The sequence below is a fragment of the Dyadobacter sp. 22481 genome (assembly GCF_052044875.1).
Lineage (GTDB): Bacteria > Bacteroidota > Bacteroidia > Cytophagales > Spirosomataceae > Dyadobacter > Dyadobacter endophyticus.
The window spans coordinates 2,361,811-2,477,153 of record NZ_JBQENV010000001.1; the positions used below are offsets into that span (position 1 = coordinate 2,361,811).

104 protein-coding genes (2 of these 104 only partly in view) are annotated in these 115,343 nt (G+C 49.0%); 53 read left to right on the forward strand and 51 right to left on the reverse strand.

Annotated elements, in window-relative coordinates; translation table 11 throughout:
- On the reverse strand, positions 1-922 hold the 5' portion of the coding sequence (locus ACTJJJ_RS09200) for a PAS domain S-box protein (RefSeq protein ID WP_426294007.1). 2,948 nt of this gene lie to the left of the window's left edge; the window shows 922 of its 3,870 coding nt (coding positions 1-922); it begins with the start codon at positions 920-922; its stop codon lies off the left edge, out of view.
- 216 nt (positions 923-1,138) lie between these two features.
- Positions 1,139-1,315 (reverse strand): DUF6496 domain-containing protein, encoded by a 177-nt coding sequence (locus tag ACTJJJ_RS09205; protein WP_188928351.1) that lies wholly within the window; start codon positions 1,313-1,315, stop codon positions 1,139-1,141.
- A gap of 128 nt (positions 1,316-1,443) precedes the next feature.
- Here ACTJJJ_RS09205 and ACTJJJ_RS09210 point away from each other — a divergent pair, with 128 nt between their 5' ends.
- From ACTJJJ_RS09210 to ACTJJJ_RS09255, 10 genes are all read left to right on the forward strand, one after another.
- Entirely contained in the window at positions 1,444-2,784 is a 1,341-nt protein-coding gene (locus ACTJJJ_RS09210; protein WP_426294006.1) for an amidohydrolase family protein, read from the forward strand.
- 51 nt (positions 2,785-2,835) lie between these two features.
- The gene (locus ACTJJJ_RS09215) at positions 2,836-3,204 is read left to right on the forward strand and encodes a VOC family protein (RefSeq protein ID WP_188928343.1); all 369 of its coding nucleotides are present in this window, start codon (positions 2,836-2,838) and stop codon (positions 3,202-3,204) included.
- Between the two features lie 117 nt (positions 3,205-3,321).
- Entirely contained in the window at positions 3,322-4,362 is a 1,041-nt protein-coding gene (locus ACTJJJ_RS09220) for a hypothetical protein (protein ID WP_188928341.1), read from the forward strand.
- Complete coding sequence (locus tag ACTJJJ_RS09225) at positions 4,359-5,525, forward strand: glycosyltransferase (RefSeq protein WP_229221234.1); 1,167 nt, start codon at positions 4,359-4,361, stop codon at positions 5,523-5,525. The genes ACTJJJ_RS09220 and ACTJJJ_RS09225 overlap by 4 nt, the downstream gene beginning before the upstream one ends.
- Positions 5,526-5,553: 28 nt before the next feature.
- Entirely contained in the window at positions 5,554-6,717 is a 1,164-nt protein-coding gene (locus tag ACTJJJ_RS09230; RefSeq protein WP_188928339.1) for a glycosyltransferase, read from the forward strand.
- A gap of 3 nt (positions 6,718-6,720) precedes the next feature.
- Complete coding sequence (locus tag ACTJJJ_RS09235) at positions 6,721-7,647, forward strand: glycosyltransferase family 2 protein (protein ID WP_188928337.1); 927 nt, start codon at positions 6,721-6,723, stop codon at positions 7,645-7,647.
- Positions 7,604-8,170: a putative colanic acid biosynthesis acetyltransferase gene (locus ACTJJJ_RS09240; protein ID WP_426294003.1), complete on the forward strand. Its 567-nt coding sequence runs from the start codon at positions 7,604-7,606 to the stop codon at positions 8,168-8,170. The genes ACTJJJ_RS09235 and ACTJJJ_RS09240 overlap by 44 nt, the downstream gene beginning before the upstream one ends.
- Positions 8,167-8,910 (forward strand): glycosyltransferase family 2 protein, encoded by a 744-nt coding sequence (locus ACTJJJ_RS09245; protein ID WP_426294002.1) that lies wholly within the window; start codon positions 8,167-8,169, stop codon positions 8,908-8,910. Before ACTJJJ_RS09240 ends, ACTJJJ_RS09245 begins: the two co-directional genes overlap by 4 nt.
- 149 nt (positions 8,911-9,059) lie before the next feature.
- Positions 9,060-10,250 (forward strand): MraY family glycosyltransferase, encoded by a 1,191-nt coding sequence (locus tag ACTJJJ_RS09250; protein ID WP_188928331.1) that lies wholly within the window; start codon positions 9,060-9,062, stop codon positions 10,248-10,250.
- Between the two features lie 114 nt (positions 10,251-10,364).
- Positions 10,365-12,638 (forward strand): NADP-dependent malic enzyme, encoded by a 2,274-nt coding sequence (locus ACTJJJ_RS09255; protein WP_188928329.1) that lies wholly within the window; start codon positions 10,365-10,367, stop codon positions 12,636-12,638.
- Between the two features lie 68 nt (positions 12,639-12,706).
- On the opposite strand, the gene ACTJJJ_RS09260 is transcribed toward ACTJJJ_RS09255, so the two are convergent.
- Positions 12,707-14,581: a glycoside hydrolase family 2 protein gene (locus tag ACTJJJ_RS09260; RefSeq protein WP_426294000.1), complete on the reverse strand. Its 1,875-nt coding sequence runs from the start codon at positions 14,579-14,581 to the stop codon at positions 12,707-12,709.
- A gap of 180 nt (positions 14,582-14,761) precedes the next feature.
- On the opposite strand from ACTJJJ_RS09260, the gene ACTJJJ_RS09265 reads away from it, so the two are divergent.
- Both ACTJJJ_RS09265 and ACTJJJ_RS09270 read left to right on the forward strand, forming a co-directional pair.
- Positions 14,762-15,862 (forward strand): isoaspartyl peptidase/L-asparaginase family protein, encoded by a 1,101-nt coding sequence (locus ACTJJJ_RS09265; RefSeq protein WP_426293999.1) that lies wholly within the window; start codon positions 14,762-14,764, stop codon positions 15,860-15,862.
- Between the two features lie 133 nt (positions 15,863-15,995).
- A complete protein-coding gene (locus ACTJJJ_RS09270) occupies positions 15,996-17,096 on the forward strand; it encodes a T9SS type A sorting domain-containing protein (protein WP_426293998.1) in 1,101 nt (366 codons plus the stop codon).
- Positions 17,097-17,257: 161 nt separating this feature from the next.
- Here the strand turns inward: ACTJJJ_RS09270 and ACTJJJ_RS09275 are convergent, their stop codons facing one another.
- Positions 17,258-18,166 (reverse strand): alpha/beta fold hydrolase, encoded by a 909-nt coding sequence (locus ACTJJJ_RS09275; protein ID WP_188928321.1) that lies wholly within the window; start codon positions 18,164-18,166, stop codon positions 17,258-17,260.
- Positions 18,167-18,363: 197 nt separating this feature from the next.
- Between ACTJJJ_RS09275 and epsC the strand changes: the two genes are divergently transcribed.
- Positions 18,364-19,197: a serine O-acetyltransferase EpsC gene (epsC, locus tag ACTJJJ_RS09280; protein WP_188928319.1), complete on the forward strand. Its 834-nt coding sequence runs from the start codon at positions 18,364-18,366 to the stop codon at positions 19,195-19,197.
- On the opposite strand, the gene ACTJJJ_RS09285 is transcribed toward epsC, so the two are convergent.
- The gene (locus ACTJJJ_RS09285; RefSeq protein WP_188928317.1) at positions 19,190-19,783 is read right to left on the reverse strand and encodes a TetR/AcrR family transcriptional regulator; all 594 of its coding nucleotides are present in this window, start codon (positions 19,781-19,783) and stop codon (positions 19,190-19,192) included. The genes epsC and ACTJJJ_RS09285 overlap by 8 nt on opposite strands.
- A gap of 204 nt (positions 19,784-19,987) precedes the next feature.
- Complete coding sequence (gene ppk1 / locus ACTJJJ_RS09290) at positions 19,988-22,087, reverse strand: polyphosphate kinase 1 (RefSeq protein WP_440701703.1); 2,100 nt, start codon at positions 22,085-22,087, stop codon at positions 19,988-19,990.
- A 142-nt stretch (positions 22,088-22,229) separates the two neighbouring features.
- Here ppk1 and ACTJJJ_RS09295 point away from each other — a divergent pair, with 142 nt between their 5' ends.
- On the forward strand, positions 22,230-23,252 hold the full coding sequence (locus ACTJJJ_RS09295) for an aldo/keto reductase (RefSeq protein ID WP_188928313.1): 1,023 nt from the start codon (positions 22,230-22,232) through the stop codon (positions 23,250-23,252).
- Between the two features lie 68 nt (positions 23,253-23,320).
- On the opposite strand, the gene pyrE is transcribed toward ACTJJJ_RS09295, so the two are convergent.
- Positions 23,321-23,962 (reverse strand): orotate phosphoribosyltransferase, encoded by a 642-nt coding sequence (pyrE, locus tag ACTJJJ_RS09300; RefSeq protein ID WP_426293994.1) that lies wholly within the window; start codon positions 23,960-23,962, stop codon positions 23,321-23,323.
- A gap of 2 nt (positions 23,963-23,964) precedes the next feature.
- Complete coding sequence (locus ACTJJJ_RS09305) at positions 23,965-25,269, reverse strand: hemolysin family protein (protein ID WP_188928309.1); 1,305 nt, start codon at positions 25,267-25,269, stop codon at positions 23,965-23,967.
- Positions 25,270-25,370: 101 nt separating this feature from the next.
- Between ACTJJJ_RS09305 and ACTJJJ_RS09310 the strand changes: the two genes are divergently transcribed.
- Positions 25,371-26,060, forward strand: coding sequence for an NUDIX hydrolase (locus ACTJJJ_RS09310; protein WP_188928307.1), 690 nt, complete (start codon positions 25,371-25,373; stop codon positions 26,058-26,060).
- Positions 26,061-26,082: 22 nt separating this feature from the next.
- Here ACTJJJ_RS09310 and coaD read toward each other — a convergent pair whose 3' ends face one another.
- The 4 genes from coaD to ACTJJJ_RS09330 form a co-directional block, all read right to left on the reverse strand.
- Entirely contained in the window at positions 26,083-26,565 is a 483-nt protein-coding gene (gene coaD, locus ACTJJJ_RS09315) for a pantetheine-phosphate adenylyltransferase (protein ID WP_188928306.1), read from the reverse strand.
- A 12-nt stretch (positions 26,566-26,577) separates the two neighbouring features.
- Positions 26,578-27,483, reverse strand: a complete 906-nt coding sequence (locus tag ACTJJJ_RS09320) for a DUF3822 family protein (protein ID WP_188928305.1) — start codon at positions 27,481-27,483, stop codon at positions 26,578-26,580.
- A 25-nt stretch (positions 27,484-27,508) separates the two neighbouring features.
- Complete coding sequence (locus tag ACTJJJ_RS09325) at positions 27,509-28,012, reverse strand: NUDIX domain-containing protein (protein WP_426293993.1); 504 nt, start codon at positions 28,010-28,012, stop codon at positions 27,509-27,511.
- Between the two features lie 129 nt (positions 28,013-28,141).
- The gene (locus ACTJJJ_RS09330; protein WP_426295913.1) at positions 28,142-28,564 is read right to left on the reverse strand and encodes a CBS domain-containing protein; all 423 of its coding nucleotides are present in this window, start codon (positions 28,562-28,564) and stop codon (positions 28,142-28,144) included.
- A gap of 157 nt (positions 28,565-28,721) precedes the next feature.
- On the opposite strand from ACTJJJ_RS09330, the gene ACTJJJ_RS09335 reads away from it, so the two are divergent.
- Complete coding sequence (locus ACTJJJ_RS09335) at positions 28,722-30,149, forward strand: ATP-dependent DNA helicase (RefSeq protein WP_426293992.1); 1,428 nt, start codon at positions 28,722-28,724, stop codon at positions 30,147-30,149.
- Between the two features lie 6 nt (positions 30,150-30,155).
- Here the strand turns inward: ACTJJJ_RS09335 and ACTJJJ_RS09340 are convergent, their stop codons facing one another.
- Complete coding sequence (locus ACTJJJ_RS09340; protein WP_426293991.1) at positions 30,156-31,172, reverse strand: L-threonylcarbamoyladenylate synthase; 1,017 nt, start codon at positions 31,170-31,172, stop codon at positions 30,156-30,158.
- A gap of 107 nt (positions 31,173-31,279) precedes the next feature.
- On the opposite strand from ACTJJJ_RS09340, the gene ACTJJJ_RS09345 reads away from it, so the two are divergent.
- From ACTJJJ_RS09345 to ACTJJJ_RS09355, 3 genes are all read left to right on the forward strand, one after another.
- Positions 31,280-33,019 carry a GMC oxidoreductase gene (locus tag ACTJJJ_RS09345; protein ID WP_188928300.1) on the forward strand — a complete coding sequence of 580 codons (1,740 nt, stop codon included), beginning with the start codon at positions 31,280-31,282 and terminating at the stop codon, positions 33,017-33,019.
- Positions 33,020-33,048: 29 nt separating this feature from the next.
- The gene (locus tag ACTJJJ_RS09350) at positions 33,049-33,684 is read left to right on the forward strand and encodes a gluconate 2-dehydrogenase subunit 3 family protein (RefSeq protein WP_188928298.1); all 636 of its coding nucleotides are present in this window, start codon (positions 33,049-33,051) and stop codon (positions 33,682-33,684) included.
- A gap of 94 nt (positions 33,685-33,778) precedes the next feature.
- The gene (locus ACTJJJ_RS09355) at positions 33,779-34,510 is read left to right on the forward strand and encodes a class I SAM-dependent methyltransferase (protein WP_188928296.1); all 732 of its coding nucleotides are present in this window, start codon (positions 33,779-33,781) and stop codon (positions 34,508-34,510) included.
- A gap of 93 nt (positions 34,511-34,603) precedes the next feature.
- Here the strand turns inward: ACTJJJ_RS09355 and ACTJJJ_RS09360 are convergent, their stop codons facing one another.
- The 5 genes from ACTJJJ_RS09360 to folP form a co-directional block, all read right to left on the reverse strand.
- Positions 34,604-36,217, reverse strand: a complete 1,614-nt coding sequence (locus ACTJJJ_RS09360) for an ABC-F family ATP-binding cassette domain-containing protein (protein WP_426293990.1) — start codon at positions 36,215-36,217, stop codon at positions 34,604-34,606.
- Between the two features lie 139 nt (positions 36,218-36,356).
- Positions 36,357-37,631: a beta-propeller fold lactonase family protein gene (locus tag ACTJJJ_RS09365; RefSeq protein WP_188928293.1), complete on the reverse strand. Its 1,275-nt coding sequence runs from the start codon at positions 37,629-37,631 to the stop codon at positions 36,357-36,359.
- A 168-nt stretch (positions 37,632-37,799) separates the two neighbouring features.
- Complete coding sequence (gene rpsT, locus ACTJJJ_RS09370; RefSeq protein ID WP_012779844.1) at positions 37,800-38,063, reverse strand: 30S ribosomal protein S20; 264 nt, start codon at positions 38,061-38,063, stop codon at positions 37,800-37,802.
- A 103-nt stretch (positions 38,064-38,166) separates the two neighbouring features.
- Positions 38,167-38,970, reverse strand: a complete 804-nt coding sequence (gene cdaA / locus ACTJJJ_RS09375; RefSeq protein WP_188928292.1) for a diadenylate cyclase CdaA — start codon at positions 38,968-38,970, stop codon at positions 38,167-38,169.
- A gap of 37 nt (positions 38,971-39,007) precedes the next feature.
- Positions 39,008-39,859: a dihydropteroate synthase gene (gene folP / locus ACTJJJ_RS09380; RefSeq protein ID WP_426293989.1), complete on the reverse strand. Its 852-nt coding sequence runs from the start codon at positions 39,857-39,859 to the stop codon at positions 39,008-39,010.
- Positions 39,860-39,943: 84 nt separating this feature from the next.
- On the opposite strand from folP, the gene ACTJJJ_RS09385 reads away from it, so the two are divergent.
- From ACTJJJ_RS09385 to ACTJJJ_RS09395, 3 genes are read left to right on the forward strand one after another with little or no spacing between them, the layout of a single operon-like run.
- Positions 39,944-40,489, forward strand: coding sequence for a DUF1599 domain-containing protein (locus ACTJJJ_RS09385; RefSeq protein WP_229222063.1), 546 nt, complete (start codon positions 39,944-39,946; stop codon positions 40,487-40,489).
- Between the two features lie 31 nt (positions 40,490-40,520).
- On the forward strand, positions 40,521-41,612 hold the full coding sequence (locus ACTJJJ_RS09390; protein WP_188928289.1) for a BT_3928 family protein: 1,092 nt from the start codon (positions 40,521-40,523) through the stop codon (positions 41,610-41,612).
- 18 nt (positions 41,613-41,630) lie between these two features.
- On the forward strand, positions 41,631-42,134 hold the full coding sequence (locus ACTJJJ_RS09395) for a shikimate kinase (protein WP_426293988.1): 504 nt from the start codon (positions 41,631-41,633) through the stop codon (positions 42,132-42,134).
- Between the two features lie 55 nt (positions 42,135-42,189).
- Here ACTJJJ_RS09395 and ACTJJJ_RS09400 read toward each other — a convergent pair whose 3' ends face one another.
- Together ACTJJJ_RS09400 and ACTJJJ_RS09405 are read right to left on the reverse strand one after the other, a co-directional pair.
- Positions 42,190-43,749, reverse strand: a complete 1,560-nt coding sequence (locus ACTJJJ_RS09400) for an OmpP1/FadL family transporter (protein WP_426293987.1) — start codon at positions 43,747-43,749, stop codon at positions 42,190-42,192.
- Positions 43,750-43,852: 103 nt separating this feature from the next.
- Positions 43,853-45,136 carry a hypothetical protein gene (locus ACTJJJ_RS09405; protein ID WP_426293986.1) on the reverse strand — a complete coding sequence of 428 codons (1,284 nt, stop codon included), beginning with the start codon at positions 45,134-45,136 and terminating at the stop codon, positions 43,853-43,855.
- Between the two features lie 189 nt (positions 45,137-45,325).
- Here ACTJJJ_RS09405 and proS point away from each other — a divergent pair, with 189 nt between their 5' ends.
- Entirely contained in the window at positions 45,326-46,801 is a 1,476-nt protein-coding gene (proS, locus tag ACTJJJ_RS09410; RefSeq protein WP_188928284.1) for a proline--tRNA ligase, read from the forward strand.
- Between the two features lie 93 nt (positions 46,802-46,894).
- Positions 46,895-47,323 (forward strand): FKBP-type peptidyl-prolyl cis-trans isomerase, encoded by a 429-nt coding sequence (locus ACTJJJ_RS09415; protein ID WP_188928283.1) that lies wholly within the window; start codon positions 46,895-46,897, stop codon positions 47,321-47,323.
- Between the two features lie 59 nt (positions 47,324-47,382).
- Here the strand turns inward: ACTJJJ_RS09415 and ACTJJJ_RS09420 are convergent, their stop codons facing one another.
- Both ACTJJJ_RS09420 and dprA read right to left on the reverse strand, forming a co-directional pair.
- Positions 47,383-48,012: a helix-turn-helix domain-containing protein gene (locus ACTJJJ_RS09420; protein WP_426293985.1), complete on the reverse strand. Its 630-nt coding sequence runs from the start codon at positions 48,010-48,012 to the stop codon at positions 47,383-47,385.
- Between the two features lie 4 nt (positions 48,013-48,016).
- A complete protein-coding gene (dprA, locus tag ACTJJJ_RS09425; protein ID WP_426293984.1) occupies positions 48,017-49,144 on the reverse strand; it encodes a DNA-processing protein DprA in 1,128 nt (375 codons plus the stop codon).
- 109 nt (positions 49,145-49,253) lie between these two features.
- Between dprA and ACTJJJ_RS09430 the strand changes: the two genes are divergently transcribed.
- Positions 49,254-51,077 carry an alpha-amylase family glycosyl hydrolase gene (locus tag ACTJJJ_RS09430; protein WP_426293982.1) on the forward strand — a complete coding sequence of 608 codons (1,824 nt, stop codon included), beginning with the start codon at positions 49,254-49,256 and terminating at the stop codon, positions 51,075-51,077.
- A 78-nt stretch (positions 51,078-51,155) separates the two neighbouring features.
- On the opposite strand, the gene lepB (ACTJJJ_RS09435) is transcribed toward ACTJJJ_RS09430, so the two are convergent.
- The 8 genes from lepB (ACTJJJ_RS09435) to ACTJJJ_RS09470 all read right to left on the reverse strand — a co-directional run bounded on the left by lepB (ACTJJJ_RS09435) (position 51,156) and on the right by ACTJJJ_RS09470 (position 58,550).
- Positions 51,156-52,337: a signal peptidase I gene (gene lepB, locus ACTJJJ_RS09435; protein WP_426295912.1), complete on the reverse strand. Its 1,182-nt coding sequence runs from the start codon at positions 52,335-52,337 to the stop codon at positions 51,156-51,158.
- Between the two features lie 163 nt (positions 52,338-52,500).
- Entirely contained in the window at positions 52,501-53,637 is a 1,137-nt protein-coding gene (gene lepB / locus ACTJJJ_RS09440; RefSeq protein ID WP_188928275.1) for a signal peptidase I, read from the reverse strand.
- 24 nt (positions 53,638-53,661) lie between these two features.
- Positions 53,662-54,375, reverse strand: coding sequence for a 4-hydroxy-tetrahydrodipicolinate reductase (dapB, locus tag ACTJJJ_RS09445; RefSeq protein WP_188928273.1), 714 nt, complete (start codon positions 54,373-54,375; stop codon positions 53,662-53,664).
- Between the two features lie 33 nt (positions 54,376-54,408).
- Positions 54,409-55,089 carry a DUF5683 domain-containing protein gene (locus ACTJJJ_RS09450; protein WP_440701704.1) on the reverse strand — a complete coding sequence of 227 codons (681 nt, stop codon included), beginning with the start codon at positions 55,087-55,089 and terminating at the stop codon, positions 54,409-54,411.
- Between the two features lie 18 nt (positions 55,090-55,107).
- Positions 55,108-56,025: a ParB/RepB/Spo0J family partition protein gene (locus ACTJJJ_RS09455; protein WP_188928269.1), complete on the reverse strand. Its 918-nt coding sequence runs from the start codon at positions 56,023-56,025 to the stop codon at positions 55,108-55,110.
- Between the two features lie 21 nt (positions 56,026-56,046).
- Complete coding sequence (locus ACTJJJ_RS09460; protein WP_188928266.1) at positions 56,047-56,835, reverse strand: ParA family protein; 789 nt, start codon at positions 56,833-56,835, stop codon at positions 56,047-56,049.
- A gap of 164 nt (positions 56,836-56,999) precedes the next feature.
- The gene (locus ACTJJJ_RS09465; RefSeq protein ID WP_188928264.1) at positions 57,000-58,022 is read right to left on the reverse strand and encodes an SPASM domain-containing protein; all 1,023 of its coding nucleotides are present in this window, start codon (positions 58,020-58,022) and stop codon (positions 57,000-57,002) included.
- 66 nt (positions 58,023-58,088) lie between these two features.
- The gene (locus tag ACTJJJ_RS09470) at positions 58,089-58,550 is read right to left on the reverse strand and encodes an Lrp/AsnC family transcriptional regulator (RefSeq protein ID WP_188928262.1); all 462 of its coding nucleotides are present in this window, start codon (positions 58,548-58,550) and stop codon (positions 58,089-58,091) included.
- Positions 58,551-58,724: 174 nt separating this feature from the next.
- Here ACTJJJ_RS09470 and ald point away from each other — a divergent pair, with 174 nt between their 5' ends.
- From ald to ACTJJJ_RS09485, 3 genes are all read left to right on the forward strand, one after another.
- Complete coding sequence (gene ald, locus ACTJJJ_RS09475) at positions 58,725-59,837, forward strand: alanine dehydrogenase (protein ID WP_188928260.1); 1,113 nt, start codon at positions 58,725-58,727, stop codon at positions 59,835-59,837.
- Positions 59,838-60,285: 448 nt separating this feature from the next.
- The gene (locus tag ACTJJJ_RS09480) at positions 60,286-62,061 is read left to right on the forward strand and encodes a DEAD/DEAH box helicase (RefSeq protein ID WP_188928258.1); all 1,776 of its coding nucleotides are present in this window, start codon (positions 60,286-60,288) and stop codon (positions 62,059-62,061) included.
- 65 nt (positions 62,062-62,126) lie between these two features.
- Positions 62,127-62,651 carry a DinB family protein gene (locus ACTJJJ_RS09485; RefSeq protein WP_188928256.1) on the forward strand — a complete coding sequence of 175 codons (525 nt, stop codon included), beginning with the start codon at positions 62,127-62,129 and terminating at the stop codon, positions 62,649-62,651.
- 39 nt (positions 62,652-62,690) lie between these two features.
- On the opposite strand, the gene ACTJJJ_RS09490 is transcribed toward ACTJJJ_RS09485, so the two are convergent.
- The gene (locus tag ACTJJJ_RS09490) at positions 62,691-63,629 is read right to left on the reverse strand and encodes a zinc dependent phospholipase C family protein (RefSeq protein ID WP_229221228.1); all 939 of its coding nucleotides are present in this window, start codon (positions 63,627-63,629) and stop codon (positions 62,691-62,693) included.
- Between the two features lie 441 nt (positions 63,630-64,070).
- Between ACTJJJ_RS09490 and ACTJJJ_RS09495 the strand changes: the two genes are divergently transcribed.
- Complete coding sequence (locus ACTJJJ_RS09495) at positions 64,071-64,475, forward strand: Dabb family protein (RefSeq protein WP_188928252.1); 405 nt, start codon at positions 64,071-64,073, stop codon at positions 64,473-64,475.
- Positions 64,476-64,545: 70 nt separating this feature from the next.
- Here ACTJJJ_RS09495 and ung read toward each other — a convergent pair whose 3' ends face one another.
- The gene (ung, locus tag ACTJJJ_RS09500; RefSeq protein WP_188928250.1) at positions 64,546-65,211 is read right to left on the reverse strand and encodes a uracil-DNA glycosylase; all 666 of its coding nucleotides are present in this window, start codon (positions 65,209-65,211) and stop codon (positions 64,546-64,548) included.
- Between the two features lie 150 nt (positions 65,212-65,361).
- Between ung and apaG the strand changes: the two genes are divergently transcribed.
- From apaG to ACTJJJ_RS09555, 11 genes are all read left to right on the forward strand, one after another.
- A complete protein-coding gene (gene apaG, locus ACTJJJ_RS09505) occupies positions 65,362-65,748 on the forward strand; it encodes a Co2+/Mg2+ efflux protein ApaG (protein WP_090386807.1) in 387 nt (128 codons plus the stop codon).
- A gap of 41 nt (positions 65,749-65,789) precedes the next feature.
- Positions 65,790-66,566: an O-methyltransferase gene (locus ACTJJJ_RS09510; protein WP_188928248.1), complete on the forward strand. Its 777-nt coding sequence runs from the start codon at positions 65,790-65,792 to the stop codon at positions 66,564-66,566.
- 108 nt (positions 66,567-66,674) lie between these two features.
- Complete coding sequence (locus ACTJJJ_RS09515) at positions 66,675-67,655, forward strand: DUF2157 domain-containing protein (protein WP_440701705.1); 981 nt, start codon at positions 66,675-66,677, stop codon at positions 67,653-67,655.
- Entirely contained in the window at positions 67,652-68,809 is a 1,158-nt protein-coding gene (locus ACTJJJ_RS09520) for a hypothetical protein (protein ID WP_188928244.1), read from the forward strand. The genes ACTJJJ_RS09515 and ACTJJJ_RS09520 overlap by 4 nt, the downstream gene beginning before the upstream one ends.
- A 57-nt stretch (positions 68,810-68,866) precedes the next feature.
- Entirely contained in the window at positions 68,867-69,853 is a 987-nt protein-coding gene (locus tag ACTJJJ_RS09525; protein ID WP_426293979.1) for a glycoside hydrolase family 43 protein, read from the forward strand.
- A 13-nt stretch (positions 69,854-69,866) separates the two neighbouring features.
- Positions 69,867-71,903, forward strand: coding sequence for a sialate O-acetylesterase (locus ACTJJJ_RS09530; RefSeq protein ID WP_188928240.1), 2,037 nt, complete (start codon positions 69,867-69,869; stop codon positions 71,901-71,903).
- Between the two features lie 191 nt (positions 71,904-72,094).
- The gene (locus ACTJJJ_RS09535) at positions 72,095-72,862 is read left to right on the forward strand and encodes an EcsC family protein (protein ID WP_426293978.1); all 768 of its coding nucleotides are present in this window, start codon (positions 72,095-72,097) and stop codon (positions 72,860-72,862) included.
- A gap of 31 nt (positions 72,863-72,893) precedes the next feature.
- Positions 72,894-73,682: an MlaE family ABC transporter permease gene (locus tag ACTJJJ_RS09540; protein WP_188928238.1), complete on the forward strand. Its 789-nt coding sequence runs from the start codon at positions 72,894-72,896 to the stop codon at positions 73,680-73,682.
- Between the two features lies 1 nt (position 73,683).
- Complete coding sequence (locus ACTJJJ_RS09545) at positions 73,684-74,448, forward strand: ABC transporter ATP-binding protein (protein ID WP_188928237.1); 765 nt, start codon at positions 73,684-73,686, stop codon at positions 74,446-74,448.
- A gap of 2 nt (positions 74,449-74,450) precedes the next feature.
- Entirely contained in the window at positions 74,451-75,464 is a 1,014-nt protein-coding gene (locus ACTJJJ_RS09550) for an MlaD family protein (protein ID WP_188928236.1), read from the forward strand.
- A gap of 103 nt (positions 75,465-75,567) precedes the next feature.
- Positions 75,568-75,936 (forward strand): Hpt domain-containing protein, encoded by a 369-nt coding sequence (locus tag ACTJJJ_RS09555; RefSeq protein ID WP_188928235.1) that lies wholly within the window; start codon positions 75,568-75,570, stop codon positions 75,934-75,936.
- A 37-nt stretch (positions 75,937-75,973) separates the two neighbouring features.
- On the opposite strand, the gene ACTJJJ_RS09560 is transcribed toward ACTJJJ_RS09555, so the two are convergent.
- Positions 75,974-77,146 carry a glycosyltransferase family 2 protein gene (locus ACTJJJ_RS09560; RefSeq protein ID WP_188928233.1) on the reverse strand — a complete coding sequence of 391 codons (1,173 nt, stop codon included), beginning with the start codon at positions 77,144-77,146 and terminating at the stop codon, positions 75,974-75,976.
- Positions 77,147-77,149: 3 nt separating this feature from the next.
- Complete coding sequence (locus ACTJJJ_RS09565) at positions 77,150-78,067, reverse strand: glycosyltransferase family 2 protein (protein WP_188928231.1); 918 nt, start codon at positions 78,065-78,067, stop codon at positions 77,150-77,152.
- A 182-nt stretch (positions 78,068-78,249) separates the two neighbouring features.
- On the opposite strand from ACTJJJ_RS09565, the gene ACTJJJ_RS09570 reads away from it, so the two are divergent.
- Genes ACTJJJ_RS09570 through ACTJJJ_RS09590 form a run of 5 tightly spaced genes read left to right on the forward strand, consistent with a single transcriptional unit; the run spans position 78,250 to position 81,980 of the window.
- Positions 78,250-78,789 carry a hypothetical protein gene (locus ACTJJJ_RS09570; RefSeq protein WP_426293977.1) on the forward strand — a complete coding sequence of 180 codons (540 nt, stop codon included), beginning with the start codon at positions 78,250-78,252 and terminating at the stop codon, positions 78,787-78,789.
- Positions 78,786-79,943, forward strand: coding sequence for a response regulator (locus ACTJJJ_RS09575; protein WP_188928227.1), 1,158 nt, complete (start codon positions 78,786-78,788; stop codon positions 79,941-79,943). Before ACTJJJ_RS09570 ends, ACTJJJ_RS09575 begins: the two co-directional genes overlap by 4 nt.
- A gap of 7 nt (positions 79,944-79,950) precedes the next feature.
- Positions 79,951-80,289 carry an STAS domain-containing protein gene (locus ACTJJJ_RS09580; protein ID WP_426293976.1) on the forward strand — a complete coding sequence of 113 codons (339 nt, stop codon included), beginning with the start codon at positions 79,951-79,953 and terminating at the stop codon, positions 80,287-80,289.
- 3 nt (positions 80,290-80,292) lie between these two features.
- Complete coding sequence (locus ACTJJJ_RS09585) at positions 80,293-80,868, forward strand: ATP-binding protein (protein ID WP_426293975.1); 576 nt, start codon at positions 80,293-80,295, stop codon at positions 80,866-80,868.
- Positions 80,865-81,980 (forward strand): acyltransferase family protein, encoded by a 1,116-nt coding sequence (locus tag ACTJJJ_RS09590; protein WP_426293974.1) that lies wholly within the window; start codon positions 80,865-80,867, stop codon positions 81,978-81,980. Before ACTJJJ_RS09585 ends, ACTJJJ_RS09590 begins: the two co-directional genes overlap by 4 nt.
- Positions 81,981-82,025: 45 nt before the next feature.
- Here ACTJJJ_RS09590 and ACTJJJ_RS09595 read toward each other — a convergent pair whose 3' ends face one another.
- Together ACTJJJ_RS09595 and ACTJJJ_RS09600 are read right to left on the reverse strand one after the other, a co-directional pair.
- The gene (locus ACTJJJ_RS09595; RefSeq protein WP_426293973.1) at positions 82,026-83,240 is read right to left on the reverse strand and encodes a glycosyltransferase family protein; all 1,215 of its coding nucleotides are present in this window, start codon (positions 83,238-83,240) and stop codon (positions 82,026-82,028) included.
- A 121-nt stretch (positions 83,241-83,361) separates the two neighbouring features.
- Entirely contained in the window at positions 83,362-84,714 is a 1,353-nt protein-coding gene (locus tag ACTJJJ_RS09600) for a lipopolysaccharide biosynthesis protein (RefSeq protein ID WP_188928216.1), read from the reverse strand.
- Positions 84,715-84,922: 208 nt separating this feature from the next.
- Here ACTJJJ_RS09600 and ACTJJJ_RS09605 point away from each other — a divergent pair, with 208 nt between their 5' ends.
- The 4 genes from ACTJJJ_RS09605 (at position 84,923) to ACTJJJ_RS09620 (ending at position 90,020) form a co-directional block, all read left to right on the forward strand.
- Positions 84,923-85,786: a glycosyltransferase family 2 protein gene (locus ACTJJJ_RS09605; RefSeq protein ID WP_426293972.1), complete on the forward strand. Its 864-nt coding sequence runs from the start codon at positions 84,923-84,925 to the stop codon at positions 85,784-85,786.
- Positions 85,787-85,795: 9 nt separating this feature from the next.
- Complete coding sequence (locus ACTJJJ_RS09610; RefSeq protein ID WP_188932072.1) at positions 85,796-86,572, forward strand: glycosyltransferase; 777 nt, start codon at positions 85,796-85,798, stop codon at positions 86,570-86,572.
- 9 nt (positions 86,573-86,581) lie between these two features.
- On the forward strand, positions 86,582-87,349 hold the full coding sequence (locus tag ACTJJJ_RS09615) for a glycosyltransferase family 2 protein (protein ID WP_188928212.1): 768 nt from the start codon (positions 86,582-86,584) through the stop codon (positions 87,347-87,349).
- A 61-nt stretch (positions 87,350-87,410) separates the two neighbouring features.
- Entirely contained in the window at positions 87,411-90,020 is a 2,610-nt protein-coding gene (locus ACTJJJ_RS09620) for an ATP-binding protein (protein ID WP_426293971.1), read from the forward strand.
- A gap of 14 nt (positions 90,021-90,034) precedes the next feature.
- Here ACTJJJ_RS09620 and ACTJJJ_RS09625 read toward each other — a convergent pair whose 3' ends face one another.
- The 7 genes from ACTJJJ_RS09625 to ACTJJJ_RS09655 are packed head-to-tail and all read right to left on the reverse strand — an operon-like array spanning position 90,035 to position 97,796.
- Positions 90,035-91,219 carry a glycosyltransferase gene (locus tag ACTJJJ_RS09625; RefSeq protein WP_426293970.1) on the reverse strand — a complete coding sequence of 395 codons (1,185 nt, stop codon included), beginning with the start codon at positions 91,217-91,219 and terminating at the stop codon, positions 90,035-90,037.
- 56 nt (positions 91,220-91,275) lie between these two features.
- A complete protein-coding gene (locus ACTJJJ_RS09630) occupies positions 91,276-92,130 on the reverse strand; it encodes a beta-1,6-N-acetylglucosaminyltransferase (protein ID WP_426293969.1) in 855 nt (284 codons plus the stop codon).
- Between the two features lie 3 nt (positions 92,131-92,133).
- Complete coding sequence (locus ACTJJJ_RS09635; RefSeq protein WP_426293968.1) at positions 92,134-93,615, reverse strand: O-antigen ligase family protein; 1,482 nt, start codon at positions 93,613-93,615, stop codon at positions 92,134-92,136.
- Positions 93,615-93,761: a hypothetical protein gene (locus ACTJJJ_RS09640; RefSeq protein ID WP_188928202.1), complete on the reverse strand. Its 147-nt coding sequence runs from the start codon at positions 93,759-93,761 to the stop codon at positions 93,615-93,617. The genes ACTJJJ_RS09635 and ACTJJJ_RS09640 overlap by 1 nt, the downstream gene beginning before the upstream one ends.
- An 11-nt stretch (positions 93,762-93,772) precedes the next feature.
- Positions 93,773-94,948, reverse strand: coding sequence for a glycosyltransferase (locus ACTJJJ_RS09645; RefSeq protein WP_188928200.1), 1,176 nt, complete (start codon positions 94,946-94,948; stop codon positions 93,773-93,775).
- Positions 94,945-97,125, reverse strand: a complete 2,181-nt coding sequence (locus ACTJJJ_RS09650) for an exopolysaccharide transport family protein (protein WP_426293967.1) — start codon at positions 97,123-97,125, stop codon at positions 94,945-94,947. The genes ACTJJJ_RS09645 and ACTJJJ_RS09650 overlap by 4 nt, the downstream gene beginning before the upstream one ends.
- On the reverse strand, positions 97,122-97,796 hold the full coding sequence (locus tag ACTJJJ_RS09655) for a TolC family protein (protein WP_188928196.1): 675 nt from the start codon (positions 97,794-97,796) through the stop codon (positions 97,122-97,124). Before ACTJJJ_RS09655 ends, ACTJJJ_RS09650 begins: the two co-directional genes overlap by 4 nt.
- A 100-nt stretch (positions 97,797-97,896) precedes the next feature.
- Between ACTJJJ_RS09655 and ACTJJJ_RS09660 the strand changes: the two genes are divergently transcribed.
- Positions 97,897-98,514: an acyltransferase gene (locus ACTJJJ_RS09660; RefSeq protein ID WP_188928195.1), complete on the forward strand. Its 618-nt coding sequence runs from the start codon at positions 97,897-97,899 to the stop codon at positions 98,512-98,514.
- Between the two features lie 16 nt (positions 98,515-98,530).
- On the opposite strand, the gene ACTJJJ_RS09665 is transcribed toward ACTJJJ_RS09660, so the two are convergent.
- The 4 genes from ACTJJJ_RS09665 to ACTJJJ_RS09680 form a co-directional block, all read right to left on the reverse strand.
- Entirely contained in the window at positions 98,531-99,742 is a 1,212-nt protein-coding gene (locus ACTJJJ_RS09665) for a sugar transferase (protein WP_188928193.1), read from the reverse strand.
- A 14-nt stretch (positions 99,743-99,756) separates the two neighbouring features.
- The gene (locus tag ACTJJJ_RS09670; protein ID WP_188928191.1) at positions 99,757-100,146 is read right to left on the reverse strand and encodes a response regulator transcription factor; all 390 of its coding nucleotides are present in this window, start codon (positions 100,144-100,146) and stop codon (positions 99,757-99,759) included.
- 340 nt (positions 100,147-100,486) lie between these two features.
- Positions 100,487-101,623 (reverse strand): energy transducer TonB, encoded by a 1,137-nt coding sequence (locus tag ACTJJJ_RS09675; RefSeq protein ID WP_426293966.1) that lies wholly within the window; start codon positions 101,621-101,623, stop codon positions 100,487-100,489.
- Positions 101,610-102,200 carry an RNA polymerase sigma factor gene (locus tag ACTJJJ_RS09680; protein ID WP_440701706.1) on the reverse strand — a complete coding sequence of 197 codons (591 nt, stop codon included), beginning with the start codon at positions 102,198-102,200 and terminating at the stop codon, positions 101,610-101,612. Before ACTJJJ_RS09680 ends, ACTJJJ_RS09675 begins: the two co-directional genes overlap by 14 nt.
- Positions 102,201-102,338: 138 nt before the next feature.
- Between ACTJJJ_RS09680 and ACTJJJ_RS09685 the strand changes: the two genes are divergently transcribed.
- Positions 102,339-104,201, forward strand: a complete 1,863-nt coding sequence (locus ACTJJJ_RS09685) for a YfbK domain-containing protein (RefSeq protein ID WP_426293965.1) — start codon at positions 102,339-102,341, stop codon at positions 104,199-104,201.
- A gap of 192 nt (positions 104,202-104,393) precedes the next feature.
- Here ACTJJJ_RS09685 and ACTJJJ_RS09690 read toward each other — a convergent pair whose 3' ends face one another.
- From ACTJJJ_RS09690 to ACTJJJ_RS09705, 4 genes are all read right to left on the reverse strand, one after another.
- Positions 104,394-104,978 carry a DUF4202 domain-containing protein gene (locus ACTJJJ_RS09690; protein ID WP_188928182.1) on the reverse strand — a complete coding sequence of 195 codons (585 nt, stop codon included), beginning with the start codon at positions 104,976-104,978 and terminating at the stop codon, positions 104,394-104,396.
- Positions 104,979-105,000: 22 nt separating this feature from the next.
- Positions 105,001-105,471, reverse strand: coding sequence for a hypothetical protein (locus ACTJJJ_RS09695; RefSeq protein ID WP_426293964.1), 471 nt, complete (start codon positions 105,469-105,471; stop codon positions 105,001-105,003).
- Positions 105,472-105,546: 75 nt separating this feature from the next.
- Positions 105,547-109,764: a malto-oligosyltrehalose synthase gene (gene treY / locus ACTJJJ_RS09700; protein ID WP_426293963.1), complete on the reverse strand. Its 4,218-nt coding sequence runs from the start codon at positions 109,762-109,764 to the stop codon at positions 105,547-105,549.
- 69 nt (positions 109,765-109,833) lie between these two features.
- Positions 109,834-110,211 carry a response regulator gene (locus ACTJJJ_RS09705; protein ID WP_188928175.1) on the reverse strand — a complete coding sequence of 126 codons (378 nt, stop codon included), beginning with the start codon at positions 110,209-110,211 and terminating at the stop codon, positions 109,834-109,836.
- A 452-nt stretch (positions 110,212-110,663) separates the two neighbouring features.
- Here ACTJJJ_RS09705 and ACTJJJ_RS09710 point away from each other — a divergent pair, with 452 nt between their 5' ends.
- On the forward strand, positions 110,664-112,622 hold the full coding sequence (locus ACTJJJ_RS09710; protein WP_188928173.1) for an alpha-1,4-glucan--maltose-1-phosphate maltosyltransferase: 1,959 nt from the start codon (positions 110,664-110,666) through the stop codon (positions 112,620-112,622).
- 8 nt (positions 112,623-112,630) lie between these two features.
- Positions 112,631-115,343, forward strand: partial view of a maltose alpha-D-glucosyltransferase gene (treS, locus tag ACTJJJ_RS09715; RefSeq protein ID WP_426293962.1) — the 5' portion only. 629 nt of this gene lie beyond the right edge of the window; 2,713 of the gene's 3,342 nt are visible here — the first part of the coding sequence; its start codon is at positions 112,631-112,633; its stop codon lies beyond the right edge, outside the window.

Here is a 115,343-nt window from a genome sequence, read left to right on the forward strand (position 1 = left end):
TAAATGGCCTCCCGACGGTTTCTTCAACCGTGTGCCCATACATCGATGTCCAACTCGGCGAAACATAACTAAAAACGCCCAGCGGCGAGATTGTAAAGAGGACATCCTGCATATTGGACACAAGTACCGAAAGGTCTTCCTGCACTTTGAGCTGCTTGGTAATGTCGTATCCCACACAAAAAATCTCGGAGACAACCCCATTCTCGTCTGCAATACCCGTGAATTCCCACCGCGTCGTTTTGACACCGCCGGGAGATGAATACTTCCGAAGTACTACCGGATTGGGTATACCCGGATTGATAAAGCACTGCTCACCCGCCTGCAGGCATTTGACGACATCCTCAGGAACAACACCGCTAAGTGACGACCTGCCGATGATCTCACTGCTCTCCATGCCATAAAATTCGCTGAAATGATCGTTGACATATTTGTAGTTTCCTTCCAGATCAATGCTTGTAACAAAAATCGCATGGCTGTTCAATAACGACTTGTATAGCTCCGTGCCCGTAGCCAGCCCCGGCATTTCAGGCATCAGGACATCGCGGCGGAAACCCGACAATACAAGCCAGCCATGCGGCTCGGAATAGGTACAAACAGAGGTAACGGCCAAGCGCAGCGATTGCTGATTATTCTGAAGAATCCGAATAATGCCATGGCGGGGGTCCGGATTGTCCGGGAAACTTGCGCGGGCTTTATCGAGATGAAATGTAAAAGATTGATTCTTAAAAAGTGAAGAAACCCCGCCGGGCCCTTCCTGAACACCCGGCCCTAGCATCTGCCGCAACCTTGCATCGGCCCAGCAATCGCACGGATCCGAATGCCTCCAAATCAGTAATCCGTCTATGGCTGAGTCCTGAATGAAGTCGAAAATACATTCATCCTTTTGCAGCAGCTTTAACAGCTCCCTCTTCAGATCATTCATTCTCAAAAAAACTTACAATTAGAAACGTAGTGGTAGTGGTAAATCCTTGATCGTACAATATAGGATTTATCCGACGATTTTGAAGAGTGGAAATCTATGCGGGAGCTAATTTTATATTATTCTAAAATAAATTCGACAGTCACGTCCGTTACATCTATCTTTTTGCAAGCCCTCTTCCCGACTGGCGGAAAAAAGGGCTTTGGGCACTTCTCACTGCTAATCTTTCTTCATCGGGACTTTGGCTCCTTCTTTGCGGGCTTCGGACAAACCGATGGCGATCGCTTGCTTTTTAGAGGTGACCTTTTTCCCTGAGCCCGATTTTAGCTTTCCTTCTTTCTGCTCGTGCAAGGCTTCTTCCACCTTTTCTCCTGCTTTTTTCGAATATTTGGCCATGATATTATTTTTTAGGTGTTGATGTTTTTAATTTTCGCACCGCAACGGCGCGTGTTTTGTTGATCAAAATGCATACCAATAGCCCGGGCTGCCTTATTCCGCATTTAATGGTCCCAAATCCATAGTTCATGAAAAAAATACGACTGCTGTTTCAATTGGCCGGTGCATTATTTTGCTCCGAGGCAATAGGCCAAAATAACGGCCCGGTACTGCTGAAAAACGCGACCGTGATCGACGGTACCGGCTCCTCTCCCCGCGCTAACACCGATATCCTGGTTACTGACGGCAAAATCGTATCTATTCAAAAAGGTATCAAAGTCAATGGTGCCCACGAAATCGATCTGGCCGGCAAGACGGTCATGCCTTCGCTCATCTGCGCGCATGCGCATGTGGGGACGCTCAAAGGAACTACTTCATCTGCCGACAATTACACGCGTAAAAATCTGCTTCGGCATCTGGAAAAATACGAGAATTATGGCGTCGGCGCCGTGTTGGCAATGGGAACCGACCGTCCGCTCATCTTCAATGGGTTTATTGATTCCACCCAGGCTGGGCTGCTGCCCGGTGCCAGGCTCTACTCAGCAGGCTACGGTTTCAACACCCCCGATCCTAACCCGGCTTCTTGGATGAACCTGCTTTTGCGCCCTAATACGCCCGACGAAGTTCCGGCCATGATGGAAAAGCTGGCGGAAGTCAAACCAACGGTGGTCAAGATCTGGGTAGATGACCACGGCGGCAATGCTCAGAAAATGAAACCGGAAATTTACCAGGCCATTATCCGTGAGGCGCATAAACGTAATATCCACGTGGCCGCGCATCTTTTCTATCTCGAAGATGCCCGCAAGCTCACCGAAGCCGGTATCGATATCATCGCCCACAGCATCCGCGACAAGGAAGTGGATCAGGACCTGCTCACCAAAATGAAGCAGAAAAAGGTAATCTATATTCCCACGCTTTCTCTGGATGAATACCAGTTTGCCTACGCCGGCAATCCCGACTGGCTCAACGACGAGTTTTTCAAGGCCTCGCTCGAACCGGGTGTCTTCGAAATGATCACGGATGCGGCCTATGGCGAGAAAATCAAAAATTCACCGGATTTCCAGCGTAATACATCTGCATTTAAGACAGCGATGATTAATTTGAAGAAAATTCATGATGCCGGCATCCATGTGGCGCTCGGAACCGACTCGGGCGCGTTTCCGATCCGCACGCAGGGCTTCACCGAGCACCTGGAAATGGAACTGATGGTAAAAGCGGGCCTCACGCCCGCGCAGGCCATCACCATCAGCACCCGCAATGCCGCCGCGGCTTTGCGCATCGCGCATAAAAAAGGCACGCTTGAAAAAGGCAAACAAGCCGATTTCCTTATCCTGAGCGCTAATCCGACAGACGACATCCGCAACACAAGAAAGATCGAATCCGTTTGGAAAGATGGTAAAGAGGTGAGTAAAGGGCCTCTGCGAAAATAATATTAATCCAAAATAAGGAAGTAGTTTTAACGCCCAAATTCACTCCTGATCATGAAAATTAAATTCAAAAGACTCGACCATATCATGCTTTGTATTCCGCCGGGCACCGAACAGCAGGCGCGGGAATTTTATGGCGGGGTACTAGGCCTCGAAGAACTTACCAACCTGGGTTACCCGCTACCCCATGGCGCGATCTGGTTTCAAATGGGTGATATTCAACTGCATATCCGTGCCGAAGAGGTACACGATCTTTCGCAGCGCCATCCGGCGTTTGAGGTGCACAACCTGGAAGAAGCGCGCGCGTTACTGTTACAGCAAGGCATTTCCGTCAAAAATGACAGCAAAATCCCCGACCGTAACCGCTTTTCGTTCCGCGATCCCTTCGGAAACCGCATTGAACTGATCGAGATGATCTCCTAAGGGGGGCTATGCCCCGATAAATGCCCACATATTTAGTTAACGAAAACCGAAAAAGCAGTAATTGGCAAAAGTAATCCTAAATTTGCAGTCACTTTCGACGCAGAAGACGTTCACTTGATGTTAAAGTTTGTTTACGGTTTTTTAATTGCTATTGTCACTCTTGCGGGGATTACCGAGGTTGTATTAAGGGTAAAATATGGCTTTTGTAACTCACCACTCTACGTATCCGATCCGGATTTTGAATACATATACGCTCCAAACCAGGACGTAAAGAGGTTCGGCAAGGTGCTGCGAACCAACAGCCTCTCCATGCGGAATGAAGAAGTGCTGCCTACCGACAGTGTTGTGATATTGCTGATCGGCGATTCGGTCGTCAACGGCGGAAGCCTTACCGATCAGGACAGCATTGCTTCCACCCTGCTCGAAAAACGTTTTTTAAAGGATTTCAAAAAACGGGTGCGCATCCTGAACATCTCCGCCGGCTCGTGGGGACCGGACAATATCGCCGCCTATCTCAAAAAATACGGCACTTTCAAAGCTAAACTAATGTGCCTGGTGACAAGCAGCCACGATGCACACGACATCATGTCGCCTCAGAGCCCTGTGGGCATCGACCCGGGATGGCCCGACAAGCAATATAAAGTAGCGCTTTATGAGCTCTGGGACCGTTATCGCTGGATGTTCTTCTATTTTCTGAATACCCTTTTCCTTGCGCCCGAGCCTCAGAAAGAGGAAAAAATTGCGATTATCAAGCCCGACGTGACCGACAGCGCCCACGTGGCATCAGATGCCAAGGCGGTCGAAGACACTGTAAGAGCCGCGCAGTTGAATGATGCCGGCATCCGCAAATCCGGCCTGACGTTCAATCCGGGTTACGAGCAACTTTACCAAATCGCGCAAAAGGATAGCATTCCCATGTTTATTTACCTGCATCCGGAGATTTCCGAGATCGATCTTGGGCACTTCAATGACCAGGGACAGGAGATTATCGCATTTGCCAAAGAGAAGAATATCAGGCTGATCGACGAATTCAAGTTCGGTGTTTCAAAAGAAAGGTACCGCAAGATGGACGTTGTGCATTTCAACAGCCAGGGGCAGATTTTTCTTGCCAACAACTTGTATCCATTGTTTCAGGAATACCTTAACCTTTCCAAATGATGCGCGTACTGATTGTTCACAACCAATTATGGGCGCACTACAAATCGAAGCTGTTCCATGAGATCGACCGTGCTATCCAATGGGCCGACCCGGCAGACGAACTGCTCGTTGCACAGATCGCCCTATACGAGGCGAGCCGGAAAGTAATGCAAAATGATGATACGATCACTTATGACTATCCTTACCAAGTTCTTTTCGAGCGCAGCCTCGATCAGGTGAGCTTTCGCGAGCGGCGCGAAGCGCTTTTCAGGATATTTAATGAATACCAGCCCGACGTGCTCAATATCACGGGCTATTTCGACTGGGCGCAGGTGCTGCTCATGTTCTATGCACGCCGCAAAGGTGTGAAAGTGGTGATTTCATCCGAATCGTCCTCTGTCGACCATAACCGGTCCGGCTGGAAAGAGACGATCAAAAAAGTGATCGTTGGCCGTGCTAATGCATTTTTTTGTTTTGGAAAAACATCGGCAGAATACCTGGAAAGCCTCGGCGTCGTGAAAAGCGCTATTAAAGTGCGGAATGCGGCGGTGATCGATGAGCAGGTGATCCGGCAGCGCTACGACGATGCTAAAAAAGAGCTTGGTAACAACGCAAATGCTGTTTCAAAGAAATTCGTGTATGTAGGAAGGCTGGCACCGGAAAAGAACTTGAATACTTTAATGCTCGCATTTGCCCAAACGTTAAAAAAAACCGGCTCGGACTGGCAGTTGCTTTTTGTAGGCGGCGGTCCTGAAAAGGACAATTTGGAACAGCTCGCCGCCGACTCTGGCATTGCGGGCAAAGTCATTTTCGCCGGAGGATTTCCGTGGTACCAAGTGCCGGGCTGGCTGGCGCAGAGCGATGTGCTGGTGCTGCCGAGCAAGTCGGAGCCCTGGGGGCTGGTGGTGAATGAGGCGATGGTGTGCGGTCTGCCGGTAATCGTCTCGGAAACGTGCGGATGCGCCGACGACCTCGTGCGCGATGGTGTCAACGGCTTTACATTCGACCATATGCAACAGGCTGATTTGGAAAAACATTTAACGTGGTTTGTCCAAAACCCCGACCGCATTGCCGGAATGGGGCAGGAATCTTTGAAATTGATCGCTCCGTTCGCGTCGGGCCCAGTGGCGGCGCAAATGGCCGAAGCCTACCGCGAACTGGCGGCCAAACGATGGGAAGCATAACGAACACAACTATACATTAACACAAAGCATGCGAATACTGAATATTTGTGCATATACATGGGCAATCGGAGGCCCGGCCCGCATTATCTACGACCACACCACAGAGGTCGTAAGGCAAGGCCACCAGGTCGATATCCTGAGCCCGATGACGCCCGGCGAGAAGATGTACCCCGTACCGGAGGGAGCACGCCTGATTGAGGTTGCCCGTACGAGGCCTCTCAGCAATTTTTACCGGGAGTTTTCTGTCGAGTTGTACAAATATTTAAAAAAACATATCCATGAGTACGATGTGATCCATATGCACGGCATCTGGCATTTCGGCAGTCTGGCCCCATTCCTGATCCACTCCAAGGCCGTGAAGGTGATCACTATTCACGGTCTGCTCGACAAATGGGCAGTAGCGCACAGCAAGTGGAAAAAGGACCTGGTGACACTCTTATACCAAAAAAGATTGCTAGGCAAAGCCGACCTGATCCAGATCAATAACACCGACGAGGAAGAAGATGTGATCCGCTACCTGGGTTACCGTCCCAAAAACATGGTGATCGTGCCGAACGGCATGAAGCTCGATGAGTACACCCGGTCTAATTTACCCGCAAAAGGTCTTTTCAGGAGCAGGCACGGCATTTCGCCTGATCAGCAAATGGTTCTTTTCCTGGCAAGATTAAATATCAAGAAAGGTCTTGACCTGCTTTTGCCTGCATTTCAGAAGGTTCATCAACAGTTGCCGGATGCACAACTGATATTAGCCGGCCCGGATGACGGATACCAGGCAGAAACCGAAGACTTTATCCGCAAACACAACCTGGAAGGCCGCATCAAACTGGTAGGAATGCTTACGGATACCATCAAAAAGGAAGCATTGGCGGACGCGGATCTGTTCGTTTCGCCTTCCTATTCCGAGGGATTTTCGATCGCGGTGCTCGAAGCAATGACCTCCGGCGTACCCGCCCTCGTCTCCGATCGCGTGGGCTTCGGCGACTACATTGCGCGTTACGAGGCGGCCTACCTTACCCCGCTGAACAGCGACGGGGTAGCCGATGGTCTTCTTAAAATATTACAAGACAAGCCCTATGCAGAATCCATCGCAAATCGAGCCCAAAAGATGGTAGCCGAAAACTTTGACATCCGCGTGGTCGCCAACCAGTTATTGGAAGAATACAAGAAAGTTCAAAAAAGTAGCTACATTTGAACTATGGTTGATTTATCCGTCATCATTTTAACACACAACGAATCAAAGCACATTGCCCGGTGCATTCAAAGCCTGTTACAGGTCACCGATAAGATTTTTATTGTCGACTCGTTTTCCACCGACGACACCGTTGCGATCGCCGAAAGCCTAGGCGCTATCGTGGTACAAAATCCCTGGGTTTCCTACGCATTCCAATTCAATTTCGGTATTCGTAACAACCCGTTCCAGACCCAATGGCTCATGCGGATGGACGCCGACGAGTATCTGACTGCCGAGCTTACAACGGAGTTAAACAGCTCCCTTTCACAGGTGCCAGACAATGTTTCCGGGCTATATTTGAAACGCCGGGTGATTTTCATGGAAAAATGGATTCACCGGGGCGGTTACTACCCGATCTGGTTGTTGCGTATCTGGCGCCGTGGTCTGGGCACTTGCGAAGAGCTCTGGATGGACGAGCATATCAAGCTCAGCAGCGGAACGACCGCCCAGTTACAGCATGACATCGTTGACCACACCCTCAACAACCTGACATGGTGGACACAAAAGCATAACAATTACGCAATCAGGGAGGTTATAGACCTGTTGAACATTACATATAACTTTGATAGCAAGGAGACCGTAGAACCGAGCTTTTGGGGCAGCCAGGAACAGCGCACGCGTTTCCTGAAAATCAAATATGCCAATTTGCCGCTTTTCACACGGCCATTTATCTACTTCACATACAGATACTTCATCAAGTTGGGGTTTCTCGATGGAACGAAAGGACTCATTTGGCACGTTTTACAGGGGTTTTGGTACCGTTTCCTGGTTGATGCAAAGATTTATGAAGTGTATCACCGCGTAGGACGCGACAAGGAAGCTATTATATCACATTTCAGGACAGAATATGGAAAAGACCTCAGGAACCCAAACCAATCTGTCCGTTTATAACATCGATTGGTATAAGCCGGGCGGCTACCCAAAGATGGTGATCTGGTATTTGATAAACCGGTTGTTCATTCATACGCACATTCCCTACCCGTCCTCATTCAAGATTGCATTGCTCCGGTTGTTCGGCGCAAAGATTGGCAAAGGGGTGGTGATCAAGCCAAAAGTAAACGTAAAATATCCATGGTTCCTGCAAATAGGCGACCACGTCTGGATTGGCGAAGAGGTGTGGATCGATAACCTCACTTTGGTGACTATTGAATCAAATGCGTGCCTCTCGCAAGGCGCGATGCTTTTGACAGGAAATCATAATTACCGAAAAAACACTTTCGACCTGATAGTCAAGCCTATAACACTTGGACCCGGCGCCTGGATCGGTGCGAAAGCGACGGTTTGTCCGGGTGTCCAAGTAGGCTCGCACGCACTGCTGACTGTCGGCTCGGTAGCCACAAGCCATTTAGAACCTTATGGGATTTATCAGGGAAACCCTGCGAAATATGTCAAAACCAGAACTATAACGAATTGAAAGTAAGCATACTTACTGTTGTCTATAACGGTGCAGCGACTATCCGCCACAGCATCGAATCCGTCCTTGGACAGGATTATCAGGACATCGAATACATCATCATAGATGGCAATTCGAAGGACGGCACCCAGGAGATAGTGTTGTCATACGGAGAGAAAATCGACCGTTTTCTCAGCGAACCTGACGCCGGAATTTATGATGCCATGAACAAAGGCATACAATTGGCAACCGGTGATGTGATAGGGATACTGAATGCCGATGATTTTTACGCATACCCGTCAGTGATCAGCGAAGTGGCCGGATTGCTGGCTTCCAGCGACTTCGACGCTTCCTATGGCGATCTTGAATATATTGATGCAAACGATGCAACGGTGGTGCGCAGAAAGTGGGTCTCAGGTGCATACAAGGTTGGCGCATTCCTGAATGGCTGGATGCCACCACACCCGACCTTTTTTGTCAAGAGAGAGGTTTATAACGCACACGGGCGTTTCCGCCTCGATCTGGGAAGTGCAGCGGATTATGAATTAATGCTGCGGTTTGTACATCGTGAAAACATCAGGCTCGCTTACCTGCCCAAAGTACTCGTGAAAATGCGGGCAGGCGGAGTCAGCAACAGCACATTCAAAAATCGCATTGCGGCCAACCGGAACGACAGAATGGCTTGGAAAATCAACAATCTGGAACCCCGGTTTTACACTTTGTGGTTAAAACCTTTGAGAAAAATTATACAATTTATCTAAGACACGGAAGTTAACCGAAGTAGCTTAAACCAAACAGTAAATATTTTGATACTCAGGCATTTGCATATTACAATTATTGGTTTATATTTCGACATTTGAATTTGGATTTTCAGATCCGTCCTCAACGCACTTCCTAATTTGACAGGCACATGGAACTACAATTACCTCTGCAGATACTGACCGAAGGAAACGTCAATACGCTTGTCCATCACGACATCTATCAATGCCTTCTTTCGTTTCTGATCGGATGTTTCCTTTCGATCATTTCAATACCCATTATCATTAACCTCTCAAACCTGCTGCATTTAACTGCAAAACCGGGTTTCAGAAGTTCACATGAGACAGAAACGCCAACTTTGGGTGGAATTGCCATATTTGCAGCGACCCTGATCGCCTACTTCCTGTGGCCGCATTCGGAGAATATCCTCGATTCAAACCTGATCAGCCTGGCCATGACCGGGATGATCATCCTGTTTTTTCTGGGAATCAAGGACGATATCCTGGCAGTAGACCCTACTAAAAAGCTCATTATCCAGATTTTCGCCTCCCTGATCCTGGTGGCGATGGGCAATTTCAAAGTCGATAACTTCTACGGAATTTTCGGCATTCACGGCGTTTCCGACTTTATCAGTATTCCGCTTACGGTATTCATATTTATCGCCATTATCAACGCAATAAACCTGATCGACGGGATTGATGGTTTGGCGGGTGGTATCAGCCTGATCGCCGGTCTCGGATTTGGAATCTGGTTCATTGCTAACGACCACTTTTCGTTCGGCTGCCTGGCGTTCGCGATGTCGGGTTCATTGCTCGGTTTTCTGCGTTTCAATTTTTCCAAAACCAGCAAGATCTTCATGGGTGACACCGGCTCGCTCATCGTCGGTTATCTGCTTTCGATCTTCGCGGTAGAGTTCCTCTCACTGAACGTAGGTTACCTGCATGATCCCAACGCTTATTTCAATGCGCCGATCATCGTCATGGTACTGCTTATTGTCCCGATCTTCGATACCTTACGCGTCTTTATCGTTCGCATTTTCAAAGGAGGCTCCCCATTCGTGGCCGACCGCAACCACATGCACCATATCCTGATCGACAACGGCCTGAACCACTTTTGGGCCTCGTTCACCCTCTGGATGGTTACGATCCTCAACACGGCACTATTCTTCACCTTCCACGGCGATATTACCAACACCGCTTCCATGTACATTTACATCGGAATGTTCGGTTTGTATATGGTATTTGCCTATTTTCTCAAAAAACGCATTGCTTCTGTCAAAGAGCGGAAAAAATTGGTCAAAAGCCCTTCACTGGCCGACGATGACCTTTCTGCCTTTCAGTAAATACGGGAAACTACTGTCCGAAAAGCCGTGATGAAATTCTCGCGAATACCTTCTGAGAATTCATTGCGGTGAACCGAATGTTTGTACCTTGCACGAAACATCGTCCACTTAGGTATGAACAAAAAGATCAGAAAAGAAGACGCGCTATACTACCATTCCAAGGGTAGGCCAGGAAAAATACAGGTCATCCCCACCAAAGAAACCAGTACCCAGCGAGACCTTTCGCTTGCCTATTCGCCCGGCGTGGCGGAGCCCTGCCTGGAAATTGCCGAAAATGTCGAAAATGCCTATCTATACACCGCCAAGGGCAACCTGGTAGCAGTTATCAGCAACGGTACTGCCGTGCTCGGCCTGGGCGATATTGGCCCGGAAGCTTCCAAACCCGTGATGGAAGGGAAAGGACTGCTATTCAAAATATATGCTGATATCGACGTTTTCGATATAGAACTCAACACCAAAGACGTCGACGAATTTGTCAGGACAGTCAAAATCCTCGAACCAACTTTTGGGGGCGTCAACCTAGAAGATATTAAGGCGCCCGAATGCTTCGAGATAGAAGCCCGGCTTAAAAAAGAGCTCAATATTCCCGTGATGCACGACGATCAGCACGGAACGGCGATCATCAGCGCCGCAGCGATGCTAAACGCGTTAGTGTTGGTCAACAAAAAGATTGAAGATATTCGTGTAGTCGTCTCGGGCGCGGGCGCTTCGGCAGTCTCCTGTACGAAGCTCTACCTCGCGTTGGGGGCCAGTCCGAAAAACATCGCCATGTTCGACACCAAAGGCCACATTCACAATGGCCGGACGGATTTGAGCGACATGAAAAAGCAGTTTGCAACCGACCTCGCTTATGAATCGCTGGAAGCAGCAATGGTAGGCGCCGACCTGTTTCTGGGTCTTTCTACGGCCGATATCGTTTCGAAGGAAATGGTTAAATCTATGGCCAAAGACCCAATCGTGCTTGCAATGGCCAACCCGAATCCAGAGATCCCTTATCCGGATGCGGTAGAAGCGCGTGAGGATGTGATCATGGCTACCGGCCGCTCCGATTACCCCAATCAGGTGAACAACGTGCTCGGCTTCCCGTACATATTCAGGGGCGCGCTCGACGTGCGTGCAACGGAGATTAACGAGGAAATGAAGCTGGCTGCTGTGCACGCATTGGCCGATCTGGCCAAGAAGCCGGTGCCCGATATTGTCAACCTCGCCTACAATGAGACGAATATCGTTTTTGGCAAAAATTATATTATTCCAAAACCGGTGGATCCTCGCCTGCTGACCACCGTAGCGCCTGCTGTTGCGAAAGCAGCAATTGCGACCGGTGTCGCGCGAAAGGTTATCACCGACTGGGATGCCTACGACCAGGAGCTTTCGAGCCGTTTGGGACGCAATGAGCAGATCTCCCGCGTGATACTTAACAAAGCAAAACTGGCCCCGAAAAAGGTCGTTTTTGCCGATGCAGAGAATATTCAGGTGCTCCGTGCCGCTCAGCAGGTACGCGACGAAGGCATTGCGACGCCAATCTTGCTCGGCAATAAGGAAACGATCCTTCATTTGATCCGCGAAAGCAAGCTTGATCTGGCCGACGTATCGATCATCGACCCTCGCGCAGCTGAAAGCGATCCGATGATCGAGAAATATGCAGCGAAATTGTTCGACAAACGCAAAAGAAAGGGTCTCACTCCTATCGAGGCGCGCCGTTCGATGTATTTCAAAAGCTATTTCGGTTCGATGATGGTTGAAAACGGTGAAGCGGACGCATTCATTTCCGGATTGACAAGGACATACCCCGATACGATTCGACCTGCCCTGCAAGTGATCGGCAAGCAGGAGGGCGTAAACAAAGTCGCTGGTATGTACATTCTGCTCACTCCCAAGGGCCCGTTGTTCTTCTCGGACACAACCGTAAATCTCGATCCGACAACAGAGGATATTGTTGAAATAACCGAACTGACAGCAAAAGCCGTTGAACGTTTCAACATCCAGCCGCGCATTGCATTGGTGACCTATGCAAACTATGGCAGCGCCAAAGGTGCCGACGCCGAAAAAATGCGCGACGCGACGGCCATCCTGAAAAAACGCAACCCGTCGATGATCGTGGAAGGCGAATTGCAGGCGCACCTTGCATTCAATACCTCATTATTGAAGGAAAACCACCCTTTCAGCGACCTGGTCGACGGCGGTGCCAATACATTGATCTTCCCCAACCTTTCGGCTAGTAACATTGCTTACAACCTGCTGAAAGAGGCTGCGGAGCTCGAAACCATCGGACCGATCCTGCTGGGATTGAAAAAGCCTGTACACGTGCTGCAATTGGGCAGCTCTGTGAGGGAAATCGTAAATATGGTTGCGATAGCCGTAGTAGAAGCGCAGCTGAAAGGCAATTAATGCATGATATTTTAAACGAAAATAGCCCGGACTGCTCCGGGCTATTTTCGTTTTATTACAACGGCCTGTTAAGGCTTCAACTTCACCAATGAGGGATCGTAGAGCTTCGAATGGATTTGCTTTAACTTAGCCTCAGAGAATTTAATCACCTTACGGTCGTAGGTCATCAACCCATTGGTTTCGACCTCGACATCAGTTGTCTGGGTGTAAACCGCTGCCGAAAGCCCCTTTTTGATCAGAGGCTCGAAACGGTTAATGAACGATTCATAACGATTGTAGAGCTCCTCCTGGTTTTTAAAGCTCTGATAACCCCAGTTATCCTTCTGCTGCCAAACATGCTGGTCAACCGGCAAGCCCAAGCCTCCGAATTCACCTAAAACAATAATCTGCTTCCGACCGAACAAGTCCGGGCGCGGCATTACCGGTGCGGGGTAATTGTGCAAATCGATAATATGGCCCACCGGCTCGAAATTACCGCCACTGGCGCTGTTTACAAGGCGGGAGGGGTCATACTGCATGGTCCAGTCGGTAATCTCAGCCGTCTTGAATTGCCCCCAAGCCTCGTTGAATGGGACCCAAACCACGATCGACGGAAAAAAGCGGTTGGCATCCATAATGGCTTTCCATTCGGTTTTGTAGATGTTTTCAGACTCCGGCGTACGTTTCTTGTCTGTTTCGTTGCCCGTAATACCCGGACGCATTTCCCAGTTATTGCCCAGATCACCACTTGGCATGTCTTGCCACACCAGCATTCCCAGCTCATCGCAATAGCGGTACCATCTGGCGGGCTCTACCTTTACGTGCTTGCGGATCATATTGAAACCCATTTCCTTGGTTTTCAATATATCAAACTTCAAAGCCTCGTCGGTTGGCGCCGTGTAAAGGCCATCCGGCCACCAGCCCTGATCCAGTGGGCCGTACTGGAAAAGGAATTTGTTATTCAAAGTCATTCGCTGAATACCATTCTCATCCACCTGCACACCGATTTTACGCATCGCTGCATAGCTTTTTACCTCATCGATCACCTTTCCGCTTCGAGTAAGCGTAACGGTTAGGTCATATAGGGACGGGGAATCCGGCGACCAAAGTTTTGCATCGCCTATCGTCAGGCTGGCGGGCTGGCCGGCAGCTACTTCCTGTTCAGCGACTTTCGCACTACCATCCCAGGCAATGATTTTCACTTTATCGGCTGCGCCGGCGCCGGCTACTTCCGTATTTACAGTAAGTATCTGTTTATCAATATCGGCCACAGGGGTAATCCTCGCGATATGGCTGGTTGCAACCGTTTCAAGCCAAACCGTCTGCCAGATACCGGTTACCGGCGTGTACCAGATCCCGTGCGGATTCTTGATCTGCTTACCACGGGGCTGAGGGCCGTCGCTGCTTGGATCCCACACTTTTACCACGATTTCCTGCTGCTTTTTCTTCACCAGCAGGTCGGTAATGTCGAAGGTGAAAGGATCGAAGCCACCCTGATGGCTTCCGGCAGGTTTACCGTTGACGAATACTTCCGCTTTCCAGTCCACTGCGCCGAAATGGATCAGCACGCGCTGGTCTTTCAGTTTCGGCGCAAAATCGATTAAGCGCTGGTACCAGAGAATGCTATCCTTTCCCACAGTCTTCCCTACTCCCGACAAGGCGGACTCTACTGCAAAAGGTACTAATATCTTACCATCAAATGCCGCAGGCTTAGCGTCTACTGCACCTTTCGGCACGATCGCATAATCCCACAGACCATTCATATTCTGCCAGTTCTGGCGTATCATTTGTGGTCTGGGATAATCGGGGTGGGGATTTTGTGCAACCACTTTTTCTGCCCATGGCGTTACGATCTTACCTTGCACATACTTCCATCCGGACTTAAATTCGGCCGTTTGCTGCGCATAAGCCCGACCATACAGGCTGCCCAGAAGAACTCCCAGGCTAAGCACTACTTTCTTCATCAGAGTTTCGGTTTTTTTATAAATTCAATTAGAACTACCAAAAGTAAAGCCTAAATGTGCTCTACTGTACAAAAAACCGCAACATCTGCCCCCGTAAAGGCCAAACCATCCGAATATCAGAAGAATAGCGATATAAGATTTTAGTTACTAGATTTGAAAGCATCACTCAAATTACTACTCATGAAAACACTTTCCCTTGCCCTGCTGATTACCCTATCCTGTATTTCCGCATTCGCGCAGGATTTTTCCGACAAGATCACGCTCGTAATACACGGGGGCGCCGGCACGATCACCCGTGCCAACATGAGCCCGGAGCGCGAGAAGGCATATCGTGAAGCAATGAATAACGCGTTGGAAAAAGGTTATGATGTGCTCAAAAAGGGCGGTACCAGCGTGCAGGCGGTAGAAGCGGCGATCCATGTCATGGAAGACTCCCCACTGTTCAATGCCGGTAAAGGCGCCGTTTTTACCAATGAAGGCAAAAACGAATTGGACGCCGCCATCATGGAAGGCAAGACACACAAGGCCGGCGCGGTTGCCGGTGTTACCACGATCAAAAACCCAATTTCGGCAGCAATTGCGGTTATGGATCAATCCGTTCACGTGATGATGGCCGGGAAAGGTGCCGAGCAGTTTGCCAAAGAGAAAGGACTGGAAATCGTCGACCCCTCCTATTTCTACACTGAAGCACGCTACAAGGCATTACAACGGGCCAAAGAAGAGGAGAAAACGGAGCTCGATCATGATGCAAAAGGAGAAAAAGGAGGAAAGGGAGAAAAGGGAGGAAAGGAGGAGAGGGAAATTAAAAAGAGGCCAAAAACGGGTTTTCGTTCTGCGGAAGACCTGATTTTTATGGAAGGCAGGAAGTTTGGGACCGTGGGTTGTGTGGCTTTGGACAAATATGGCAATCTCGCCGCAGGAACCTCTACCGGCGGAATGACCAACAAGAAATATGGCCGCATCGGCGACGCGCCGATCATTGGTGCCGGTACTTACGCCAATAATGCAACGTGCGCGGTTTCAGCAACCGGCCACGGCGAATATTTCATCCGCTCGGTTGTAGCGCACGATATTTCGGCATTAATGGAATACAAAGGAATAAACCTGGTCGATGCGGCGAATGAGGTAGTTATGAACAAGCTGGTCGAAAGAGGGGGTGAAGGTGGCGTAATCGCCGTCGACCGGAACGGCAATATAGCCATGCCCTTCAACAGCGAGGGAATGTACAGAGGCTACATTAAAGGCGATGGGAAACGTGAAATATTGATTTATAAGGATTAACAATGCGTGCCACGGGAAACAGAATTTTTCCACGTCATTTTTTGCATTTGTTTTGGAAAGAAGCCATACAAAAACGAACGTTTCCCGCGTTTTGAACATATACTATGTAACCTCACGGCTTCTTTTCCTCCATATGAAATCAGTTTACAGCATTCTCTTACTGATCCTGCTTTCCGCGTACGCGCACGCGTCGCACCTGCGAGGCGGGGAAATTCTGGCCAGCCACGTATCGGGGCAAACCTATAATATCAAGGTAAGGCTCTATCTTGATACGCAAAGCGGTCAAGGTGCTGTTGATGCATTGAGCGCGGTAACGGCTTGCATGGGCGACGGAGGGGTCAAAGACCTTCCAAGAACTTCGCTTACAGCCATTTCTAACGGTGTATCCGTTGGCGAATACCAGGCAACATACACCTACCCTTCCTCGGGCATTTATCAGATTTCGGTGGCGCTCGATACGCGCACAGGCGGAATTCTGAACTTGCCGCAGTCCGGAATGACCTCGCAGTTTCTGTGGACGGTGATTGATACACAGCTTTCCAATTCGACCCCAATCCTTCCTAATCTCGAATTTGTAGCTGGCGTCCGTCAGGTTTTTTCCGTTGATCTCAAACCGATCGTCGCTGATAATGATAGCATTACAGCGAAAGTAGTCCGGCTGAGTAAACCATCGCCGGGAACATGCGGCGTTCGGATGCTCGATCATACTTACCTATTCCCCAATGAAATCAGTTCCACCGGAACATTTACCGTCGATGCCAGACAGAAGAAATTGATTTGGGTTGCACCCGAGGTAGTCGGTCATTACCTCTTCGCAATAGTTGTCGCAGAATGGCGCGATGGCGTAAGAATCTCGGAAACTTATCGCGAAGGGGTGGTATCTGTAATCGACCGGCCGGGGGAGACAGTCCAAGTCCCACCTTACGAATCATCGGAATACGGCGGCCTAATCACTTCCACACCGGTTGTCAGCTCACCGGAGGTTTCGATGGCGGTCCAGGCATACCCGGTACCAACCGAGAACTTTGTAACTGTGAAAGCATACAGCAAGCAACGGGCGATCATCCGCCTGCAACTGATCGACATGAATGGTCGCGTGCTGACGGAGATTGCCAGTAAAGCGCCGGAAATCGCTGTCCAGGAAGTATTTGATATGCGCAACCTTGCGCGGGGCATATACCTGATCCGAGCCAGCAATGCGAAGGATTCTGTGACACAAAAAGTATTGAGATAATGCCCGTGCCTGTAATGGTGCCCGGCATTAATGTCGTCCTATGGGATATAGTTGTTTTAGGTGAAATATAATTTCGCCTACTACCATAGGTTAATTATTAACAGAAAAGCGGCAGGTCCTGTGACCTGCCGCTTTCTTTGTTTCAACTCTTTAACAAGCTGTTAGTTATCAATTTCAGCACCCTTCGGCTCCAATACAGAGACCTTATCCTGGAATAACCGGCTTTTCAGCAGCATTTCCTTGATCATAGCCGCATGTGAGAAGGTAATCATATGGCCCGCATTGAAAAGGAAAATGTATTGAGCGCGCTTGCTCTTAATATGTTTTTTAGCAAAATCAATATTTGACGGGTCTGCAATCCAGTCGTTGCCGCCCTGAATCACCGTAGTCGGCACACTTAACTGCTCCCAAACCGGTAGCATTTTGCGTAACTCAGCGGCATGGCTGTATTTCTCGGCCGTCGCCGCATTGAATGCACTGGGCAAAAAAAGTTGCACGAAACTCATCCTGCCCCATTTCGAAAACCAGAAGAACCGTTCGGTTTCAGGATCAATAACAGGCGAGACCATAATGAGCTCTTTCACCTTATCCGGTGCCATGGAGGTCAGTCTGGCGGCAATAGGTGCGCCGTAAGACCGGCCGAGCACGATCACCTTCTGATCGCTTTTGTTGAGTGAGAACACCGGCAGCAAAGCATTAGCCTGCGTTTCGATGGAAGTCACATACCTCCGCTTTTTTAGCCGGGATTTGCCGTATCCTACCCGATCGACGGACACAATGTGAAAATGTTTTTGCAGGTCTTCATCGTCCATCAGATTCATGTACCCCCACAAAGAGCCGGGCGCACCATGAATGAGCAGCAGCATCGGCAGCGTGTCGGGCCCCATGCTGGCCAGCGAAAGTGAAAGTGTGTCGTTCCTGATAAATATTTCCTTCGGCTTGACCTTCTTATCAGCATAATGCCTCCGCACCTCCTTGGCTGAAATAATGTACCTCGAAAAGCAGGAGCTCAATGAAACAGACAAAGAAAGGAACAGGATAACCGACCGAAGTAATTTAAAACTTAACATACGCCCTAAAGAATCTTGCCTTATTTCCTAAATTCACAGGATATTTCAATATACAATTTTATCGGGAGAAAAAGCTGACAATTGGCCATTTTTGAAAAGAAAACGCCACTCTCAAAATTTTTCAGTGCATTTCGTTGTTGGATATGCAAAAGCAATGCCAGCAATGGTTTAACGGTATAGTTCAACCTCTATTTTTAATGACAGCCACCCAGCAAGCACTTTTTTTTGAGCGCCTAACCGCCCAGAACGACGAATACAGGTACAAGCTGCCTTCACGGCAGGACGCGGGGAAATTTATCCAGAACCTGATCAATTTCCTTTTCCCGATCAGCAAGGATTGCCCCAGTTGCCCCGCCAAGGACCTGGCTATGAAGTATGCCGACTTGCGCAACGACCTGAATTGCATGCTGCAACCGCTTCTGCCCCAGCTCGAACGCGATTCAGCGGAAATACTGGACGAAGTGTTTGCACAAATCCCCGGTATTTATGAAGCACTTCTGACCGACGCCAAATCCATTACCGACAACGATCCTGCTTCGGTGAGCATTGAGGAGGTGATTTCGGTGTACCCGGGTTTTATGGCCATTGCGACTTACCGCTTTGCGCATTCTTTTGCCAAAAGTGGGATTCCCTTGCTGCCGCGTATGCTTACAGAATTCGCCCACAGCCAGACCGGCATCGATATCCACCCGAATGCGACAATTGGCCACTCGTTCTTCATCGACCACGGAACAGGCGTGGTGATCGGTGAAACGACCCATATCGGGAATAATGTAAAACTGTATCAAGGAGTTACGCTCGGTGCGACGCATGTTTCAAAGTCACTCGCATCGCACAAGCGCCATCCCACTATTGAAGATAACGTGGTAGTTTATGCCAATGCGACCATTCTGGGAGGAGAGACCGTGATCGGCCACGACTCGATTATCGGCGGGAATGCTTGGCTAACGAAAAGCGTACCTCCATATTCCCTGGTTTATCACCAAAGCAAAATAGAGATACGCCAACATTCTTCCCCTTCTATTACATAATGCTCCGGATGAATCTCCGGATCCCTTCCATGTACACAGGCTCTGCCTGTGGAAATGCGTAGCGGGGCTGTGTGGTCATGGTAATGCTTATAAACCCGAAGGTAAGGCACCACCATTCATAATAAGTTTTGGTAACCAGGTCTCCCGATTTAGGGCGAAGGCTTGCAATCATTTCCCAAACCGGGTTATCCTTGATGCTCATTGCCTGTGAATAGGCTTTTTTCGAGTCGCAGTAAGCACCCTCGAGATTGAACATCACCTGGAAGACCTCCGGATTCTCGACAGCGAAATGCCAGATCGTCTGCGCAACCTCCACAAGCTGCTTCTGCGGATTGCTGAAATGCCCTTTTATTTTTACAAACTCCGTTTGCAAATAATCGAAACCTTCCAGACGGATGGCTTCCAGGAGTTTGTCCTTGCTTTCAAAATATTCATAGAGAATAGGCGGGCTGTACTCAATCACATCAGCAATCTTTCGAATCGAAACAGCCGTCCAGCCATCCTCCCGTGCGATGTCCTTGGCTGTCTTGACGATGTCTGAGCGTACCTGTATTCTAAGCCGCTCTCTTCGCTCTACTATTCCCATGCTTAAAAATGTCTTTTAGGATTGATTCAGAATGATGTGATCCAAATATAAGCATATACCCTTTACACTTCAAGGCCAGGCAAGTAGCGGCGACGAAAAAAGTCCTTCAAAATTCTTTATGTTTTCTACAAATGCCGTCCATTAAATCTGACAGGCGATTCGGAAATTTAATGCTGATAAAATTTTTTTAAGCCATCGGAAAGCTTATATTTCTGAACGCCTCGCCAGCCCGTTGCGTTCGATTTTCTCCACCATCCGGTAATTAGCTTCTTGTGCTCGCACCTTCCCCCGGGCGTCGTCGGCAATACGCAAGTTATTCTGATACAGGTCAAGCCGCACCGATTTTTGGTTGTCGTTCACATAGTTCCGGAGCACAATACGCATCTGGTTTTTCAATGTTTCATCCAGTACCGGAAAACAGATATCGATCCGCCGGTGCAGGTTCCGGTGCGTCCAGTCGCAGGATGTGAGGTAAATCTCGTCGTTACCCCGGTTACCGAAATGAAATATCCGTGTGTTCTCGATGTACCGGTCGACGTGACGGCTCACAACAATATTGTCGCTGATAGAGGGTAGACCTGAGATCAGCCCGCAGCTCTCGCTTATGATCACATGCACCGGCACGCCCGCCTTGCCCGCCTGATAGAGCTTGTCGATCAGGATACGGTCCTGCAGCTGGTTGATTTTAATGGTGATAAATGATTTAAGCCCTGCATTACAATTCGCAATTTCACGATCCATCAGGTCGAGCAGCCGCTTCTGAAGGTTGAATTGTGTTACGTATAAGCTGTTAAAAGGCAAATACTTGTATTTCTTCGGTTCGTCCTGTGTGGACAGGTACCCGAAAAGCAGTTCCAACTCATTGGTTAGTTCACGGTGTGAGGTGAGCAGCGCATGATCGACGATCTCACGGCTGGTCAGCCTGTAAAAACCGCCCGTACCCAGGAATGCATACCGCTCCCATCCCTTTTGCACTTTTCGCTTCACCAGCGCCATTTTCGCATGCACTTTCAAGCCCGGAACGCTCAGCAATATCTTGACGCCCGCATCGCGCATCTTCTTCGACCATTGCAGGTTCTCCTGGATGTCCAGTTTGGTATTCAGCTCCACATAAGTGGTGACACGTTTCCCGTTCTTGGAAGCGCTTATCAACGAATTTAATATAAATGAATTAGGGCTGATCTTGTATAAAGAAACGTGGATCTCGCGCACATAAGGATCCACCGCCGCCTCATTAAAAAACCTAACGATCGGTTCGTATGACTGATAAGGTAAATGCAGCATCTGGTCGGCCTGCTGAATGGCCTCAAAGATAGACTTGGTTTCCTCGAATTCCGGGTTTTGAACGGGCCGCTGGTAGGGATAATCAAGCCGCCGGGATACTACCGGAAACTTGGCCAGATCCTGCATAAACAGGTAATCGCCGCGTTCGTGGAAGTCGTTCATCGGAATGGATACCTTTCCCACCAAGTACTCGCGGACATACAGGGGCATCCCGGATTCGTAAAAATACTGGGAAGGCTGCACGAAATTTCGCTTTTCAAGCTGCTTTAAAATACGTTGTGCAACCTGCATCGGGTATTCGTCCTCGATGGACAGCTCCGTTTCCCGCTCGACCCGCAACGCATAGCTTTCCAGGATATTATAGCCCGGGAAAAGGACAGATAGGTTTTCGCGGATTATGTCCTCCAAAAAAGCAACGTGGCGCTTCCCCTCCCATTCAGGCAGTTCAAGAAAGCGGCCGTAATGCTCCGAGGGCACATTCACGGACGCATACCAATCCTCTTCCGCATCTTGCCGGTGCTGCATGCGCACGATCAGGTACAGCTGCTTAGACTCGAAAGCCGGCGTTTTGAGCGTGCGGCGGCTGTCCAGAAACACCGGCTGCAAATAGCGGAAGAGCCTATCGAGAAAAAAACGCCTCACAAATGCGGCATGTTCGGACACGAACGCTTCGCGATAGTATAAATGCACGCCCTGTTCGAGCAGTGCCGGCAGGATACCTGATATGAGAATGTCGTTGAATTCGCGAAGCTGGTTCTCAACGGTTTCGTAGACATGTTCCAGCAACGACTCAGGGAAAATATTCAGTTTGGAACGGATATCCTCGCTTACTTCGCCCATCGCAAGCAGATTTGGGATACGAACACGATAGAATTCTTTGGTCTGATAGGCGTAAATACCCAAAAATCGCAACCGCTCCCTTACCGGTACCGTTTCATCGTTTGCTTCCAGCAGCAACCTGTAATTGTTCGAAAGCCAGCTGAGATTGGTATCAAAATACGGGTAGGCAACGTCGATCATTGAGTGTGGTGTAAAAGATTCAAAATTTGGTACAATATAAATACATTTGGCGGGTAAGGATATAACTTTGCAGGACAAAAAACAACGTTGCCCGGTAAGTTTTAGAAGCTGTATCTTCATTCAAAACCACAAGTAAATTACTATGCGTTATCAATTATTAGGCCGCTCAGGCTTGCGGGTATCAGAAGTTTGCCTGGGAGCCATGACGTTCGGAAAGGATTGGGGCTGGGGAGCGGATAAACATGAGAGCTTCAAAATTTTTGAGGCATTCGCCAACGCAGGCGGTAACTTCATCGACACCGCGAACCGTTACACCGAGGGTACTTCGGAAAAATATGTGGGCGAATTCATCGAAAGCGACCGCGACCATTGGGTCTTGGCTACCAAGTTTACGCTCAAGGACCGCAACGATGACCTTAATTTTGCCGGTAATCACCGCAAAAACATGATGCGCTCGGTAACATCGAGCCTTAAACGGCTCAATACCGAGTACATCGATCTGCTTTGGGTGCACATGTGGGACAATACCACCCCTACCGAAGAAGTAATGCGCGGGCTGGACGACCTGGTCACCCGCGGGATCGTGCACTACATCGGCATTTCCGACACCCCGGCCTGGATCGTTTCACAGGCCAATACCATCGCTGATTTTCGGGGCTGGAATGCATTTGCAGCAATTCAGTTCGAGTACTCACTCCTGCAGCGCACACCCGAGCGCGACCTGCTGCCCATGGCAAAGGCGCTCGACCTGGCCGTAACACCTTGGGGAGCGATCGGTGGCGGCGCGTTGACGGGTAAATACCTTCGCGGGGAAACCGGTCGCGTACCTGATAACAGCACGCGCCGAAACCAGGAAAGCAGCATTGTAGCGCAGACCGTTGTAGACGTAGCCGCAGAGTTGGGCGTAACGCCTGCACAGGTAGCAATCAACTGGACACGGCACCGGGATCAGGTAATGATCCCAATCATCGGCGCATCGAAAGAAAGCCAGCTGATTGATTCTCTTGGCTGCCTCGACTTCCAACTTCCGGCAGCAGCACTACAAAAATTAGATGAGGTAAGTAAAATAGAATTAGGCTTCCCGCACGAATTCCTGAAATCCGACGGGGTGAAGGAAGAGGCTTTTGGGGGGCTATATGAGAGCCTGGATAATCATCGGGGATAAATTAGACGGCGGCCGGTGGTCAGTCGTCGGTGGTCAAGAAACCTGACCGCCGACGACCGCCGATAACTTTATTTGCCCCATTGTTCAGGCGCTACGCGCCATGCGGCAAGGCTTTCAAGCTGTGTTTCGCTGACGTAATTATGCTCTAACGCCACCTCGATCAGCGCATTGTAGTTGCTGATCGTGTCGAGCTGGACGTTTTTGACGGCGAAATTATCGGCTGCTACCTGGAAACCGTAGGTGAATATGGCTACCATTCCGGCTACTTCAATGCCGGCTTCGCGCAGGGCGTCTACCGTTTTGAGAGAGCTTCCGCCGGTTGAGATCAGGTCTTCGATGATCACCACAGACTGGCCTTTTTCCAACCTGCCTTCGATCTGGTTACCCATTCCGTGCTTTTTAGGCTCTGGACGCACATAAGCAAAGGGCAATTCGAGCAGATCTGCCACCAATGCACCTTGTGCGATACCACCGGTGGCCACACCTACCACCGCCTGTGCATTCGGATATTTCGCGCGGATCAGCTCGGTCAGCGCCTTTTTGATGAAAGTGCGGGTGTCAGGGTATGACAATGCCACGCGGTTGTCACAATAGATTGGTGAAAACCAGCCAGAGCTCCATTGGAACGGCTTTTCGGGACTGAGCTTGATGGCCTGTGCTTCCAAAAGCAGCTCGGCGATTCGTTTGGTAATATCCAGATCGTTCGACATTATTAATCTTCGGATTCTTCCTGTTTATTATGGTTGGTTACTAAAAGCTTATCTATACGGCTGCGATCCATATCGATCACTTCGAATTCGAACTGTCGCCATTTGAACTTCTCACCGGTTTGGGGAATATTTTCCAGAACATGCAGCACAAAGCCGCCCAAGGTATTAAACCCTACCAGCTCCCTGCGATCACTTTCCTGGATATTAATACTGAAATATTGAATAAAATCATCGAAGGGCAACTGCGCGTCTATCAGGTAACTGCCGTCCTCTCGCTTCACGATTTCCGATGCCTCTTCGATGTCTTCGGATATATCGCCAACCAGGGCGTCCATAATGTCGTGCATGGTTACCACACCGAGCGTACCGCCGTATTCATCCACAATAATGCCGTAATACACGCGCTGCTCTTTAAATTTTTCGAGCGCCTGGTAGGCCCTGTTACTCTCGGGAAGATACACCGGGTCGCGCATGATCGAATTCAAATGGGCCATCTGCACTTCCAGGTCGGTCGCTATTAAGTCTTTGACATACACCAACCCCACGACATCGTCGACATTACCGCGGCAAACCGGGTAAATGGAATGCCTCGCATCGAGTATCTTGGCCTTATTTTCTTCAACGGTATCTTCCAGGTCAAGCCAGACGATCTCCTGCCGGTTGGTCATCAGCGAAGTTACCTTTCGGTCGCCGAGCTGAAACACATTATGCACGATCTCCTGCTCGATTTCTTCGAAAACACCCCCGGAAGTCCCTTCTTGGATCAGGCTTTTAATCTCTTCCTCTGTGACCGCATTCTCGCTTTGTTTTATATTTAAAACCCTGATGATCAAATCACTTGAAAAGCCAAGCAGCGCGATAAAAGGTGCGGTTGCCTTGGAAAGCAGGTTCATCGGCGTTGCCATTACTTTCGAAATGGCTTCCGGATTGGACATCCCTATTCGTTTCGGGACGAGCTCGCCGAGCACAAGCGACAAATAAGTGATGAAAACCAGGACAGTGCCCACGGCTAATGAATGGCTATACGGAGCCAGGAGCGGAACCGTTTGAATGAACTGCTCGAAATCAGTAGTAATGTTATCACCACTGTACATACCAGTCAGCAAACCGATGAGCGTAATGCCTATCTGGACAGTGGAAAGGAATTTTGTGGGTGAATTTGCGAGGCTTAATGCTGCTTTCGCACTCGAATCGCCATTCTTGGCTGCTGCTTCCAGGCGCGATTTTCGGGAAGAAACCAATGCTATCTCTGACATGGAAAAAAGACCATTGAGCAGCACCAGAAATAGAATTATAAGGAGTTCCAAGAACTGGTTAGTTGTTACAAGTACAAATTTATCAATAATAATCTCTGCCTAAACTAAACTCTTTACTTAATTTTGCGATCCATTCACGTACCCATTCCAAAATGATCATTTTTTTCGACGACCGTCCTGTCAGAATTGTACGGACCAATCAGTTGTCTGCTTCCGAAACCTCCCGATTTGAACACATCGTGGATCTTCGGCTCGAAAAGTTGCAGAGAAGCATGCTGACAGGTCACGTCCTATTCCTGAATTCCACTACAGCGAGCGCCATTCAGGTGATCCAGATGCTCGAAAAAGATTTTCCGAAAGATATGCTTTCTATCACGATGGCAACTCGGGAGAAGGCGGAAGTGGAAGAAAAAATCAAGGCACAATACAAGGTGATCAAAGCTGCGGGCGGCGTAGTTGTGAAAGGTGGCAAATGGCTCTTTATGTACCGCCGCAAAATGTGGGACCTGCCCAAAGGTAAGCTCGACAAGGGTGAAAATTCCAAAGTGGCGGCTACCCGCGAAATAGAGGAGGAAACCGGCGTCAAAGCGCTGATCCGCGACAAAATCTGCACCACCTGGCACACCTATACGCTCAACAACAGCCGCATTCTTAAACGCACGAAGTGGTACCTTTTCGATTGCATCGACGATACTAAAATGAGCCCGCAGGCCGAAGAGCAAATCGAGAAACTCGACTGGTACGAGCCTGCGGATGTAAAGCCGCTGCTCATCAAGTCTTACAGCTCAATCCGCTACGTGATCGACAGCCTCAACAAGATGCACAACCTGAAAGAATCCTAAAAACGGCGTTCAGAACACTATTTTAGATGTTCTGCTCCGCCTTTTTCAATTCGGATAGTGAATAGGGAAGAAAGTTGTCCACGGCCTGTCCGTAGCGGTGCAGGTCGCGGATGATGCTCGAACTGATCGGGGCAAGACTTGGCGAGGTGATCAGAAAAACGGTTTCGATCTCTTCATATAAATACCTGTTAACTTGCGAAATACCGTTCTCATATTCAAAATCGGTTGTGTTTCGCAGCCCTCTCAGCAAAAACCTGGCCCCTAATTCTCTCGCTGTGTGCGCCGTTAGGTCATCATAGGTAACTACCTTCACATCAGGGTGTGAAGCAAATGTCTTTTGGATCATTTCCTGCATGACTTCGAGCGGAAAATAGCGCTTTTTCGTCGCGTTGTTACCGATTCCGATCACCACCTGGTCAAACAGGCGCAGCCCCCGCAGGACGATATCTTCATGCCCCTTTGTGAATGGATCGAACGATCCCGGAAATAATGCAACACGTGTCATAGGAGGCCTTTATTAGGAAGATATGAGATAAGTATTGAACAAACCGAAGTACCTGTGACCAGGCACTTCCGCGCATTGCGGGCTGTACCTGAGTGTTGTAGGCCGGGTACCCATATGCAAGTTCGGGAAAAACCGCGAAAGCTCCTGGTAGGAATCCGTCGCAGGCGTAATTTCTCCGTAACAAAGAACCTTTATTTCCTCCGGCAGGATATTCAACTGGCTCAACGTGAACAGGATGATATAAGCAAGTTCCTGAACCTGGGCATATTTAAAACGGTTGCAAAGCATCAGCTGCTGGCTTTCGCTGACCACCAATGTGAAATGGTCCTTTTCGAAATACAAAGACATCATCCGCATTTCCTGGTGCTCCACGTGGTTCACCAGCGAACCAATCGCCAGGGCGCTCGTCAGGTGGTAGAAGGTTACCGTCGAGGCGCTGAAGTGGTTCACGACCCAGTCGTACCACAATTCCTGAATGCTGAAAACATTTTGCGCGTGTACCAACGGCAGGTCATGCCAGAGCACTTTCTCGTGCTTGGAAACCGGATTGCCTAATGCAAACGACAGATATTCATAAGCAGACTCCGGCTTAAATAGCACGTTTGGCACCAGCGTGAATGCATGCGAGTTCACCGTCACACGCACGTTCTTCCAGTTGTTGGACGACCACGACAAATGCCCGCTAAAAATCCGTTTCAGCCGCTCGAAGATTTCGGCGGGAGTCAGCGCATTCTCAAAGAAATAGTCTTCCAACCAGATACATTCCATGTTTTCATCCCTGACAATGCAGAAGCGGATACGCCGCTCGTCCAGCTCAACACAGAGCGTACAGAGCGGTATGCTTGCCGCATCAAAGGAATTGTCTCCTACCAACAGCGTCGGAATAACTTCAATTAACTGGTTTTCAGAATTTGCCACGTCGTGGGGTGGTGTTGTTTATAGGTCAAGCCGGGTTTTGATCGCCGGTAATATAGTTCTTCAACTTAAAAATCCCTGCCAGCGAACCGGCTATATTCAGAATCCTGTGCCGCTGCTGCGGTTCATATGTCTGAATTTCTTCCCATGATAAAAACCGGACGTCCCGGATAATCTGCCCATCGGCCGCCAGCTCCGGGTCGAATCCGGAAGCTATCGTGCCCGTGAAGGATCTAATTGCAAAAAACAGCTCCACCGCGTGCAGCGAGTCGCCAATATGCTCATTCACAAACAGCAACTCCCCTATTGTAACCTCCAAACCGGTCTCCTCCCGGAACTCGCGGGCTAATGCGTGCTCGGCCATTTCACCGAAGTACACGCCACCGCCCGGGGGCGACCAGAACGCATCATCAGGGCCGTAAAGCGCGTGGTTAACAAGCAGTATGCGGTCCCCGTCAATGCAAATCCCACACACGCGTACACGTACGGAGCCGCCAAAAATAGTTCCTATGTCTGCGTTTAAGGTCTGCAAAGCTTGTTTTGTTGCACGGGCAAAGATAACCAACCGTCCAGAATAGGCAAGACATAATTATCCCGCCCCACTTTCCGCATTGCGGTACGGGTTGGTCAACGACGGCCTTTCAGTAAAATGGGCCGGCGCTCAGGAGTACGGGCTTCCGGAGATATAGCTTTCGAGGGTATTAATATGCTCTTTCTGCTCGTTAATGATCGCGGAAACGATGTCGTTGATCGAAATAATACCGACTAGCTGACCATCGCGATTCACGGGCAGGTGGCGAATATGCTTGTCGGACATGATCTGCATACACTCCTCGATTTTCTCGTCCGTCTCCACGGTAATCACCCTACTGGTCATTACGTCGCGGATCAGCGTATCTTTCGAGCCGCGTCCGAGTAATATCACTTTCCTGGCATAGTCGCGCTCGGAGAAGATACCGATCAATTCATTATCTTCAATTACCAAAACTGCCCCAATGTTCTTCTCGGCCATGAGTTCCAGAGCCTCAAACACTGTGTTGTCCTGCGTAACCGACCAAATCGCATTGACAGGCTTGTTGCCCATTACATGTTGTACCAGCATAGATGTTTAGGTTTGGGGATTTTCAGATAAGGGAGTCTAATATATGGATTTAGCCTATTAAAATCCAATAAATTCTGAGTATTATTTTGTAAAAAAATCCCGTTTTTGATATTCAAAATCCTTGCGCTAGATTCGTTCCATGGACACCGACAAACTTTTGCCTTCCCAATTACTGCGCAGACAATTCCCTTTCAAACCTACCGACGGGCAGCTTCGCTTCTTTGAGCTGACCAATAATTTCCTTGTCGAAGAAAAGGGCCTGGAACGTTACCGGGATTGTTTTTTGCTCAAAGGATATGCGGGAACGGGCAAAACCACGATCATCAGCACACTTATCAAAGTCCTTAAAAACTTCGGGTATAAATCGGTACTCCTGGCGCCCACCGGCCGGGCGGCGAAGGTAATGTCGGGTTACTCTGAAAAGATCGCGCTCACGATCCACAAGAAGATTTACAAACAAACCGCCGATGCATTTTCGGGCACATTAACTTTCCAACGGCAGAAAAATTACCACGATAACACCCTTTTCATCGTCGATGAGGCATCCATGATTACCGACGAAGCTGATTTCGGAAGTCGAAGCCTGCTGGCGGATCTGGTTGAATTTGTATTCGAAAACCCGGGCAACAAGCTGATGCTTGTGGGTGATACCGCGCAGCTGCCGCCAGTCGGAAAGGAGCTGAGCCCGGCGCTGGACGGTGATTATCTGGAAAGAACATTTTATATGTCTGTTTTTCAGGAGGAATTAAAGGAGGTCATGCGCCAGGACGAGCAATCGGGTATTCTTTTCAATGCGACCCAATTGCGCAGTCAACTCAGTGCCGGGGCGGCGGATATTCATATTACCACCCGCTCCTTCCGCGATGTTTTTAAAATGACCGGCGAAAAGCTGGAAGAAGGCCTACGGTACGCCTACGATAAATATGGGACTGAGAACTCCATTATCCTGACACGTTCAAACAAATCGGCGGTTCAATATAATGAGTACATCCGGCGGGTGATTAATTTCTCGGAAGACGAGCTCGATGCCGGCGACAGGCTAATGGTTGTGCGCAACAACTACAATATCCTGGACGAAGACTCTCCTGCCGGTTTCATCGCAAATGGTGATTTTGTGGAGCTTTTGAAAATCCGCAAAACACAGGAAATACACGGTTTCCGTTTCGCAGACGTAACGCTGCGATTGACCGACTACGAAAAACAACCCGAATTCGACGCGAAGATTTTCCTGGACACATTGCACTCTCCCTCGGCATCGATGTCCGCAGAAGATAATAAGAAGCTCTACGAAAGCGTGCAGCAGGATTATTTCTATATTAAATCTAAAAAAGACCGCGTCGAGGCGTTGCGAAAAGACCCTTATCTGAATGCATTGCAGGTCAAGTTCGCTTACGCCCTTACGTGCCACAAGGCGCAGGGCGGCCAGTGGAGCGCAGTGTTTATCGATCAGGGGTATTTGCCAGAGGAACAGATCAACACCGAATTTATCAGGTGGCTTTATACGGCAATTACCCGCGCCACCGACGAAGTTTTCCTGATGAATTTTCACCAGCAATTTTTCAAATAGCCCCTGTCAGGCAGGCACGGAAGCGCGTTGCAGGCGGTCATTAATAGCCAGTCCGAGCCCGCTGGAAGGCACCAGCTCTACTTTGATTTCTGAAACGGGTAGCGTATCCAGCTCGCGCAGATATGCGAACAGGTTATGTGCCGCCTCTTTCAGATCGCGGTTCGGGCTGAGCAGGCGCTGGTATTCCCGGTCGGCCCCTTCCAGGTACCGGTCAAACATCAGGTAGCCTGTTTCGGCACCGCCTGGCACAATATCATCCCTTCTATATAAATGTAATGGCTTTCGCGGGGCGTAGTGGCTTTTGAGCATTCCCGGCGCCTTCGGGTCGGACGTAGAATGCGGCATCAGCACCACCGGCCCTATCAGCGATTCGATTTCATTGATATCAAGCCCACCCAGCCTGTAGACAATCGTTTCATCATTTTCAAAACCCAATATTGTCGACTCGATCCCTACCTCGCACTCTCCGCCGTCCAGAATGTAGGGAATGCGGTCGCCGAGCTGCTGATTGACGTGTTCAGGTTTGGTAGGACTGATGTATCCGAATGGGTTTGCACTCGGAGCGGCAAGGGGAAAACTTAGCTGAGAGAGCAACTCCAACGTCAGCGGATGGTTAGGAATTCGTACGGCAACCGTATCCAGCCCCGAGGTAACCAGGTCCGGCACGATGTCCCTTTTGGGCAGCAGCAAAGTCAGCGGCCCGGGCCAAAAACGGCTGGCGAGTACCCGCGCTTTTTCGGGGATGTCCGAAACGTAAATAGCCGCTTTCTCGATCGAATCAGTATGAATAATGAGCGGATCGAATGCGGGCCGGTTCTTTGCTTCGAAAATAGAAAGTACTGCTTTTTCGTTCAATGCATTGCCCGCCAGCCCGTACACGGTTTCGGTAGGAATGGCTACTAATTCGCCTTTTATCAGAAATTCTTTTGCGACATGAAGGTCGCTGCCCGTAACTGCCAAAGTATGATTCTGTTTTAAAAATACAAAAATACGGCGGCGCGGAAGAAATCCGAGTATCCGCATTTAGATTGTTTTTAAATAGACCTTGAATGTCTGAAAGTAGGCGCTCCGTTACCTGATACGTGTTTATATTTATTGGTTAAATAGTACTATCTAAACAACCCTTTACTATGTTTCAAATCAAAGAACAACCTGCCGTTTTCGACGTCGCCATCATCGGCTCGGGCGCGGGAGGCGGAATGGCAGCTTATCAACTTGCGAAAGCGGGTGCCAAGGTGGCTCTTTTGGAAGCAGGTGGATATTTCGATCCTGCCGATCCAAAATACATTACCCAGCTGAAATGGCCGTACGAATCGCCCCGTCGTGGTGCCAGTACCCACCGCCCTTTCGGTGATTTCGATGCTGCCTGGGGAGGTTGGGAAATCGAGGGAGAACCCTATACACGCAAGAACGGAACGCAATTCGACTGGTTCAGGTCCCGGATGCTTGGTGGCCGGACCAACCACTGGGGCCGTATTTCCCTGCGTTTCGGACCAAAAGACTTCAAAAGAAAAAGCATTGACGGGCTCGGCGATGACTGGCCGATCAGCTACGACGATGTAAAGCCTTATTATGACCAGGTCGATAAGTTGATTGGGGTTTTTGGCACCGTCGAAGGCCTTGATAACGAACCGGACGGAATCTTCCTACCTCCGCCGAAGCCGCGCCTGCACGAGCTTTTCCTGAAACAGGCAGGTAAAAAGGCAAATATTCCGGTAATTCCCTCGCGTCTGTCGATCCTTACCAAGCCTATTAACGACCAGCGCGGGGTTTGTTTCTATTGCAGCCAATGCTCACGCGCTTGCCAGGCATATGCGGATTTCTCCTCCTCGTCGGTATTGTGTATCCCTGCGATCAAAACCGGTAACGTAACCTTGATCAACAATGCCATGTGCCGCGAGGTACTTACCGATCAAACGACAGGCTTGGCAACAGGCGTTTCCTACATCGACCGTGAAAAACTGACCGAGCATACGATCAAAGCAAAAGTTGTCGTACTCGCAGCGAGTGCCGCGGAATCTTCACGTCTGCTGCTCAACTCGAAATCAGCCCGCCATCCAAATGGTCTGGCGAATTCAAGCGGCGTGGTAGGCCACTACCTGCACGACTCGACCGGTGCTTCACGCGGCGCATTCCTGCCTCACCTGATGGACCGCAAGCGTTACAATGAGGATGGCGTAGGCGGTATGCACGTGTACACTCCCTGGTGGCTTGACAACAAAAAACTCGACTTCCCACGCGGTTACCACATCGAGTATGGAGGCGGTATGGGTATGCCGAGCTACGGTTTCGGTTCAGGCATTGAAAACCTGAATGGCAAGTATCCGACCAAAGATGGTGTAACCAAAGCGGCAGGCGGCTACGGCTCCTCGCTGAAAGAAGATTACCGTCGTTTCTATGGCGCCAACATCGGTATGGCCGGTCGCGGTGAGGCGGTGCCTGATTATAATAACTACTGCGAGATCGACCCGAATGTTGTGGATAAATTCGGTATTCCTGTACTGCGTTTCCATTACAAATGGTCTGATTATGAAATCAAACAGGCAAAGCACATGCACGATACTTTCGAGGAGATGATCCACGCGCTGGGTGGCGTAGCGAACGGAACCAAACCGGGCGCAGATACCAACTACGGCCTGGCAGCACCAGGACGTATCATTCACGAAGTAGGAACCGTGCGCATGGGCGACGATCCGAAAACTTCCGCATTGAACAAATTCTCGCAGGCACACGATGCCAAGAACGTTTTTGTCGTAGACGGCGGTTCGTTCGTCTCACAGGCCGATAAAAACCCGACCTGGACTATCCTGGCGCTATCGATGCGTGCTTCGGAATACATTATCAATCAGGTTAAACAGAAAAATATTTAACATTTGAACCCTGTTCAAATCATACTCATATGAAACGCAGAGATTCATTAAAGTCATTGACATTGAGCTCCCTGGGAATGGTGGCGTTAAGCCCGCAGGTGGCCCTTGCCGAGCAACGTGAGCTCGACACGCAAAACCCGCCGGAAACCCCGCTTAAAATTCCGGGAGGAAGGACGAAGGAGGAAGCAATCCGTGATGCCAAACTAGCTAAGGAGAAGTTCCTGACGGTAGCAGAGCTGGCTACGATCAAGGTTTTGGTGGACATTATCATCCCGGCCGACGACAAATCCCCGAGCGCATCGCAGGCAGGTGTGGTCGAGTTTATCGACTTCATCGTCAAGGATATGCCTCAACACCAAACGCCATTGCGCGGAGGTTTGAGATGGCTCGAAAGAGAATCGCTCAACCGCTTCGGCAAGGGATTTACACTCGCTACCAAGGCACAGCAGATTCAGATCGTGGATGATATTGCGTATCCTGAGAAAGCAAAACCGATCCACAGCCAGGGTGTGGCATTCTTCAATTTTATGCGTAACCTGACAGCTTCCGGTTTCTACACCTCAAAAATCGGTATCGCTGATCTTGGTTACAAAGGTAACACGCCTAATGTGTGGGAAGGTGTACCCGAAGATGTACTGAAACAATACGGTTTGAGCTACGATTAAGGGTTCCCGTTGAAAATGTTGGGAGTAAGCAGTGCGCCATTGAATGTCAATGGCGCACTTTTCTTAACTTTGAGGCAAACTCGACATTCTACACATGCAGTTATCTGAAAACATAAAAGACTCCTATTCAAGCCAGTACAATGAAGGTTCTGTAAAATGGCGCAACACTGGTGCGCGTTATAAGGCGCTTAATATCATCGAGTTGTCTAAATCAATTCAATTCAAAAATGTGCTGGAAGTCGGTGCGGGTGAGGGAAGTGTGCTTAACTGGTTATCGCAACTCAATTTTTGCGACGACCTCAATTGCATTGAAATTTCCGAAAGCGGGATCGAGCAGATCAAGTCCAAGAACATCAAAAACCTTCACGATGTTCTCTTGTTCGACGGATACCAGATTCCTTACCCCGATAATCATTTTGACCTGGTCGTGTGCTCGCACGTATTGGAGCACGTGGAGCATGAGAGAATGTTACTGCGGGAAATCAAAAGGGTATCGAAATACCAGATTTTTGAAGTACCCATAGACTTTTCGTTCTATGTGGACCGGAAGCTGACGCATTTCCTCTCGTACGGACACATTAATATTTACACACCTTCATTGTTCCGGTTTTTGTTGAAGTCGGAAAACTTTGAAGTGAAAGATGATATTAACTACTTCTATCACGATGATGTGTTAAAACTGCTTTATGGGAAGAATAAATCGGCGTATTACATTACGAAAATCAAATTCGCATTGTTAAATATGGTACCTTTTTTAAGGGGTATTAAACCAAGCTCTTACGCGGTACTGACGCAAAAAACCGACAAGCAACTCTCTATTTTTTGAGAATAATATCTTCTTGTATAAAAACGAACGCCCCGTTTCGAAACGGGGCGTTCGTTTTTATAGGCGACCGCAGAGTGGTCTCCCGACTGAAAATCAATACAACTTCTGACGCTGCTCTTTCACGGTCTCGTCGGTCAGGAACTCGTCGTAAGTCATCAGCTTGTCGAGAATGCCTTTAGGTCCGATCTCGATAATGCGGTTTGCAACGGTTTCGACGAACTGGTGGTCGTGAGAATAGAACAGCAATGCGCCCGTAAAGTCGATCAGCCCGTTGTTCAAGGCCGTGATCGATTCGAGGTCGAGGTGATTGGTTGGGTCATCGAGTACCAATGCGTTCGCACCCGAGAGCATTGTACGCGAGAGCATACAACGCACTTTCTCGCCTCCTGAAAGTACTTTCGCCTTTTTCAACGACTCCTCACCAGAGAAAAGCATCCGGCCCAGGAAGCCCCGGATGAAGCTTTCGTCTTTTTCGTCGGAATATTGACGCAGCCAGTCTACCAGATTTAAATCTACATCAAAGAACTGTCCGGGATCTTTCGGGAAGTAGGATTTCGTAATGGTAACCCCCCAGGTGAAATCTCCTTTATCAGCCTTATCCACTTCACTCACAATGTCAAACAATGCACTGATCGCCATTACATTGCGGCTCACAAATGCAATTTTATCGCCTTTATTAATGGTAAAGGTAAGGTTATCGAACAGCTTGGTACCGTCTTCGGCAGTTTTTGAAAGACCTTCCACGCGGAGAATCTGGTCACCCACCTCACGCTCCGATTTGAAAGCGATATAAGGATATTTACGGGACGAAGGCTTGATATCATCCACAGTAAGTTTTTCCAAAAGCTTGGCACGGGACGTAGCCTGCTTCGACTTAGAGGCATTCGCGCTGAACCGGCGGATAAACTCCTCCAATTCCTTGCGCTTGTCCTCCGACTTTTTATTGGCATCCTGGCGCTGCTTCAATGCAAGTTGGCTCGATTGGTACCAGAATGAATAGTTACCAGAGAACATCTGTACTTTGCTGAAATCGATATCCACTACGTGTGTACAAACTTCATCGAGGAAGTGACGGTCGTGGGAAACCACGATTACCGTATTTTTGAAGTCTGCCAGGAAGTTTTCCAGCCACAATACCGTTTCAACGTCAAGGTTGTTGGTAGGCTCATCGAGCAAGAGCACATCGGGGTTACCGAAAAGTGCTTGCGCGAGCAGCACGCGCACTTTATCGTTCGCATTCAGGTCGGCCATCAGCGAATGGTGCAGATCTTCGCCCAGGCTAAGGCCACTCAGAAGTTGTGCAGCTTCGGTTTCAGCCTCCCAGCCATTCAGATCGGCGAATTCGGCTTCGAGTTCAGCCGCTTTTTCGCCGTCAGCGTCGGTAAATTCTTCCTTTTCATAAATCGCCTCACGCTCCTTCATTATTTTGTAAAGGCGCTCGTGACCGAGGATCACCGTATCCATCACAGAATAGGCGTCGAATTCGAACTGGTCCTGTTTGAGGAACGTCATCCGTTCGCCGGGGTTCATGCTTACATTCCCTGTCTGCGGCTCGATTTCACCTGAAAGAATCTTCAAAAATGTTGATTTCCCGGCTCCGTTGGCACCAATTACGCCATAACAGTTACCAGGGACAAACTTTATATTTACTTCATCGAACAATACCCTTTTACCGTATCGCAGCGATACGTTCTGAACCGTAATCATCTGTAAATTGATTATTTATGAATGAGACCGCAAAATTACAAAAATCGGTCTGATTTAGCATCCTTGGGAGGACTAAATACAAACAAAACAGGCCGGTAACATACCGGCCTGCCTATTAAAATGGGCTATTTGCTACTGATCAAGGGATCACGCGCAATGTGTGTGCCCCTTTGGCCACACTCACTTTTGCCCCCTGCTTTTTCAAAGCCGGCGTATCGCCTTTGCTTACCGACCAGAATTCGACGCCACCATTACCGCTGCCGTATTCGAGGTATTCAAATACAGAAACTGCCAGGTTGGAGCCGTCCTTATCGAATGCTACGCTTTGCGGATAAATGCCATCGAATGGATAATCGGCCACTTTTGTCAACGCGCCGGTGGCAGCTATTTTATACAATGAGAGTGAAGCGCCTGTGCCAGCGCCTGCTTCCGCCCATGGCGAGCCACTTTTGCCTGCGTTCGCGGTTACAAGCAATGTACCATCGGGACTCAATGCAAACGAACCGGTATTCAGACCTGCCGGTGCTTGTCCGGACACTTTGTGCTCAACGGCGCCATCCATGGAGAAATCAACCACAATGACTTCCCCTTCCCCAGCACCTTTTCCTTGCGCGCCTTTTGTGTCAAGAACAAGATAATGCTTTCCGTCGGCGGTGAATTTTCCGAAAGAAGGATCAACACCCACTTTTACCGGCTTTCCTACCATCTCCACGTTTTTCAGCTTGCCTGCCTCACGAATCACTTTGTACAAGCCAACTTCATTGGAATTATCGAGGGTAAATGCAATGAAATCGCCTGATGGATGCCACGAAACGTCTATAATCCGACTAGTCGTATCTAATGCCGCAGGCAGGTTCAAAAAACGCGCCGGCTTACCGTCCGGGCCAGCCTCAATAAACACCAGTTCTTTGCCGGTATCGCTGGTAGAGAGAATCAGCTCGTTCTTGTTGACATCAATAGCCGTCGGCTTTTTACCAACCGGGAAGCCGAACTTAGCTTTCGGTGCCGCCAGATTACTGATATCGACCACAAACAGCTTTTCTCCTGCGGGGAAATCTTTTGACAGGTCTTTATACTCACCTACCCCGTCTTCGGGTCTGATCCGGTTTTCAAGCACAAATGCGAGGGTTCCCGTCGGGGACACGGCCAGCGTTTTGGAATAACCCAGCGCTGAATTGGAAACCAGGGCAGTCCCCAGGCCTCTGCTTCCTCTTTCCACCGGAAACTTGATGGTCGTGAGTTGGTCTTTTGATGTGTTGTCTCTTAATAGCTTCCCATCCACCAATGCAGAAGCTGCCAAATCGGCATCAGACACTACTACCAAGCCCCGTGCATTGAATGTAATGGGTGATTGGGCTATCGCCGGGATGCTTCCCAACGCAGCCAAACCAGCAAAGAATGCAACTTTTTTCATAGAAAAGAATTTAAGTTTTAGGTGGTTTGAACAATTTGAGTTTACATCAAAAAGAACCTTGCAGGGACATTTATACCCTGCAAGGTTCTTTTCAGAATTCGCAATATACAATAAAAAGAAAAACCCCGGCAAGCATTTGCCGGGGTTTCGGATCACAGGAAGTAAAAATTACGCTGCAACAGCAAGTCCGTTGACGAATTTCGCCAGTTTAGACTTCTGGTTAGAAGCTTTCTTCTTGTGGATGATATTTTTCTTCGCCAAACGGTCCAACATTGAAGATACAGTTTTGTATACTTCAACAGCTACTGCCTTATCAGACGTTTCACGCAATTTCTTGATGTATGAACGAGTAGTCTTGTGCTGGTAACGATTACGCAAACGCTTAGTCTCGTTAGCGCGGATTCTTTTTAAAGCTGATTTATGATTTGCCATTGGTAATGAATATTTTTCTATTTCTCATTTCAGTCTGCAAAAATAGAAATTGCAACTCAAAACGCCAAATTTCCTTTCAAAATATATTTTCAACTTAAATAATCTACTTCGGCATACGCTGAACATCCGAAGCCAGATACTCCTCTATACGGGATTCGAGCTCGTTATAGGGAATATTGCTATGAAGCTCGCCCTCTACTGCCAGCGATATCTTACCGGTTTGCTCTGAGATCACGATCACAATCGCGTCGGTAGCCTCACTCATGCCCATTGCTGCCCGGTGCCGAAAACCCAATGAAGAAGGCACGTCTACTCCGTCGGCGACGGGCAATACGCAGCGCGCAGCTTTCAAAACGCCGTCGACAATTATCACCGCACCATCGTGCAGCTCGCTATATTGATTAAAAAGGGACACGAGCAACGGCTTGGAAACCCTCGCATCCAGCATCTCTCCGGTTTCCACATATTTACCCAGATCATCACGCTTGTTCAATACAATCAGCGCACCGGTGAAATTAGCGGCGATCGTCTTGCTTGCGTCGATCACTTCTTTCAGGTTCTTGACCTTGAAATCCAGCATCGAGCTGCCGATGATCTTTTTAAGAAAACCATTGTTGGTGTAAATCGTCGATTTTCCAATGATCAGAAGAAAGCGGCGGATCTCCTGTTGGAAAATCACGATCAAAGCTACTGCTCCCACGCCCATAAAGTATTGCAGGATGGCCGTCAGCAGGCCCAGGCCAAGCCCTTTAACGACCAGGTAGAAGACATATACAAACAAATACCCCAGAAAAACCCGGCTTGCAATACTTCCCCGAACAAGGGTATATACCTGATAAAGAAGAATGGACACTAAAAAAACATCCAGGATATCAGCCCAATTGATGTTCAGAAAACCCACACGCATACGAAAGGTGATATTTTAGAGCGACTAAATTACTATTTTAATTTGGATAGTTACCGGCGGCCATCCATAGTTTTACCGCTTCCACGGCCGGCTTCACATCGTGCACGCGCAAGATCGACACCCCCCGCTCCAACGCAAGGGTATTGAGCACCGTTGTGCCATTTAACGATTCCTCTGGCGAAATATTAAGTGTTTTATAAATTGTCGTCTTGCGTGAAATGCCCACCAGTACCGGGTAACCGAGCAATTTAAATTGGTCCAGCTCCCGCATCAGCTCGAAATTCTGTGCGATGGTTTTCGCAAAACCGAAGCCCGGATCGATGATCAGGTCGCCAACTCCTTTGCTTTGCAGAACCGCCGCTTTTTGCCTCAAATCCCTTAGAATATCCGGCACCAGGCGCTCGTAGGCTGTCAGTTGGTTCATTGTTTGCGGCGTCCCGCGCATATGCATTAATATGTACGGTACGCGCAGACGGGCGACAGTCTCAAACATTGCATCATCGAGGGTGCCGCCGGCGACATCATTAACGACATGGGCGCCTTTGCCAATGCCTCTTTCGGCCACTTCGGCCCGAAAGGTATCAACAGAAATGATCAGGTCGGGAAAATACTTAGCTAGTGGTTCCACCGCCGATTCGATACGATCGCCCTCCTCCCCGACGCTCACATCGCGGGCTCCCGGGCGTGTGGAGTAGCCGCCAATGTCGAGCATTGCCGCCCCGTCCAACACCATTTGACCAGCTTTTTCGACAATCTGATCCGACGAAACCACCCGACTCCCGGAGTAAAACGAGTCGGGAGTGATATTGATAATGCCCATCACCAGAGGCGCCGACAGATCGAGCAGTGTGCCCCGGATATTGAGCGTTTTTTTACTAACTTGCAGCATAAATTCTTTTCAAAAACAGGCAAAGGAATGAATATCAAAGCATTCTCTTCCTACCGTCTGAAAGTCTCTAACTCATTTGAAACAGTGAAATCCACAGAATCGGAATATCAGGAAATCATTCAGTATTGCCAAGATCTTTTTACAAAAAAAAACAAGGACTACGGAACATCCTGGCGCATCCTGCGGCTCCCTTCCATTACAGATCAGATCTTTATCAAAGCCCAGCGCATCCGTACCATCCAGGACAAAGGCGTGCAGAAAGTGAATGAGGATGTGTCTTCGGAGTTCATCGGGATCATCAATTATTGCGTGATGGCACTGATCCAGATCGGCGCGGCAGAGGAACAACGACCGATCGACGATTCGGCATTAACAATTGTTTACAATCAGCAGGTGAACGAAGTAAAGGAATTGTTGTTTAATAAAAATCATGATTATGGCGAAGCGTGGCGCGACATGCGTGTGAGCTCCATGACCGACATCATTCTCATGAAACTTCTAAGGATCAAGCAAATCGAAGACAATCAGGGACTTACCCTAGTTTCCGAGGGTGTAAAAGCTGGCTACCAGGATATAATCAACTATTCGGTATTCTGCCTGATCAAATCGAATGCCTTAAAAACCAATTAACAAGACACTCCAAACCGCCGTCTAACCTGCAATGAAAATCTTTGCCCAGATCTCACGAGTTGTAGTAGGATTACTCTTCATTTTTTCCGGAATAATCAAGCTGAATGACCCGATCGGGACACAGTATAAACTGGAAGAATACTTTGAGGTTTTCGCGACCGATCTTCCCGCATTGCATGATTTTTTCATGGCACTCGTGCCGCTGGCGCTGTATTTCTCGGTTTTCCTTTGCACGGCCGAGGTGGTTTTGGGCATTGCGCTGCTGGTCGCTTACAAGCCCAGAACAATATCCTGGCTGCTGCTGGCGATCATTGTCTTTTTCACATTCCTAACATTCTACTCGGCCTATTTCAATAAGGTGACCGACTGCGGCTGCTTCGGTGCGGCGATTAAACTCACGCCGTGGACCTCGTTTGGCAAGGATATATTCCTGCTGGGGCTGATATTGGTAATCGTATATTACAGGAAAAAATTCAAATCCTATCCTACCGGTATCATCGTGGTGATTTCTACGCTGGTTTCGCTGGGTGTCGCCGTGTATTCATTAAGGCATTTACCTATTGTAGATATGCTGCCCTACCGGGTGGGTGCCAGCATTCCCGCGCAGATGAAGCCTTCGGAGCCGCTACGCTATTTGTATATTTTTGAAAAAGACGGCAAAACAGTTAAATATGAGCAGTATCCGAGTGACACTACGCTAAAATTCACGGAAATGGTGGTTCTCAACGAGGACGCCAAGCCCAAGATCACCGATTACAAAGTCTGGAACGATGCCGGCGATTTCACCGAAGGTACATTCCAGGGCAAAAAGCTCTTTTTGATCATTAAAAGCCTGACGGACATTAACACTGCTGCGTTGCCGGATATCAACAAGCTCATCAACGCGGTCAAAAGCAAGGGTGTGGAGCCGGTCATCCTCACCTCGGGCAACAGCGCAGACATAGCAAACTTCCTTTCGCAGCACCAGCTAACCGCGCCCTATTATTATGTCGACGCGACTGTCTTGAAAACCATTTCCCGGTCAAACCCCGGCTTGTGGCTGTTGAAAGACGGCGTTGTAAAAGGCAAATGGCACTACAACGACACGCCTACCGCCGAAGAAGTGGTGGATCTTGTCAAATAATGCCCTACACCAACCCAGATGAAGAATATTATCCTAGTCGGAATGATGTCATCCGGCAAAACAACTTTGGGCAAAAAGCTCGCCCGGGCATTGAACTACCAATTCGCAGATCTTGATAAGCTGATCGAGAAAGATCAGGGAATGGAGATTTCTGCCATTTTCGCGCAAAAGGGGGAACCCTATTTCAGGGAAGTCGAAAGCAGGATTTTGAAAGAAACCTCTTCCCAAAAAGGTATTGTACTGGCCTCCGGTGGAGGAACACCGTGCTTTTTCGACAATATGAAACTGATCCGGGAAATGGGCGTCAGCATTTTCCTGGATGTTCCTGCGGAAGATCTCGCAAGAAGGATCGAAAACCACGGCAAAGACGACCGCCCCATCCTGTCCGGTGCAACTTCACTTGTCGATACATTGCAAAGCCGCATTACCGATAGGCTCCCCTACTACTCGCAGGCTGATTTTACATTGAAAGGAGAAATAGACGTCAGCCATTTGCTGGAAATACTCACACCTTTGCTATAATCGTAAAAACCTGCTCACCACAGGTTTTTACGATTATAGGCTCTACAAAATAGGATTAGAAGAACACGCCGCCTGTCACCATTACATTTACCGGGCGGTTGGTAATCTCGACGGATGCATAGTTGTTGGGATTGTTGAGATAATAGGGCGTATAGGCCGACTTGTAAGTCGTAAAGGTTCCTGTCAAATCCACAAAAAAGCGGTCCGTACGCACACCTACACCCGCCGAAGCCAGAATTTTACTTCGATCGATGCCGTCGTCGCGCGTCAGGTAAGGGTCCGAAATGTACGCACCTCCGATCCTTGCCCGGAAGATATTTGCCCTGACTTCACCGCCCAATCTGAAATTGACCGTATTGCGGAAAGTATCTTTCACTTCCGCATTTTTATCGTTCTTAAAATTCCGGTTGCCGTCGGCATCTAGGAAGCTGGTTCTCAGCCGCATCTCACTGTAACCCGCATATTCCACTGTGGCTGTCAGAAAGCCCTTGTTTTGAAATAACACCGTGGCACCAAAATTGCCGCGTATGGGGCCTATCAGGTTGTACTCAAAATCATTGGGAACAACAGCAAGCGAAGTGTAAGGAGGCGTTATCAACTTTCCATCGGCATCCTTTACCTTTCCGTTGACATATCCCGCGCCTACGCTTTGGCTATAAGTCTCCTTAATCGCACTGAAAGTCGGGCTTATAAGCGTTCCCCCGATCTGGAACATGGGATTGAACCTATAAATAGCGCCCAACGAGAGGTTGACGCCACTCCCCCGGACCGTAAAGTCCTCAAACTGATCAATATAGGTCAATGCCGGACTATTGACATAATCGTCACTGAATGTATTCGAATATTCGTACCTGATCCGACTGAAACCAATATTACCACCCAGATAAAACTTGTCGTTCAAGTTTCCAGCGTAGGCCAGGGTCCATTGCGAAGTAGCGCCTTTGGAGGTAAATGTGCCTGTCTGGTCTACTACACTCCTATCGTCGATGGCTTGGAATGGAGACCCGTCTGGCGTTGTAGGATTGATCAGATACATATGATAATACGCCGCTGGCAACGAGTTTGCAATTTGTTCTCCATTCGTGCCGTTTTGCAAACCTTTCGAGAGCTCATCTGTGGTATATCGGGGATTCGCATTATTGATATTCTCCAAGACATTATCGATGTAAGCACTGTTGTTATTGCGCCCACCGTAGGTGTATCCGTTCTGAAATGACTGTTGCCGGGAGAATGAAATCCCGAACGCTGACCGCTTCCACTTACGCTGAAATCCCGGCTGGCTGGCGAACACAACCGAGGCCTGGGGAATGTTAAATAGGCTACTGCTCTCTTTGGTGTCATTTCCAAGGTAGTTGGATTTAGTACCTGCGATCGTTACTGCCGGGCTAAGCGTGAGCTCCGACCTGGTATAAAAACCCAAACCAGCTGGGTTACCGTGAATGGAACTTGGGTCACCTCCGATAGACGCATGGTTTCCACCGAGTCCCTGGAAACGGGCTGACCCGGTTTGATTAATTTCTGAATAGCGAAGCGCGTCGGTAGCGTATTGGGCAAATGCCGCAGATGATGCGAGCAGCGAAAATAGGAACGCAATTCCTGAATATGTTTTCGACATGGCAGTTAATACTTATTTCAATACAATTTAAACGAAAACCCTGCAAAATTATGACATTTTGCAGGGTTTGACTTGACTATCTCTGTTTCAGGACAATCGTAGATTATCTTGGACCTCTCGAAGAACGGCTCGAACTACCACCACCACCGCCGCCACTGCTAGATGGCGCGCTGTAACTTCTGGAAGGAGCACTGTACGACGGCTGACTGTAAGTACGGGTCGGCGCGCTATACGATTCACTTCTTGGTGTCGAATAGCTTCTACTCGGCGTGCTGTAATCCGACTGGCTCCTCGATGGCGTACTGTTATTGTATGACGGTGCGCTGTAAGTAGAAGAGCTTCTCGAAGAACGAGGAGACGAATAGTAGCTTGCACCGTTGGTATTTCCGCCTTCGGACGAATAATTGCTTGAATTTGCAGATCGCGGACGTGAGTAGTAAGTATTACCGCCATCCACTACGGCGCGGGAGCCGTAAGATTCCCCGCTTGTTCTTCCGCCCCCGTTAGCCACAGCATTGCCGCGCCCTGAACGTTCCGATCTCGGCGAAGAATATGTATCGCCCGAAATCACACGGTTACCATCCCGGCTACCTCTCGTTGAAGTTTCGGAACGTGAGCGTGAAGAGTTCACAAAATTGGAATTGTAACGTTCACTGCCACGGTTTCTGCTCGCATCCACCACACGTGGACCGTAAGTTCTTGAAATACCTCTTTCTGGGTTATTGATCACGATAACAGGGCGGCTGTAAGCCCAGGGCGAATAGCCGTAACCACCATAGAAGCTATCGTAATATCCACCACCCCAACCGTACATGCTATTATAACCCCAAGGACTATATCCCCATGGACTGTATCCAAATGGATCGTAGCCATAGCCCATCATACCTCCGTAACCCAACATACTGCCGTAGCCCCATGGTGAGTAGCCGAACATCGACCCGTAACCGAAGCCGAACGAAGGACGCATTCTGAAACCACCGTAACCGAAGTTAAGCGACAGACCTGCATAGCTTCCAGGCCAATACGAGCCCAAACCACCGTAATAAGGGTTATTAAGGCTGGCTGAATTATATCCGTCGACAAAACCGGCATTGTAACCGACATCTGTCGAAACCTGACGCTTAAGACCTCTGGATGACAGATAATTTTCGTCGTAATAATCGGATGTACCGTTTTCGGAGTTCTTGCCCGTGTAGGCATAATCCGGATTGTCCAGACGGGAGACTTCCTGGTCTGCACCCCTGTCCGTCAACACGAGGCCTCCACCGGAACTACCTCCGTAGAGATCATCATATCCGTCGCCTGATCGTGATGCATATTGATTTGAAGTACATCCCCAAGCTCCCAACAGCACCAGTAAAGACAAATATTTTGCTTTATTGAACATACTCATGGCTTTTAAGGATTAAAAGTTTGTTGCTAATGTAGTTAAAAAAGGCGTTCCCAATACGAAGTAAACGTGCGTAACTATACATTAATTCCAAAGTTAACATAAAAAACTATCTTTGCAACTGCCTTGAAAAATGGGCTCGGATTAACGTAATACTCCATTTCAATTCCAAAATAATACAAAGTAATGAGTAAAGCCTTGCCAACACGAAGTGAAAACTACTCCGAATGGTACAATGAATTAGTGAAACGCGCCGACCTGGCCGAAAACTCGGCGGTAAGGGGCTGTATGGTGATCAAACCTTACGGTTATTCTATCTGGGAAAAAATGCAGCGCGCGCTGGATGACATGTTCAAGGAAACAGGCCATACAAATGCCTATTTTCCACTTTTCATCCCGAAATCGTACCTGAGCAAAGAGGCTTCACACGTGGAAGGTTTTGCCAAGGAATGTGCCGTAGTGACGCATTACCGTCTTAAAAACGATCCTGACGGCAAAGGTGTAATCGTTGACCCTGAGGCGAAGCTTGAAGAAGAACTGATCGTGCGTCCGACTTCCGAAACGGTCATTTGGAGCACCTACAAAAACTGGATCCAATCCTACCGGGACCTGCCGTTGCTGATCAACCAATGGGCAAACGTGGTACGATGGGAAATGCGTACGCGCCTGTTCCTGCGTACGGCCGAATTCCTCTGGCAGGAAGGCCACACTGCGCACTCCACTTCACAAGAGGCAATCGCAGAAACGAAGCAAATGCTGGAAGTTTACGCGCAATTCGCCGAAGAATGGATGGCCCTTCCAGTTGTAAAGGGTGTTAAAACTGCCAACGAGCGTTTTGCGGGTGCAGAAGATACCTATTGTATTGAAGCGATGATGCAGGACGGAAAGGCATTGCAAGCAGGTACTTCCCACTTCCTGGGCCAGAACTTCGCAACCGCATTCGATGTAAAATTCCAGGACAAGGAAGGCAAGCTCGATTACGTTTGGGGAACTTCCTGGGGCGTGAGCACGCGGCTGATGGGCGCTCTGGTGATGGCCCATTCCGATGACGCAGGTCTCGTACTACCTCCTAAACTGGCGCCAATCCAGGTGGTAATCGTTCCGATCTACCGCAACGAGGAGCAGCTTGCGCAGATTTCCGAAAAAGTAGGAGAAATTGTAAAGCAGCTTAAAAAGCTGGGCATCAGCGTCAAATATGACAGCAGTGATAACAACAAACCTGGTTTCAAATTTGCCGAATATGAGCTGAAAGGTGTGCCTGTAAGGCTTGCGATGGGCGGGCGTGATCTTGAAAACGGGACAGTAGAAGTAGCGCGCCGCGATACTAAAACCAAAGAAACGGTTTCAATCGAAGGTATAGCAACTTACATTCAGGATCTGCTCGATAATATACAGCAAGCCATTTACGACAAGGCATTGGCTTTCCGCGAAGAGAATACCTATAAGGTTGACTCGTTTGAAGAATTCAACAGTATTCTAGATACCAAAGGCGGGTTTATACTTGCGCACTGGGATGGAACTTCCGAGACCGAAGATAAGATCAAGGAAGAAACCAAGGCAACGATCCGCTGTATTCCTCTCGACCAGGAGGCCGAAGAGGGCGTTTGCATTTACTCGGGCAAACCGTCGAAAGGACGTGTGGTTTTCGCCCGGGCATACTAATTTATATTTTCATTATTCGTGAAAGTTTTTTCGCGGAAAGACTTTCCGGGAAACCTTTCACGAATACTTTTTTAACCAAATCAATATAGAACTATGAGTCAGGCAAAGGCTGGTGACAAAGTGCTGGTACATTATAAAGGTACCTTACCGGACGGGCAACTTTTTGATTCTTCCGAGGGACGGGAGCCTTTGAGTTTCACGCTGGGAAGCGGACAGGTCATCAAGGGATTCGACGACGGTGTGACCGGCATGGTAATCGGCGATAAAAAAACGATCAATATTCCTAACGAGGAAGCATACGGGCCGTTGAACGAAGAAATGATCGTCAAATTCGAACGTGCACAGATTCCGGCTGACATCCCTTTGGAAATCGGAGGAACACTGAATATGCACCAGGACGGTGGCCAGGTTATCCCGGTTGTTGTGAGAGAAGTGACTGAGGAGTACGTGGTGCTGGATGCAAACCACCCATTAGCTGGTCAGGACCTTATTTTTGAACTGGAACTGGTTGGTATCAACTAATAGTCCGATAAAGTTGTATGCGGTCGGCCGCCCGGCAATCCGGGGCGCCGACCGCGTTTTTATTCGGTCCATTTCAGGCTGAAACTTTCCGGTTTACCTCTGGAAAGTTTCAGTAAAATCTGTCGTGCGGCCAAGTCCTGCAACATTCGCTCGGCCCTCTTTTCGGAGATATTAATGATTTTTGAAAACGCCTTTGCTGTCACCGAATCTGTTTCTTTGAGGTATGTTATAAGCGTTTTGACGTGCCGCGTAGCTAGTAGTTTTTCTGTTTCGGTATCGACTCCATTATAAAGCAGCAGCCTGGGAATAGGCATGCTTTTGTCTTTGACGCGAACATAGATAATGCGCTCCCCTTTCTCATTTAGCGCGTGATGCGGCTTGTCATCACTTTCACTGACGGTCACCCACAAAACCTTCCTGCCGTCCAGGTTCTCTGTCTTGATCTGTACGACTAATTCCGGCTCTATCAGCTTCACAAGTGCTTTTTCAAGCTTTTGTAGCTCGCGCAGCTCTGACTGTACGCCCATAATAGCACCATGATCAGCCACGCCGATCAGCAGATTGCCACCCGACGTGTTGGCAAAGGATACAATGGTTTTGGCAATCTTGAAAGGGCTGTCGACAGTCCTTTTAAACTCGATGGTAAGCCCCTCTCCCTCCTTTATTAACTGAATGATACTTTTATCCATGCATTTAAATCAACCCATATTTCTTGCCCGGCATCGACCGGACCATCCCCTGGAATTCTAGGTTTAGCAGCAGCGAAGCAAGCCTGTTCAAATGCATGCCCGACTGCCAGGCTAGCTCATCGAGCTGCATCGAGCCCCGCTGTTTTAACAGCGAAAGCACCTGGGCTTCCTCCTGTGTAAAGCCTTCAAATGTGATCACCGGGTCGTTTGTCATCACGCCTGACCCAATTTGCGGCGCTCCTTTGAGCCACCCCAAAGTTTCGGCCATATCTTCTACCGACGTGAAAATAGAAGCTTTGTGATCACGGATCAAAAAGTTACATCCCTCCGATTGCGCCTCGTTGATCGCGCCCGGAACCGCAAAAACCTCCCGGTGGTAATTCTGGGCAAATTCAACGGTGATCAGGCTCCCGCCGGTCCGCCCCGACTCCACTACAATGATAACATCACTAAGGCCGGCAATAATTCGGTTTCGCGCCGGAAATCTCATAAAATCGGGCTTGGTCCCTAACGCGTTTTCGGTAACGATTCCGCCATTGTCCTGCATTTCGAAAGCAGTACGCTGATGAGGGGCCGGATAGATCACATCCAGCCCACTTGCCATCACACCTAACGTCGCCAGGTTGTTCCGCAGACAATGCCGATGTGCAGTGATATCCACACCATATGCCAACCCGCTTACCACAAGCGGCTGATAAGGCACCAGATCTCGAATGATATTTTCGGTAATCAACTTCCCGTACTCACTAATTTTCCGCGTACCTACGATCCCAACTGTACGCGGCCAGTTGAAATCGGTAGTGCCTTTTGTATATAAGGCAACAGGCGCATCATACAGCGCCCGGAGACGCACCGGATAATCCGGATCATTGAAGGAAAGTAATTGCGCTCCGGTTTTGCGGCATTCGGCAAGCTCTCTTTCAGCCAGTTCCAATGTGTTTTTACTCAAAACCGATTTCACGACCTTATCGCCGATTCTGGGAATCTTGATAAGCTTTTTGTAATCGGCCTGAAAGACCTGGAAAGCGCTGCCGCAGTGGCTAATGAGTTGACGGATCGTCACGGCGCCGATCCCGGGCGTGTGCATAAGCGCGAGGATGCAGATTTTCTCTGCGTCGGAGGATGGTTGCATGATATAGTGTGTTGGTTGAGTTTGTGGACTGCTGACGGCTGGCATGCATTTTGCCCATATACGTCAACAGTTCATTTTCAAAAATATAACAATAATCTGAAAACCATATATGGAAAACCTCGAAACCGAAGTCGCCGAAACAGAGCAGCATTACCAAGGTATGGGTGCCACCTGCCATCCCGAAGGAGTTTATTACCGTGTCTGGGCGCCACATGCCGAAAGCGTTTCGGTCATAGGAAGTTTCAACAATTGGGATGCCTCCGCCAACCCGCTGCAATCCGAAGACAATGGCATGTGGGGCGCTCTGGTCGAAAATTCGAAGGAAGGGGACGAATATAAGTATTTCCTCAAAACGCCCGCCGGCGAGCTGCACCGCAATGATCCCTATGCCTTAAAGATGACTAATTCTGCGGGTAATTGCCTCGTATACAACCATGGATCTTTCGACTGGCAGGATGTCACTTTTCAAATGCCCGGCTGGCATGAAGTGGTGATTTATGAGCTGCATGTTGGTACTTTCAATGTAAAAGAGGAAGGACAGGTGGGAACATTTTATACGGCAATCGAGCGTATTCCTTATCTGAAAGAAATGGGCTTCAACGCAGTGGAACTGATGCCCTGCTCCGAGTTCCCTGGTTCGCGATCATGGGGCTATAATCCTGCAAGCCCCTTTGCGATAGAATCCGATTACGGCGGCCCGGATGGCTTGAAGGCATTTGTAAAGGCAGCACACGAGGCGGGCATCGCCGTAATTCTAGATGTTGTCTACAACCACTTCGGTCCGTCGGACCTCGACCTGTGGCAGTTCGACGGCTGGCAAGAAAACGACGGCGGCGGCATTTACTTTTACAACGATTGGCGCTCGGAAACACCTTGGGGAAACACCCGTCCCGACTACGGCCGTGGCGAAGTGCGCCAATACATCCACGATAATGCGATGATGTGGCTGCGGGATTACCGCATCGATGGCCTGCGGATGGACATGGTACCCTACATCCGGAATGTGAAAGCCAATGGCAACCCCGGTGATGACATTCCCGAAGGTATTTCGCTGATGCAGTGGATCAATAAAGACATTCGCGACAGCTACGGCAACTGCATTACCATTGCCGAAGACATGCATTCTCTGGACTTTATCACCAACTCGGTCGAAAATGGCGGCCTGGGCTACGGATCGCAATGGGACGCAGAATTCGTCCACTCGATACGCGATGCGATTATCACGGCCAACGATCAGGACCGCAATATGGACAGCGTAGTCGCAGCAATTACTAACCGCTACAACTCGGATTCTTTCCAGCGCATTATCTACACCGAATCACACGACGAAGTAGCCAATGGCAAGGCACGCGTAGCGGAAGAAATCGCCGATGGTGATGTGAATAACTGGTATTCCAAAAAACGCGCTGCGCTGGGCGTCGCATTGGTACTCACTTCACCGGGTATTCCGATGATTTTTCAGGGCCAGCCACTGTTGGAAGACAAATGGTTTTCGGACAGTGATCCAATCGACTGGTCGAGGCTGGAAAAATTTAGCGGTTTCGCCGAATTGCACCGTGATATGATCCACATCCGGAGAAACTGGTTTGGCGTGACCAAAGGTCTTCAAGGCCAGAACGTCGGGATTATCAGACAGGATGATGAGAAAAAAGTGATCGTCATGCACCGCTGGGACGGAGGCGGGCCGAAAGATAGTGTCGTAGTGGTATTTAACCTCTCAACCGAAACTTTCACCGATTACAAGGTCGGATTCCCTCGGGCGGGTAAATGGCACTTGCGGTTTAACAGCGATAATGAACACTACGATGCGGATTTCTCCAACCTGGGCGTCTTTGACATAGATACGATGGAGGGAGAAATGGACGGGTGCAGCCAGTTCGGGGCGTTGCAGATTCCCCCCTACTCGGCTTTGATCTTTTCGCAGGAAGAGTAATTATATGGAGGAAGGGGAGGAAAGGGATCAGTCTAATCAACCCTTCTTCCCTTTTCTCCCCTTCCTCCCTTTCTCCTCCTATTCTATAATCCTGAAAATACGGTCCCAGCGGATTTTTTTGAGGAAGCTGGTCGGGTTTGGGTCAATAGACATCCAGACAAAAACTGCTTTCCCTACAATGTGGTCTTTGGGTACAAAGCCCCAGTACCGCGAGTCGGCGGAATCGTGGCGGTTGTCACCCATCATGAAATAATAATCTTGCTTAAATGTATAGTCGCTGATTTGCTTACCTGCGATTGTAACTTTGTTATTCTCGATTACGACATTCTCATTGCCGTCATAATTCCGGATAATATCTCCGTAAAGCGCGATATTGACCTCAGTTAATGGAACTGACATCCCGGCCTCGGGTATTGCAATCGGTCCGTAGTTATCCTTATTCCAGTCTACCGCATCGGTTGTCGGGAACAGGTAGGGTTCTTTCAGGCCCTTTTCCATAAAAACCGGTTCTACGCGTTTTACGAAATCATAGGTTTTGAGCCTTTCTGCAAGCGCTGCGGTTGTCTTCACTATATAACCTGCCTCATCGTTGGCGGCTATGCTGTCGCCAAATGTCTCCGTAAATTGAGTGTAATCGACAATACCATTCTTTCTGAACACATTCTCCTCATTCACGGCTGTTTTAACTGAAACAAAAAATTCGTTCTGCATGCGTGGCGGCAATTCCTGCACATGCCCGTTCACATACACCTGCCCGTGCCGGACTTCCAGTTTATCGCCCGGAATACCTACGCACCGTTTGATGTAGTTCGACCGCAGATCGGTCGGATGTGGGTGCAGGTCGGGCAGCACATTACTGTATTTCTGATACATATCCGGATGTTCGACAGGCAGGTAAAACACGACTACATCTCCATTTTTAACATCGGTGAAACCAGGCAACCGGTATTGTGGAAGCCTGATCCAGTCGAGGTAGGAAGGAATGCTCGTGCCCCAGATCGTCTGATGCGTGAGCGGCATCTGCAATGGTGTGACAGGCGTGGTCGTACCATAATGCAACCTGCTCACAAATAGGTAATCACCCACAAGCAGGCTATTCTCCATCGAAGGCGTTGGAATCACAAATGCGCTGAAAAACAGCCACCGGATCAATGTGGCTGCGACTACGGCGAAAAGAATCGAGTCAAACCATTCCCGGAAGGCTGATTTCTTTGGTGCAGGAGTGCTGGTCGGTTTAGAAATTATCTCGGCAAGTGACATGAGGATGCTATGTTTGGGCGGCATGAAAGCCGATATTTTACCCGCAATATAACTTTAAACCCAATAACACAACAAACATTATATATTATTATTTTATATATTAATGCAAAAAGAAAGGGAAGAACGTTTCGGCTCTCCCCTTTCGCAATGTCTATTCAAACCACTAATTAATCACCCGGAAAATGCGGCTCCAACGAATCTTGTTGAAGAAGCTGGTCGGGTTCGGATCGATGGACATCCATACGAATACCGCCTTGCCAACGATATGATCCATCGGCACGAAGCCCCAATAGCGCGAATCGGCCGAGTTATGACGATTATCCCCCATCATAAAGTAGTAATCCTGCTTGAACGTATAGCTGGTGATGGCCTTGCCACCCACTTTCACCGATTTTTCATCGATTACCACATCCTCATTATCCTCATAATTTTTGATGACCGGGCCATAAGTTGCAATATTCTCCGGCGTCAGCTGCACGGTCATGCCTTCCTTCGGAACGGTAATCGGGCCATAATTGTCGCGATTCCATTTAAAAAGCGATGAGTTCGGGTAAAGCATCGGTTCGCTGATATCCTTGGGCGATTTAACCAGGGTGATGCTCTTCACAAAATCATAGCTTTTAAGCTTTGCCGCGATTTCCGTGGTCGTAAAAACCAGGTAACCCATTTGCTCATTGCCTTTGATCGTGTCGTTATCGCCTTCCGTATAGGTATTGAATTCGGAAACACCGTTTTCGCGGAAAACTTTTTCCTCATTGACTGCCGTTGTGGTCGCCACGAAGTATTCGTTCTCCATGCGCACAGGGTTTTCCATCGCCTGGCCGTTGGCGTAGACCTGCAAATCGCGCACTTCAACCTTATCACCTGGAATACCTACGCAGCGTTTGATATAATTGGTTTTTAAATCAACCGGATGTTGCAATTCGGGCGGGTAGTTGAACACTACCACATCGCCTCTTTTCACTTCACTAAAACCCGGCAGACGGTATTGCGGCAGCTGGACCAGGCTCGTGTAGGAAGGAATGTTGGTCCCCCAGATGGTCTGGTGCGTGAGTGGCACCTGTAAAGGCGTTTTGGGCGTGCGGGTACCATAATGCAGCTTGCTAACGAAAAGGAAATCGCCTACGAGCAGGCTGTTCTCCATCGAAGGCGTCGGGATGGTAAATGCTTCAAAAAACAGCCAGCGGATCAGGGTTGCGGCAACTACCGCGAACAAAACGGAGTCGAACCACTCCCGTGCAGGCGACTTTTTCTTCTTGGATTCAACTGAACTGGAAGTCAACTCTTTATTAACAGCCATGCGATGATTGATAGTTAGAATACTTTAAATTTTGAGGAGGTCGTTCATCCCGAATACCCCGAATTTGCCCGGAAGCCATTCGGCAGCTACAACGGCGCCCAATGCGAAACCCTGGCGGTTGTGTGCCGTGTGGGAGATTTCGATGGTATCCACTTCCGATTCGTAGCGGACAATGTGGGTCCCGGGTATTTCGCCGCGGCGCTCGGCCAGGATTTGCAGGTAACCTTCCTCATTATCGGGGGCCAGCTTCCAGCCGTCGATGTTTCCCATTTCCTCCACAATGCCTTCGGCAAGTGTAATGGCAGTTCCGCTTGGTGCATCGAGCTTGTGAATATGATGCACCTCGGTCATCGAGCTTTGGTATTCATGACCGTTCATCAGCCTCGCCAGCATACGGTTGAGGCGGAAAAACAGGTTTACGCCAATGCTGTAATTGGATGCATAGAAAAAGGACCCTGATTGCGCTTTGCAAAGTGCCTCCACTTCGCTGCGGTGGTCGAGCCAGCCTGTGGTGCCGCACACGATCGGCCAGCCTTTTTTGAGGCAATAAATGATATTTTCAAAAGCGGATTCGGGGGAACTGAACTCGATCGCCACATCCACGTCGGCAGTTTGCAGCTTGTCCATTTCTGCCCGGTTTTGCACATCAATTTTTCCAACGATCGAATGTCCCCGGTCAAGGGCAATCTGTTCGATCGTCTTCCCCATCTTTCCGTACCCGAGTAATAGTATTCTCATTAATCTGTTATTTGAAATCAGTACTCTTTTAAATCACTTCATATTAAAAACCAGTCGAACACCCGGCGTCGGGGTCAGCATAGACGGCTGGTTCAGCTTCGGGCTCACATTCAAAGTAAGGTCGTCCGAAAGGTCAAAGGTCTTCAAATGCGCTGCCACGTTGGCTTCGATGATGGATAGCGTATAAATCAGGCCAGTTACTATAATGGCAAAGCCGCGGTTTCGCCGCCAGTAGTTTTTCTGACGCACGATCTGGCTCTCGGTCGCATCCCGGTATTCGCTGCTCGTATTCAGCAGGTTTCTCACCCTCACATTTACCGTAGCGTCATCACTTGCCAATTCCTTTTTTTTCGTACCATAAGCAGGATCGTTTTTGTCCAGAATATAAAAGGACTTGTACGCATTCAGAAAGTCGTGGTACTTGATGGTATTCAGGTAATAGGTATAAAGCCCTCCGCCGAACGCCAGGTATACAATCGGCGCCTTCCAATAATCCCGGTTGTAAATCTGCCCAGCTCCCGGAATCAGAGCCAACCGTGTGGCCGTTTTCGGCACCGGCATCCATTTCTTTTTAACGTTTTTTAACGAATCCGCCCGGGCCAGAGTAGTACTGTCTAATACGATAGTCGGCAATTTCTCGCTTTTCAGACTGTCCTTTTTACCCTCTGTCTGTGCTGAGATCCGACCTGAAAACAGCAAAATCAACCCTAACAAAACCCAGTTTTTCAACGCTTATTTAAATTTCAGTGTTTCTAAAATCTTTTTCAGTTCGTCCTGAGAGCCAAAAGGGATCTTGATTTCCCCTTTATGCTGCTCATTGCTCTTAACAGACACCTTTGCCCCGAAATAGGACGAAAGCTGGAACTGTAACGACTTTATTTCCTGATTAATTGTCGGCTGCTTTTTGGCCTCGGTGCTGATATTACTCATCATTCCGAGCTTGCGCACCTCGTCTTCCACCTTTCTTACCGACCATCCTTCTTCGATGATCTGGTTAAAAATTTTGAGCTGGCTCTGGTCGCTGTTGATCGTGATCAACGCCCGGGCATGACCCATACTGATTTTATCGTCACGCAATGACGCCTGGATCACCGGAGGCAGTTTCAGCAAGCGGATATAGTTGTTGACGGTCGTACGGTTCTTCCCTACGCGCGCCCCAAGCTCCTCCTGTTTGAGGCTGCATTCGAGGATCAGGCGCTGGTAGCTTAGTGCAATCTCGATCGCATTCAGGTTCTCACGCTGGATGTTCTCGATAAGTGCCATTTCCAGCATTTGCTGGTCATTCGCTGTGCGGATGTAGGCAGGAATCGTCGTCATACCCAACGACCGCGAAGCCTGTAAACGGCGCTCCCCTGAAATCAACTGATAAGTATCTTCCGAAAGCTGGCGCACTGTAATCGGCTGGATAATGCCTTGCACCCGGATCGAATCGGCGAGCTCATTAAGTGATTCCTGGTCAAACTTCGTCCGCGGCTGGTAAGGGTTGGCCTCAATCTGGCTGACCTCGATCTCGTTCATCGAACCGATGACCTCGGCTGTTGAAATGCGTGCGCTGGCCCTTGGCGGGTTCATCTTCTCGGAGTCCTGCAGAAGAGCGCCTAGCCCTCTTCCCAGTCCGGTCATTTTTTTCGTCTTGCTGCTATTCTCCATTGCCTGTTCGTACTATCGTGATCAGTTCACCCTATCGGAAGAGAGCAAACCGTTTTTACTGAGAATCTCTCTTGCAAGGTTCAGGTAGCTAACGGCCCCTTTGCTGTCCGAATCCTGCGCCATGACAGGGATCCCGAAGCTCGGCGCCTCACTGATACGTACGTTTCGAGGTATGATGGTATTGAAAACAAGAGATTCGAAGTGATTGGTAACCTCGTTCACTACCTGGTTGGACAGACGCAGGCGGAGGTCATACATCGTGAGCAGAATACCCTCGATGATCAGGCCGGTATTCAGCCGGGACTGAATGATTGTAATGGTGTTTAACAGCTTACCCAAGCCTTCCAAGGCGAAATATTCACATTGTACCGGAATGATCACTGAGTCGGCGGCGGTGAGGCTGTTGATGGTGATAAGGCCTAACGATGGAGAGCAGTCGATGATGATAAAGTCGTACTCATCGCGAACCTCCGCGATGGCATCCTTCATTCTATGCTCACGATTTTTAAGGTTGATCATCTCGATCTCGGCACCTACCAGGTCAATATGCGACGGCAGCAGGTTCAGGTTTGGAAAATCGGTTTGCAGGATGATCTCCGAAGTTCGCGCCTGCTCCACCATGCATTCGTAAATGCTGTTCTCCATCTCCTGCGGGTTGAAACCAAGCCCCGAGGTCGAGTTCGCCTGAGGGTCGGCATCAATAATGAGTGTGCGGAATTCAAGCGCAGCCAGACTGGCCGCCAGGTTAATAGCAGTGGTGGTTTTCCCTACTCCTCCTTTTTGGTTTGCAATTGCAATTACTTTGCCCATGTATTCATTTGAGTTACCAATGTCAAATTTCTATTATTCGGGGCAATCTACCAAGGAATGTTCCACGGAGTTTTCAAGAAAACACTTATATTACTGAAAGTCAGATTTTTAAATGATATTATTATTTAATTAAAAATAATTTGGACAGAAAAAGGGTGAATGTTTCACGCCCACACCTGCGTACCCTCCGTACAGTTCTTGCACATCTCTATCTCTGAACGAGATCTGATCAGCGAAGCGCGGAAGTCGCGGTACTTCTTACCCTTCCAGAGCTGGCGGAAGGTAGAGGTTTTCATGTCACCGAGCTTGTACTCGGCATCCTTGTCGAAGCAGCAGGGCACGACGGCTCCGTCCCAGGTGATCACACACGAATGCCACATTTTCCAGCAGTGGTCCACGAACTTGTTTTTGATGGAATAGCTGCCATTCTCATGCTTCTGGTAACGCGAGTATTTCTCAATGGTTGGGATCAGATCCGAACCTTCCTCGTAGTCATAAATCTGCGCGGTTTTCAGTCCCACTTCATCCACCCCCATTTCCTCGGCCAGCTTTTTCACATCCTCGATCTGGTGCTCATTCGGTTTCACGACCAGGAACTGGAATATCACATGCGGCGTGGCGGATTTTAATTCTTTCTTCCACTTAATAATATTACGCGTGCCTTCAAGCACTTTTTCAAGGTTGCCGCCAACACGGTATTGTTGGTAGACATCCTGCGTAGTTCCGTCGATGGACACAATGAGGCGATCCAGACCTGACTCCACAGTTTTGCGCGCCTTCTCGTCGGTGAGATAATGTGCATTGGTGGACGTAGCCGTGTAAATGCCTTTGTCGTGCGCGTATTTGACGAGCTCAAAAAACTTGGGATGCAGATAGGGCTCCCCCTGAAAATAGAATATCAGGTATAATAGCGTGTCACCCAACTCGTCGATGGTCCTTTTATACAACTGCTCCTCCATCATGCCCGTCGGGCGGGTGAATGAGCGCAGGCCGCTGGGGCATTCGGGGCAACGGAGGTTACACGAAGTGGTGGGCTCGAAAGAAATGGCAATGGGCATTCCCCAATGGACGGGATTTCCCGTCGCTTTGGAATAAAAATAGCTCCCCAATATCTGCATCGCATTCCAGGCACGCTTCACGGTAACCTTCGACATCAGGTTCAGGCCATCCTTAAAATTCTTGTTCATATGCTGTGCATTAAGCGATCAGCTCGCGCCTACCGGCCTGATGATCAATTCAAATAGCGTTGATAATTACAATACAGCGATTCCGGTGGTGTACTTGATCTCGGAAATTACAAAATAACTGCTGATGTGTAACACGCTCGACAGGGCAGAAAGTTTATGCTGGTAAAACTGATTGTAAGCCTCGCCATCCTCGACGACTACTTTCAGCATGTAATCGAAGTTGCCCGAAACCACCGAACATTCCAGCACTTCCGGCATTTTTACGATCGCCTCGTTGAAGTCTTCAAAGCTTTCCTTCCGCTGTTTATCCAGCGTCACATTACAGTAAACCACCAGACTTTTACCCAGCTTACGTCGGTTGAGCAGGCATACGTATTTATCGATAAACCCCTCTTTTTCAAGCTTTCGGATGCGCTCGTGCACCGGCGTAACCGACAAATTGATTTTGCTGGCAATTTCCTTGATCGTCATCTGGGCATTTTGCTGTAACAGATCCAGAATTTTGCGGTCGGTCTGGTCGGGCTGCATAAAGTATTTTTTGTGGCTGTGTGTAGGCTGTGAGCGTTACCGACAGAAATTTTTCTTACAGGTAAGGCCAAAAATAGTTTTCTTTTCTGTCTTTTTTAGTCCTTATAGTATGTTTTTCTGCCAAAAATTAATTTTGAACCCGTTAATCTAAACTATATAAACACTTACATACCGATGATCATTGGTGTCCCCAAAGAAATTAAAAACAACGAGAACCGGGTAGCTTTAACGCCCGCAGGAGTCACAGAGCTACGTAAGCACGGACACACGGTGTACGTGCAGGCAGAGGCGGGCAAAGGCAGCGGGTTTACCGACGAACAGTACACACAAGCTGGCGCCAGCATTCTCCCAACGATCGAAGAAGTTTACGGCATCGCCGAAATGATCATCAAGGTTAAAGAGCCCATTGAAATTGAATACCCACTAATTAAAGAAAACCAGCTCCTTTTCACCTACTTCCACTTCGCTTCCTCCGAGCCCCTCACACATGCCATGATCGAACGCAAGGCCATATGCCTCGCTTACGAAACAGTCGAAAAAACAGATAGAAGCCTTCCGCTACTCGTACCGATGAGCGAAGTTGCCGGACGCATGGCGGTCCAGGAAGGAGCTAAATACCTGGAAAAACCGATGGGAGGCTTTGGCATTCTGCTCGGCGGTGTGGCCGGTGTGAAACCTGCGAATGTGCTGGTACTCGGCGGCGGGATTGTAGGAACCCAGTCTGCGAAAATGGCCGCAGGATTGGGAGCGAATGTAACAATCGTCGATATCAGCCTCGCGCGGCTGCGTTACCTCGAAGATATCATGCCCGCGAACGTCGACACGGTCATGTCCAACGAGTATAATATCCGCGAGCTGATCCAGGGTGCTAACCTCATTATCGGCGGCGTACTGATCCCCGGTGCAAAAGCGCCGTCGCTCATTACCCGGGATATGCTCAAACTCATGAAACCCGGGACTGTCATGGTCGACGTGGCCATCGACCAGGGCGGCTGCTTCGAAACTTCGAAGGCTACAACGCACGAAGACCCGATCTACGAGGTTGATGGCGTCGTACATTACTGCGTAGCCAATATGCCGGGCGCGGTGCCTTACACCTCCACACTTGCACTCACCAACGCCACGCTTCCCTATGCATTGCAATTGGCCAACCAGGGCTGGAAACAGGCCTGTTCGAACAACGAGGAACTGCGCAGAGGGTTAAATGTCGTTCACGGAAAAGTAGTATTTAAAGGCGTTGCCGAAGCCTGGCATTTGCCTTATACGGACGTCAAGGAATTATTCTGAATCAGCAAACCTGACTAGATAAACCCGGCCATTTCTAATGCGCCGGGTTTTTGTTTTCTAAAAATATTACTATTATATTTTTTCGATAGCATTGCAGTTTCGGATTATCTTCTTACTTTTGCATCGAATTTGAAGGAACATCCGTTCGCTTCTCTGCTTCATAAACGGTCTACCATTTTTTTAGATCACCTGCCAGCCTCAAAAATTCGTCCCGGCTGGACCTACCGTTCACATGCAGAGCCCCACGGATGGTTTGTGGTGGGCTTTGCGCGATCCCTTTCAATTATTTACCGATTACAACCGGAATCCCGGTGATATGGTCCAATTTCATTGGAACTAACGCATATGCTGGGCTTCGCCCTGAGGATTATTGTGTTATGGCCTGCCATCATCGCCCTTCTCTCCGGAACAACCGTTCAAATCAAGAATTAATACTAAAAGCAATAGAATGACTACTGAAATTTTTGAAACATTCGAAGAGCTCGGACTCAACGAAGACATCCTGAAAGCCGTGCTAGAAATGGGTTTCACTAAACCCTCACCGATACAGGCACAGGGAATCCCCGCAGTAATGCAGGGTTCTGACGTAATTGGTCAGGCCCAGACTGGTACCGGTAAAACGGCTGCATTCGGAATTCCCGTGCTGGAAAGAATAGATACTTCTAACAATGCAGTACAAGCCCTGATCCTTTGCCCAACCCGTGAATTGGCGGTTCAAGTATCCGAAGAACTCGGCCGCCTGGCCAAATATATGCGTGGTGTGCGCATTGAAGCGATCTACGGAGGTGACTCGATCGATCGTCAAATCCGCTCTTTGAAAAAAGGAGTACATATAGTAGTAGGAACTCCGGGCCGCGTCATGGACCACATGGAGCGTAAAACACTGAAATTTAACGAAGTCCGCATGATGGTGCTTGACGAAGCCGACGAAATGCTCGATATGGGCTTCCGTGAGGACATCGAAAGCATTCTGGCTGATATGCCAGAAGATCGGCAGACGATCCTTTTCTCGGCAACCATGTCGAAGCCGATCATGTCGATCACCAAGCGCTTCCTGAATGACCCTGTATTGATCAAGGTTGTTCGTAACGAGTTGACCAACCAGAATATCGAGCAGGTTTATTTCGAAGTGAAACCACAGGCGAAAGTTGAAGTAATGACCCGTCTGATCGATATGCACCACATCAAATCCCTTTTGGTGTTCTGTAATACCAAACGCAAGGTGGACGAGATCGTGGAAGACCTGCAATTGCGCGGTTATGCTTCCGAAGGCATCCATGGTGACCTGCGCCAGCAGCAACGCAGCAACGTAATGAGCAAATTCAAAGCAGGTGTTACTACCATTTTGGTGGCTACCGACGTTGCGGCTCGCGGTATCGACGTTAGCGGCCTGGATGGCGTTATCAACTACGACATTCCGATGGACGAAGAATATTACGTACACCGGATCGGTCGTACGGGTCGTGCAGGGATGTCGGGTAAGGCGTTCTCTCTTGTGGCTCGTGACGAAAAATACCGTCTGAAATCCATTGAAGGTTACACCAAAGTAAAAATCGAAAAAGGCGTTATTCCTTCTTTCGAAGATATCGTAGGTGTTCGTAAAGCTCGTTTTGTAGAGACTATTTCAACCTCTATCAAAGAAAGCAGCGATCAGGAACTGTACAACGACGTACTTGAAATGCTCCACCACAGTGGCTTCACGACCGAGCAGATCGTGGGCGCAATGGCGAAACAGATCATGGGCGTTCAGAAAAACGAATATGCCGATAGCAACCTCGCATGGGAAGAGCGTCGCAACGACCGTCGCGAAGGCGGTAATGAGCGTTTCGGAAGAGGCGAACGTCGTGAAGGCGGAAGCCGTTTCGAAAAAGGCGGAGACCGTCGTGACGGTGGCAGCCGTTTTGGAGGAGACCGCAGTACCGACCGCTATGCACCACGTGGTGAGCGCGGCGCTGACCGTGGAGAGCGTCGTCAATCGGCACCTGAGGCTGGCATGACCCGTTTGTTCCTGAGCCTTGGCCGTAAAGACCACATCATGCCGAAAGACATCGTTGGCGCTATTGCCGGCGAAGCAAACATCCCTGGCAAGACGATCGGTGCGATCGACATTTATGACAAATTTACGTTCGTAGACGTGCCTGAGCGCGATGCACGTGCGGTATTGCGTGCGATGGATGGCAACACCATCAAAGGCAAGCCGGTGCAAATCGATATTGCAAAATAAATTCTGACAACAACTAGTGCGGAAAGGGGCTTGTAAAAAGGCCCCTTTTTCGTTTATTTTCAGGCATGCAAAACAACGACCAACTCGAAGTATGGCTCCGCGGGCCGCTTCCCGGAATACCTGATCTGCTCCAACCCGTAGCGCACGCATTGTTGCAGGCGCGCGAGGAACTAGGTATTTTCAGCCATACATTCCCCTCGAAGCTGCTCTGGGAAAAACCGGCCAATCTCGCCTCGGTGGGTTTTCATTTGCAGCACCTCGCGGGCGTGCTCGACCGCCTGTTTACCTATGCGCGCGAAGAATCGCTCAGCGAAAGTCAGATGGTCTACCTCAAAAGTGAAGGAAAGGAACCGTTTGAAGATTGTAGCTACAATGATTTGCTCGATCAGTTCGGCAAGCAGCTGGAAATTGCGTTAACGCAGCTCCGGGAAACCAATCCGGAGACATTGACTGAGATACGCTACGTCGGCCGGGCCATGGTACCTTCGACGCATTTGGGGCTGCTTTTCCATGCTGCCGAACATACCCAGCGGCATGTCGGCCAGCTTTTGGTGACCGCCAAAGTGCTGACTACCGGTCCCGATCATTGATCCAGGCTACGAGATCCTCAAAAATAATCGTCCCGATTGCTAATTATCAGATTCCGGCCGCACATTCAAAAGCCGCTGTAACCAAGTTTGCTGTTCGGCGGATTCTGCATTTTGATCTGCATTATCGTCTCCCGCATTTGCCAGAGGGCCAAGATCTGGCTGGCCGGCATCTACCCAGCAAGTGTACCATACATCGCCCACCATTTGCACCGAGGCCCGCATTCGACGCTCGACCTGCCGGCCAAGCATTAGGTGGTATTTCTCGGAAAACTCGTGTGAGTACGTCCGCGTCAGGGTATTCCCCCGAAGTTCGAAACTGAATTTTTTATCTGCTTTGAAGGCTTCTGTGAGCTGCTTTTCAAAAAGCAACACCGAGTCCATCGCCGAATGCGAAGCTGCAACCGCTTTCCAGATATCCCCGGCGATATCCTTTCGGTAAATGGCCGGGCCCAGCCACATGTCATATTGCCCGGCAAACAGTTCCGGAAGCCGCGACTCCCAGAACCCATGGATACCCTCCTGACCTGTAAACTGGCCGTTATAGTTGCGCGTGGTGTGCAGCGGTACGTGCGCGTCGGCAATGTAATGGCCCAGGTCTGCGGAAATGCGGAGGATACGCGGCCGGTTCTTTTCTTTAAATGCTGCCGTGAGTTGAAAGGCAGCTGCCTGTACATGCCAGGGCACGATGCCATGTTTTCGCAGACTGTCCTCTCCTATTTTCCTAACTGCGGCCTGCCAATGCCTTGGAAGGTTGTTCAATGCGCTATCACCGTAAGCATCCAAATCGATAAAGTGGCGCTCGGCTTCGCCTGGTACGGCATAGCGGCGTTGGTCGGGATTGACTGCGTTCTCTGAGAGGTAATCAATGTACTTTTTGTAGAATCCCTGCATCTCAACCGGCAGCCGGAAAACGGCCAAACGATTGATCCGCTTATGTGCCCAGAAGCCCCAATGGACTTTTAAACCACAAAAAAGCATGATTGAAGCGATCAGAAGACTGAAATTCAGCACATTTTTGAAAAAAAATCGATCTTTTTCAGATTTTTTTCGGCCTTGTTGGAGAAATGACGCCATACAATATTCGGAAGGTGGTTTTCATCATTATTACACCTGTTGAGACGCCATTTGCAAAAAAAGGTAACAGAAATGCGCCTTTTTGAAACTTGTTTTTTTCAAACGGCAAATTTTTAGCCGGATCGCCATATGCAGCTAGCTGAGTGAGAGAACAATTAGAAAATTTCGCAAAAAATTCTTCTCCGAATAATATTTTGGAAAGTAGATTTTCAGTGGTTGTTTCTTTTCTTAAATATCAAATTTTCAAAATTATTTATATTTAATATCCAAATAATACAATAATAGATTTAAGTTTTACCTTTGTAGCAAGAGAAATAGATAATTGCATTTATTGAATTTGCTATAATGAAAACTAGAAATAAAACATTAGGATACTTAGTCCCCATTTTCGCGCTTTGCGTATTTATGCTGGTTATTTACGGCGCTTATGTGCCCCACAAACCTGCCGAGATCCAGCGGGTAGTTTGTATCAAGTTTAAACCTGGTACTACTACACAGGAAGTGGAAAAACACCTGCGCGATTTTGCGGTGATGAAGAAATCGGTGAAAGATGTCGTGGCCTATTCGGCAGGACACGTGCAGAAAGCAGATAACAGTGGTGAAGAATTTGACGTGATCCACTACCTGACTTTCCGTACCAACGAAGCTGCCCAGGAATACAAACTGAATGCTGACAGACTAGCATTTGTGAAGGCCAATGAAGGCCACTGGGACAAAGTGTTGGAGATGAATTCCAACATAGAGAAGTAATTAATAATAGTAATAGGAGTGAAAATCTTAAAGAGAGCCGGGCATCCCGGCTCTCTTTTTATTAACACGTTTACCAGTTGATCGGGTCGAGCCCCTTGCTTTCCAGATATTCATTGGCCTTGCTGAAATGCTTCGTACCAAACCAGCCGCCTCCATTGGCAGACATCGGTGAGGGGTGCTTCGCTTTGAGCACATAATGCTTCGACGCATCGATCACCGCGCCTTTTTCCTGGGCATACCTGCCCCAGAGCATAAAAACCACATTATTTTTCTCCTCGGACACGCATTTGATGACCGCGTCGGTGAAGCGCTCCCAACCCTTTCCCTGGTGCGAGCCGGCAGCGGCCGCTTGTACCGTTAAGGTTGCATTTAAAAGCAGGACGCCCTGTTTTGCCCACCGCTCGAGATTACCCGTCGGAGGGAAGGGCTTGCCCAGATCCTGCTGAATTTCCTTGAAGATATTCATCAGTGAGGGAGGCATCCGCACACCGTCGTTCACCGAAAAACACAGGCCATTCGCCTGCCCGTGACCATGGTACGGGTCCTGGCCAAGGATTACCACCTTGCATTCGTCGAAGCTGCAGTAATTGAATGCGTTGAATATCTGCTTGGCCGGCGGAAATATCTGTTTAGTCTGGTATTCTTCCCTTACGAAGGCTGTAAGCGAGGTAAAATAAGGCATCTCAAACTGGGGGGCAAGCCGCTCTTTCCACGACTGCTCAATTTTTACATCCATCCTGTTGAATTTGTTTTGGAAACCAAATTATGTGTTTTTTGATTTGGTTTTATCAGCAATTGATTACTATTTTCGTTAAAGGTGCGTTGCAAACCGGTATATTTGCCGCAGCTCCAATAGTCCCACTACTTTCCAACACCCTCGATCTATATGGTTTCCAAGGTTACAGATGGTGTCAAGGTCACCGTTTTGACGGAATATCAGCCCGATTACTCCAATCCGGGTCAGGATCATTTTGTGTTCACCTACAAGATTCTGATTGAAAACCACAGCGAGCACACGGTTAAGTTACTCAGAAGGCATTGGCTGATCTACGACGCTAACGGAACCGTACGCGAAGTGGAAGGGGCAGGTATCGTAGGGCTTCAACCCGTATTGGAACCCGGTGATGTACATGATTACGTCTCCGGCTGCAATCTGCGTACCGATATGGGTAAAATGGCCGGAACCTACCTGATGGAACGTGTGCTCGACGGTCGGCAATTTCGCGTCGTAATACCCGCATTTTCGCTCGTCGCACCTTACCGCCTCAACTGAATCACCGGCCGGGCACCGGCTTATTTTAAAATTCCACTGCATTGATTGCTGCTTATATCAAGTACCTTTTACGCTCCGGAAACGAGCATTCCATCCATTCCCCATTTCTGTTTGAGCTTTACAACAATGTGATCGCGGCTAGGAAGGATCACAATCCCGAATACGAGGCGATCCGCTCGCTGCGTAAAGAGTTACTGCGTTCCGACGAGCAAATCGAAATACTTGACCTGGGTGCTGGCTCGCGCGTGAACAAGTCCAATCTGCGAAAGATCAAAACGATCGCCAAAAACGCAGAAAAACCGGCCAAGTTCGGCATGCTTTTCCACCGGCTAATACGCCGTTTTCAACCGGCAACGATTATCGAATTGGGTACCTCTCTTGGGCTCACTACATTGTATATGTCCAAAGCAAACCCGGACGCGCAACTGATCACCTTCGAAGGCTGTCCGCAAACAGCGGCAAAAGCACAGCAGCATTTCCAGCGCGAACATGCTGATAATATTGAAATCGTGCTGGGCAATATTGACGAGACATTACCCAAACGCCTCGAAACACTTGATCGCCCTGTCGACTTTGCCTATTTCGACGCCAACCACCGTTACGAACCGACCGTCCGATATTTCGAACAATGCCTCCCCCATATTCAAAACGGCTCGTTGTTTGTTTTTGACGACATATACTGGTCGGAGGAAATGACAAGGGCCTGGGAATATATTAAGGCGCATCCGCAGGTCACAGTCACCGTCGACCTGTTTTGGATCGGGCTGGTGTTCTTCCGTAGCGAGCAGGTGAAGGAAAATTTCACACTTCGCTTTTGATGTTGTACCGTTAAATATCTCAATCTTCCATTAAATAATTCCCGGAGCAGAGCGAAGCAGCGTTCATGGCAAAGTTTGTTAACTTTACCATACCTCGTCTCAACTTCCATGACCACAAAATCCATCCTTAACTCCTTGCAAAGCAAGGGAGTTATTTCCGAACAACAGGCCGACACAATCACCGGTTTCGAACACGAAAAAGCCTTTTCAGTTCATTGGGAGCTGCGGTCAATATTGTACCTGGGCATACTGATTTTCAGCTCCGGCGCCGGTATACTGATCTACGAAAACATCGACACGATCGGCCATCAGGCAATCATCGCCGTCATCGCCATAATTACCGCAGGCTGTTTTTACTATACATATAAAAACAGCCTTCCCTATTCACACGAACAAATCCAAAACCCCAACAAGCTCATCGACTACGTGCTTTTGCTAGGCTGTTCGACGTTTCTGGGCCTCGAAGGTTACCTGCAATTCCAATACAATCTTTTCGGCTCCCGGCACGGGCTTGCCGTCATCATTCCGACGATCATTTTCTTCCTTTGCGCCTACCGTTTCGACCACCGTGGGGCATTGTCGATGGCTATTACCGGGCTTGCATCGTGGCTTGGACTTACCATTGCGCCACTTTCGGTGCTATCCGACAATGATTTTTCGGACGGCAAAGTGATCATCCCGGCCATTGCGCTGGGCTGCGTGCTCACCGTTGTGGGATGGATTTCCGAACAGCAGAACATCAAAAAGCATTTTGCATTCACCTACGTGCTCATGGGTGGGAACCTGGCCTGCATTGCGGCGCAGATCGGGCTGTTCAGCGAGCACGCGAAGGTGCTATATTTCATAATCGGCCTCGGGATTTGCACCTTTTTTGTCTATCGCGCGCGTCATGCCCAGTCGTTGCTGTTCCTGCTGATGGGTACGGTTTACGGCTATTCCATTATCACTTATTCCATTTTTACCAGCCTCGGAGCCGATGCGGCCTTCGCTCTTGGAATCTTTTATTTCCTCTTTTCCAGTGTCGGCGTGATTTACTCCCTGCTAAACTTTAAAAAATTCCTTGGGATTAAAACGGAGCTTAAGAAATGAAAAAGGCATACAACGAAACCTGGGTTGAAAACCTGCATTTGCAGCGTCAGGCCGCGGAATGGACAACCAAGCATCTTCTTACCGCCGACCAGGAAGCGCAGGTAAAAGAGCTGTTTCCCGAAAGATTCTATCGCCCGGGCCTATTTGTTAAAATCGGCTTGTTTTGCTTTGCCGTGGTGGCCACTTCGTTCTTTGTGGGCTTCCTGTCCTTATTTGTTTACGACACTGGCTCCGACCTGGGTTTCTCGACATTGAGCCTTATTTGCTGCGCCTGCTTCTTTTTTGTGTTGGAATCCTTAATTAAAACCAAACTCCTATTCCATTCCGGCGTCGACAATGCATTGCTTTATGCCGGTGTAACGGCGGCAATGGTGCCTGTCTTCCTCCTTTTCCAACAAGCGCCATTCTGGGCATATTGCCTTATCGCGCTTGCCATCATCATTCCGGCGACCCTGCGTTACGCCGACTTGCTTGGTCCGATCGTCATTTTCGGACTGATATTCAGCATAATGGCTGATTTGATGATGAAATTTCCACTCGGGAAAGCTCTTTTGCCTTTCGCCGTGATGATTGTATCGGCAGTGATTTATGGGCTGGCAAGAAAAAGCAAAGACATTTATTACCACGAATGCCGTCAGATCTTGGAAGTACTTTCGCTGGTCACCTTCTATCTCGGCGGAAATTACCTGGTAGTAAGGGAATTGAACGCATTGATCAGCGGCCTGAATGTTTCGGTGGCCCCGCAAATCACCTTTGCGCCGCTGTTTTACTTTTTCACATTCGCAATACCACTCTTGTACATTATAATAGGGTTGAAACGGGCTGAGCGCATTCCATTTGTCATCGGTTTGCTGGCCATTGCGTTCTCAGCTTACACTTATGTCAACTATTTCAGCACGTTAAGCGCCTCACAGGAGCTCGTGCTCGCGGGTGTGCTCATGATCGTCGCTTCAATAGCTGTAATCAGATATTTACACGCCCCCAAACACGGAATATCCGATGAGCAAGACCGCAAAAGCAGCCTCGAAAACCTGCAAGCGGTCATTGCGGCGCAGCAACTTGGTGCCACGCCCGTCAGCGGAGGACTTTCCGGTCCGGGGCTCGAATTCGGTGGTGGTACGTTCGGCGGTGGCGGAGCAGGCGAGGCTTATTAATTGAACAAAAATTTGGAACTTGCAGCGGTTACATTGCCGATCACCGAAACTTAACTCATGAAAAAACTGCTTGTTTTAACACTTTTAAACCTCCTTTGTTACCACGCTTTTGCACAATCGGCGAAAACGGCCGCCAAAACATCCGGTAACCCAGTCTTTCCAGGCTGGTATGCCGATCCGGAGGGCATTATTTTTAATAAAACATTCTGGATTTACCCTACATTTTCGGCGCCCTACAACAAGCAGGTGCATATGGATGCATTTTCTTCCAAAGACCTGGTAACCTGGACCAAGCACCCGAACATTCTCGATACCTCGGCTATCAAGTGGGCAAAAAGGGCCATGTGGGCGCCCTCTATCATCGAAAAAGACAAGAAATACTATCTGTTTTTCGGGGCCAACGACATTCAGAATGACAACGAAAAAGGCGGCATCGGAGTAGCTGTGGCCGACCGTCCGGAAGGCCCGTTCAAGGATTACCTGGGCAAGCCTCTGATCGACAAGTTCTATAACGGCGCGCAGCCCATCGATCAGTTCGTTTTCAAAGACAAAGACGGCCAGTATTACCTCTTTTACGGTGGTTGGAAGCATTGCAATGTCGCAAAGCTGAAAACCGATTTTACCGGTTTCATTCCATTTGAAGACGGCAAAATGTTCCGCGAGATCACGCCGGAAAACTATGTGGAAGGCCCATTCATGTTTATCCGCAATGGCAAATACTATTTCATGTGGTCGGAAGGCGGCTGGACAGGCCCCAACTATTCTGTGGCATACGCTGTGGCAGATTCTCCTTTTGGACCGTTTGAGCGCGTAGGCAAAATCCTGCAACAGGACCCGAAGGTAGCAACCGGCGCAGGCCACCACTCGGTGATCCATGTTCCGGGAAAGGACGAATGGTACATTGTTTACCACCGTCGTCCGCTGACCGAAACCGACGGAAACCATCGCGAAACCTGCATAGACATTATGTCTTTCGACGATAAGGGCATGATTAACCCGGTAAAAATCACGCGGGAAGGGGTCAAACCTGTTCGGATCAAATAAATAATTAAACCCTGTGCTAAAAACTCTCCTCCGGGGCTGGTTCTTTAAAAGGCCCGCCACATACTTTCTGTTCTCCTTTATTTTAACGCTCCTATCGGTTACTCGTGGAACCGGGCAGCAGTTCACCCCGGTACTCTTCGGGAAGTTGCCGCAGGATTATCAGCTCTATCCACGCGATGCCAGCGGCCAGGCGCGCGTGCCCATTGCGGGAGTTGTGGATGCGCCCGATTGGAAGTATGTGTCGGTGCTTGTCTCCCGAAACGGCCAGCTCTACCAATACCGGAAGGCAAACGTCCAATACGGGTCGAATTCGAAGGGCGTATTCAGCACGGAGACCACGATCAAAGCCGAACTGGCCAACTATGATTTTAAGGTTTTTCTATGCAATGACCGCGACTCGACGCTGCTCATCACCCGCACCCGGGTGGTCAGCGGCGATGTATACATATTGTCGGGTCAATCCAATGCGACCGGATTCTTCGGCGAGGCTGATACCAGCATGTTTTGCAGAACATTCGGGAAAATAACGGGCAATCTCAACAATGACACTTACAAAGCTGCCGATACACTCTGGGCACTTTCCAACCTGCGCTCCTATGACAATGGCGTGGGAACAATGGGTTTTGAAATCCAGAAGCAGTTGATGGAAAAGTCGGGCATTCCCAACTGCCTTATCAACGCGGGGTACCACTGGTCCTCGGCTTATTCGCATTCACTGCGCACGGAAAACAACCCCACCGATTTCACCACGGGCTACGGCAGAATGCTCTACCGCGCGCAGAAAGCTGGTGTGGCACATGCAGTAAAGGCCTATATTTTCAGACAAGGCGAAAGCGAGGCCTATGGCGAGGGAGGTAATTGGGAAGGGCATTTTGACGTTTTGTATAAAAACCTGAAAACCGATTTTGCCAACCTGCAAAAGTTATATGTATTTCAGATCGATATCATATATTGGCCATCACTCGTTGGTACGCTCATACGCGATTATCAACGGCGCTTGCCCGATATTTACCCTGACATTATCAATATCGCAACCGTGGGCACGAATGGATTCGACGGCTTGCATTATAACCGCGAGGGCAACAAACAAGGTGGCGTCGAGCTTTCACACCTGATGCTCCGCGACTTGTATGCATCCGCAGATACGTTCAATATCGACTCGCCGGGGCTGAAAAAGGCATTTTACAATTCTACCGAGAGGAAAAGTATTACCCTGGTATTCGGTGAAGGCCAGAATTTAAAATATCCCGAGCCCTATCCACACCCCGGCGGGCCGGTTTTGAATTTAAAGGATTTTTTCTACCTCGACCATCAATCAGGCGCGGTAACTGCGGGTAAAGCCGATGGAAACCGCATTATCCTTGACCTGAAGGCCTCGCAGAACGCGACTACGCTCGACTACCTGCCTCCCTACCTGGAAAAAGAGGGTCCCTACTACCCCTTCACCGGGCCTTACCTCACCAACGCGAGGGGCATGCGTGCATTTACCTTCTTTAATGTACCTATTGCTGCCGCGTTGGATGGCACGGTGCTTTCTGCTCAAAGCCGTGAAAACGGGGGCGTTAGGCTTTCCTGGCAGCCGGTTTCAGGCGCAAAGGGATACGTTCTCGAACGCAAATTTGGAGAGAGCGGCAGTTTCATCCCACTCGCAAGGATCGGTGGAAGTGTTGAATGGAATGACCAACCGGGCGAATCCACCCTTCCTATTATTTACAGGTTGGTAGCTGTAAACGATGTTGCCGAATCTGCAACCCCCGCCTACGCAGAGGTTGCACCAACATTGATATTGGGTGCAGAAACAAATCCGGACACAGTATTTGAAATATTTCCAAACCCGGCACTGCGCGGTGAAGAGGTAACCATTAATTTTGCCCAGCCACAGTCAGGTCAGATCAGTCTGGTCGACCTTCGTGGACAGTTTTTACTAAACCGTAAAGTCTCGGGGAGCATCATAAGCGGCTTTACAGCTCCAAAGCTGGTTTCGGGAATGCATTTGATTAGATTTGAATCAAATGGCAGAACCTTCACTAAGAAACTATGGATCAGATAGTTTGAACATATAATACTAAGCGTTGTTACATGCCGGAACTACAGAGTGGGCAACCACCTGCATATCTTGCGGGTCGCGTAATCGGGAATTTCGCGGCTGTTTGATGACTTTATACGATATTGGAATGATTTTTGCTAATCATTAGCAGACCACCGTTGCTCTATCCTGTCCGACATTAGCCCTGAAATGATATGCACATCCACAATTATGAAGAGCAGATAAGACCTGAATTGACCAAATGGCAGCTAAAAATGCAGAAGCGGCCCAATTTTATAGACAGGACTTCCAAGAAATTTCAGGACAAAATCAATAACATCATTCCCGATAAAATTCACTCGATAATCACCGGTACCATCAAACAAATGGTACGCGGCGTGCTTACCGGGGCCGAATACACGACCACCCAGGCTATCCCGGGTGCCTCGCTGGAAGAAATTGAAACGGCTGTCCGCAAAAAAATCGATTTCTACAAAAAGGCCGGCGCAGCCGAAGGCGGTATTACCGGCGCTGGCGGCTTTTGGCTTGCTTTGGCCGAGTTCCCTATCCTGATCGGCATCAAGATCAAGCTTCTTTTTGAGATTGCTGCATTGTATGGCAGGTCGGTCAACGATTACAGGGAACGGCTTTTTATACTTCATATTTTCCAATTGACGTTTTCGAGCCAGAAAGGGCGTCAGGAGGTCTTTACGCGAATGATCCGATGGGACCTACGCAGCAAGGACCTTCCGACAGACATTCACGGATTCGACTGGAAGACCTTCCAGCAGGAATACCGGGACTATATTGACCTTGCAAAAATGGCGCAGCTTATCCCCGGTATCGGCGCGGCTGTGGGCGTCATCGTCAACTACCGGCTGCTGGATCAGCTGGGCAAAAACGCTATGAATGCCTACCGAATGCGGTGGTTCGAAGAGCAGATGTTCGGCGGCACAAAGGAGCTTCTGACCACAACCGCCTGATAAATAAAGTTTAATACAATGTACCGATTGAATGAGCGCTAACAAAAAGCAATTTGTATACGGCAAAAGTCTGGATAATGCCTTACTGGCGGTTTATGATGCGTATATTTTCTTTATCCGTTTTTTCCGCGAGATCTTCCGGGGCCGAATGGAATTTCAGGAGATTGTCAGGCAATGCTATGCGATCGGAAACCGGTCGCTGCTGCTGATCAGTCTTACCGGCTTTATCACCGGAATGGTATTCACCAAACAGTCGCGCCCTTCACTATCCGAATTCGGGGCAACGTCCTGGCTCCCTTCCCTGGTAGCGATCGCGATCGTTCGCGCCCTCGCTCCACTGGTAACGGCCCTGATCAGCGCTGGCAAGATCGGATCCAGCATCGGGGCCGAGCTAGGCTCCATGCGTGTGACCGAACAGATCGATGCGATGGAAGTGTCGGCCGTAAACCCATTTAAATTCCTGGTGGTAACACGCGTGGTGGCCTGTACCATTGCCATTCCTGTGCTGATGTTCTACTGCTCGATGGTAAGTCTGATGGGGGCGTTCCTGAACGTAACCTTGAATGAAGGTACAAGTTTCATAGCGTTTTTCGAGAATGCATTCGAGCAGATCACGTTCCTGGATATCTGGACGTCGGTGGCGAAGGCGGTCGCGTACGGATTCACGATCGGGATGGTAGGCAGTTACCAGGGTTACAATGCCAGCAAAGGCACCGAGGGTGTCGGTAAGGCGGCCAACGCAGCTGTCGTGACCTCCATGTTCCTGATTTTCGTCGAGGAGGTGATCATCGTACAGGTATCCAATTACTTCAGAATTTAATATGGAAGAAGATTTTAAACCCGGAGAGCCGGTTATCGAAGTACGCGACCTGTACAAGTCATTCGGAGATCTGCATGTGCTGCAAGGAGTCGATCTGACTGTGACGAAAGGAGAAAATATGGTCGTACTCGGGCGTTCCGGGACCGGAAAATCGGTGCTGATCAAGATCATGATAGGTTTGCTCAAACAAGACCGTGGCGATTGTTTGGTTTTAGGGAAAGAGGTCTCCAAGCTGGACGGCAACGATCTACGCGATTTGCGATTAAAAATCGGGTTTTCGTTTCAAAACAGTGCTTTGTACGACAGTATGACCGTGCGCGAGAACCTTGAATTTCCACTCGTACGCAATATCAAAGACCTCACCCGCGCTGAAATTAACGAGCAGGTGGAGTCCGTGCTCGACGCCGTAGGCCTGCTCCAAACGATCAACCAGGTTCCAGCTGAGCTTTCTGGCGGCCAGCGCAAGCGGATAGGCATCGCCCGGACACTGATTCTGAAACCGGAAGTGATGCTCTACGACGAACCGACGGCCGGCCTTGACCCGATTACCTGTTTGGAAATCAACGAGCTGATCAACGAGGTTAAGGAAAAATACCAGACAACCTCGATCATCATCACGCACGATCTCACATGTGCACGGGAGACGGGCGACCGCATTGCAATGCTGCTGGATGGCAAGTTTCTGAAAACAGGCACTTTTGAAGAAGTATTTGATACCGACGAAGAGCGGATCAAGAGTTTTTACGATTATAATTTTATTCAGTAATAATGGCAACATCATCCAAACGATCCATAAACGTAGGCCTTTTCGTCGTGATTGGCATCCTGATTTTCGTAGTTGGGATTCTCACCGTCGGCAGTATGAAGAAGGTTTTTTCTTCAACTATCACTGTCAAAGCTATTTTTGACGACGTGAACGGGCTAAAAGTCGGCAACAATATCTGGTACTCGGGAGTTAAAATCGGGACTGTCAAAAGCATCCGTTTCCTGGCCAACTCCAAGGTGGAGGTAATGCTGAACATCGAGGAAAAATCACAGGAATTTGTCCGCAAGAACGCCAAGGCCAAGGTAAGCACCGACGGTCTGATTGGTAACAAGATCATCGTTATCTATGGCGGGACCCAAAAAGTGCCTTCCATTGAAGACGGCGACGAAATCGCGGTCGAAAAAATGGAAAGCACGGAAGAAATGTTGGCTGTACTTTCAGAAAACAACAAGAACCTGCTTGGCATTACCAGCGCGTTCAAGACCATCAGCAAAAATATCCTGGCCGGAAAAGGCACCGTCGGAATGCTGCTCAACGACGAGCGCCTGTATAATGACCTCGACCAGACTTTGGGTGCGATGAAAAAGGCATCTGTCAATGCGCAGGCTCTAACGGCCTCGCTGGCAGGCTACACTTCCAAGTTAAACGAAAAAGGCGGACTGGCCAACGACTTCGCCACAGACACAGTGATCATGAAGGACCTGCGTGGAACCATTGCCAGGCTCAATGAAACCGTCTCCTCCGCCAACGTCATGGTGAATAACCTTAAAACTGCCAGCGCCGATCTTAACTCCAACAAAACCAGCCCACTGGGTGTATTACTGCACGATGAAGCAACAGCGTCAAACTTGAAAGAAACGCTAAAAAATCTCGAAAGTACTACCGAAAAGCTCGATGAAAACATGACGGCGCTTCGCTCCAATTTCCTTTTCCGCAGGTATTTCCGCAAAAAAGCAAAGGAAGAAGCCAAACAGCCCGCCAAAGAAGAAGTTAAAGCGCAGGAGAACCAACAATAATGTGATAGTTTTGCAGAAACCGGTTATATTGTCGAAGTATTTCTTCGAATAATACCTTACCAATCCCACTAATTAAGCTTCTGCAAAACTTTAACACAAACCGATGGCCTTACAACTCAACCCCGCCCTGGACCTTGCGTACATAGACCAGGCCTACGGAGAAGATCCTGTAATCCTGTACATGATTTTTGATGCATTTCTGAGCGACTCTGTCCCGCGCTGGCAAACATTACAAGGCGCATTAGAATCTGGGGACCTCAAAGAATCGGCTAGCATCGTCCACGGGCTGAAACCTTCGTTTACCATGACCGGCCTCACGCAGGTGCGGCCCAAGGTAGAAGTGCTGGAAAAGGCTATTAAGGAAAATGAATCAGGAGAAAAGCTTCTGGACATGTACCAGCGCATTTCAACCGAGATAGAGGACCTGATCCCTATCCTGGAATCGGAATCCGAGCGCTTGAAACAATTGTAAGTGGCTACGTACAGCATTAAAGCGCATGGCCTTCCGGCTATGCGCTTTTTCTTTTGGCCTTCTCCCAGGCAGCGCTCTGCGAGCCCTTGTAATATCTTCCGATACCCGCCAGCACCGCATAGTTCATCATACAGAAATAATAGGGTACAAAGAGTGCCTTCACTTTGATCTTTCGGGTTTCGAGTACCCAACCGGCCAGCGCAAGCCCGTAAAATCCGATTTGCCCAGCCAGAAGAAGCTGGTATATCAAACCGCCTGACTGTATTACGATCAGTATATTGAAGACAAGTGCCAGAATCATCAGAAACGGCGTCACAGTCCATCGCAATACACGATGGCTGATGTACTGAAATGAGAGCAGCGGATCATGAAACGGGTTCATCAATTTCTTTAACCGAAGGATCGATTGAATACCCCCAGCGGCGATTCGTACCTTACGCTTCAACTCCTCTTTAATATTCTCCGAAGAGAGCTCCGAGGCGTAGGCGTCAGGTTCATACACAATCCGGTAACCCTTTTCGGCGATCTGCATTGAAATCATGAAATCGTCCAGGATCGTGTCCGGCTGCACCGGCTGGTACAGCGACCGCCGTACACTGAACAGCTCACCTGCCGCCCCGACGACAGAATACAGCTCAGAGTCCCACTTTTTAAGCACCGACTCGTATTTCCAGTAGAAGCCCTCCCCTGCTGTCGCATCCGAGAGCGCGTCCTGCATTACCCGCTTCTCTCCGGAGACAGCACCCACAGTGGCGTCGGCATAATGCCTTGCAATGAGCAGAAGTGCGTCCTTGTTCAGAAAGGTATTCGCATCGGTGAAAACCACAACTTCGGTATCCACTACATCCATGGCCCGGTGAATGGCCAGGATCTTTCCGCTGCGCACGGGCGTATGCATGAGCTTGATCTGCGGGTAGTTGGCAACCAAATCCGGTGTGCGGTCGGAGGAGCCGTCGGTGACGAACACTAGGTTCAGCTTACCTGCGGGATACGACAGTTGAAGCGTATCCGCGATTTTTTCTTCGATAATGCTCTCTTCATTATAAGCGGCGATCACAAGTGTGAGCGTCGGGAAATCCTGATCGAGCCCAGGGGCAAGCCTTTTTCCCTTGAATGCCCTGCGAATGCGGACCAGCATGTAGAGCAGGATGCCGTAACCGAGGAAAGTGTAGAAAACAATAAACAGACTGAGCCAGAAAAGTATCTCCATAAATCAACGGGTCAATGGGAAGCCTAAATTTTCGCTATCGGGTTTGTTTTTGAAGTGCCAGATGATTGCTTGCCAGAAAACCGCGATAAAATTATATTCCTTGTTTTTGATGTACTGGATCATATTCCGAGGCACCACAGCCAGCATAAAGTAGCAGCAAAAAACGGCGAACCTAAAACCCGGGGCGTTTTTTCTTATGAACAAAATACGGTTGCGGTTCATAAAAAACTCCTTCAAAATTGTGCGCTTGCCGACCGACACCGATTCTTTGTGATAGATTAATGCGCCGAGGTCGACATGTATTTCATACCCTGCCTTTCTGATGCGCTCGCACCAGTCGAGCTCCTCGTAATAAAGGAAATAATTTTCGGCCATCCCTCCCGCTTTCTGCAACGCTTCCCGGCTGATCATCATCGCCGCCCCGTGCGCGTAGCCGGTTACGCCGGTAAGGAAGTCGTATTGCCCTCGATCCTGCTCAAACTGCCCGATACACGCATTGCGGCAAGTATAGTAGTTCATTGGGGTGTAACCCGTGTATTGCAGCATGCCGGGTTGATCGAAATAGTGGATCTTGGGAGAGATCATGCCGATTTTTGGGTTGGCCACCATGGTATCCACGAGCCTGCCGATCAATCCGCCGGTTACTTCGGTGTCATTATTGATCAGGAAAAGGTAGTCGCCGGTTGCGTGCGCAATGCCGATGTTGTTTCCCCCCGCGAAACCAGTATTTAGCTCAGAACGGATAAACGTTACAGCCGGGTATCGCTCCCGCCATTCATGCACGGGGTTTACTTTGCTGCCGTTATCGACGACGATGATTTCCAGATTGGGATAGCTATTGACCTCTGCCAGCGATTTCAACAAGTCTTCGGTAACCTTTGGCTGATTGAAATTCACCGTCACAATGGAAACTTTTTTCATGCGCAAGACTGTGCCACTAGATTGCGGACTACGAAGGAATATTTATATTGATTTGTAGAACTATTTCAAATTTAATAATAAAAACATAGCTTTAACCAAAATCGGGAAATGACCTCCAGTTTTTGTAAAAAACATCCTGAATCGTCCCTGATAGCCTTTTTCGAGAACAAACCGTGCCAAGCGTGAAACTCAAACGTCTGCTCAACGATCACGACTCCGACCAAGCCCCACATGATCCTCAGCGACAGGACATTGTTCGGGTCGAAAAGAAGGTTTCGGAACTAATCGAAGCGATCGAGCAAGCAGACATCGGCGCGCAACATTCGAAACAGTACCAGAAACAGATCGCGGATGCTTTTCAGCGTTCGGCTACCACTCAAAAGAAATTAGCACCATTCAAAGAGCTCGACCAGGAAAATAACCTGTCGCGGGAGGAGCTTCTGGAAGGCCTGGAAAAGTTGCTGGCTGAAAACCAGTTCGACAGCCGGATCAATACACCCAGGCGTGGCAGGTTGGTCCAGAAAGGCGTCATGTTTATTCTCTCAATTTTGCTCATCATAGTCGGCTTCGCGATGATTATTATGCCCGCGCCGCCCAGTTTCGAGCTTTTCACAGTATATCATTTCAATATCAACGACGGGGTCACGATTATGGACCTGGTGTCGCTGCTGATTATCTTCGGTGGAGTACTTTTGTTTGTAATAAACTTCAACAAGAAATGATCAGCTTTCCCGATGCGCCGACCACCGTTAAGAAAATCCTGCTCGTAGAGGACAACCTGCTGTTCCGTACTGTAATTGAACATGCGCTCTTGAAAGCAGGGTACAACTGCGTGTTGTGCGAATCGGCGACGGAAGCTTTGGAAATGTTGCTGGTAGAAACGCCCGATCTGATTCTGTCCGACTACGATATGCCCGAAATGAACGGTTTCGATTTCCGGCAGGCAGTGCTTCTGAATCCCAATATCCGAGACATCCCGTTCGTTTTTCTGACCTCTTTCACCGACAACAAACTGGTGCTGGAAGGACTGAATATGTCGGCGCTGGACTTCATCAATAAAGAAACGCCGATCCCGGTGATCATCACCAAGCTAAACAATATCATTAAAACCCTTGAAAACGAACACCTGAGGTCGGTAAGAGAATTGAAGGTTGCTGCCGAAGCGCTGAATGTAAAATCGATCCCCTCGCATGCGCCGACCGTAAGCGGCTACCGGATCCACTATTGGCATAAGGGCTACCGCGGTTATCCAGGGGGTGATTTTATCGATTTTGTGCAGGTCGACAGCCGTTTTTGTTTCGCCTTCCTGGGCGATATTATGGGTAAAAAATGGAAAGCCTGGTTCTTCACCTTCGGTTTTCTGAGCTATATCCGCGCCGCGATCCGCTTCTGCGTGCTCGACCATGATTTTGACCTGGCTACAATCGTGCAAAAGATCAACAAGCTGATTTACCTCGATGAGAGTCTGCAAAACATTCTTTCGAGCCTGTCGCTGCTGCTGCTCGATACCTGCACCGGCGAAGTGCATTACACTGGCGCTGGCGATCTGCCGCTGATTAGTCACTCCCCCGAGACGGGCAGAACGGCGACGGTACAATCCACCGGGCTGCTGCTCGGACTACTCGAAGACGGCATGTACGACAACCGCGTCGTTCGGATGAAGGCCGGTGACCAGCTGGCAATCTTCACCGATGGCATGATAGATATTCCATCCAACGGATCAAAGAAAAGTGATTACCCATTTTTTGTGGAAAAAATAACCCCATATCTGGGCAAACCCGATAGTTTCGGCTTGATCAGGACGCATGTACTTGAACTAATCGACGACACCAACCAGATGGACGATGCAAGCATCATTTTTATAGAAAAACAATGACCCTGATATGATACTGAAAGTTGAAGAAAAGAACCGGGTGGTACAGGCCACTATTTTACCAGATGAGGCGAGTCTTTCGAATGCGGATGCATTCAAGGAAGAAATGATCACGATCATCGGCAAGGGAATCCGTCTGGTGATCGTCAGTTTTGAGAATGTGAATTACATCGATAGCTCTTTCCTGGGCAGTCTGGTAGTGGCATTGAAATACGCCATGCCACGCAATGCCGATATTTGCCTGGTTTCCCTAAAACCGGATGTTAAAAACCTGCTTACGCTCATCAGGATGGACAAGGTGTTCAGGATATTCGATGATTTTGAGGAGGCGATGGGTACACTAAACTAGTCTATGAGCGAAGATTCGGATCAGATCACAATTGTTTTCAAGAGTAACCGGGAGAGCATCCCCGGAACACTGAACCTGTGCCTAAACCACATCCAGCAAAACGTAAGCCGATCACTGCTTGACGAAGATCTGATGGCCAAGATCAAATGGGTGATCATAGAACTGCTCACCAACGCGGTGAAGCATTCAGGCGAGCGGGAATCTGTGCTCAGAATCGGCCTGACGGCCGATGGAGTGGTTCTTCAAAAGGAAGATTATGGCAAGCCACTTGCACTCGTGGGGCATCACAAGAAAAAGATCATGTGGCCACTGCAGGAAATGGTGCGGCCAGTGGATTTTCCTATCTACCACAATGGTATGGATTCACTCTGCGTGCGCACCGACGAGCGGGGCCGGGCCATATTCTTCATCGAAGAGCTTGCCGAACTGGAAATGCCCGCATTGCTCTCCGATACCAGCGAGCATTTTGGGCTGCTTATCATGACAAAAGCTTCTGACGAGTTCGCCTACGAATACGAACAAGACACCGGTATCAACCGGTTTATCAGCACATTCTACTTCACCCAACCACTTACATGAAACACCGCTTCGAAGTACTGGACATTTTTCGGGGCTTGTTCGCATCGCTTGTGTTCCTGTTCCATCTGGGCCCATTTGCCAACACCCCCATACTGAACAACCGCTTCGTCGAGAATTCGGACATGTTTGTGGATTTCTTCTTTGTTCTAAGCGGATTTGTAATCGCTTACAGTTACCAGTCGTTGGCCGACTGGGCGCAGTTCAGGCTATTTCTCAAAAAACGCGTCTACCGCATTTACCCGCTTCATTTCGTGATGTTGATAGCATTTGCAGGGATGGAAGTGGCTAAGAATATGCTCAGCCCCTACATCAAGGTCAACAACCTGGTGAACCCGGCGAACAACGTCTATACTTTCTTCACCTCGATTTTCCTGGTCAATTCCACCCCGGTACCGGGCGTGAAGGATGTCAGCTGGAATATTCCCAGTTGGTCGATCAGTGCGGAAATGATGGCTTACCTGGTTTTCGGTAGTCTGCTTGTATACATTCATCAAACCCGACAATTCCGGGCCCGCAACGCCTGGTATGGTCTGATGATCATCCTCTCGCTTGCAGCACTCTGGTCTGTTTCCAGCAGTTTTCAAATCAATTACAGCTTTGATTATGGGTTTCTGAGAGGGATTCTGGGCTTTTTTACCGGGGTACTTTGCTTCAATCTATTCAGTAACACACATGTGCAGGTGCGTGAATGGTCTCCCGCATTGTTTTCAGTCATAGAAATCCTATCGCTGCTCCTTATCGTTCTCTGCATTTATAACGGCGAGATTATGAAGCCTTGGGGCGCTGTATTTGAAATACTTTTCTTCATCTGCATTTACACATTTTCCTATGAAAAAGGCATTATTTCAAAGGGGCTGAAAAGCGTAAAACTGCTGCATAAGCTGGGCCAGTACTCCTACTCTATTTACATGACGCACGCGTTGCTGATCAGTCTTTTCAATGTATTGTTCATCCGAATAATCAAATTCCCGCCGGAAGCTTACTCGTACCTGTTCATTTTGAATTTCATACTGATCTACTTTGTCTCGTCGTGGACCTACAAATACATCGAAATGCGGTTTCAATACAAATCACCCAAAAAAGTGCAGGAAGCAGAAGTAGTCCGCAAATAATGACGGTCTGGCGGTCCCGCGGCACTGCGATCCGGCGGCCGGCGGTCAGGGGTGGATCACCTCTTCGAGGTGATAATGTATGATATCCGCAATGGCATCTATGCGGTTTTCCCAGGTGTTTTCTGCGGCGATTGTCACGCGGCTTTTGCGCTTGGCGGTGCTGTCGGTCTGCAATTCATGATTGATAGCCAGAGAAAAGCTTTCGGAATCTTCACAGAACGTCACCGCACCTTTGGTAAACTCCATTAGATCAGGATTAAAGTCGGTTGACACTACCGGCTTGCCAGCACCAAGGTATTCGAAAAGTTTGAGCGGGAAAATGCTGCTGCTAACTTCATTCTTTTTAAACGGGATCAGCGCCACATCGAACCCTTTGATCACCGCAGGCATATACTGATAATCGATCGGGCCGGGAAAATAGACGTTTCCGGCAGCAAAGATCCAATCGGGCACAAACTCTCTGGATACCGGGCCCACGAATACGAAGCTCTTGTCGGGATTGGCCAGTATTACTTTTCTCAGCAAATCATAATCCATCCGGTGATCGATAGCGCCCAAGTAACCGATCACGGGCTTTTTCAATGCGGCAATAACGGGGTACACCGGTAAATCAGGGTTCAATGCTTTGCTGCTATGGCCCAGATCTGCGGCATTGGCCACAAAATAAGTGTGCGGGTTTCGCTTTTTTCTTTCCTCATTCAATTGCTTGCTGCTGCAAATCACCACATCGCTCTGTTTCACCAGAATCTCCTCCGCCACAACGCCGTGCCTCCGGTTGAATGGCAACACTGCCTGGTCAAGGCAATGATACACTTTCAGCTTAGGCGTCAGGCCTTCGGTGAGGGTCGGATAATGAAAATTAAAGGAATTGATGAAAATATAATCCCTGATCTTATAGGTTTTCAGAATGCCTTTCAGCTTGGTACGGATCAATAACTCATTGAACTTTAATACAGTTCGAAACAGCCAGTTCTCCGGAAGAAAGTTTGCAGACAATCGTATCGGCGGGATAATCACTTTCAGGCCAGGCAGGTCGGTTTCGACCAGCGAATGGCTGGTAAAGGAGAAATGCCCTTCACGCGACCGGTATCCAGCTGTTTTGCGCAACTTGAAAAATTCGCGAAGCGTCACTGGGTCCTCGATATAATAAACTTGATTCTCCCGCGCGAGCAGTTTGGCGATAGTGTAGCTGGTAGACTCGTTGGGTGCGTCAAACCGGGCAAATCCAAAAATCAAAATCTGATTTCCTTTCAGTTTCATTGGCAAAGCATCTTCATGAGCTCTCATCAGATAGGGCGCCTCCTTTGTTTGTCCAGTAATTTAATACTTTTTACAAGTCCCACTGCTAGTAGCTGCCAAGCCGGCCTTAAAAAAGCGATATTCACTGATGCGCCTTATTAACCCTCAGCTTCCCCCACCAGATCTTGACCAGACCGACCGCCTCGGCATAACCGGTTGTAAAAACGCTCAGAATAGAGAAAGGCTCGAAGCGGTTAAGGCCCCAGTAGCCTATGGCCACGCCGATGAGTGTTGGCACTACACCGGCGATCGCGACACCGTAGACGCTACCGGTTATGTAAATAGCCGTTACGGAGGCAACAACGCTGCCGGCCAGCATGATCAGCACCTTGATGAAATTGATTTTAGGCTGATGGATCACATCGAGTGTCAATGCAAAAAAGCGGTCGAGCGGGTATAGAAGCGCAAATGTCATATACAGTCGCATAATATTCGCTGCTTCTGATTCTATATACTTTTCACCGCCTATGATGTGGATGGCCACGTCGGCCAGGATCACCGCGCCAATACAGGCCGGCAACAGCGCTATGGTGATCAAACCTGCGTAGCGTTTCATGGTTTCGATCACTTTCGGCCGGTTGCCTTCGTTATAGGCAGCCGAGAGTTCGGGCATCCCCGTAGCGGCGAAACTCCTAAGGGGTATTTCAATAATCTCCATCAGCCGCTGACCGAGGTTGAAAACCGCCAATGCGGCAGGTCCAAGCATGAAGTTGATAATCATCGTATTGGAAGTACCGAAGAGATTGGAACTCAATGTGGTACCGACCGAGAACTTACCAAAATGAAAGATTTCCTTGATGCACTCAGTGGTACGGTCCCTGAAATTACCGAGCCTGGCCCAGCCCATGACGATGGTGAAAATGCTCGTCAGCGCAGCACCGCCCAGATAGGCGTAGATGATATTTTGCAGATTTGCGGTGTGGGTAAAGGCCATAACCATCACAAAAAGGATGAAAAAGCCCTGGCTCAGGAAACGGATGCATAAGAGCTGATCGAACCGCTGCTCGGCCTGCACCACGCAGGAAGCGATAAAATAAGGCAATGAAGCAACATATATTATGCCAAACCACTCCACAAACAGCACGACGGATGGATTCTTAAACCAATCCGAGAATAGAAACGCCGGAATATTGATCAGCGCAAGAATGCCCGTGATCGCCCCGCCGATAAACCAGGCCGAACCCACGACCTCGCGCTTCCGTGCTGCACTCGCACCTGCATAGAACTTGATAAATGCCGTTGTAAGAAAGCCGGACCGGAAAGTATCAACCAGCAGTAATATTGACAAAAAGAATACCCACATCCCAATACTTGCCACAGGCAATGCCCGGTACAGGATGATCATGTTCAGCATCCCAAGCACGGACATAATGCCGTTTCCGGCCAGCGAAAGAAAATGTTTGTTCCTTAATTTTTGTAAAAGCTGAAAGGCCATCAGGTTGTAGGCTGTATATTATGGTAACCACGAACTACGTCCACGGATTATTAAACTATTTACCGATGTTGGTACCAAACGCAATATGCGAAGTAATTTTACAATATTTTTGCACAAAGCAGGATTATTGTTTTAACTTTCCTCCCTCTGCCCGCTACAAGGGCTTGTTTGACTGTAAAGATGTACAAAACCTACCGATTGCCAGAATATGAGTTTATTGGGCTTACCTAAATGGATTCTGCCACACCTTTTTACAAACAAGCGTTTCGAAGATCTCACCGAGGGCGAGATTCAGGTTTTGCGCAGCCGCATCAACCGTTTCCGAGAGGAAGCACCCGAGGTATCGGTCGTGATCCCGGCCTGGAACGAAGAGAACAATATATACCGGACGCTTTCCTCGCTTTCGGCCAGCATTACCAATTACAAGGTCGAGATCGTTGTTGTCAACAATAATTCGACCGACGGCACCCAGAAAGTGCTCGACACGCTGGGCGTACGAAACTACCTGCAAACTGTCCAGGGCACACCATTCGCCCGGCAAATGGGCCTCGACCAGGCCCGTGGCAAATACCACCTCTGCGCCGATTCTGACACCTTCTACCCACCCGACTGGATTGACCTGATGGTGGAGCCGATGGCAAAAAACGCTGGCATCACCGGCGTTTACGGCAATTACGCATTCATTCCGCCCACCGGGCAAGGCCGGTTAGGTCTGTGGCTATACGAGCAATTCGCCGGGCTGATGATCCGCATCCGGAAGAAGAACCGGGAATACCTCAATGTGTACGGCTTTAATATGGGCTTTGTGACCGACGTTGGCCGAAGAACGGGCGGTTTCCGAGTTAGCGGCTCACGGGTGTATGCCAATATCGTCGGCAGCGATTTCCAAAATGAGGCCGAAGATGGCCGGATGGCACTGAACCTGAAGAAGGAGGGCGAACTGAGACAGGTTACCAGCTCCAAAGCCACGGTTTTCACCTCACCTCGCCGCTTGCTCGACGACGGCAGCATTTCCAGGGCTTTTTTTAATCGGGCCAAGCGACAGTTGCAAGGCATGCGCGACTATCTCTAATAATTTATGATGCAGCACCATTTTCCCGATACCACCTTACTGATCACCCATTACAACCGTAGCGGATCGCTCGAACGGCTGCTTGCCACATTTGAATCGCTTGGCTGCCAGTTTGCGGAGATAGTCGTTTCGGATGACGGCAGCAAACCCGAGCACCTGGAAAAAGTAACATCGCTCATTAATCGCTTCAATTTCCGGCTCATTACCACACCGAAAAACCGCGGGCTGGGCCATAACATCAATAAGGGCCAGGATGCGGTGCGATCCGAATACACCCTGTACGTTCAGGAGGATTTTCAGCCTTCCGAGATTTTCCCCGTCCATTTCCAAGACGCCCTCACTTTTATGCGAGAGGACCCAAAATGGGACATCGTTCGATTTTACGCCTATTTTGCCTACCCTACCCTGATGCCCTTTAAAAAAGGATACTCGCAAATGGTGTACCGGTTCTGGGATATGGACCATTTGAAATTTTACTATTACAGCGACCATCCGCATTTGCGGCGCAGCTCGTTCTTTTCAAAGTTCGGCCGCTACCCGGAGGGGATCAAAGGCGATCTGACAGAATACAAAATGGCTGTCAGTTTTTTACAGCATAAAGGGAAGGGGCTGTTTTTTAACGATTTCACTAAACTGTTTTATCAAAAAAACTCTTCCGATGAGCCGAGTACCATGGAGCGCGCAGACTGGAAACTGAGCGAGAATCCGCTGATCAAACTTGCACGGCTGACGTACCTGCGCTATCGCTGGCTAAAAAATACGCTCGACTTGGTTTTCATGAAATAGACTGCCTACATGAACAAGGAATACTACTTCGGGGAGGTGACGCTGCTCATTACCCATTACAACCGGAGCCAGTCGCTGGAACAGTTGCTCCGTTCGTTTGAAGCCCTGGGCTGTCGGTTCGGCGACATCGTCGTGTCCGACGACGGAAGCAAACCTGAACATATCGATTACCTGCTTCAATTGCAGAAAAAGCATGAGTTCAGGCTTATTACCACGCCTCAGAACAGGGGTTTGGGCAACAATATCAATAAGGGCCAGGATGCCGTGCAGACGCCGCTAACACTTTATGTGCAGGAGGACTTCACCCCAACCATCATTTTCCCGGAAAGCTTCACGCACGCGCTGGACATTATGCGGGAAAAACCTGGCATCGATGTGGTTCGGTTCTACGCCTATTTCGAATATCCCTGCCTGCGCAACCCCGAGCACGGCTATTACGAAATGGATTTTAAACTCTGGAAACCGGGTTATCGTAAGTTTTACGCTTACAGCGACCACCCGCACCTGCGCAGGAGCAATTTTTTTAGCAAGTTCGGAAGATATGTCGAAGGCCAGAAAGGCGATGTGACCGAGTACCAGATGATGATGTCGTTCCTGAAAAACAATGGCAAAGCCTATTTTTACAAGGACTTCACCGGTCTGTTTGTCCAAAAGAATTCCGAGGCCGAGCCCAGTACAATGAAAAGGAATATCTGGCGGGAAAGTGATAGCTTTCTACTCACGCAAATGAGGCACATTTACCGACATCTGAAATTTAATTTTGATTACCTGACCTGAATATAGTCTCCGTTTATTCCGATCTTGGTGCCATCAAATCCAATGTTTCCGCCCCTGAGATATGCCGACCCATGCAAAAAATGACTCATTCAGATGGTATTACGCGAGCATTTACCTGGGACTGGCCCTGATCTTCGGTTCTCAGTACTTTACCTACAAAAACGTCCGTGACCTCTCGCTGAACAACGAGCGCCTGAACGTTACGATCGGTGTGTTGAACCAGACAGCCAATTTCGGCCTGGTGACAAAAGACTTTCAGTCAAATATGCGTGGCTATCTGATCTCGCAGAACAAGGAGCTGCTGACCGATAACTACAACAAAAAAATCCAGCTCGTAGGTATTACCGACACGCTCTTCAATCTGGTCAAGACCGATGAGATTCAGACCCGGCGTGTCAAAGACTTGCTTGAAATATCCAGTCAGATCGTAGCATACTCGCAAAATGTGATCAGTATTTATCGCATACAAGGAAGCCAGCAGGCATTTACCAAAATACAGGAAGGTGAAGGGATCAGGCTCAACAACTTACTGACACGTAAGATCAATGAAATCGAGGACTATGAAAACCATAATATGGACCAGCGGAGAAAGCTGGTATCGGCTACCCAGCAGAACTCGGTCCTGTTCATACTACTTACGGGGGCAGTCGGGTTCATCCTTACGATCCTTTCCATCGTGTTTCTGAATCTTGACAAACGCAAGCAGCGGCTGCTTCAAAAAGAGATCAATGAAAGAGAGCGAACAGTGAGCCAGTACCTCGAAGCAATCCCGGACGGGGTGATGGTTATCAATAATGAACAAAAAATAGAGGTTCTTAATCAATCAGGACGGGAAATCCTGGGCGTAGCCGGCGAAAGGCCAGAGACACTCGACGAGCAGGTGAAACGCATTAAACTGCTTGACCCGACCCGTTATCACGTCCGTTTTTCGGCCGACACATTGCCGGTGGCACGCGCTTTACAAGGGGAAAAACTAACGGGCAACAAAATCGACCTGGTTAAAAATGACAAGATATACCACCTGGAAACAAACGTGCAGCCGGTAATCGGCCTGGACGGTCAGATAAAAAGCGCTATTACGGTTTTCAGGGATATTACCGAACGTGCGAATTATGAAGCGACGCTGGAAAAAGCGCGGATACTGGCCGAAAAGTCCGTGCGTGTGAAGGATATCTTCCTTTCTAATGTCAGCCATGAGATCAGAACGCCCTTGAATGCGATCATCGGATTTACCAACCTGTTGCTGGGCGAGGTCACCGAACAGAAAAGTCTTGAATATGTTGGCTACATTCAATATGCGGGTAAAAACCTGCTCGAACTAATCAACGACATCCTTGATTTCTCCAAGATCGAAGCCGGCCAGGTACATCTGGAAAAAACGCCGGTCCCGATCCGCGAGCTCGTCGATTCGATATCGGCCATCATCCACCACCGCGCTGTCGAAAAAGGCATTGATTATGAAGTTTTACTAAAAGAAGGCTTACCCGAATACATCGAAACTGACAAGCTGCGGCTTACTCAGATATTGCTGAATGTATGCGGGAACGCCGTCAAATTCACCGAACGCGGCAGTGTGAAACTGCGCATAGAACAGATAGGCGAGCCGGTTAACGATATTCAGAACATTCGTTTTGAAGTAATAGACACCGGCATCGGCATCCCGAAGGATAAGCTCAAAGAGGTTTTTAACCGTTTTGTGCAAGCCACCGAAAGTACTACCCGGGTATTTGGCGGAACGGGCTTGGGACTAAGCATTGTAAAATCGCTCGTACATCTTTTTGAAGGCACACTAAACCTGGAAAGTGAGCTGGGCAAGGGAACTGTTTTCACCATGGACTTCCCCTTCAGGATCGTGAAGGAGGCCGATCTACTGGAAGATATTGAAAAAGATATAGATATCAACGCATCGGTAACTTCGCTGCGAATCCTCGCGGCGGAAGACAACTCACTTAATCAAAAGCTGTTAAAGGCCATTTTCGAGCGGCTGAATATCAGTTTGATCGTCGTAAACAATGGGCAGGAAGCACTCGACAGGCTGCGCGAAGAAACCTTTGACATGGTTTTAATGGACATTCAAATGCCTGTTATGGATGGCTATACAGCTATTAAGGAGATCCGCCGGACGATTTCGGGTACCATTCCGATCATCACAATGACCGCGCATGCGATGGTGGGCGAGAAAGAAGAATGCCTGAGTATTGGCGCCAACAGCTATATTTCGAAACCTTTTAAAGAAAGTGAACTTTTATATACCATTGCACACCTTGGAAACAAAGAGAATTACGAAGCACCGCAGTCCCCAAACAGTACTCAGCAACCTCCACCAACTAAAATGACAGATACAATACTGAATCTCGACTATCTCTCTGAAATCACCGGAGGTGATCAGGAACTGCGCAACGAACTGATCGCGCTCTTCGACAAAGACAGCAAGTTGCAGCTCGCCAGTATCGGCGAGGCAGCTGCCGCCAGCGACCTTGAACGGCTCCGCCAGGCAATTCACAAATTCCGCTCATCGCTGTTTTCGGTAGGATTGCTCAACACCGCCAATCAGTATAAAGAGCTTGAAGCGACGCTGAAACAAGGAAAATGGACCAGCGAACTGAACCAGAAGCTGGTAGATTTGAAGGAGGAGGCCGAAGCAGGCTTGGTTCAGCTCAAAAAACTGTAATTAATTCAAAGCCATCACCGGTCCGCTGCGGCCTGGTCGATGGCCTTGTATATCTCTTCCACGCTATTTTCCCAGGTATGCGAGCTGGCAAAAGACCGTCTGGCTGCAGTCCGCACGTCCGAATCTTCGGCCAGTGCAAGGTCGATCAGCCTGACGTAATCTTCTTTTCCTTTACCGAGATATACATGGTCTGCAAACACACTCATTGCGTCGGTCGCCGTAGCTACAACGGGCTTGCCAACAGCCAGGTATTCGTCGATCTTCCTCGGGTAGTTGCCAATTGTGACCTCGTTGAGCAATTGCGGGTTCACGCACACATCAAATGCGTTGATGTAGGCAGGCAGTTCAGTAATATTGCGAGAACCGGTAAAAGTCACATTCGAAAGCTTGTGCAGGCTGCTTTGTAAAAACTCGTTGTCCTGCGGGCCCACCAGCACGATATTCCAGTCGGGCCGGCAATGGGCAATGTATTCGAGCAGTTCCATATCCAACCGGATACTTTGCAGCGCACCTACGTACCCGATACGCGGGCGAGCGATCGCGCCGATGTCGGCAGGCTCCGGGGCCTGGTTGCCGGCCATGAAAATATCCAGGTCGCAGCCCTGGCCCACGTAGAATGAACGCGGGTTGAATTTGGCGCAATAGTCGGCCAGATAAGTCGAATTGGCTACGCAAAGGTCGCTTTTGGCAATCAGGCTCGGTTCTAGGCGGGCTCCGTGCTTGCGCCAGTAATCCACTGCCAGCATATAATCACGCGAGTAGTAAATGGATAGCCTCGGTTTGAGCAGGTCTTTCAGAAAAAAGCTCCTGAACATGTCATTGTCATTGAAATGAATATAGTCGGTAAAGCCAAGCCGCTTGGCGGCACGGGCAATCGATCCGGCAAAGAGCTGGTTATTCCTTTTGTTTAAAATATCGAAAAGCATTTCCGGCAGCCAGTTGATCGATTCGATCATCTTATCGGGATAGAGCACCCATAGATTCTTTTGTACTTCTTCCAGGCCGTCGGCTTTGCCATGAACCACCTTCCTGCGTTTCACAATTTTAGGGTCATCGCCATTTTTGAGCAGCGAGATTCGGTCCAGAGGAGAATTGACATACAACACCCTGTGGTTCTTACTGAATTCCAGGGCGATATTCTTGCAGTTACTCCCGATTTCTACATCCCAGGCCTGTTGTCCTGTAATGACAATATCCATATTGCAGTAGCTAATGCGTGGGTTTTAATATCCCCACCTCGTTGAGATTCGCTTATTTATGATTGATGGTCCTTCATTTGCCGATCGAGCGCTGCGATCACTTCCGGAAACCGGGACAGATCAAACTTACGCGCAAAAAGTTTGCCCGATGACAACATCCGGCCAAGGTCTTCGCCCGTGAGTACTCTCGGGCTCGGCTCGCCTTTCGACCAGTCAATATACCTCAAATTATCGTTCACCAATGAAGGGCGGAATGGCGAATTGTACAAAATAGTTTGAAATACAATCTCATCCGGGGCCCATGTATGTTTAAAAAAACGGACAACCTTTGGATGCTCGTCCAGATATTGCAGCAAATAGCGAACTGCATCCATCGTCAGGCTCATCCACTGCGAGCGTCCTACCGGTTCTAGTCCGGCGGGCATCCTGCGGGCTGGGAATAGCTTGTTGACCCATTTTTGAACCAGATATTTTCCCGGAAATTTGTAATTGGTAAAGTCATATTGGGTCAATCTCGGGATTGCCTCTGCCCATTCATGGTAGACAGGGTAGTATTCCATGAAGTTTTCTCCTGTATTCCTGGCAAAAAAATCATGGATTTCCGATGGCGCTCGCAATGGGTAATCAGTCCCACTGAGCAGGTTCACATAGCCAAAATCAATCCCCGAGTCTACGGCCGCTTTGAAGCCACGGATTGTAGCTTCCACGATACTATATGCGCCCCATCCAACATCTACGCGGTCGGCTATCACGGTAATCCGCTCTCTGTTTTGCAAGAATGAGAATGCGTCCAGGTCGGCTTTTCGATCGATATGGACAAAAAACCATGCGTGCTTATCTTCGAGCGCGCCGATGAGCTTCGAGAGTTGGACCGGTGCTGCGTGCGCGAGAATCAAATGGGCGACCTTCATAGCTTATATCTTCTCTTTCTGCTCTCGTTCGTCGAGCATGCGGGTAATGTTTATGATAGCTGCTGCCAGGTAAAAATAGATATTGGACGGAAATTGCACGAGCGCTTCTTGCGGATAATTGCCTACATTATAGGCAAATACAACCAATAACATAGCCAGGCAGTATGTTTTCAGCTCCGGATTTTGGATCAGAAAATAGTTGTTGATACCCTCCCTTAGGATAAAAAACATCAACAGGCAGAACAAGAACAAGCCGACCCAGCCTAGCTCGACAGCGATGCGGACATACCCGCTATCGGGTGGAAAGTTGGCAAGATAAGATTGCGGCGCAAACCGCTGCCCCCAAGCGCCGGTAGCACCAAGCCCCCCACCGATCGGATGCGTGAGAATGTAGGGTTGAATCCGTTTTTGGTTGTTCTTACGTGCCTGAAACGATATATCGTCGTTCGGCTTAAAGGCCGTCTGGAACCGAACAATGTTTGAATTGCTGGTAGGAACAAATATCAGGAATAAGAAAAACAGCGCCGCGATGCCCGAAAAGATGATTACTTGCCTGTTGATCCGCAAAATCACAAACAATATCATTGCCGCGGGGATAAGTACATACGCACCTCGTGTACCCGAAAAAAGCATTGACGAAAAAAATAATGCAACCATCAGCATGAGCACAATTTTCTGCCAGATTTTCTTCACAAACGTGAGTAATGCGATGCAGATAATACTGCTTACCACCATATTATAGGAGAATGCGACAGGATCGGAAAAGATCGAAAACTTGCGCCAGTGACCAGCAATAAAAAGCAAATCCGCAACGCCCTCAGAATTCAGCCAGGCGTCCTCAGCGGCGGAGAAACCAATGTATTCCTGCTTGTAGGCATACAATGCAGCGAATAGCGCAAGTCCGAGCCAGAGTTTGAGCAAAAACCGCAGAAAGTGAACCGTGCGGATCTGATACATGAATACAAAGTAGGTCAGCATCACGATCGCAACCGCGCGGATAGTGTATACCCACGCGAGCCGGGATTCGGCCGCAGGGTTGGCAACCTGAATAAGGTTGAAAACAATCCAGATCAGGATCATCACACTGATGGGCCCCTTAAACGCCTTCCAGTCGGGCCGGCGCTTCTGATGAATGAAGAAACCCAGGATCAGCAGCCCCTGAACACCGTCCATCACTGTCCCGAGCGGGAAATTCACACCTAGCCTACCAATAAAGAATAGCAAGTAGGCAAACATCAATAGCACGGTGATGCCAAATTCGGGAAATGCCACGATGCAGTACACCGCTGGTGGGCCAAACATCAGCGCCAGAATACCCACTCCGGCAATAATCCCCTGATAGGCGATAAGTGCGCCCAATACCAGCGAAATGAGCAACAGAATCACTAGCCCGGCCAGTTTACGATCGAAGAGGGCACGCACTCTTTCGATGCGGCTCAGCCCCTGGCTACTTTTCCCCGGAATGGCAATCTCAATTTCTTTCACTAAAAGAACAGAATTTTAAAAAACCAGATGAATGTGCTCACTAACGCCAGCAGCAATGCAGCCTGACGTATTTTTTGCTGTATGGGGGTAAGCGCATCGAAGCTCCGTTTTTGCTCGCTGACCTTTTTTTCTGGATAAATCTTCATATTAGTAAAATTTAGCCCTGCGTTTTGTTTTCCTGGCGTGTGGCCACCGAAATCTTGTTCGCCCGTCCTGCATTGACCAGCGCCGTGAGCTGGTAGAACATGAATCTTGGGATATTGATCAGCGATTGATAAATCTTAGAGTCGGTGGGCGAGCTTTTTAGTGATATATAAAAACCGAGCACGAAAACGATCAGCCCTATCAGCCATACCAGCGACATTACCGGGGCGATCAGCAAGTTGATCAGCATAAAAAATACCGAGAGCAGCAGGAAAATGAACAATGGCGGCCGCAACAGCACCAGCCCGAAAAGAATCTGATTGAGGCTGAAACGGGTAATGCCTTTGAACAAAATTTTAAATCCATAACCAAAGTATTTAAACCAGGTATTGATCCACCGGGCGCGCTGCTTTACCAGTTGGTCGGAACCGGTTGTTTTTTCGTCATAGACAACTGCCTTTTCGGCAAATGCAATGCGATAGCCACGGCTTACGATGCCATCTTGCAAAACTTTATCGAAACCGGCACCGGTCACATCCAGATGTCCGAGCACTTTTTCATACAATCCGGTGCTGAACGCCATCCCCGAGCCCGCCAGCGTCGCTGAGGAACCTGCGCCAAACAATACTTTTCCATCGAAAAAATGATAATAAATATCGCGGGCGGCATCAAGACAGGCGTAGGTGGTATCCAAATTTTTGGCTTCACGCACGCCCTGGACAGCTTCGTAACCCTGATTGAAATACCTGTTCAACTCATTCAGATACTCGGGATCAGTCAGATTGTCGCTGTCGATGATGGTCAGATGCGTGTGCGGGCGGATGAAACGACGGATTGCATAGAAGTGCGACCGCGTGTTGCTCCCCAGAACCTGCTCGGGACGAAGCAATGCCACTTTATCCGCAGGAAAATGCAGGTTACTGATGTCGCATTTATCGGCGACAACGTAAATGTGAAAGCGGTCGTAGTTCAGCTGCAGCAGTGAGCCTACTACCGCAGGCAACTGCGCGGTGTATTCGTAGGCTGTCACGATTATCCCGTAATCCAGTAGCGGCTGACTGTCAGGCGCCGCGCCACGGGATACGACTGCCTTTCTCAGTCCATAGATCAGCAGCAGAAATACGGGAAACACCAGGTTATACCCAATTCCTGCCTGAATCGCCAGTCCTATCCATTCGATGATTTTCATGCTTCCACGGGTTTAGCCACCCTGCCGGCCTGTTCGGGGATGCTTTCGGTGTTGGTCAGCACCCAGCCAGCAAATTTGCCGTTCAAACTGTCCAGGTACTGTATTTTGGATTGATCTTCGGAGCCAATCGAGCGTCCCGCCGCAAACACTGAAACAACCAAGTCCGAGAATCTTACCCATTCTTTTGCCCGGTTCATCGCCCGAAGGGAGTCGGTTTCAATGAGTATAATATCGAATCGGGTCTTCAATGCCAGCAAACGCTCACTGATCACTTTTTCGTCGGCCAGTTCCAGCACCGAAATGTCACCCGTCTTTGCACCAAGAATGCTGATCTGCCCCGGCGTTGCTTCGGGCAGGTTGTTGGATTTGACAAAATTTTCAAACGGAGTACTGTCCGGGTTCAGTTTTGAAATATCAGGTTGACTGAAATTGCCGTCGATAATAAGTACAGTTTTGTTGATCTTCGAAAATGCCCAGGCTAACGCGATCACAAACGGGGTTTTGCCTACCCCGTAACCCAGACTGGTTACGGCGATAACCTTGGGATCGCCCATTTCGTTGTCCAGCTCATAACGGATCGATCGAACCAGGTTTTTGTAAAGGCGCACGGCCTTGTCCTCCGATGCATTCATACCCGAAAGGCTCAGGTTCGAGTCTTTTTCCAGCGCATTTAAATACCCCAGCACCGGCTTACCTGTCTCGTTTGCCAGTTGCAACGGGTAGCGAATGGATTTGTCCAGATAATACAGAATAAAGAAAACAAACACGCAGAATGTGAAGCTGATCACCCCGGAAAGGATCACAAGCACCATCTTCTTGGAGGCTTGCACCTCGCCTGGCATGGCGCGCTCGATCAGCCGCAGGTAAACAGGAAAGCTGAATTCGAGGCTGGCCTCGTTGTAGCGCTGCAGCGCTTCGATATATTCCTTGCTGGCAATATCGATCGAGGTCTCATATTCCTGGATCTTGGCCTCATTGGGCACGAGCCCGTCGAACTTACGGTTCAGGCGGTCCAGCTCCCCCTGAATCGAGGCCACACTGTTTTTGGCTAACTCCAGCGATATTTCCATGCCCAGTTTCTGCGTCACCAGATCCTGCTTGACCACCATCGGATTGTAGGCGTACTTGTCCGAAGCCTCATTGATTTCCTCTGAAAGCCGGCTTCTAAGCGAATCCAGGCTGAATTTGATCCGATTATCGAAGTTGCTCAGAATGTAGCGCTCATTTAGGGCTTTCAAATTGCTCTTGGTGGCTATGATCTTCTGGTTGATGTCTGTCAAGGCACTCTCGAAGTACTTGCGCTCGGTGGGGTTGAAGCGCCGGTCGATATTGCCGATAGCAGCCGTGTAGGCAATGATGTCCTTCTGTGCTATCTGGCGTCGGGTTTCAAAATCGGCCATCTGCCCGTAAATGCTCTTTGCCTGCTCGTTCAGATTCAATACGCGGTTCTGGATCTTGAAATTTTTCAGTGTGTTCATCCTCGCATTCAGTGCGTTGAGCTTTTGCATCATGAAGCTCTGAAGAAAATCGATTGTCTTCTTGTTATTGCCCACCACACGCAAGGAATTGTCAGAAATAAACTCCTGCGCCAGCGTGTTGATCACGTACGCAGACAGTTCGGGATGCTCCGCTTCGTATTGGATATCGATGTAATCACCTACCCCGGTGCGGTAAATGGTAAGCTTTTCACGAAGAGTGTTCGCGCCATAACCCATGTCCACGATGATATCATTGAGCTTTTTTTCTTCCGGCTTCGACAAGAGGAGTTCCTCGTGCTTTTGATATTTCTGGGTGATGAGCGCGATGGCTTTCGCCTTGTCAGCCTTGCTCATTTCTTCCAGCGTGTGCACCGGCTCACGCCAGGTCGAGTCTTTCAATCCTTTCAAATCGTTGAGGATTAACCGGTAAGAAACCTGATCAAGCGTCCTTTTCAGACGCATCACCTGAATCAGGCTCTCAAACTTACGTGCGATCTGCTGGTCCTGCTCGTCTCTGGCGCGGGTCACCACCTGATCGGTTTTGTCGACCAACCCTGTCGCAATACGAGCATGGGATTCGTAGGTATCCGGTAACCGTCTGACAAGGAAGTAGCAGACAATAACTGTGATCAACGGAACCAGGATCAGGGTAATTTTATTCCTCTGCAGCAATCTTAGAAACTGTACAACCTCGGTCATTTGATATCTTCTAATTTTTGTCCTACTAATTCTTCCAGGCTGCTTTTGGCAACCAGTACCTCGCTTTCTGAATTCAACAGGTTCTGCGCGTGGTCGGTTTGCATGATCAGCACCTGGTTATACTTTTCCAATGTCTCCTGGCCCATCTCGAAGCGCTTCTTCACATTGGTGAGCATACTTTCGACGTCCAGCGACGCGTTCGAGCGTACACGGTACACCGCTTTTTTCTGGATGTAGGTGAAATACCTCTTCTTGACTTCCGCTTCCATATTCAGGTCAAACGACTGCTTATCGTACTCGGCCGAAGCCAGTTCACTCCTAGCCTGCTTGACCATGGCAGGTTTTTGAAGGATCGCACCGATGTTGACAAAGAAGCCAAACTGATAGGTGAATGGGAACGATGCAGATACAGGAGCTCCGTTGTTTTTGGGATTATACAAATAGGAGAAATTGAAAATATCGAAGTACGAAAGCTTTGCCTTTTTGACGCCGCTCTCAGCGGCCTCGACATGCGCCTGGTACATCTTGATTTTGGGATAATTGGCTCTGCAGATTGCTATCAGCTTGTCCAGGTAGGCGTAATCCAGGTCTTTGCTAAGAGTTTCCTGGGCGCGGGCACCTTGGATGGTAAAAAAAAACAGAAGCCCCAAAAGGGTAAATTTTATTGGCATATCAGGGTACAATATTTATTTAAATCACTTTTGCTTGATTTTGAAGCGATGCGAAATACTTTTGGTAAAAATATTACTACATCTCACTAATCTAGGCAAAATGTCGTTATCCGACCAAATTCGGAACAGTCCGGGACTGAAAAAATTTGTCCACTGGATGCTGATACCAACCGATCAGGCCCGTCCAAGGCTTTGGGTCCGGGTGTTTTTGAACCGTTTCTTTCATCAAAAGGGCAAAAATGTCATCGTCCGCCGGTGGGTAAGGATGGACGTGCTGCCTTTCAATCCGTTTTCGATCGGCGACAATTCGATGATCGAGGATTTCAGCACAATCAACAATGGTGTGGGGGCAGTGCATATTGGAGCCAACTCGCTGGTCGGTCTCGGAAATGTTATTATCGGTCCGGTCACGATCGGCAATGATGTGATCCTTGCTCAGCATATTGTTGCCAGCGGTTTGAACCACAATTATCAGGATATTCAGCAACCGATTCATAAACAAGGCGTAAGCGTTGCACCTATTGTTATTGAAGACGAATGCTGGATCGGCGCAAATGCCGTGGTTACCGCCGGTGTCACGATCGGCCGGCATTCGGTGGTTGCTGCCGGCGCGGTTGTTACCAAAGATATACCGCCCTATTCGGTCGCTGTGGGAAATCCAGCGCGCATCATTAAAAAATACGATCCCGAATACAACGATTGGGTTAAGACGTCCTGACATACCGTTTGCCCCGTCACACATTCTCCGACTGCAACAGCGCCGGGAACGTTTTCAGGATGATTTCCATATCCATTTTAAAGGAAAATTCCCGGGCGTAAGTGATGTCGAGCTGCGTACGTTCTTCTTCGGTCATATCGGTCTTGCCTTTTCCGCGTTTGGTGACCTGCCACAATCCGGTTAGGCCGGCCGGGCCTGCAAAACGCAGAATTTTGTCATCGGTAGTCATTTTTTCAGCTTCATACAAAGGCAGCGGACGGTTACCTACCAGCGACATATCGCCTTTGAGGATGTTGATCAGTTGGGGGAGCTCATCGATGCTGGAATTTCTTAGAAAACTACCCAGGCGCGTAATGCGCGGGTCGTTCTGAAATTTCATAAAAGCGGCCTTCTGTTCCTTCTGGAAGTGGTAAAGCTTTTCGCAGATTTCTTTACCATCGTGGAATAGCAGGCTTTTGCATTGGTTTCCGGCAAGGCATTCGTCGCAAAGCCCATGTGTCTCGATCTGCGCGACAGGCTCAGCCTTGGAGTACATATTCAATGCGGCCATTTTCCGGATCAGTTGATCGGCATCCGTACGCATGGTCCTGAATTTGTACAGGTCAAAAATTTTGTAGCCGCTTCCTACCCTTTTAGATTTGTAAAAAACGGGCCCTTTGGAATCCAGCTTAATCAGGATGGCCACGATGATAAACACGGGTAACAAAAGGATCACCGCCGTGCCGGTAGTAACAATGTCGATCGTGCGTTTCCAAACCGGTGTTTTGTGTCCTTGAGAACCAATTTTCTGCGACGCTTTGCTGGCCACATACCATTGCCGTTTTTTGAAATATTTGATGCGGGTGATCAGATCGCCATCATCGAAATTCACAGAAAAAACATCGTCTGCTTGCTTATTACGTGCAAGATCAATGGCCTGGCGGGAGAGTCTGTCAACCAGCAGCACAAATGGTATGTTACCAAACCCGGCGCTTTTACGGATCGTGTCGAGCAGCTCAATACCGCCGCTTCCGTCGTGGGCCACGATCACGTCTGTGGGAAAGTTTTCTCTTAGTGCTTCCAGTGCGCCACCAGGTGTATCAAAATACTCCACTTGAAGGTAGTCGGCAAAGCGCTCGGCAAACCTGAGGTATTCCTGAAAGTTGTTATGAACAAAAATAACCCTGAACTGGGCAACGTAGGTCTTGCCTGCCGTTACCGTTTCTGTCGTTGTGCCGGCCAGTTCCATGATATCAACGTCGTTTAAGAGAAGCGTTTACTGCGCCGCAAAACGGCGTTGATCTTGGCGTGCACCTCCATGGGGTTGAACGGCTTGACCATGAAGTCGTCGGCGCCCAAGTTGAGGCACTGGATGCGCTCGCTGCTTTCGTCGGAACCCGACAGTATAATTACAGGTATTTCCGAATAAAGGTTGCTAGCCTTCGCTACCTTCAAAAACTCTTTACCGCTCAGGTTGGGCATATGAAGGTCTGCGATGATCAAATCGGCTTGATTCCCTTCTTCCAGCCACAGCATTCCTTCGGAGCCGTCGCTTTTGATCACCACATTGAAGTCTTTTTTAAGAAAATGTTCCAGTATCTTGGTAATGCTGGGTTCGTCGTCTATAATCAACAGATTCCTTCTATTGTCCATAGGTTGAGTATAAAAATGCAATTATTCGTTGTAGTACTGTAAAAAAAATGGCAAATAATTATTTCGTAAGATTAGTCATAATACTTGCTGTATAAAATTTAAGCCAGAAAATTGCAGATTTCATCTGTGCATCACCCCGAACCGGATCGAAAACGGTCATCAAGCGAATAGGAGTAGAAATTACAAATTCAAATTGGTAACATATCAAGAGAAGGGTAATTAAGAGCTTGTAGTAAAATTAACTACTGCGGCGTAGACAACAAAAAATAACCGCCCCATTTTAGAAAAATTTTAAAATTACTTCTACAAGTCACCACATAACCGTCTGATTTGGATGGGATTATTGCTTTTGCCGGAACCACAGTTGTATTTCCCCCACAGAAGTAACAGGCATTCCGTTGGCACGTGCGGGTGCCCAGGCGGGACCGTTGCTAATAATACGAATGGCATCTTTTTGAAGTTCCTGAGGCCCCTTGGCCACAATGCCGGACAAGGTGCCCGAAGAACTGACGATAAATGTCACCACAATTTGACCAGTTGTAGAAGCAGAGCCCGTGTTTTTATCGAGATAAGCACGGTAGGATGCCCACCCCGCCGCCGGAATGGGCGCCAGCGTGTCGGCAGGCACTACGATGTTATCAGTTTTCTTATCGCCAGCGACCGGTTTGGAGGCTAGCAGCTCCTGCCTGGCATACTGTTTATTTATTTCTTCTGATTTTTTCGAGATTGTGTGCCAGGATGAGGGCTCGGTTTTTACCCTCCCTGCCATCGATTTCGCCACAGCCTGCACCGATCCTGGCGCAGCCAACGCTTTGGCGAGCTGCGGAGGTGCCTGGGCTATTGCTGTTTCAGCCTGGAACGAATCCGCCAATGCGGTATCGATTGCTTCCAGCCCGGCTTCCTGCCGAGCCTTCTCATCTGCCAGAACGAAAGGTGCCAATGCAATTTCAGGCTTTGGCAAAGTCTGGGGAGCTTGTTTGGGCTGGCTTGCGGGAACTGGTTTAGTAGGAATTGAAGTATTTGGACCGGTTGGGGCCGGAGCGGCTGATTCGAGTGGTTTGTCGAGCTTTATGGGCGTAGGAAGGGTTACTTGTTCAGACGTGGATGATGTTGTTTCTTCCTGCTTTACAGCAACCGCAGATTTTTGTATAGCAACTTTTTTATCATACAAAAACATATTCCAATAAACGAACAGAACCAGTAATACCGAAGCAGCCGAGGCGTAGGCCCACAGCGGTAATGCATTTCTGCGCGCGTGCGCCATACGTGTGTGCAAACGCTCGCGCAGGTCGGCACGTACGCCTGTCACCTCCGCATGCTGTGCCCGCCAGGCCAGGAAACCTTCATAGGCTTCCGCTACCAGCGGCTCGGCCAGCACCCTTCCTTCCAGCGAGCGCTGTTCTGCTGAGGACATTTCACCACCGCAATAGCGCTCGAAATCGTCGAAATCCGGTATGAGGTCGTTAGTAGCTGCCATTGTTTTCAATGCAGATTTTCAGTTTCCGCTTTCCATTCTGGATATAACTTTTCACTTTACCCATTTCAAAACCGGTCTCTCCGGCAATGTCACGGTAGCATTTGTTCTGCAAATAAAACAGCTCGATACTGATTCGCTGCTCGCTTACCAGCTTTTGAAGGCATTCATCTAATGCATTGAGCTGCCCATCCAATGCCAATGTGTCCTCATCATACAGCGCCCCGATCTGCAATTCCTGTTCCCGGTCGTCCACAGATTCGGCGCCTACGGTAATCCGGGATACTCGCAGCTTCATCAGGCAATGGTTCCGCGCTACGCTATGCAGCCAGCTCTTAAAGTTTGAAACTTCGTGCTGCTTCAAATCGGCTACCAGCTTTTCAAATATCTGCATGACAGCGTCTTTGCTCTCATCTTCATCCCGCAAATACTGGAAGCACACCCCGAAAACCATATCCATGTAAGGCTCGTACAATGCTCCCAGCACGGCAACATCGCCATTGCGCCGGTACGCAGCAAGCCCTTCGGCCTCTGGAACCGGTTCTTTGACCTTGCCCTGAAAGAATTTCAAAAACTTCACGTGTGCCCTGGGAAATGTTTTCCGGCCTTCCGGTTACTGGATGCGGTTTAGTCAAAATTCCATAAAAATGTTCTAAAAACTTTTATGGAATTACCTGCCGGCCCGCATCCAGGGGATAAATAACGAAATCCGTAAACCATGAAAACAAGAGTAATTATTCTGTTAGCCATCGTTTTGAGCGCCTTCGCATTACGGCCCGACCGCATTATCAATGGCACAGTGAAGGACGGTGCCAATGCTCCCATCGCCGGCGTGAGTGTATCCATACAAGGCGGCGGTGCCGGCACGGTGACCGACCGTACCGGCCGCTTTTCAATTCGCATACCAAACCAGGCCAGGGCATTGGTATTCAAAAAGGCCGGGTACATGCCATTGACAATGCCTGTTCCCTCAGATTCTGTTTTGAATATCGTTTTAACGCAAAAGACACTGAAAGCAGAAGTACTGGCAGATGAACAAATCAAGCAGTCCGAGCAACCGGGGCGCGTGAGCAAGTCGCTCGCGTTCAACAGGGTTGCCTCCGCCCCTGCTACATTTTCAGGAGCCGTAATGCAAATGTCTGTTCCTACCGAAAGCTACAAACCGATCAATGAAAACGGCTTTTTGTCTGTTAGCCAGCAACCAGTAACGACGTTCTCGGTGGATGTCGACCGTGCCGCTTATAGTAATGTGCGGCGTTTTCTGAACAATGGCCAGATGCCGCCGGAGGATGCTGTCAGGATCGAAGAAATGATCAACTATTTCGATTATGACTATCCTCAGCCTGCCGGCGAACACCCCGTGGCTATCACTACCGAAACCACCGATTCGCCCTGGAACCCGGGTTTGAAACTGGTACACATTGGTTTGCAGGCCAGAAGCGTTTCGACCGAAAATCTGCCAGCGTCCAACCTGGTCTTTCTGATTGATGTGTCCGGCTCGATGAGCGAAACTAACAAACTCCCGCTCCTCAAACAGGCCTTCAAACTGCTGGTTGACCAGCTTCGCGCAGAAGACAAAATTTCAATCGTTGCCTATGCCGGCTCGGCCGGCATGGTATTGTCCCCGACATCGGGAAGCGAGAAAAAAACCATCAAGGATGCGCTCGACAAACTGGAAGCTGGCGGTTCGACAGCAGGTGGAGAAGGCATCGAGTTGGCCTATGACCTTGCCCGAAAACACTTCCTGCCCAAGGGCAACAACCGCGTAATCCTGGCAACCGATGGTGATTTCAATGTGGGTATTTCCAATGAATCAGAATTGCAGAAGCTCATTGAGGAAAAACGCAAAGCGGGCATTTTCCTCAGCGTTATGGGTTTTGGAATGGGTAATTACAAAGACAGCCATGTGGAAACGCTGGCCGACAAGGGAAACGGCAACTATGCCTACATCGATAATATTCAGGAAGCACGAAAAGAATTTGTGCAAGAATTTGGCGGTACCTTGTTCACTATTGCCAAAGACGTCAAGATCCAGATCGAATTTAACCCTGCTCATGTAGCGGCTTACCGCCTCATTGGCTACGAAAACCGCGCACTGCGCAATGACGAGTTCAACGATGACAAAAAGGACGCAGGCGATATGGGATCCGGCCACACGGTGACGGCCATTTACGAGATTGTCCCCAAAGGCGCAGAAAGCGTCTACGTCAAAACGACAGACACCTTAAAATACCAGCAGAACCGCACCTTGACCACCAGCAATAGCGGGGAAATGATGACGATCAAAGTCCGATACAAAAAAGCGGACAGCGAAAAAAGTGTGCTTTTCGACCTGCCGGTAAAAACCGAATCTGTCGCGTTTGAAAAATGTTCTGAAAACCTGAGGTTTGCCAGTGCGGTCGCCGAGTTCGGCTTGCTCCTGCGAGGCTCTGAATACAAAGGTAAGGCCACTTATGCGGATGTGATCCAGCGCGCCAGAAACGCATTTGGCAAGGATGAAGAAGGCTACCGTTCAGAGTTCGTGCAACTGGTAAAGGCGGCACAGAGCCTGGACGGCTCGCAGGGAACGGCACGGAAGTGATAGAATAATGTTAAAACAAAAGCCGGTCAATGAATGATCGACCGGCTTTTTACTATTGCTCTGACTCAGCCTTTTCAAAGAAAGTCGTCAAATCTCAGGCAAGGCAGTGAAACTCGTAGTGATCTTGCCGACTCCATTCCGACTCGATCTACCAGACAATTCCAGCTTAGTGTTTGTAAAAGTTGCGCGCATTCAGTCTTCTTTCAAAGCCTTTAAAATCAAATCCCGCCCTTGCTCGCTATACTGTAACGACAATGCTGCTTCGCGTCCCGGATCGCTCATTTTGCCCCACGTTTTTCGCAGAATATCGATCATTTTTTCTTCGGTCGTTTTGGCGATCAGCTCGTCGTATTGGTATTGAAGGAACACAAGGCACAGCGCGTTCTCCATCGTCTGGACGTCCGAATCGGTTTTGAGCCGCTGTTTGAGGACAATCTGTTTCACGCGGTTGATGGTTTGTTCATCGTAGCCTACTTCGGAAAGAATTTCTGTTGCGATTCCCGCATGATATTTTGCAAGGTCGCTTCGCCATTTGAGGTACCCCACACGACCATCCGGATAACTTTTGCGCGCGATCTCCCAACGGCCGATATGCTGGCACCGCGATGCCAAAAGCAGGCTTTCATCGGCTAGCGGGTCCAGCCTGGCAACCCATTCGTGGAGCTTTACAGCGTAAAAATATTCGACGGGGTAGTCTACATTGTCCCACAGAATGTGCTCCGGCGAGCGTTTGTTGTAGTTGTCAAAAAGTTCAAAAGCTTTGTCGAGCTTGTTCATGGTGATCTGGTATAGGTAAATTCTATTGTACTGCCTTGAATTTCAGAACAATGGTTGTCATGCGCGGGTAATCGTAGGCGGTACTTTGTGTTTTCATCACGAAAGATTCTTTTCGGACATCATCCGGACGCACCGTCCATTCCCCTTTATTACTGCCGTCCGTCGCTCCGATAGTAATATTTTGATCGTTGACCTGCCACCTGAGCAAAAAAGGCTTAGAATCCCCCTTGAAAATACCTGAAAACACACCGTCTTTTTTCACCTGGACAGTTTCCATATACCTCTGAAAGTCTATGCTGCCAAATTGCTGCGTGATTTTACCATCTTTGAAAGTGACAGCGTCGTTGACAACGATCTCTTCTATCTTCCACTGGGGAACGGCCGTGAGCAATTCGGCTGCCTCTTGCGGCGAGTCGGCTGGTTGGTTGCAGGAAACGGTGAGAGCGCCTGCTAGGATTAGCAATATGAAAAAGAAAATTTTTCTGATAAGCATAGAGATCCAGGGCTGATGACTATCCGCAAATATAGCCACAACTGCATCGCACTTTCGATTTAAATTCCCGAATACTCACTCTCGGTTGTAAAGTTGTGTAATGGATGACAGAAACTGAGCGGCGTCCTCTGTGATCTGCCCGGGTAATAGCCGCCATGCCCAGTTGTTTTCGTTGGAGCCCGGAATATTCATTTTAGCCGTTTCATCCAGGTTAAGAATATCCTGTATGGGTAAAATCGCCGTTTTTGCTACCGAGCCAAAGGCCACCCTGGCCAGTTCTACTGCCACATTTTCTTCCGAAACGGGTTTGCCCAAATACATTTCGACATACTCCTGCCTACCCGTGGCTGCAAGCTCACGGTACCAGCCTCTGGTCGTGTTATTATCGTGCGTACCTGTATAGGCAAGGAAATTCGACTTAAAATGATGCGGAATGTGGTGGGATTGCGGCATATTATCGTCAAATGCAAATTGCAGCACCTTCATTCCAGGGAGATTGAATTTATCACGCAACAGGTAAACCTCAGGACTGATTTCTCCTAAATCCTCTGCAATGAACGGCAACTGACCCAGGACCGCTTCTGCTTTATGAAAGAAATCCTCACCCGGACCTGTTTTCCACGCGCCTTTGATAGCGGTCTTCTCGCCTCCTGGCACCTGCCAATAATCTGCAAATGCCCGAAAATGGTCCAATCGAATCAGGTCGAATAGCTCGATATTCCGCGCCAAGCGGTCGATCCACCATTGATACCCCTGCGAACGCAGGGCATTCCAATTGAAAACCGGCATACCCCAAAGCTGACCGACCTCGGAGAATGCGTCGGGCGGTACTCCGGCAATGCCCGTGATTTGACCGTCCGGATCTATGCAAAACAGTTCACGGTTAGCCCACACATCAGCCGAATCATAACTGACATAGAACGGAATATCGCCAAGTAGTTTGATCTCCCGGTCGTTACAATACTTCCGAAGGTTTGTCCATTGTTTATCGAATATATATTGCTGCCATTCGATCCATTGGATTTGGTCCCGGTCGCGCGCGCTCAATTTGTCGAGCGCAGCCTGCTCCCTGTTGCGGAACTCTACCGGCCAGGCGTACCATGGTTGATTCTCAAACCGCTTCTTCAATACCATATAGAGCGCAAAATCGTAGAGCCAGCTCGCATTCCTTTTTGCGAACGCTTCAAACTCTCCGGAGGCCTCCCCCGGACTGGCCTTGTAGTTCTGGAATGCTCGTTCCAATAGGAACTTCTTCTTCCGGCCGGCCGCTTCGAAATCCACTGTCGACGAATCCGGTAAATAGTTTGCTTTCAGATCCTCATCCGCTAGGTACCCTTCGCCTGCCAGTATGTCCGGGCTAATCAGCAGCGGATTCCCGGCACGACTCGATAAAGCGCTGTACGGGGAGTTGCCTTGGGAGGGCTCCGTGGGGTTAAGCGGGAGTATTTGCCATATTTTTTGGTTAGTCCTTTCTAAAAAATCAGCAAATTGGTACGCCGACGGACCGATGTCCCCGATGCCGAACGGTGTCGCCAATGAGCTGATATGCACCAACACACCTGCATTGCGCTCATTATGCGCCCGTTTCCCTTTCAGGATTGCCAGAGGCATACCCCCGAAGAGAGCCGAGGGGAAAAGTTTTGCCTGGAAAGTAACTTCGCTGCCTGTGAGCAAGTCGGTCCACTCCGAAAGAATATTTTCTGGCAACGTGATGTACGTATCCTCCCAATCCAGTTCGAAGAAATCCTTTCGCTGCGCCCGGCTCATCACAGCCGTATGCAGCGGCACTACCGTCACGCACACATCACGTTTGTATATCCGCATAAAGGCAAGCAGGTTATCTTTATAGATCCCATTTACTTGCAACGGAATGTATTCGCCCTGAATAAAAAGCATTGGGTTCTCTCTGCGCAGTCCAAATAAGCGCTGCGTCAGCCACAGTTTTACCAGTCCATTGTGACGGCTTTCCCAAATTCTTTCCAGGAGTTGGTCTGGTTCGTAGCTTTCTAGTTGGTCGAGCCATTCTTTGCGTTTACGAAAGTCAACTTGACGGCGGTTATCGGGATCGACAAGACTCAGATCCCATAATTCGCAACCCTGATACACGTCAGGAATTCCCGGACAAGTGAATTTGAGTACCAGCTGCGCCAACGAATTGATTATGCCAAAGTCCGCGATGGATTCCAGAAACTTCCGAAGTGATTCCGCAAATGCGGAACCTTCTTTCAGCGCTCCGTTGGCGAAATCATGGATCCCCTTCTCGTAGTCTTCCTTAGGTGATGACCACGAGGAGTTGGTTTTCGCCTCGCGCAATGCTTTCCGGAGATATTCACACAACCGCTCCGCGAAATCATCCAGGTTCTGCCCCGGCAATGGATAAGCACCTGCCACCGTTTGGTAAATTAGGTATTCATCATTGGCATCAGGTACCTCCGCAGATTCGCGCAATGTGCTATTGATCCTCCGCCATTCTTTTACTTTTTCAATCCATTCATCGGCCAAATCCGTGAGCACGTTTAGCCTGGCACGTACATCTTCTCCACGCTTGGTATCGTGCGTAGAAGTGGTACTCAGCGCCATCGGCCATTCTTTCCGGCGCTTTTTCATATACTTGTGAAAGTCACCGACAGTAATCCCAAAACGATCTGGAAAATCACCTACGTCGTTATGGGCAATGAACCGGTTATAGGTGTACATCAGCGTATCTTCACCTCCTTTGGCCATTAACGGACCAGTAAACTGCATACATCGCTGGTAAAATTCAGCTGCGCGGCTGTTGTACTGCTCATCGCCTAATGCAGGCCGGTGAATGAAACACTGTTCCAATACTTCCACTGCCGGAGACAAGTCAAGATGGTGCTTATTAATATCGATTAAAATGCGCTTTACATCCTGGGATTCCTGCTCGGGGAGCGGCATTGCAGTGCCGTAGTACCTGTAAACCGGGCAGTGGATCAGGAATTCGCCAATTGCCTGACGGATAAATTCGGCTCCAATGCGTTCCAGGGTTTGCTGGTCGACAAGCTCCAAGGACACCAATAGCTCAAACAGGTTATCGAGCTCTCCGGCCATGTGCCCATAGAGAATTTCGCTTTTTTTGCTCAGCAACAGCTCATTAACTGGCCGATCATCTCCCGTCAGCTCTGCATAAAATGCAGTAAATGGCTCCCGCGCTGATTGATTTGTAAACAGATTGTTGACAACTGCTAGAAACTCGTAACCAGTTGTTCCCTGTACTGGCCATCGAGCAGGCAAATCTTCGCCCTCACCCAGGATTTTTTCCGCGATAATGTAAGTATCGTTCCCCACTTTCCCCCGCAACCTTTCCAGATATGCCGTTGGCGCAAAAAGACCGTCGATGTGATCGATTCGCAGGCCCTGAAAGAGACCCTCTGCGGTCAATTGGCTGATCAGTGTATGGTATTTTTCAAAAACGGCGTCATCCTGTATATTTAGGCAAATAAGTCCGTTTACTGTAAAAAAACGACGGAAGTTGATCTGTTCCTCTGTTCGTCGCCAGTGGCAGAGTACATAGTTCTGCTGATCTGCCAGCGCAGTCAGCAATGCCGGATCTTCATTTATTTTTGATAATGTGGCGTCAACCGCAATTTTCGCTCCCTCCGTACTATAAAGTGCGCGGAGTTGCAAGATCCATTCGCCCCAGCACTGCGAGAATGCCGGCGCATCCTCGATACGGTTCATTTCTTCCAGCTGGTCAAGCAATTGGGTAAGAGCCTGTGATTTTCCTTCTACATTTTGCAGCAACAAAACGTATGACCTCAGGTTGAGCGGATAGGTTTGTCCGCCAATATCCAGGCCGAACCGACTGCCATCGTAACGCACCCTTACTTCCCCCTCAGCAATCAAGTCGTCCAGCTCTTCTGCTAAAAACGGTACCATAAGCTTGCCATGAAAAAGGCCGCTGTTCCATGCGATATCAAAGTATGGCGCAAAGACTGATTGTTTTCCTTTTTCCAAAACGTCCATCAGCCATGGGTTTTCGGCATGAAAGGCCATGTGGTTGGGGACAATATCCTGTAACCAGCCGATATCCGAATCCTGAAGGGCTGATATCAGACTACGCAACTGATCCAGGGTGCCTATCTCGGTATCTATCCGCTCGGAGTCTACGCCATCGTAGCCGTGCGTGCTGCCTGTTGTCGAGGCCAAAATCGGGGATGCATAAATCGTCCCCACGCCCAGCTTACGGAAATAGGGAATCAAATATTCAAAATCCTGAAATGAAAAGTCTTTATGAAACTGAAGGCGGTAAGTAGAGACCGGATTATTCATGAATGCTGATGATAAGTATATCATCAGCTCGTTAAATATTATGCCAGCAAACGGCCGGACAATCGGATATTATCTTTTGAGAAGCTCCCTCAGCAACGGTATTTCGAGGGGTTTAGGCAAGAGTTGGATAATGTATGGGTTGGCTTCGGCTTCCTCGATGTCGGACGTGTCAACGGTGGATGAAATCATGAACAAGCGGATCCGCTTTCGAACCACATCGGGTAACAAACCATAATGTTCTGTGAATTCGAAGCCGTTCAAACCGGGCATTTGAAGGTCCAAAAGGATCACCGTCTCAGGCATATCTGCCCCCTGATCCCGCAGGTGATCTATTGCCTGCTGCGCCGAGCTGAACGTCCTTACCGTTTTGGTCAAACCACTTTTTAGCAGCAGTTTTTCCTGGGTAAACTGATCAAATACACTGTCATCAACGATAATAAATTCCATTTTACAGTAAGAGAAGGGGGTTCAGAATATCCATATTACTCCACGCCAATCAGATTCTTCCTATCTCTACACACCATTAAATTGTAGAAATAATTGTCGTAAGTAAGCTACTAAGTTTTTAAATCTAACTGACAATCGGCAAATATTGACCTGTTTCTTTAGTCTTGCGGCAAATTTGGCATAAATGTAGTCAATGATTCCGGGCGACAGAGTCGGCAAACTCATGAGCAGGTACTGTCTTGGTTCCCTTGGCCTGGTGAAAGTGATCGTTGAGTTGTGAGATTTTGATGGAAGTGGGTTATTGAATGTAAAAGTTAATGAATAGTTTTTTTTACTCTCAAGATAAAACCCGGATTTCGAGTCGGCGCCCATTACCTCTTTCCTTCCACTGCAGGCACGATTTTGATTATCATTCGGGCATTCATCATAAAAGAACTAAAAACGAATTGGTAATGAGCACGCTGGACGGTAGAAAGCGGGTGGTGATCAGCAATGTCAGGCCACAGATCGAAGAAGGGAGATTTCCAGCCAGAAGGGCGATCGGAGAAAGCGTCGTGTTCTCAGCAGATATCATCGCCGATGGCCACGATGCGGTTGCAGCGAGTGTGATTTTCCGTTACGGATCCGATCAGTTATGGCACGACATTCCCATGTCGCACGCGGGCAATGACCGTTGGCATGCGAGGTGGACGCCTGGAAAGGAAGGTTTTTATGAATACCGTTTTACTGGCTGGGTCGACCATTTTACGGCCTGGAAAAAGGGTTTGCTTAAGAAATTCGATGCCAACCAGGATATTGGTATCGAGCTGCGGATCGGAGCTGATATCTTAAAAGAGGCAGCCAGACTGGCGGCAATGGAGTATCAGTCTGCATTTGAAAGATGGATTACAGCATTGGAAAATGCCGCAGATCCACAGGAAGCTGTCGATCTCGCCCTTAGCGAGGTGTTGGCGGAAGCCATGTCAAAGATTCGTTACACTGATCGCATCAGCGTTTTTGACCGAACATTTCGCCTCGAAATCGAGCGTAAAAAAGCCGGTTTCAGCACATGGTACGAGCTTTTCCCGCGGTCGGCAGCTGAGGTTCCGGGAGAACACGGCACATTTCGCGACGTACTTAGGCTGTTGCCGAAAGTTGCCAAAATGGGTTTCGACACGCTTTACTTTCCTCCCATTCATCCGATTGGCGAATTGAATCGCAAAGGAAAAAATAATTCTCTGGTCCCGTCCTCCGCCGACCCGGGTTCTCCCTGGGCGATAGGCAACCGACTTGGCGGACACAAATCTGTACATCCCCAGTTGGGTACGATCGAGGATTTTGCCGAGCTGGTTAGCGAAGCGAAACTTCTTGATATTGAGATCGCCATGGACATCGCATACCAATGCGCACCCGACCACCCCTATGTGAAAGATCATCCGCAGTGGTTCAAATGGCGCCCGGACGGTACGGTGCAATACGCCGAAAACCCGCCCAAAAAATATGAAGACATCCTTCCGTTTGATTTCGAAACACAAGACTGGCAAAATCTGTGGAGTGAGCTTAAAAGTGTGATAGATTTCTGGATAGATCAGGGAGTCAACGTTTTCCGCATCGATAATCCACACACGAAAGCTTTCGCATTTTGGGAATGGATGATTGGTGAAGTCCGCAAAGTGAACCCGCAGATAATCTTTCTTGCCGAGGCATTCACACGTCCACGGGTGATGGAGCGGCTTGCGAAAATCGGGTTTAACCAGTCATACACCTATTTCACCTGGCGAAATAGCAAATGGGAACTGGAACAATACCTGTACGAGCTCACCAAAACCGACCAGCAATATTATTTCCGTCCCAATTTCTGGCCTAACACGCCCGATATCCTGCCACACCATCTGGTAGAAGGTGGTGAGAACGCGCACATCATCCGGTTCATCCTTGCCGCTACCCTTTCTTCCAATTATGGCCTGTACGGGCCGGTTTATGAGTACGGCATTAATGCACCCTACCCGGGAAAGGAAGAATATACCGATAATGAGAAGTACGAGATCAAACATTGGGACTGGAACCGTTACAGCCGCACTCGTGAGATTATCACCCGTATAAATCGCATCAGGAAAGCCTATTCCGCATTGCAGTCGACCTGGAATATTGATTTTAATCAAACCGATAATGATAGGGTGATCAGCTACACGAAAGTCGCAGCGGACGATGGTGAGCCTTTAATTATCGCCGTCAATCTGGATCATCACCATACACAGGGCGCACACATCCGGGTGCCACTCCAACAGTTCGGGCTCGGACACGATCAATCCTACCTGGTCTTCGATATGCTGAGCGGAGAAAAATACAAATGGCAAGGGGAGTATAACTACGTGCAGATGAATCCCTTCGAAATGCCGGCGCACATTCTAAAAATTGAACGATTGAATTAAGAGAGCAGATGGAATACAGCAAAGGAATGCCCGAGAAAAATTTGCATTGGTATAAAGATGCAGTTATTTATGAACTTCATATCAAAGCTTTCAAGGACGGAAACTGCGATGGGATAGGCGATTTTCAGGGCCTGATGCAACAGTTGGATTACCTTGAGGACCTAGGGGTTACGGCAATCTGGCTCCTACCTTTTTACCCTTCGCCTCTGCGCGATGATGGATATGATATTGCTGATTACTACACCATTAATCCCTCATACGGCGATATTCAGGAGTTTAAAACCTTCCTGCGTGAGGCACACAAGCGGGGCCTGAAAGTGATTACCGAGCTGGTGATCAATCACACTTCCGATCAGCACCCCTGGTTCCAAAGGGCACGTCGCGCTCCGAAAGGCTCTGCCTACAGAAATTACTACGTGTGGACTGACGATCCCAAACAATTTAAGGATGCTCGCATAATTTTTCAGGATTATGAAAAATCCAATTGGACCTGGGACGCCGAGGCTGAGCAATACTACTGGCACCGGTTCTTTCATCATCAGCCTGATCTGAATTACGATAGCCTGGACGTTCAGGAAGAGATTTTCAAGATCATTAATTTTTGGTGCAAAATGGGCGTCGACGGCTTCCGGCTGGATGCTGTACCCTACTTGTTTGAAAGGGACGGCACCAATTGCGAGAACTTGCCCGAGACGCATGCTTTTTTGAAGAAACTCAGAAAGCACGTCGACGGCCGATATCCGGGTACATTGCTGCTGGCAGAGGCCAATATGTGGCCTGAGGATTCGGCAGCTTATTTCGGCGATGGTGATGAATGCCAAATGAACTACCACTTCCCGATCATGCCACGGATGTTTATGTCGCTACAAATGGAGGACCGCTATCCTCTTACCGACATATTCGACCAGACCCCGGCCATCCCCGAAAATTGCCAATGGGGAATTTTTCTTCGTAATCACGACGAGCTAACGCTTGAAATGGTGACTGACGAGGAGCGCGACTATATGTATAAGGTGTATGTCAAAGATCCCAAAGCCCGGATCAACCTTGGTATACGGCATCGGCTTGCCCCATTAATGGAAAACAACAGGAAGAAGATTGAGCTTCTGAACAGCTTGCTATTTACTTTTCCGGGAACACCTATCATCTATTATGGCGACGAGATCGGGATGGGCGATAATTTCTATCTCGGCGACCGTGACGGCGTGCGCACACCCATGCAATGGAGTCCCGACCGCAATGCCGGGTTCTCCCAGGCCAACCCCCAGCGCCTGTACTTGCCGCTAATCCTGGATCCTCAATACCACTACGAATCAGTGAATGTCGAATTACAATCGCGGAACTCTTCTTCGTTGTTGTGGTGGATGCGGCGGGCGATAAGTACGCGTAAGAGGTATAAGGCGTTCAGTCGTGGTGACATCAAATTCCTAAACCATGAGAATGCGAAAGTACTGGCATTCACCCGTACATACGAAAACGAAACGATGCTGGTGATCGCCAACCTTTCCAGGTTTCCGCAGCCCTTAGAACTGGATCTGGACCAATACACGGGTTTTCAGCCGGTAGAAATTTATAGCAAAAACAAATTTCCCTCTGTCAAAGACAATATCCCCTATTTCTTCACCCTGGAAGCGTATGGCTGTCAGTGTTTTCTAATGCAGAAAACGCATCCAGAAATCGACGTGAACCAGCAGCTGCCGTTGATCAGGCTTGAAAGATGGAAAGATCTTTTGGAGCCCTCCGTGATTGAACAACTGGAAACCAGCATCTTGCCTTCTTACCTAATGAAAATGAGGTGGTTTGGAGGAAAGGGGAAAGGTCTGGAGCGAATCAGTATCATATCGCATGCCTCCATTCCGTTGGGAGACAACCCGCCATGCTTTCTGTTCTTACTGGAAATCTCCTATCAGAATGACCTGCCGGAGATGTACCAGCTCCCTGTCGCGTTTGGCAAGGTGCCCTTCGCGTTTAAGGTCCGTGAAAACTGCCCGCAGGCGGTATTGGCGCGCATTCAGATTAAAGGCGAGGAAGAAGGTGTATTATTCGATGCTATCTACGGTCTTGAACTGCAACAGGCGTTGATCCAGAATATGGCCGGAAACGAGCGGTTGCAAGCCAAAGACAGCCAGATTCACTTTTCGGCACACCGGCAGCTTGCCCAGCATATCAATGAAACCGACCGCATCAAGCCTCGTGTACTTTCGGGAGAACAGAGCAATACATCCATTACTTACGATGGAAAATATTTTTTCAAACTTTACCGCAAGGTCGACAGGGCCATTAACCCCGACGTGGAAATCACACAATACCTGACCAATAAGGCCCGATTTAAGAATATCCCGGCTTACGTTGGGGTTATTGAATGGAAATACAAAAAAGATTCGATGGTACTGGGAATGATGCAGGAAATGGTCCCAAATGCCACAGATGCCTGGGCAAACATGCTCGACCGGCTGGATAGTTTCAATGAAAAGGTCCTCTCGACTACTGGCCTTGAGCTTCCGGGCGAACTCCTGGGAACACTTACTAACCCGGCAAGCTACGAGGAGATCCCCGAAATGCTTAAAGAACTACTAGATGTACATGTCGCAGAGCAAGCCCGACTGTTGGGCGTCCGTACTGCCGAAATGCACCTGGCTCTTGCAGGAGAAAAGGATGATGCCGATTTTAAACCGGAGGAATTCTCTCTGCATTACCAACGCTCAGTATATTCATCGCTGC

What these genes read in the sequence shown, in the direction of transcription:
- ACTJJJ_RS09205 (WP_188928351.1), bottom strand. Translation starts at nt 1,315, where the DNA reads ATGGCCAAATATTCGAAAAAAGCAGGAGAAAAGGTGGAAGAAGCCTTG.
- ACTJJJ_RS09210 (WP_426294006.1), top strand. Translation starts at nt 1,444, where the DNA reads ATGAAAAAAATACGACTGCTGTTTCAATTGGCCGGTGCATTATTTTGC.
- ACTJJJ_RS09215 (WP_188928343.1), top strand. Translation starts at nt 2,836, where the DNA reads ATGAAAATTAAATTCAAAAGACTCGACCATATCATGCTTTGTATTCCG.
- ACTJJJ_RS09220 (WP_188928341.1), top strand. Translation starts at nt 3,322, where the DNA reads ATGTTAAAGTTTGTTTACGGTTTTTTAATTGCTATTGTCACTCTTGCG.
- ACTJJJ_RS09225 (WP_229221234.1), top strand. Translation starts at nt 4,359, where the DNA reads ATGATGCGCGTACTGATTGTTCACAACCAATTATGGGCGCACTACAAA.
- ACTJJJ_RS09230 (WP_188928339.1), top strand. Translation starts at nt 5,554, where the DNA reads ATGCGAATACTGAATATTTGTGCATATACATGGGCAATCGGAGGCCCG.
- ACTJJJ_RS09235 (WP_188928337.1), top strand. Translation starts at nt 6,721, where the DNA reads ATGGTTGATTTATCCGTCATCATTTTAACACACAACGAATCAAAGCAC.
- ACTJJJ_RS09240 (WP_426294003.1), top strand. Translation starts at nt 7,604, where the DNA reads ATGGAAAAGACCTCAGGAACCCAAACCAATCTGTCCGTTTATAACATC.
- ACTJJJ_RS09250 (WP_188928331.1), top strand. Translation starts at nt 9,060, where the DNA reads ATGGAACTACAATTACCTCTGCAGATACTGACCGAAGGAAACGTCAAT.
- ACTJJJ_RS09255 (WP_188928329.1), top strand. Translation starts at nt 10,365, where the DNA reads ATGAACAAAAAGATCAGAAAAGAAGACGCGCTATACTACCATTCCAAG.
- ACTJJJ_RS09260 (WP_426294000.1), bottom strand. Translation starts at nt 14,581, where the DNA reads ATGAAGAAAGTAGTGCTTAGCCTGGGAGTTCTTCTGGGCAGCCTGTAT.
- ACTJJJ_RS09265 (WP_426293999.1), top strand. Translation starts at nt 14,762, where the DNA reads ATGAAAACACTTTCCCTTGCCCTGCTGATTACCCTATCCTGTATTTCC.
- ACTJJJ_RS09270 (WP_426293998.1), top strand. Translation starts at nt 15,996, where the DNA reads ATGAAATCAGTTTACAGCATTCTCTTACTGATCCTGCTTTCCGCGTAC.
- ACTJJJ_RS09275 (WP_188928321.1), bottom strand. Translation starts at nt 18,166, where the DNA reads ATGTTAAGTTTTAAATTACTTCGGTCGGTTATCCTGTTCCTTTCTTTG.
- epsC (WP_188928319.1), top strand. Translation starts at nt 18,364, where the DNA reads ATGACAGCCACCCAGCAAGCACTTTTTTTTGAGCGCCTAACCGCCCAG.
- ACTJJJ_RS09285 (WP_188928317.1), bottom strand. Translation starts at nt 19,783, where the DNA reads ATGGGAATAGTAGAGCGAAGAGAGCGGCTTAGAATACAGGTACGCTCA.
- ppk1 (WP_440701703.1), bottom strand. Translation starts at nt 22,087, where the DNA reads ATGATCGACGTTGCCTACCCGTATTTTGATACCAATCTCAGCTGGCTT.
- ACTJJJ_RS09295 (WP_188928313.1), top strand. Translation starts at nt 22,230, where the DNA reads ATGCGTTATCAATTATTAGGCCGCTCAGGCTTGCGGGTATCAGAAGTT.
- pyrE (WP_426293994.1), bottom strand. Translation starts at nt 23,962, where the DNA reads ATGTCGAACGATCTGGATATTACCAAACGAATCGCCGAGCTGCTTTTG.
- ACTJJJ_RS09310 (WP_188928307.1), top strand. Translation starts at nt 25,371, where the DNA reads ATGATCATTTTTTTCGACGACCGTCCTGTCAGAATTGTACGGACCAAT.
- coaD (WP_188928306.1), bottom strand. Translation starts at nt 26,565, where the DNA reads ATGACACGTGTTGCATTATTTCCGGGATCGTTCGATCCATTCACAAAG.
- ACTJJJ_RS09330 (WP_426295913.1), bottom strand. Translation starts at nt 28,564, where the DNA reads ATGGGCAACAAGCCTGTCAATGCGATTTGGTCGGTTACGCAGGACAAC.
- ACTJJJ_RS09335 (WP_426293992.1), top strand. Translation starts at nt 28,722, where the DNA reads ATGGACACCGACAAACTTTTGCCTTCCCAATTACTGCGCAGACAATTC.
- ACTJJJ_RS09340 (WP_426293991.1), bottom strand. Translation starts at nt 31,172, where the DNA reads ATGCGGATACTCGGATTTCTTCCGCGCCGCCGTATTTTTGTATTTTTA.
- ACTJJJ_RS09345 (WP_188928300.1), top strand. Translation starts at nt 31,280, where the DNA reads ATGTTTCAAATCAAAGAACAACCTGCCGTTTTCGACGTCGCCATCATC.
- ACTJJJ_RS09350 (WP_188928298.1), top strand. Translation starts at nt 33,049, where the DNA reads ATGAAACGCAGAGATTCATTAAAGTCATTGACATTGAGCTCCCTGGGA.
- ACTJJJ_RS09355 (WP_188928296.1), top strand. Translation starts at nt 33,779, where the DNA reads ATGCAGTTATCTGAAAACATAAAAGACTCCTATTCAAGCCAGTACAAT.
- ACTJJJ_RS09360 (WP_426293990.1), bottom strand. Translation starts at nt 36,217, where the DNA reads ATGATTACGGTTCAGAACGTATCGCTGCGATACGGTAAAAGGGTATTG.
- ACTJJJ_RS09365 (WP_188928293.1), bottom strand. Translation starts at nt 37,631, where the DNA reads ATGAAAAAAGTTGCATTCTTTGCTGGTTTGGCTGCGTTGGGAAGCATC.
- rpsT (WP_012779844.1), bottom strand. Translation starts at nt 38,063, where the DNA reads ATGGCAAATCATAAATCAGCTTTAAAAAGAATCCGCGCTAACGAGACT.
- cdaA (WP_188928292.1), bottom strand. Translation starts at nt 38,970, where the DNA reads ATGCGTGTGGGTTTTCTGAACATCAATTGGGCTGATATCCTGGATGTT.
- folP (WP_426293989.1), bottom strand. Translation starts at nt 39,859, where the DNA reads ATGCTGCAAGTTAGTAAAAAAACGCTCAATATCCGGGGCACACTGCTC.
- ACTJJJ_RS09390 (WP_188928289.1), top strand. Translation starts at nt 40,521, where the DNA reads ATGAAAATCTTTGCCCAGATCTCACGAGTTGTAGTAGGATTACTCTTC.
- ACTJJJ_RS09395 (WP_426293988.1), top strand. Translation starts at nt 41,631, where the DNA reads ATGAAGAATATTATCCTAGTCGGAATGATGTCATCCGGCAAAACAACT.
- ACTJJJ_RS09400 (WP_426293987.1), bottom strand. Translation starts at nt 43,749, where the DNA reads ATGTCGAAAACATATTCAGGAATTGCGTTCCTATTTTCGCTGCTCGCA.
- ACTJJJ_RS09405 (WP_426293986.1), bottom strand. Translation starts at nt 45,136, where the DNA reads ATGTTCAATAAAGCAAAATATTTGTCTTTACTGGTGCTGTTGGGAGCT.
- proS (WP_188928284.1), top strand. Translation starts at nt 45,326, where the DNA reads ATGAGTAAAGCCTTGCCAACACGAAGTGAAAACTACTCCGAATGGTAC.
- ACTJJJ_RS09415 (WP_188928283.1), top strand. Translation starts at nt 46,895, where the DNA reads ATGAGTCAGGCAAAGGCTGGTGACAAAGTGCTGGTACATTATAAAGGT.
- ACTJJJ_RS09420 (WP_426293985.1), bottom strand. Translation starts at nt 48,012, where the DNA reads ATGGATAAAAGTATCATTCAGTTAATAAAGGAGGGAGAGGGGCTTACC.
- dprA (WP_426293984.1), bottom strand. Translation starts at nt 49,144, where the DNA reads ATGCAACCATCCTCCGACGCAGAGAAAATCTGCATCCTCGCGCTTATG.
- ACTJJJ_RS09430 (WP_426293982.1), top strand. Translation starts at nt 49,254, where the DNA reads ATGGAAAACCTCGAAACCGAAGTCGCCGAAACAGAGCAGCATTACCAA.
- lepB (WP_426295912.1), bottom strand. Translation starts at nt 52,337, where the DNA reads ATGTCACTTGCCGAGATAATTTCTAAACCGACCAGCACTCCTGCACCA.
- lepB (WP_188928275.1), bottom strand. Translation starts at nt 53,637, where the DNA reads ATGGCTGTTAATAAAGAGTTGACTTCCAGTTCAGTTGAATCCAAGAAG.
- dapB (WP_188928273.1), bottom strand. Translation starts at nt 54,375, where the DNA reads ATGAGAATACTATTACTCGGGTACGGAAAGATGGGGAAGACGATCGAA.
- ACTJJJ_RS09455 (WP_188928269.1), bottom strand. Translation starts at nt 56,025, where the DNA reads ATGGAGAATAGCAGCAAGACGAAAAAAATGACCGGACTGGGAAGAGGG.
- ACTJJJ_RS09460 (WP_188928266.1), bottom strand. Translation starts at nt 56,835, where the DNA reads ATGGGCAAAGTAATTGCAATTGCAAACCAAAAAGGAGGAGTAGGGAAA.
- ACTJJJ_RS09465 (WP_188928264.1), bottom strand. Translation starts at nt 58,022, where the DNA reads ATGAACAAGAATTTTAAGGATGGCCTGAACCTGATGTCGAAGGTTACC.
- ACTJJJ_RS09470 (WP_188928262.1), bottom strand. Translation starts at nt 58,550, where the DNA reads ATGCAGCCCGACCAGACCGACCGCAAAATTCTGGATCTGTTACAGCAA.
- ald (WP_188928260.1), top strand. Translation starts at nt 58,725, where the DNA reads ATGATCATTGGTGTCCCCAAAGAAATTAAAAACAACGAGAACCGGGTA.
- ACTJJJ_RS09480 (WP_188928258.1), top strand. Translation starts at nt 60,286, where the DNA reads ATGACTACTGAAATTTTTGAAACATTCGAAGAGCTCGGACTCAACGAA.
- ACTJJJ_RS09485 (WP_188928256.1), top strand. Translation starts at nt 62,127, where the DNA reads ATGCAAAACAACGACCAACTCGAAGTATGGCTCCGCGGGCCGCTTCCC.
- ACTJJJ_RS09490 (WP_229221228.1), bottom strand. Translation starts at nt 63,629, where the DNA reads ATGCTTTTTTGTGGTTTAAAAGTCCATTGGGGCTTCTGGGCACATAAG.
- ACTJJJ_RS09495 (WP_188928252.1), top strand. Translation starts at nt 64,071, where the DNA reads ATGAAAACTAGAAATAAAACATTAGGATACTTAGTCCCCATTTTCGCG.
- ung (WP_188928250.1), bottom strand. Translation starts at nt 65,211, where the DNA reads ATGGATGTAAAAATTGAGCAGTCGTGGAAAGAGCGGCTTGCCCCCCAG.
- apaG (WP_090386807.1), top strand. Translation starts at nt 65,362, where the DNA reads ATGGTTTCCAAGGTTACAGATGGTGTCAAGGTCACCGTTTTGACGGAA.
- ACTJJJ_RS09515 (WP_440701705.1), top strand. Translation starts at nt 66,675, where the DNA reads ATGACCACAAAATCCATCCTTAACTCCTTGCAAAGCAAGGGAGTTATT.
- ACTJJJ_RS09520 (WP_188928244.1), top strand. Translation starts at nt 67,652, where the DNA reads ATGAAAAAGGCATACAACGAAACCTGGGTTGAAAACCTGCATTTGCAG.
- ACTJJJ_RS09525 (WP_426293979.1), top strand. Translation starts at nt 68,867, where the DNA reads ATGAAAAAACTGCTTGTTTTAACACTTTTAAACCTCCTTTGTTACCAC.
- ACTJJJ_RS09535 (WP_426293978.1), top strand. Translation starts at nt 72,095, where the DNA reads ATGCACATCCACAATTATGAAGAGCAGATAAGACCTGAATTGACCAAA.
- ACTJJJ_RS09540 (WP_188928238.1), top strand. Translation starts at nt 72,894, where the DNA reads ATGAGCGCTAACAAAAAGCAATTTGTATACGGCAAAAGTCTGGATAAT.
- ACTJJJ_RS09545 (WP_188928237.1), top strand. Translation starts at nt 73,684, where the DNA reads ATGGAAGAAGATTTTAAACCCGGAGAGCCGGTTATCGAAGTACGCGAC.
- ACTJJJ_RS09550 (WP_188928236.1), top strand. Translation starts at nt 74,451, where the DNA reads ATGGCAACATCATCCAAACGATCCATAAACGTAGGCCTTTTCGTCGTG.
- ACTJJJ_RS09555 (WP_188928235.1), top strand. Translation starts at nt 75,568, where the DNA reads ATGGCCTTACAACTCAACCCCGCCCTGGACCTTGCGTACATAGACCAG.
- ACTJJJ_RS09560 (WP_188928233.1), bottom strand. Translation starts at nt 77,146, where the DNA reads ATGGAGATACTTTTCTGGCTCAGTCTGTTTATTGTTTTCTACACTTTC.
- ACTJJJ_RS09565 (WP_188928231.1), bottom strand. Translation starts at nt 78,067, where the DNA reads ATGAAAAAAGTTTCCATTGTGACGGTGAATTTCAATCAGCCAAAGGTT.
- ACTJJJ_RS09575 (WP_188928227.1), top strand. Translation starts at nt 78,786, where the DNA reads ATGATCAGCTTTCCCGATGCGCCGACCACCGTTAAGAAAATCCTGCTC.
- ACTJJJ_RS09580 (WP_426293976.1), top strand. Translation starts at nt 79,951, where the DNA reads ATGATACTGAAAGTTGAAGAAAAGAACCGGGTGGTACAGGCCACTATT.
- ACTJJJ_RS09585 (WP_426293975.1), top strand. Translation starts at nt 80,293, where the DNA reads ATGAGCGAAGATTCGGATCAGATCACAATTGTTTTCAAGAGTAACCGG.
- ACTJJJ_RS09590 (WP_426293974.1), top strand. Translation starts at nt 80,865, where the DNA reads ATGAAACACCGCTTCGAAGTACTGGACATTTTTCGGGGCTTGTTCGCA.
- ACTJJJ_RS09595 (WP_426293973.1), bottom strand. Translation starts at nt 83,240, where the DNA reads ATGAAACTGAAAGGAAATCAGATTTTGATTTTTGGATTTGCCCGGTTT.
- ACTJJJ_RS09600 (WP_188928216.1), bottom strand. Translation starts at nt 84,714, where the DNA reads ATGGCCTTTCAGCTTTTACAAAAATTAAGGAACAAACATTTTCTTTCG.
- ACTJJJ_RS09605 (WP_426293972.1), top strand. Translation starts at nt 84,923, where the DNA reads ATGAGTTTATTGGGCTTACCTAAATGGATTCTGCCACACCTTTTTACA.
- ACTJJJ_RS09610 (WP_188932072.1), top strand. Translation starts at nt 85,796, where the DNA reads ATGCAGCACCATTTTCCCGATACCACCTTACTGATCACCCATTACAAC.
- ACTJJJ_RS09615 (WP_188928212.1), top strand. Translation starts at nt 86,582, where the DNA reads ATGAACAAGGAATACTACTTCGGGGAGGTGACGCTGCTCATTACCCAT.
- ACTJJJ_RS09620 (WP_426293971.1), top strand. Translation starts at nt 87,411, where the DNA reads ATGCCGACCCATGCAAAAAATGACTCATTCAGATGGTATTACGCGAGC.
- ACTJJJ_RS09625 (WP_426293970.1), bottom strand. Translation starts at nt 91,219, where the DNA reads ATGGATATTGTCATTACAGGACAACAGGCCTGGGATGTAGAAATCGGG.
- ACTJJJ_RS09630 (WP_426293969.1), bottom strand. Translation starts at nt 92,130, where the DNA reads ATGAAGGTCGCCCATTTGATTCTCGCGCACGCAGCACCGGTCCAACTC.
- ACTJJJ_RS09640 (WP_188928202.1), bottom strand. Translation starts at nt 93,761, where the DNA reads ATGAAGATTTATCCAGAAAAAAAGGTCAGCGAGCAAAAACGGAGCTTC.
- ACTJJJ_RS09645 (WP_188928200.1), bottom strand. Translation starts at nt 94,948, where the DNA reads ATGAAAATCATCGAATGGATAGGACTGGCGATTCAGGCAGGAATTGGG.
- ACTJJJ_RS09650 (WP_426293967.1), bottom strand. Translation starts at nt 97,125, where the DNA reads ATGACCGAGGTTGTACAGTTTCTAAGATTGCTGCAGAGGAATAAAATT.
- ACTJJJ_RS09655 (WP_188928196.1), bottom strand. Translation starts at nt 97,796, where the DNA reads ATGCCAATAAAATTTACCCTTTTGGGGCTTCTGTTTTTTTTTACCATC.
- ACTJJJ_RS09660 (WP_188928195.1), top strand. Translation starts at nt 97,897, where the DNA reads ATGTCGTTATCCGACCAAATTCGGAACAGTCCGGGACTGAAAAAATTT.
- ACTJJJ_RS09665 (WP_188928193.1), bottom strand. Translation starts at nt 99,742, where the DNA reads ATGGAACTGGCCGGCACAACGACAGAAACGGTAACGGCAGGCAAGACC.
- ACTJJJ_RS09670 (WP_188928191.1), bottom strand. Translation starts at nt 100,146, where the DNA reads ATGGACAATAGAAGGAATCTGTTGATTATAGACGACGAACCCAGCATT.
- ACTJJJ_RS09675 (WP_426293966.1), bottom strand. Translation starts at nt 101,623, where the DNA reads ATGGCAGCTACTAACGACCTCATACCGGATTTCGACGATTTCGAGCGC.
- ACTJJJ_RS09685 (WP_426293965.1), top strand. Translation starts at nt 102,339, where the DNA reads ATGAAAACAAGAGTAATTATTCTGTTAGCCATCGTTTTGAGCGCCTTC.
- ACTJJJ_RS09690 (WP_188928182.1), bottom strand. Translation starts at nt 104,978, where the DNA reads ATGAACAAGCTCGACAAAGCTTTTGAACTTTTTGACAACTACAACAAA.
- ACTJJJ_RS09695 (WP_426293964.1), bottom strand. Translation starts at nt 105,471, where the DNA reads ATGCTTATCAGAAAAATTTTCTTTTTCATATTGCTAATCCTAGCAGGC.
- treY (WP_426293963.1), bottom strand. Translation starts at nt 109,764, where the DNA reads ATGAATAATCCGGTCTCTACTTACCGCCTTCAGTTTCATAAAGACTTT.
- ACTJJJ_RS09705 (WP_188928175.1), bottom strand. Translation starts at nt 110,211, where the DNA reads ATGGAATTTATTATCGTTGATGACAGTGTATTTGATCAGTTTACCCAG.
- ACTJJJ_RS09710 (WP_188928173.1), top strand. Translation starts at nt 110,664, where the DNA reads ATGAGCACGCTGGACGGTAGAAAGCGGGTGGTGATCAGCAATGTCAGG.